The organism is Streptococcus equi subsp. zooepidemicus (assembly GCF_015689395.1).
Lineage (GTDB): Bacteria > Bacillota > Bacilli > Lactobacillales > Streptococcaceae > Streptococcus > Streptococcus equi.
Map to the genome: position 1 here is coordinate 1,843,274 of NZ_CP065054.1, position 115,343 is coordinate 1,958,616.

Here is a 115,343-nt window from a genome sequence, read left to right on the forward strand (position 1 = left end):
CGTTATGTTAACCAATACCTCTAATAACTAGCTTTTATGCCTTATGTACTCATTAGTACCAAGGCCTCATTAGGGCTATCCCGTAAGAGTTGACCATTATGTGTCAGGCTCTCCAAGAAGGTAGCTAAAAGAGCTCCTGGCAAGCTCTAAGGCCTACAAAAGCTCTGCAAACAGCAAAACCGTATGAATTGACAGCTTTAGTCTGTTGATGTCAGACGGTTTTTTTGAGGCTTGATTTTTGGGGACGTCATCTCACTCAGAGTCTTGACCTAGCCTTCTTTAAAGGTACTCAATGACCTTTTGACCGATCACTATTTCCTTGCTACAATGATGGTATGAAAAAACTTATTGTGACACTTGCTGCGCTCATGTGTCTGATCACAAACACCTCCCTTGCTGAGGACTTCTCTGTTAATAGTCGTCAAGCCATTGCGGTTGAAATGACAACTGGAAAAATCCTGTATGCCAAAGAGGCTCAGCAAAAGGCGCCCATTGCTTCTCTAACAAAGCTGCTAACCGTCTACCTAGTCCTGAAGGAAATTAAGGCAGGACGGCTCCAGTGGGATAGTCAGGTAACCCTATCTGAATATGCTCTGCAATTAGCCACTGATCCTGATATCAGCAACCCAGCATTTGAGCAAAGACCTTACACTATCAAAGAGCTTGTTGAATCTAGCCTGATTATTAGTGCTAATAGCTCTGCTGTAGCTCTAGCAGAGCATATCGCTGGCTCAGAGCCTACATTTGTAGACATGATGAAAAAACAGCTGGAGGCTTGGGGGATTAGAGACTATCTTCTTGTCAATGCTTCAGGGCTAAACAACAGTATGCTAAAGGGGCATCTATATCCAGGCTCACAGCCAGATGATGAAAATCAGATGACAGCTAGAGATCTGGCACTGATTGCACAGCAGTTGATTCAAGACTTTCCTGAGCTTCTCACCATCTCCTCACAGCCCCAATTGAAATGGGGTGAGAAGGACTTGCCTAGCTCTAATCTACTATTAGCCGGTCGCGAGATGGGCAGAGCTGGGGTTGATGGCCTTAAAACAGGCACTACCAGCCAAGCCGGGCAAACAATGATTACAACAGCTGTGCAGGATAATATGCGAGTTATTTCTGTTATTCTCCATGCTGATCAATCTGACACTGATGAGCGAGCTCGCTTTGTTGAGACCAATCGCCTGCTTGATTATTGCTTTGATAGCTATGCCTTGGAAAAGCTTGTTGCTCAAAACCAAGTTTTGCCTGAAAGACTGATTGTTAAACAAGCAGCAAAGCAAAGACTAAGGGTCAAGGCTAGTCAAACCTTAACGGTTGTTCGGCCTAAGGACCAGACAGAGCTATCTTACTCGCTACGAATCAAAGACAAAGCACTCAAGGTCCCAATTCGTCAAAATAAAAAGGTCGGTACCCTTATCTATCAGGATCCTAAGCTCATTGACAGTGGCTATCTAGCAGCACCGTCAGCTGTTGCTATTGTCTCAGCTAAAAGCATTCCTGAAAAAGGGAAACTTAGCAAATTATTTGACTTTTTTCAAAAAGTCATTGGCATTCTCATTAACCCTTAATATTTTCAAAAAATATATTTCATTTGTATTATTGAAATGATATAATAAGCTTACATTATTTTTTACATTAAGGAGCTTTGAATTGACTAAAAGATTGCTACTATTCGTTTTGGTGTGCCTTTGCTTTCTAGGCATTTCTCAGGTTCACGCCGAAGATGTCATGGAAATTACCCGCAAGGCTGGCTATACCGTTAGTGAGGTTAATAAGCCAAAAGCCTCCATTGTTGTTGACGCAAAGACCTCAGAGATTCTATGGCAGGATAACATTGATATGCCTAGAGATCCAGCTAGTATGTCAAAGATGTTTACGCTTTATATCCTTTTTGAGGAATTAGCTAAGGGAAAGATAACGCTTGACACCACCATTACCGCAACAGAGACTGATCAGGCGATTAGTAAAATTTATGAAATCAGCAATAATAATATTGTTGCAGGAGTTGCGTACCCTATTCGTGATTTAATCATTATGACAGTGGTTCCGTCATCAAATGCTGCAACGGTGATGATTGCCAACTACCTATCCAACAATGATGCGTCAGCCTTTATTGATCGGATCAACAAAACAGCCAAAGAGCTCGGTATGACCAATACACATTTTTCAAATGCTAGTGGAGCAATCGCACAAGCCTTTCAAGGCTATTATGTCCCAGAAAAATATGATTTAACAGCTTCTAATATCACGACAGCACGTGATTTTGCAACCTTAATTTATTATTTTTTGAATAATTATCCTAGTATTCTTGACTTTACCAATCAAACCGTCGTCCGCACCATGGTTGGAACCCCTTATGAGGAAGAATTCCATTCCTACAACCACTCTCTACCTGATGGCAAGTTTGGAATAGAGGGTGTTGATGGCATGAAAACAGGATCCAGCCCAAGTGCTGCTTTCAATGCAGTTGTAACAGCAAAACGAGGAAATACCAGACTGATTACAGTTGTCATGGGAGTTGGTGATTGGTCTGACCAAAACGGGGAATTTTACCGTCATCCATTCATTAATGCTTTGACTGAAAAAGGCTTTAACGATAGCCAAACACTCACCAAAGCAAAACGAAGCAAGCTTGAAAGGCTTGTTGCTAAGCCAGTCAGCACAGCTGCTGCTTCTAAAAAGCAGCTACCACAAGCTACGACTGATCAGTCTTTTCTTGAAAAAATGGAACAATTTGTCGATGATCATCGTCCCCTTGTCTTAATTTGCTTAGCCATTGTTATCCTTATTGTTTTACTCCTTGCTCTGATGGCCTTTATGATGGGACGTTAGGCCCGTTGATGATAAAAAAGACTTCTTGGTAGCTGCCAAGAAGTCTTTTTTATGCCTTAGGTATTTAAAAACTAACCTCTTGGGTTACTACCTATGTCTTTTAAAAAGCCTATCCATCAGGTCACCCTAATGGATAAGGTCAATGTAGCTGCTTCTTGACTAGCCAACTGATCCTTCCATTTCATAGGCGATCAAGCGATTCAATTCAACAGCATACTCCATTGGTAATTCCTTAGTAAAGGGCTCAACAAATCCCATGACAATCATTTCAGTAGCTTCACTCTCTGACAGCCCCCGACTCATCAGGTAATAGAGCTGCTCCTCTGAAATCTTTGAAACCTTTGCTTCATGCTCAAGAGCTACCTGAGAGTTGTGAATTTCATTGAAGGGGATAGTATCTGATTTTGAAATGTCGTCCATCAGGATTGTGTCACATTCGATATGAGAGACTGATTTTTTTGACAGCTTGTTAAAGGTAACCTGACCTCGATAATCAACCTTACCACCACTTTTAGCAATAGATTTTGACACAATAGACGATGAGGTGTGAGGCGCATTATGCACCATCTTAGCTCCTGTATCCTGATGCTGACCAGTATTAGCAAAGGCAATAGAGAGCATGGTGCCACGCGCGCCTGGACCATCAAGGTAAACTGAAGGGTATTTCATGGTTGTTTTAGCACCCAGATTACCATCAATCCACTCAACCGTTGCGTCCTTGAGAGCACGCGCTCGCTTGGTCACCAAATTATAGACATTGTCAGACCAATTTTGAATTGTTGTATAGCGCATGTAAGCACCATCTAAAGCAAAGATTTCAACAATAGCAGCATGCAAGCTGTTACTTGAATAGGTAGGTGCTGTACAGCCCTCCACATAATGCACACTAGCGCCCTCATCAACAATAATTAGGGTACGCTCAAACTGACCGGTGTGTTCATTATTGATGCGGAAATAGGTTTGCAAGGGAATATCCACCTTGACTCCCTTTGGCACATAAATAAAGGTCCCTCCTGACCAAACAGCAGAATTCAAGGCAGCTAACTTGTTGTCAGTTGGTGGCACCAGCTTAGCAAAATACTGCTTAAATAGCTCAGGATATTCCTTTAAGGCAGAATCCGTATCCGTAAAAATAATGCCCAGCTTTTCAAACTCAGCCTTCATGTTGTGGTAAACCACCTCAGACTCATATTGTGCCGAGGCTCCTGCCAGATAAGCCCGCTCTGCCTCTGGAATACCTATGCGCTCAAAGGTTTCCTTGATTTTATCTGGAACATCGTCCCATGAGCGAGCCGGCTTATCAGATGGCTTTTGATAATAGATAATCTCATCAAAATCAATATCTGAAAGGTCTGCGCCCCAGGTTTGCATGGGCATTTTATGAAAGGCTTCAAGTGATTTTAGGCGAAATTCCAGCATCCACTCTGGTTCATCTTTAGCAGCTGATAATTCTCTCACAACTGCTTCATTTAAGCCCTTACCTGTTGAGTAGATAGGCTCAACATCATCATGAAAGCCAAATTGATAATCACCTAAATCAATTGGCTGGGGGGCTACTGTTTCATTTATATCAGACATTTTCCATTTTCCTTTATACGTTAATAAATGAGAGAGACTTAAAGCTCCTCGCTTTTTTCAATAGCCTGCTTGAGAGCATGCCAGGCCAGGGTTGAGCATTTGATACGCTGTGGAAAGTTGGCAACCCCAGCTAATAGCTCAGCTTCACCCAAGAGAGCCTGATTGCTATCATCATTTCCCTGAACCATATTTGAAAAAATATCAGCTAGGGCCAATGCTTCTTCCTTTGTCTTTCCTAGGACAGCATCTGTCATCATACTAGACGAAGCAGTCGAAATCGTACAGCCATCACCGGCAAAGGCAATATCCTCAATCCTGTCACCAGCAAATTTGACAGTCAGTGAAATCACATCTCCACAAGTAGGATTATGAAGCTGGACTGCCTCTACGCCCTCAAGCTGTCCATGATGATGCGGATGTCTTGAATGATCAGCCACAACAGCCATATATAAGCTGCTTAACTTAGAAAGTGCCATTAAAAAACTCCTTTGCTTTTAAAATAGCTTCTATCAAGCGATCACAATCCTCCCTCGTATTATAAAGATAAAAGCTAGCACGAACTGTTGAATGCAGTCCCAAGTACTTATGCAAAGGCTGAGCACAATGATGTCCTGCTCTAACTGCAACACCCTCGTAATCTAAAGCTGTTGCAAGATCATGTGGGTGTAAGCCATCTATATTAAAGGCAAGGACACCTGAGCGTTCATCTGCTCGTTCAGGACCATAAACCGTCAAGCCAGCAATAGCCTGTAGCCTTGGCAAGGTATAAGCAACTAAATCAGCCTCATGAGCATGAACCTGATCCATTCCTATAGCATCCAAATACGAAATCGCAGCACCAAGACCAATAGCTCCAGCAATATGGGGTGTTCCTGCTTCAAGCTTCCAAGGTAAAGGCTTCCACGTCGCCTCCTGCTCATAAACAAAATCAATCATTTCTCCACCAAATTCAACTGGATTCATTTGATTAAGGAGAGCCTCCTTGCCATACAATACACCAATGCCAGTCGGTCCCAGTAGCTTATGGCCTGAAAAGGCAAGGAAATCACAATCTAAATCCTGCACATCAACAGTCATGTGTGGTACTGACTGTGCAGCGTCAACCACAAGATAGGCACCCTGAGCATGAGCAAGCCTTGCAATCTCCTGAATCGGATTAACACAGCCTAACACGTTAGACACATGGGCGATACTGACAAATTTGGTGCTAGCACCCAATTTTGATTGCAGATCATTCATGTCTAGCTTGCCTTTCTTAAGATAAGCATAGACAAGCCTTGCCCCTGTTTTTTGACAAACCTGCTGCCAAGGAAGGATATTTGCATGGTGCTCCATAATTGAAATCAGCACCTCATCACCTGGCTTTAAGACCTGCTCAGCAAATTTTCCAACCCAATTTAAGCTAGTTGTCGTCCCTCTTGTGAAAATCACTTCCTTGCTTGACTTAGCCCCAATAAAGTCAGCAACCTTTTGACGACTAGCCTCGTACTGTCTTGTTGCTCTTTCTGCCAGGGTATGGACACCTCGATGAACATTGGCATTATCCTTTTGATAATAGGCCTGCAGGGTCTCTAACACTGCCTGTGGCTTTTGTGTTGTCGCTGCATTATCTAAGTAAACAAGAGCTTCATCATTTACACATTGGTCAAGTAGTTTAAAGTCTGCTTTGATTTGATTAGGATCAAACAATGATAACTCCTTTCTTTGACTAGTAACTAACGACGTGCCAGCTTATCATCTAAGGCAGTGATAATATCCTGACGAACCGACGGCACAGGGATCTCTGCCACCACTGCACCAAGAAAGCCTCGAATAACAAGACGCTCAGCAGTCTCTTGGTCTAGTCCTCTACTCATTAGATAATACATGTCCTCAGGATCCACCTGGCCGATAGAGGCGGCATGGCCTGCTGTCACCTCATTTTCATCAATCAAGAGAATAGGGTTGGCATCAGAGCGAGCTTGATCTGACAGCATCAGGACACGACTTTCTTGCTGAGCATCAGCACCCTTTGCTCCCTTAATGATATGACCGATAGCATTAAATGTCAATGTCCCACGCTCCAAGATAACCCCATGCTGTAAAATATGCCCAACCGTATGCTTCCCATAGTTGGTTACTCGGGTATCAATCCCCTGAACTTGGCGACCACTTGAAGCAGCAACCACCTTCACATCAGCCTGTGAGCCTTGACCAATCAAATCACTATCAAAATCAGCAATAACATTGCCCTCATTCATCAGAGCAAGCGCCCAATCAATGGTCGCATCCCGATCTAAGCGGCCTCTGCGACTGATATAGGCTGTCACCTGATCACCTAGACGATCAATCGCTGAAAACTTGATCTGACTTCCCTCCTGAGCAATGACCTCAACGCTAATATTGGCACTAGCTGCTTGGGTCCCGTCTCCGACAGACTCAAAGCGCTCAAGATAGGTCAGCTTGCTTTCTTTACCTGCAATGATGAGCACATGCTTGTTAAAGGGAACATCACTATCACTATCTTGCAAGAAAATCCCTTCAATTGGCTGCTCAATTTCAACATGATCTGGAACATATAGCACAGCCGCACTGTTAAAATAAGCAGAATGATAGGCCGCCAGTCTATGCTCATCAAAGGCTAAGGCAGAGCCAAAATGAGCCTCAAGCTGCTCTGGAATCTCCTCTAAAGCTGTAGCAAGGTCTGTAAAAACAACCCCCTTTTCGATCAATTCCATAGGAAGCTGCTCAAGAACTGTCTGTGTCCCAATCTGAACCAGCTTAGGATTATCACCCAAGGCCATAAAATCTGGAACAGCTCCTAGGCCAGTGCTTTCTGTCAGGCTACCATCACCAAAGTTCCAGCGGTGAAACTTAACCCGTTCAATAGTAGGCAGCTCTAAATGTGGCATCACATCAAAGGCCTTTAAGCGCAGCTCTTGCAGCCAAGCAGGCTCAGCATGCGCTTGAGAGAAGGCCAATATCTTTTCTTTTGTCATCTATCCTTCCTTTTTTCTGGTAAGCTTTTCAATCATCAGCAAACATACTAATCAGTATAGCTATGGCGAAGCCTTAGACAGCCCTGCAGCTTAGACCTCTTCTTTATAGTCAATGCCTAGCTCCTCAGCAATGCCTGCATAGCCTTCTTTTTCGAGTCGTGTAGCAAGCGCAGCATCTCCTGATAGGACTATCCGACCATCCATCATGACATGCACCAAGTCCGGAGTGATGTAATTAAGCAAGCGCTGGTAATGGGTAATAATCATCGCACCAAATGCCTGACCACGCATCTCATTAACCCCTTTTGACACCACCTTTAGAGCATCAATATCAAGGCCTGAGTCAATCTCATCTAACAGCGCAAACTTAGGCTCCAGCATAAGCAATTGCAGGATTTCATTTCTTTTTTTCTCACCGCCAGAAAAGCCCTCATTGAGGTAGCGCTCTGCCATTTCCTCCTTCATACCAAGCAAGGCCATCTTCTCATCTAGCTTGGTAATGAAGTCACGAACAGAAATCTTATCCTTGTCCTCTTTACCTGCATTCATAGCGGCCCGCATAAATTCGGCATTGGTAATTCCTGGAATCTCAGACGGGTATTGCATCGCTAGGAAAAGCCCCAGTCTCGCACGCTCATCAACCTCTAGCTCCAGAATATTGACACCATCTAGTAAGATCTCACCCTCTGTCACTTGATAGTTGGGATTGCCCATAATCGCTGCTGACAGTGTTGATTTCCCTGTTCCATTTGGTCCCATGATAGCAGCAATTTCACCTGTCCTTAGGGTCAGATTGACCCCCTTTAAAATCTCTTTATCCTCTATCGAAACATGCAAATTGTTGATTTCAAGAATTGACATTGTATACCTCATCATTTCTATTAGGCTATTTCAGTATCTTCATGGTCTTTCCTGAAAATAGCCTAATGCTTTCATTATCTTCATTATAACAAAAAAAGCCCCAGCAGGCTTTTTACTTGTCTGAAATCATTTCTTTTGCTTCCATTTTGAAAGCGTGGTCTGACGGTAATCGCTATTACCGATAAACTTCAAGAGGTTGAATAGGGGCGTTCGTTTTTCTCCCCAGATCTCAATACCTTCAATAAAGACCTCTAGGGCAAATAAGAGTCCCAAGATAAGCAAGACCCCACCAATACGACTAGAGACATTCAGCAACAGAGAAATCAAGGAAAAAAGCATAGCAATACCATAAACAACCAGCACTGCGCCGCGATGTGTAAATCCCATAGACAAGAGACGGTGATGCAAGTGCATCTTATCAGGCTCGTAAAATTTCTTTCCAGACAGGCTTCGACGAATAATCGCCACAATCGTATCCATAATTGGAACACCTAAAATAATAACCGGTGTAACAACCGCTACCGCAGTTGCATTTTTCAAGCCCTGCAATGATAACACACCAATCATAAAGCCGATAAAAAGCGCTCCTGTATCCCCAAGATAAATAATAGCCGGGTGATAGTTATAAGGAAAAAAGCCAGCAATAGACGCAATCAGGATTAAAATCGTCAGGGTTAAAAAGAAATTTGTCAATGGCAAAAAGAAATAAGCTACAATAGCCATTGTTACTAAGCTAATAATCGAAACACCACTGACTAGACCATCTAAGCCATCAATAAGATTAATCGCATTGGTAATTGAGATAATCCAAAGAACGGTTAAAAAGAAGGTCAAGAAAGGTTCAAAAGCCAGCAAGGGTCCACCAAAAGGAATCTTAAAGCTATCAAATTTAAAGTCAGTAAAGGCCCAGACAATAATGGCACCAATGACAATTCCCAGCATTTTCAGCTTAGGACTTAGCTCATACACATCGTCTATAAAGCCTGTTACGGTAACCACCAAGCCTCCTAAGACAACTGGCAAAATATACTGAAAATAGGTTTGCCCGCCAATATGAGCACCATTTGATGCCAGAGGCATCAGTACCAGACTCGTAATCACAAAGGAAGTAAAGATAGCCAAGCCTCCACTAGTCGGCATGGGAACCTTATTAATCCGTCTAGCATTTGGAGTATCTACCACACCGACTCTAATGCTTAGAAAACGTACAATTGGCGTTAATAAAAGTGACATCAGCAAGGCACCAATTAAAACCAAGACATCATCTATCGTGAACGAAATCATCATACCCTACCCCAACCTGATTTTTTGCAGCTCCTCAACAGCACCATCAAAAATGAGCTGACAACCATGCTCCTGCAAATAAGCTCTTGTTTTTGTACCAGGACTAGCATGCTCAATCAATCTGGCATACATCACGTTGGCAAAGTAGGCAGGCTTGTTTTGCACATCAAGTAAAATCGTCATGTGATAATGACGAGGACCCTTATACAATTCAGAAGCCTCGATCGGAAAATCAATCACCTTAGCAAAGCAAACAGCGTCTCGAACAGAAGCAAAATCAAGAACATAGTGAACATAATCAAGTGGCTCCGTCGGCTCATCAAGCTCAGCAGCTTCCTTACTATCTGCTTGCTCAGCCAAGGTAGCATCAACCACGTCCTCCATGATCTCCTCGATTTTTTCAAGCTTTTCATGGGCATTGACATCACCCTTTTCACGCATAGACTGCTCCAAGCTTCTGAAAAAATCCTCTGGAGTCATCTGGGAAATATCACCTAGGTCTGCCAAATCCTCAAAATTAAGGTCCTTATTGAGGTCTGATTTGGTCACAAAAACATCTAAGCGATCCTTTCTTGGAGTCACTCGAAAGCTAAGCATACCACTGTCCTTAAAATTGTCCGGAAGGTCCAACTCGTCCATGACAGCATAAAAGAACTCCTCTGTCTTTTCTTGAGGGATCAAGAAGTCCTTGAGCTCCATCCCCCTTTCTTCTAAATCGTCCATACTAATTGTTATTTTTAGCGTTGTCTCGCTAATTTGTTTCATTTCCATTGTAAAATACCTCGCAGGCGTAGTCATTTTATTATACTAGAAATGCTATGATTTCGCAATTTATGACTAGCCTTACAGCAAGTAAAAGCAGCCTTCCTAGGAAAACTGCCTGACGATTTCTAAAAAAGTGACTTAAATACACTGTAGACAATCAATAAGCTTCCCAACACAATCCGGTACCGCCCAAAGACTGTAAAATCATGCTTTTTAACATAATCTGTTAACAATTTGATCACATACAGACTGACTGCAAAGGCTGTTAGGCTGGCAACTAAAAGCACTAATAGCTGCGAGAGGGTCAAATGGTTGCCATCAATAAAAAACTTCAAAGCTTTTAGGCCACTATAGCCAAACATCGTCGGAATGGCCAAAAAGAAGGTAAAGTCCGCAGCAACTGTCCTGCTTGCTCCAAGAATAATCGCCCCTAAAATCGTTGCTCCCGAACGACTGGTCCCAGGAATAATGCTAAGCACCTGAAAGCAGCCAATAAAGAAGGCTGTTTTATAGGACATACGAGATAGCTTGACGACTCGCGGCTCAAGTGTCTGATTTCTCTTTTCAATCCATAAAAAGGCTATCCCATAAACAATCAATGCAATAGCAATAGGAAGCATATGATTAAAATGAGCGTCAAACCAATCATCAAGTGGTACTGCAATGATAATAGCCGGAATACAAGCAATAGCAACCTTAAGCCACAGCTGCCAGGTTAGCCTGATTTGCTGTGGGCTCTTGCCAGGCTGAAAAGGGTTCAAGCGTTCAAAGTAAATAACAATAACCGCAATAATCGCTCCCAGCTGAATAACAATATTAAACATCTCCATAAAGGCCTTATCCTGATGAAGCCTGATAAATTCCTGGACCAAAATCAGATGTCCAGTACTGGAAATAGGCAGCCACTCAGTAACTCCCTCAATAACACCAAAGAAGATGGCCTTCAGCAATTCAATAAATAACATGTTTCCTCCTTCTAACAAAGGCTCTCATATCTAGCCCGTCCTAAAAGAACACCACTTCCTCCTCCATTGCCAGCGGAGAAGCCGCAACCACAGTCACCAAGCAACAGCAATGGGGTATTGCTTTTTTTGCTTGTTCATATTGTACCATAAATGACACCTTTAATAAATCAGTGACTTCATAAGAAAAAGCTTATTTTTAATCATTTCTTCACTTGTTTTATGAATAAATAATCACCTCTTTTAACCAATGTATTGAAATAGCTTGTAAATTACTATAGAATAGTATTAAACACGTTTTTAGAAAAGGAGACCTATATGAAAAAGCTAGTCCTTAGCTGCTTGGCCACCTTACTTATTTTTCTTGGAGGAATAGGTACTGTGCAAGCAGATCACTATTTACGAGTTGGTATGGAGGCGGCTTACTCTCCATTTAACTGGACTCAAGATGATTCGTCAAATGGCGCTGTTCCTATCGAAGGAACCAGCCAATACGCCAATGGCTATGATGTGCAAATCGCTAAAAAAATTGCAAAAGCATTAAACAAAGACTTATTGGTTGTAAAAACCTCATGGACAGGTCTTATTCCGGCTCTGACCTCAGGTAAGATTGATTTAATTGCAGCTGGTATGAGCCCAACAGCAGAGCGCAAAAAAGAAATTGCCTTTTCTAACAGCTACTACACCAGCGAGCCAGTCATTGTTGTCGCCTCAAATGGTAAGTATGCCAAGGCTCGTTCTATCAAAGATTTTTCAGGTGCTAAGGTAACTGCTCAACAGGGCGTGTGGCATGTCAACCTGCTGCCACAGCTAGAGGGGGCAAAGCTTCAAACACCAATGGGAGATTTTTCTCAAATGCGCCAGGCTCTAACCTCTGGGGTGATTGATGGCTATATCTCCGAGCGCCCTGAGGCAATGACAGCCGAGACTGCCAACAAAGCCTTTAAAATGATCACTCTAACAAAAGGGTTTACCGTTTCGGAGTCAGACGCTGCCATTGCCATTGGCATGAAAAAAGGAGACGACCGCCTTACAGCAGTCAATCAAGTGCTTGATGCCATTTCTCAAAAGGAACGCCTTGCCTTGATGGACAAGATGATCCAACAGCAGCCAAGCGAGCCCAAAGCTGATGAAGCAAAGCCCTCCTTTATCAAGCAAACCTGGTCAATCTTTCAAAGCAACTGGAAGCAATTCCTTCGCGGGACAGGCATGACCCTCCTGATTTCGATGATTGGTACTATCACAGGACTTTTCATCGGTCTCTTGATTGGTATTTACCGTACAGCACCAAAGGCTAAGGGCAAATTGGCAGCGCTAGCTCAAAGGCTCTTTGGTGGACTACTCAACGTCTATATCGAAGTCTTTCGTGGTACGCCAATGATTGTTCAATCAATGGTGATCTACTACGGCACTGCACAGGCCTTTGGCATTTCCATTGACCGCACACTAGCAGCTATCGTTATTGTCTCAATCAACACAGGTGCTTACATGAGTGAAATTGTCCGAGGCGGTATCTTTGCAGTTGACAAAGGGCAATTTGAAGCAGCAACAGCCCTTGGCTTTACTCATGGGCAAACCATGCGTCAGATTGTCCTTCCTCAGGTGGTTCGTAATATCCTACCTGCTACTGGTAATGAGTTTGTCATCAATATCAAGGACACCTCTGTCTTGAATGTCATTTCAGTGGTTGAGCTATATTTCTCAGGAAATACAGTGGCTACTCAGACTTATCAATACTTCCAAACCTTTACCATTATCGCTATTATTTACTTCGTCCTAACCTTTACGGTAACGCGTATCCTTCGTTATATCGAACGTCGCTTCGATGCTGATACTTACACTACCGGAGCAAACCAAATGCAAGTTTCGGAGGTCCCAAATGTCTAATCCTATTATTGAAATTAAAAACCTAAAAAAGTCTTATGGAAATAACGAGGTCCTAAAGGACATCTCGCTAACCGTCAATAAAGGAGAGGTGATTTCAATCATCGGTTCATCTGGATCAGGCAAATCAACCCTCCTACGCTCCATCAATCTATTAGAAGAGCCCAGCGCCGGAGAAATTCTCTTTCATGGTGATAATGTGCTCGCAGAAGGCTACAATCTGACCCATTACCGTGAAAAATTGGGCATGGTTTTCCAGTCCTTCAATCTCTTTGAAAATCTTAACGTTTTAGAAAATGCAATCGTAGCTCAAACAACTGTCCTCAAGAGAGAACGATCAGAGGCTGAAAAAATCGCCAAGGAAAATCTCAAGGCAGTTGGCATGACCGAGCAATACTGGCAAGCCAAGCCTAAGCAGCTATCAGGCGGACAAAAGCAACGTGTCGCCATCGCTCGTGCCTTATCTGTTAATCCTGAAGCCATGCTGTTTGATGAGCCAACATCAGCTCTTGACCCAGAAATGGTCGCAGAGGTCTTAAAAACCATGCAGGATCTGGCTAAATCAGGCTTGACCATGATTATTGTCACTCACGAAATGGAGTTTGCAAGAGATGTTTCTGACCGTGTCATTTTCATGGATAAGGGGCTCATTGCAGAAGAAGGCACACCAAAGCAGCTCTTTGAGCAGCCAAAGCAGGACCGAACCAAAGCATTTTTACAGCGCTTTTTGTCATAAGCTTGAAAGCCAATCTAACCATAGGTGTTAAATTGGCTTTTTTTGATAAGTCACACCTGCTAATACTTCAGATTAAAAACTGATTATAATACTATTTCCCTCACTCAACAGGTACAGATAATAAGCCTCCTTTTGGAAGAGCAGGCTGATACACTCTTCAAAGCTTCTAAAGCGACTGGTCTACAAATATCATTTCTCAAATGAGACGGTAGCCGTTAAGCCTGATCTCTATTCTAAAATTTTAACACAAAATACTTTACCGGTTAATGACTTTGTGCTATACTGTTTTTATTAACGTTAATAATATATTTTAGTAGGAGGATAGCATGGCCGAAAAAACTGACCTCGCGTCAGCTTACAGAAGACTAAAAAGCCCAAATATTAAAACTAAAAAACGTGCTCTGAAGATTATTCACGAGTACAAACGTTACGGTAAAAAATAGTATTCTATTTTTATCTCTCCAAATTTAAGTCAGACAAAAAATGATTAGGACACCATCCCTCCGTCTTAATCATTTTTTGATGCCCAAGAAAAGAAAGCTTTAAGCATTATTAACCACTAACAAGCTTAGGAGGCAAATATCTGATAGAGCTACCAAAAGCAGTAGTTAGGAAATGCTACACTCAGCCTTTAGGGGTCATGCCTCAGCATTTTCAAGCAACTGAGTACCAAGAGATTCTGTCCTTTAGCACAGCACAAAGCAGCACTTAAGCTCACAGTTGCTCTCTTAGCAGCTAAGCTTCAAAGGCGATTGAGGTAACCATTGCAATTGCTCTAGCTTCTAAGCTGTTTGAGCCTATGACTCTTGCTACTATTTCAGACATAGCAACGTTTTTCAACAGCCATCATGCTTAAGACAATAGTGGAATAGGAACGACTGCCTGTTTTACTCGTCTAGACAATTGACTAGCCATAACACAAAAGCAAGCTGATTCTAACCAGCTTGCTGAACACCTGTTATTTTGTTTTTAAGGCTGATAGCACCTGAGTGCGAATATCATCAACACCATTTGGAGTATTTGGTAGGAAAAGGGTCTGATTACCCTTTGCAGCAAAGGTATTGAGGGTATCTAAGTACTGGTTGGTCAGAAGAATTGACATGATCTGCTCTTCATTCAGTGAGATATTAGCCTCCTTCAATTCTTGAATAGAATCAGCCAAGCCATCAACAATAGCCTTACGCTGCTGTGCAATACCGACACCATGCAGGCGATCCTTTTCGGCTTCCGCTTCTGCGGCAGTTACAATTTTAATCTTATCAGCATTAGCTAATTCCTGTGCTGCCACACGCTTACGCTGAGCAGCATTAATTTCATTCATAGACTGCTTGACTTCAGCGTCTGGCTCAACCTTTGTAATCAAGGTCTTTACAATAATATAGCCATAGGTTGACATTTCTTCTGCTACCTGATGCTGCACCTCCAAGGCAATTTCATCTTTTTTCTCAAACAATTCATCTAAGGTTAGCTTTGGAACAGAAGAACGCAAAGCATCCTCAATATAAGACCTAATTTGAGCCTCTGGCTTGATCAATTTGTAATAAGCATCTATCACATTTTGCTCATTCACACGATATTGAGTCGCAACATTTAGCGTCACAAAAACATTGTCCTTGGTCTTTGTTTCAACGATAATCTCTGATTGCAGCAAGCGCAATTGCACACGCGCAGCAATGCGGTCAATCCCAAAGGGCAATCGAATATGAATACCACTAGTAGCTGTGCCTTGATATTTCCCAAAGCGCTCTATAATAGCAACAGATTGCTGGCGCACCACATACAGCGTGCTTGCCATAATGGATAATATCACAATCACTAGAAATCCAATAATCAAAATAGCTTCTAACATGTTAATCTCCTCCTTATTAAGCCCTGGCTCGATAGCTATACGGCTTTTTATTATTGCCTCATTGTTATAAGACAATTATAAAATATTTTTGCCTTTTGTCAATAAAAATCTCAACGTCTATCAGCCGGTTTTACAGCTGCTAGAGACCACTAAAAAGTCTACACCTGACGTCAGGTTGCAATCACTGCTGCTTAATGGTCACATCTTCCTTGTGAAGACAAAAGGAGTCAAGCATTGCCTAACTCCTCTCTTTGTTTTATTCATTATTCAACACTCATGAGATATGGATACACAGGCTGATCTCCCTGATGTAGCTCAACCTCAATATCTTCATATTTTTCCTCAAGGTAATCAGCAAGACCTTGAGCTACTTCACTGCTGCCCTCTTCACCAATGAAGATCGTAACGATTTCGCTGTCCTCATCAATCATGTGATCAAAGGTAGTCTTTAGAGTAGCTTCCATATCTGGATTTGATACTACAATGCTGCCATCGACCATTCCTAAAAAGTCATTTTCATGAATATCGAGGCCATCAATCATTGTATCGCGCACAGCCAGAGTCACACTTCCACTAACCACATCAGATAGGCTTGCTGTCATATCAGCCACATTATCCTCCAAGGCTTTTGAAGGATCAAAGGCCAGTAGGCTCGTGAAGCCTTGTGGAATTGTACGTGTCTCCACAACAGCCGCAGGAATATCCACAACCTCTGCTGCAGATTGGGCTGCCATGAAGATGTTTTTATTGTTCGGTAAGATAATCACCTGCTTAGCATTGACAGCTTCAATAGCCTTGACAATATCCTCAGTAGATGGATTCATGGTTTGCCCACCTGAGATTATGTAGTCAACTCCCTGTGCCTTAAAAATCTCTGCCAGGCCATCACCTGCAACAACAGCAATCAGACCAAACTCTTTTGCCTCCGCCTTAGCAGGCCCATTGTCTATTTTTTGTACCTGTGCCTCATGCTGATTGCGCATGTTGTCTACTTTAATTTTGATCAGTGAGCCATACTTCAGACCCTCTTGCATCACTAGCCCCGGATCCTCTGTATGGACGTGAACCTTAACGATCTCATCATCATTTACCACTAAAAGCGAATCACCAAGTCCACTCAAATAGCCCTGAAATTCATCATAATTAAACTCTTTAACATAGGTAGGACCCTGCTTTAGGGCAACCATGATCTCAGTACAATAGCCGTAGGTAATATCCTCGGTAGCAACATGACCTGCAACTGATTTGTGGTGCTCAGCCTTAATCATCTCAGACATATTGGCAGGAGTGGCCTTAAAGTCCTCAGAAGCCACATAATCACCATTTAAGGCAGACAAGAAGCCTTCGTAAATAAAGACAAGGCCTTGACCTCCTGAGTCAACAACACCAACCTCCTTCAAAACTGGCAGCAGGTCTGGTGTTTTTGCAAGAGCCCCTTTTGCACCATCTAGCGCTGCCTGCATCACCTCAATGGCATTATCAGTCAGATCTGCCTTTTTCAAGGCTGCTGTTGCTGCACCACGAGAAACGGTCAAAATAGTTCCCTCAACAGGCTTCATCACCGCCTTGTAGGCAACCTCAACTCCCATTTGAAAGGCCTGGGCTAGGTCCTTACCTGTCAGCTCCTCTTTTGACTTGATGCTTTGGCCAAAGCCACGAAAAAGCTGCGAGGTAATAACACCAGAATTGCCACGCGCCCCCATCAAGAGACCCTTGGATAGGATCTGCCCAACCTCACCAACCGTTGAAGCTGGCTTATCAGCAACCTCTTTAGCACCATTATCCATTGTCATGCTCATATTAGTTCCTGTATCACCATCTGGTACAGGAAAAACATTTAAGGAATTGACATATTCTGCTTGTTTACCAAGACGAGTTGCTGCCGCTTGGACCATTTCTTGGAATAAGCTTGTTGTAATATTTGACACTAATTTTCTCCTACAACTTTAATATTTTGCACGTAAACATTCACCATATCCGCAGAAAGCCCAAGCTGACTCTCAAGGTTAAATTTCACACGCTCCTGAATATTTTTGGATACCTCACTAATCTTAACACCGTAGCTCATAACAGTATAGACATCAACTGAAATACCCATGTCCGTTGACTTAACAACTACACCCTTAGCATAATTTTCTTTGCGAAGTAGCGATTGAAAGTTATCTTTTAGAGCACTTTTACTAGCCATACCAACAACGCCAAAAATTTCCGTTGCTGAACCTCCAACGACAGTTGCAATAACGTCATCAGATAGCTCAATTAGACCATCTTTTGTATTAATTTTTACAGTCATAGTTACTACCTCAAAAAGTTTTTATCAGCTTATTTTATCATAATTCAAGGTCAATGTAAAAAGATATAAGCGAAGAAAGGTCATCTCTATCATGCTTTTCTAGGCTTTTTCTGAAAACGACTAAGAAAAAAAGCCCTAAGGCTTATTTCGATTAGATGCGTTCTACTTTACCAGATTTAAGCGCACGAGCTGAAGCCCAAACTTTTTTTGGTTTACCATCAACAAGGATAGTAACTTTTTGAAGATTTGGTTTAACAGTACGTTTTGTTTGGTTCATAGCGTGTGAACGGTTGTTACCAGATACAGTCTTACGACCTGTAAAATAACATACTTTAGCCATTGTAATCTATTTCCTCCTAGGTAGAATATGTTTACGGATGTGCTAGCACCACATACTTATCTAGTCTATCACAACTCCTATATTTTAGCAAGCTATTTTTTCTACTTACTTATTATCTGAAAATAAACACAACCCCTCTATCACTAAGCAAGCCTCTCACTTGGCACTCTCTTGCAGCTCAATCAATCGGTATCAGCAGAATTTGCTGTCTCACCAGTCAAAAGGCTGTCAAAAAGCTATCTTTAGCCTAGTAGCCTTCTCTTGGGACGCTAAAAAAACGCTAGAACAGGTGAGGCTTATTTTTGTCTGATTGGCTATTTGCTCAACAACCTGACTGATTAAAACGCCATAACCATTCAGGCACTAGCATACTAAAAAAGACTAAGCAAGGCAGCACCTCTGCAAATTAGCTTAAGAAGTGCTCAATGCTTAGTCTTTTTTGATGTTAGTCATCTCCATCAGCATAGTGACCACTGTACTGGTTAGCGACGAGCGTCAATCCTTAGGTCTACTTCCATTTTCGACTTCGGCCTTAGCCCTTGCAATCAATACATCAATATGCTCTTCAAGATATAAAAGCTTATAGAGGAAAACATGGCTGTTAATGGTATCAATATAATTGGTCATAATAAAGCCGTCTAGATCAGAAGCTTTAATCTTCTTGATTAATTCCTCTCTTTTCTTTAGTACCTCCTCCCAAGTGCCTTTAATTTGCTGAGACGGGTACCAAGACCTATTCCAATAGAAGGTTGATACATGCGCAAAGGCTGTCTGGCTAGTACCAACTGCTAAGCCAAGACAGACAGATAGTAGTCCAAGGCCCTTTAAAAGGGGCTTTTTTGAAATATTTAGAGCTGCCATAGCAATTTCTCCTTTTTACTTTTTCTAATTAAATAATACTAAAACGCAACTATATTGTAAAATAAAAAGTATTATATTAGAGATAAGTAAAAATAAAGCTGTGAACAGATGACCTGACTAGATCCAACAAGCAAGATGCTACATGATAAAATTCCCTTTAGTCGCACCACCTGTGATCTCATCAAAAACTCTCTAAGACAAAGAGGCATAGACAGCTACCGAATGAAGCCTTAGCAATAGTTCTCTCAGCTTATCTTATTAAAATAATAGGCCTGACAAATAAGGAAACAATTGCGCAGTAGTAGCTGATAGTGTCAAAGACTCTGCTTCAGCAAGCATATCATGAGCCACCTATTTCAGCATAAGTATGGTAATGTTTGGATAGTACAAAGCGTTTCATTCAAGAACGTTCAAGATTCTTCCAGTCATAGCAGAGTAGCTCTTACCACAGACATCTGCTGGCACACACCTCAAAGACAAAGACACAATCCCCCAAGCAGGGCTATTCTTTATCGGCAAGGGTATTTGGGTGAAGGGACTATAAAAAGGCCTATCCTTGCGGATAAACCCTGATTTAATCACGTTTAGCAGTCATTAAGCCTTGTTTGCTGAGCCAAAGACATCAATACGTTCTTCAACAGAAGCCTGGATCGCCTTAACACCATCTGCCAAGAATTTACGTGGGTCAAAGAGTTTTTTCTTATCGTATTCTGCAACGTTTGCTTCGTAATCACGCGCAAAGGCACGAGTAGCATTGGCAAATGCAATTTGACACTCTGTATTAACATTAACCTTTGCAACACCAAGCTTGATAGCTGCTTGAATTTGATCGTCAGGAATACCTGAGCCACCATGAAGCACGATTGGGAAGCCTGGTACAGCATCAGTCAATTTCTTCAAGTGATCTAGATCAAGACCAGTCCAGTTTTCTGGGTATGGTCCATGGATATTACCAATACCTGCAGCCAAGAAGTCAATTCCTGTAGCAACCATTGCCTTAGCATCTTCAATCGGAGCAAGCTCACCACTACCGATGATACCGTCTTCTTCACCACCAATTGTACCTACCTCAGCTTCAACTGAAACACCCTTAGCATGTGCTAGCTTAACAATTTCACGTGCTTTCTCAAGGTTTTCTTCAACTGGAAGGTGTGAACCGTCAAACATGATTGAAGTGTAACCAACCTCGATACATTCAAGAGCATCTTCATAGTGACCATGATCAAGATGGATCGCAACCGGTACAGTGATGTTCATTGATTCTACAAGAGTTTCGATAAGAACCTTAGCTAGCTTGTAGCCACCCATGTATTTAGCTGCACCCATTGAGGTTTGGATAAGAACAGGAGCTTGTTTAGCTTCTGCTGCACGCAGGATCGCTTGAGTCCATTCAAGGTTGTTTGTGTTAAATCCACCAACAGCATAGCCGTTATCACGTGCTGCTTGGACAAATTTTTCTGCTGAAACGATTGGCATTTTAATAAGCCTCCTCTTATATTTTGGGTTAACCCCATTTACATTGTTCATTTTAGCACAATTTTCAAGAAATTTCCAGCCCCTCATCAGCTTAAAGCGTTTTCTCGATTCATCTTATCACAGGCTCACAATTGAGTATTTGGCTAGTAGCAGTCTTTTCAGGAAATAAAAAAAGATGAATCCAAGATTCACCTCTGCGATGCGGAGAGTGGGACTTGAACCCACACGACCTAAAGCGGTCACAGGATCCTTAGTCCTGCGCGTCTGCCAATTCCGCCATCCCCGCTGCTCATCAGCAACATATAAAATTATATCAGCTGGGAGCTTTACTGTCAATACTTATTTCTCATATTTTTGCAAAAAGGCCGCAATCTTTTCCTTGTACTGATCGGGATTGGTCTCAAAGGACTTGGCATGCTTAGCCCCCTTAACAACCATTAGCTCTTTAGGACCTTTTGTTGCCTGATAGTTTTGATAGACCATCTCTGTCGGGACAAAGGTATCCTTGTCGCCATGAATAAAGAGGACTGGCAGCTTATTTTTAGCCAATTGCTTCACCGAGCTAGCCTCACCATAGCTAAAGCCGGCACGAATTTTAGAGAGGGCTGAAACCTCATACAGCAAGGGAAAGGCTGGTAGATTGTACATGGCCTTAGCTTGGAATTTCAGTTCGTCCCAAACACTAGTATAGCCACAATCCTCAACAATATTGACAACCTGACTAGGTAGCTGCTCACCGCTTGCCATCATAACTGTTGCGGCACCCATGGATAAGCCAAATAAGCTAATGCGACTGTCTTTATCCTCGCTAACGAGCAAATCAATCCAGGCAAGTAGGTTCAAGCGATCATTCCAACCATAGCCAATCAAGTCACCCTCACTCTCACCATGAGCCTCATTATCTGGTATCAGCACATTGTAGCCTAGGCTGTGAAAAAGCATGGCATAGGGCTTCATGTCTTCTTTATCATTTGTAAAGCCATGAACGACAATAGCTGTCTTATGAGTATCCTGCGAGGCAGGCAAATACCATGCGACCTGCTGACGTCCTCTGTTAGTAATACTGCGTTTTTCACGCGTCAAGCTGTCAAAAGCTAGCTCTGCTGGGTACAAAGGATTGTCTGGGGTTCGTTTTTTATTGTTGATAAATGATTTTTCCTCACGCACCTGAGCAACATGGAAGAAATAAAAGCTAGCTCCCACACTAGCCAGGGTCAACAAGAGCAGTAAAATGCCAAAATACTTTGATAATCGAATGGTTTTCATACCGACTATTCTACAAGAAAATATGGAAAAAAGAAAGCTTTATGCTAAAAATAACCGATACCTTTTTACTGCCTTCTTAAGGCCAAATCTCAAGCCAGCCAGTAGCTAAAGCGTTTTCACAGGAATTGAAGCTCAATAGTTTAAAGAATATACAAGCTACCTTCAAAATAGATTTGACCAGATCAAGAGGAAGTCCGCTGACAGCATTTGATAAGAGGTAAAATGGTGCTTTTTGCTATATTAAAAGTGGCTGATGTCATCATCTCATCAGCCACTCAAAGACTTAATAAGCCTATCAAAGCTGCTAACTCTCAGCACCTAAATAAGACTCAAGGATAGCCTCTTACGTCACACTAGATTTAAAGGCTTTAATGTTTATTTTCCACTGCTGCTGTAATAAAGGCAGTGTATAGCTCTTCAGGACGATTAGGACGGCTTTGTAGCTCTGGGTGGTATTGGGCTGCTACAAAGAATTTCTTCTCTGGCAATTCCACAATCTCTACCAAACGATTGTCCGGTGAAACACCTGAGAAAACAAAGCCTGCTGCTTCAAAATCTTGGCGGAATTTATTGTTAAATTCGTAACGGTGGCGATGACGGCGCTGCACCACCTCTTGGTTATTGTAGGCTGCTGCAGCTCTTGAGCCAGCTTTTAGCTTACATGGGTATAGACCCAGACGTAATGTTCCTCCCATGTCCTCAATATCAATTTGATCACGCATAATATCAATGATTGGATAGGCAGTATCTGGATCCAGCTCAAACGAATTGGCCTTTTCCATGCCTAGGACATGACGAGCAAACTCAACACAGGTTAATTGCATGCCTAAGCAAATGCCCAGCATCGGCACATCATGCTCACGCGCATAGCGAATGGCTTGAATTTTTCCTTCTGTTCCACGCTGACCAAAGCCGCCAGGAACGATAATGCCATCGGCCTGCCCAAGCAGCTTCTTAGCGTTTTCAGCTGTCAAGTCATTAGCATTAATCCAATCAAGCTCAATAGCAGCAGCATTGGCATAGCCAGAATGCTTCAGGGCTTCCACGACAGACAGATACGCATCTGGAAGCTCAACATATTTACCGACCAAGGCAATCCTTGTTGTTTTCTTGAGGTTCATCACCTTATCAACCATTGCTGACCATTCTGTCATATCTGCCTGAGGAACGTCTAGCTTCAAGTGATCACAGACGATTTGGTCCATTGATTGAGCCTGCAAATTCAGCGGAATTTGATACAAATGCTCCACGTCACGAGATTCAATAACAGCTTCTGGGTTAACATCACAAAATTGCGCCAGCTTATTTTTAATCCCTTGCTCAACAGGCTCCTCAGTACGAATGACAAGCATATTAGGCTGAATCCCTAAGCCCCGTAATTCTTTGACAGAGTGCTGGGTTGGCTTTGTTTTCATCTCACCAGCTGCTTTTAAATAAGGCAGCAGGGTTGTGTGAATATACATCACATTTTCAGAGCCGACATCTGCCTTCATTTGACGAAGCGCTTCTAAGAATGGCAGACTCTCAATGTCTCCCACAGTTCCACCAACCTCGGTAATAATCACGTCAGAATCTGTGGTCGTAGCTGCGCGCTTGATCTTCTCCTTTAAGGCGTCTGTAATATGTGGAATAACCTGAACAGTAGCTCCAAGGTATTCACCCTTACGCTCCTTACGAAGCACCTCACTGTAAATTTTACCAGTTGTCACATTTGAGTATTTATTAAGATTAATGTCAATAAACCGTTCGTAGTGACCAAGGTCCAAATCAGTCTCTGCACCATCATCAGTGACATAGACCTCCCCATGCTGATAAGGGCTCATTGTCCCAGGATCGATATTAATATAAGGGTCGAATTTTTGGATCGTTACCTTTAGGCCACGATTTTTCAATAAACGTCCAAGGCTAGCCGCTACAATACCTTTTCCGATTGATGAGACAACTCCACCAGTTACAAAAATGTACTTTGTCATAACACTCCTTTGTCCTTTTGAGTTAAGCCTGACTAACTCGTTTTTATTTTTAAAAGATCGTCCTACTTTAGCTAGTAACGATTGGGGGCTAAGCTTCCCACAAGGCTAAGCCATGAGACTAGTAACCAAAGCTGGGTCATTAAAACAAAAACAGCCCCCTATTAGCTAGGGAGCTTACCCGACCTCTTAAAGAGGTGCCCGATTAATAATATAAACTATAAGAGGACATTTGTCAAATATTACTATTGCTTTTAGAGGCTAGCGATACACCTGCTACTCCTCCTCGTCCTCATCTTCTTCGTCCTCTTCATTGAGGTCAACCTCTTCAAAATCGTCCTCTGGAATGATTTCATTGAGCTCTGAATCGTAGGACTCTACCTCAGATTTTTCATCGTCTGGATCTTCCTCGTCATATTCAATATCAGATGATTCACGAACAAAATCCTCATCCTCTGGATCATCGGCGCTATAGTCAATAGCGTCCTCATCACCGTCCATGAAGGCATTGACACGTTTCTTCTTGCGTTTTGGTGCGCCGTCTTCTTCATCTTCTAGGGTGATGATTTCCTCATCAATCTCATCAATAGCATACCATGAACGTAGACCCCATTTATTTTCACCAAGTGGAATAAAGCTACCATCTGTATTGAGATCAGTGTAAAAAAATGGTAAAGCATAACGAATATCAGCGTCAGACTTGCCTAGGTAATTTTGAATCTCGTTAACCAAATCGCTAAAATACATGTCATTATCGCGACCACGCTCTTCTAAAATAGCACGAGCAACTTCAATCATAGAAAGTTCGCTTATTTCTTGTCCTGCAAATACATCTAATTTCAAGGCAGTTCTCCTTATTTTATCATTCTCTCCTATTTTACGCTAAAAATACCGATTCGTCAAAGTTTTTATCAGAGGAGAACCAGTATTCTTTTTACCCACTTCTCAGCCAGCAAGAACAAAGCCTAGCAGCAGCTAACCCGACAGCTCCTAAACGCGACAGCAGGAACAATTCAAAAAGAAGCGCTAACGACTTGCTTTAAACCATATAAAAACAGCAAAACAAGACCAAGTGCTTGCTTAGTCTTGCTTGTCTATATCATAACAGCTTATTTTGCTTTTGCTGAGCTTGTAATCACTTCTACAGCTTTTTTCATGACAATGTCATGCTTTAACATATCAGCTGAAAGCAATGAGCGAACCTGCTCAACTGGCATGCTATACTCAGCTGCAAGGTCGTTAATTTCTTTTTCAATCTCATCGTCTGAAGCTTCAAAGCCCTCTGCCTTTGCGATAGCCTCAATAACAAGATTAGTTTTGACACGCTTGTCTGCCTCTGCTTCATGCTGCTTGTGAAGATCTTCTTGACTTGTGCCAGTTAGCTGGAAGTACATATCAGGTGAAATGCCCTGACGCTGCATGCTAGCCATAAATTCGTTAACGGAACGGTGAACCTCGTCATGGACCATTTCCTCTGGTAATTCCACGATTTCAGCATTTTCAACAGCTAATTCAATAGCAGCACCCTCTAGAGCGTCATCATAAGCTGCTTCCTTTGAAGCTTCAAGCTCTTTACGATACTTAGCCTTTAGCTCATCGAGTGTTTCGACTTCCTCATCAATATCCTTTGCAAGCTCATCGTCAAGCTCGGGTACTTCTTTTGCCTTTACCTCATGAACAGTTGTCACAAACTTAGCAGCCTTACCTGCAAGATCCTCAGCTTGATAATTTTCTGGGAAGGTTACATTAACCTCAACAGTATCACCAGCCTTCGCACCAACTAGCTGATCCTCAAAGCCTGGAATAAATTGTCCTGAGCCCAGCTCAAGTGAGAAATTGTCCCCTTTGCCGCCATCAAATTCAACTCCATCAACAGAGCCTACAAAATCAATAACAACTGTGTCGCCTTCTACTGCTGCAGCTTCTTTGACAACTAGCTCAGCAAGATTGTTGCGCTCACGCTCAACCTTTGCATCAACCTCTTCATCAGTAACCTCTTTTGAAACATCAACCTCAACAGTAAGGTCTTTGTAATCACCAAGCTTAACCTCTGGTTTTGTGACAACCTCTGCAGTAAGTGTCCATTCTTGACCCTTTTCCATAGAAACCACATCAATTTTTGGCTGTGCAACAACATCAAGCTCAAGCTCTGCAACAGCACCTTCATAGGCTGCTGGTAGCACAATATTCAAGGCCTCCTCATAAAGAACCTCTTCACCAAATCTTTGATTAAAAACAGGACGAGGCATGTGACCCTTACGGAAGCCTGGTGCATTTAAATCCTTTTTAATTTTATTAAAAGCTTGATCAAGAGCGGGCTTGATTTTATCTTGACTAATTGTAAATGTAATCACGCCACGATTTGTAGCTTTGTTCTCAAATGATGTAGACATTAAGTCATTTCTCCTTAAAATAATTTAGATACACCTCATTCTATCATATTACCAAGTGTTTTTAAAGTTTTTTATGCGTGAAAGTAGGGACAGGGTTTCCAAATATCAGACTCTTAACTGAACCATTACCAAAGCCTTCATCAGCTTCAAAGAAAAAGAGACTGGAATAAAAGTCTGCCTCCAAAATAAAATAAACGAACAAGACTTGTTTTCTGAGATCCTAAAAACTAGTCTTGTTCGCATTTTAATTATTTAGATTGGGTAATAAAGTACATTAACTATGACTTTTTAACATGCAACTCTTTTTGTCCCAGACTCCAAACAGTCCTTAATCTGTAAGCCAGATAGTTACGCTGGAAGCAGGACAGCTACTGATTTCTTAGCTAGATGACCGGTAATGTTGTGATTGGAAACATGATAAACTGTGCCAGTCACTGCGTCTTTGTACTTACCATCAGCTAGGGTTGTTGTAGAAGAAAAGTCTTTATCAACGATGGTTAGGTTGGTGATAACAGCACCCTTTTGACCGCGTTCAATCATGACTAGGCCTTGGTCCATACCAGGATTGCGAATGTATTCTGATTGACCATTCATCCTATTGCGGAATTTATTAATCGCAACAATGGTTGGATCCTTAAACAAGTCACTGCCAGCATCACCAATTTGGCTTTTTCCAGGGAAGCGTCCATTTTGGCCGCCACCGCCACGAGGACGTGAAAAGAAGAGCGGTGCTCCCTCATTACGAGCAGCAATAATTCCCCAGCCAAGCTTAATGTCCTCATCTGTTAGCTTGGTAGACTCTTCCTCATTGTTAGCATAGGTATCATGAGATTCTACCCAAGTGACTAACTTGTCCTCTGAAACACCATACACTTGGAAGTTGATGAGATCACCATCTTTCACATAGCCCTGCTCTAGCACTTTACGGATTAGCTTACCATAGTTTGACGCTGTCACTCCCATGATATTGCCATAGCCTGCTTCGTTGCAAGCATCACCCTGTAAAATTTCTCCATATTGGAATTTAGCACCATTGTTAAGAATAACATTCCAGAAATCGCTGTTATGCTCACCTGGTAATTCGATATGCTTTGCAGCATCATACCTAAAGCCATCTGCTCCATCAGCTACTGCTCGTTTTAGATAATTCAGCATGTATTCTTGGACAGCTCGATTTTGTGTGTTGAAATCATAAAGTCCTAGCAAGGATTTTTGAGTTATTTGATAACGGTCGTTGAAGTTGACGATTTTGTCATTTCCATGTGTCCAGTTATCTATAGCTGTGATCTTAGGGCTAACTGCATTAAACTCAGAGGTTGTATGATTCAAAACAGCATCAACAATAATATTGATTCCATATTTATCAGCCTCCTGAGCCATTGCCTTAAATTCCTCTTCTGTTCCTAATTGATAGTTCCCGATAGTATAGTCTGTTGGCTGATAATGGTAATACCAGTTTTTCAAGTCCTTACTACCGCCATCACCCTTAATAACAGCATTAATAGGTGAGGTTTGAATACTAGTGTAGCCAGCTTCCTTAATGGCACTCATGTTTTCTTTGATGGTGTTAAAGGACCAGCACCAAGCATGTAAAATAGCTCCGTCCTTCATGGCTATCGGTTGATTATCAGACTGCACCTCCTGAACACTAGCAAGGTTAGCTGTTGTTAGAGGAGCCAAGCCTGACAGTACCAATCCAAGGGTCAAGCTGGTCACTGATAGAGCTTTGAGAAATCTTTTTGTCTTATGTGTTACCATATGTAAACTCCGTTCTTTCTGCGAAAGCGCTTTCGTTAGCGCTTAAAAAAATAAGATGATTCTCTGTACTGTTTGCAAACAAAAATAGGACCTATAAGAGAAGTATAACATATAAATTTCGGTATGCATACCATTTTTAGCAAAAAATTAGTGATTTTTTTAATTTTTATTTCCTTTGCTAAAGCCTATAAAACCAATCAAAATCATGTTGCATAAGTATTTTCCTTTTGTTTATCTCATAATCAGACTCATTTACTCTAATCTTTTGCACATGTTAATGTCATTTATTTGCAGACCTACGCAACCAATTGCACAGAGCTTTGTTTCCTTCGTCAGAAAAACCTCAATAAAACATAAACAAGAAGCCATTACTCTTCTTAATAATGTTTGGTGATCTATTTTCAACTAGGACTTTTTTTGGTAAACTAGCTACGATAGAAAGGAGTTACCATGACGTTTATATTAACATACTTTAATCAGCTACACCTAGAAAATATCATGGTGCTTGTGTTTTCTAAATTAGTGTCAATCACCTTATTATTGATTTTCTTTGTGATCTTCAAAAAAATCACGACAGCTTTATTTGAAAAGGCAATCGCCAAGTCATTTTCCTATTCAAGACAGACTGAAGCAAGGAAAAAAACCTTATCCAAGCTCCTTCACAACACCCTAAATTATGTTTTCTATTTTCTTCTCATCTATTGGATTTTGAGCCTACTTGGTATTCCAGTATCTAGTCTTTTAGCAGGAGCAGGAATTGCTGGTGTTGCTATTGGGCTTGGGGCTCAAGGCTTCTTGTCTGATGTGGTCAATGGCTTTTTTATTCTGTTTGAAAATCAATTTGAAGTAGGAGACACCGTCACCATTGCAGGCATTGAAGGAACCATCTCCAGCGTTGGTATTCGAACCACTCAGGTGCGAGGCTTTGATGGCACACTACATTTTATTCCTAACCGCAATATTACAGTTGTTAGCAACAAATCACGTGGCAATATGAGAGCTTTGATTGATATTCCACTTTATTCCTCAACCGATCTAGAGCATGTAACCCAAATCATTAAGGCTGTCAATAAGCGAGAGGTACCAAATTTCCCACAAATTGTCGGACAGCCCAACATTCTAGGACCACAGACCAATCCCAACGGACAATTCACCTTTCGCGTTAGCATTTTTACTGAAAATGGGCAGCAATTTACGATTTACCATAGCTTTTATAAGCTCTATCAAGAGGCCTTACTAAGGGAGGGTATCAAGCTGCCAACTGCATCTGCCATATCACCCTTAGCCTAGCAGTAAAAACCATTGCTTTCTTAGCACACAAGCCCTATCCAGCAGCCAGGTCATCAGACTTAAACTGCTAGATATATTTCTTTTGCTCTTATTTCCGAATAGGATCAGGCTGATACCTGGCTCTTACACCACCAATTAATTTGGGACGACTTGCCAAGGCAGTCACATGAGCGCCACCAAGCTCTCGCTGAATAGGCACAAGCGGCACCTGTACACGCTTAACATGCATACCAATTGAGGTATCTCCAATGTCAAGGCCTGCATGAGCAGCAATGGCTTCAACCTCAACTGGCTGCTTCATGTATTTGAAGGCTGCTAATTGACCACTTCCTCCAGCATGCAAGCTAGGCAGCACATTGACTATTTCTAGCCGATATTCTTCAGCAACACTTTCTTCTAATACCAAGGCACGATTAATGTGCTCACACCCCTGAACCGCTAAATAAATCCCTCTGAACGACAATTCCTCCAACATAAGCTTCACAATAACCTCACCCACCTCTAAGCTAGAATGCTGGCCAATACGACCACCAAGTACCTCGCTAGAGGACAGCCCTAAGACAAACAGTTGCCCTTTTTTGATAGCACTACGCTCCACAATATCAAGCAAGATAGAGCGTGCTTCTTCTCTCAATACCTTTAAATCCATTGAATCACCTGCTTAATCATCTGACACTTTGACCAGCTGTTTTTTGACCCCTAAATACAGCAGATAGCCTACACCTATACCAAGGATATTTTGAGCAGCATTCCCCGAAATTTCTGAAATAGCAGCGCCCATACCATACATTGGAATAGATGCAAGAAAATAGAGACCAACCATTACCACAGAAGCAAGGCCCACACCAAGAAAGCGATGCCTGCCAGACAAGCCTGCTAAGTAGCCCTGAGCCCCATGAGCAACAAGACTAATCAGCATCCAATTGGGGTAACCTGAGATCAAATCAAGCAAAAAACCTGATAAGCCCCCAACAAGCATACCCTCCTTTTTCCCAAGAGAAAAGGCAGTCACATACACCCCTGCATCTAAAAGACTTAAAAAACCTGTCGGCGTGGCAATACTCACAAACCTGCCCAGGACAACTGTCAGGGCAGTCAAGATAGACACAAGAGCTAGCTCTCTTGTCTGTTTCATATTTATCATAAGACAACTCCATAATCATTTGACTGTTGAATGGCTTCAAAAACAAGGTCTTTAGCCTGCTCAACAGCCCTAAGCGGTGAATATCCCTTAGCTAAATAAGCAGCAATTGCAGCTGCAAAGCTACAGCCAGCCCCACTGTTTTGTTTGGCCAAGACTGGCTTTTCTAAAAAGCACAGGGTTTTTGCGTCATAAAATAGATCTAGAGCAATTCGCTGGTCAAAACGATTTCCACCCTTGATCACAACCCTCTTAGCTCCCATCTCATAAAGCTTTTTTGCCGCTTCTACCATTTGCTCCTTGCTATTAATAGCAAGCCCTGCTAAGCGTTCTGCTTCTCTTAGGTTGGGGGTAATCACTGCTGATAAGGGAAAGAGAGCGCGCAAAGCCTCTGTCATTTCCACAACTGTCTGATCTTGATTTTCCTTAAATACTAAAACAGGATCTAAAATAACAGGGGTATCATTTTTAAGCTCTAAAAACAGGGCCACCTGCTCTGCTATTTCAGGCCTTGGTAAAAGACCAACTTTGATCGCCTGAAAAGGAATAGCTACTAAACTAGACAACTGCTTTGCCAGCAAATCAGTCGCAACAGGGTGAATGTCGAAGCCTTTAGCATCACAGCTTGTTAAGCAGGTAACAGCTAAAAATGCAAAGCTATCGAGCTGATGAAGCACCGCTAAATCAGCCTGCAAGCCACCACCACTTAAGATATCACTCCCAGCGATTGTTAATACCTTATTCTTCATAGATAATTTCCTTCAAATAAAGGCCATTACCAGCCGCTGTCGGTCCAGCTAGCTGCCGATTCTTACTCTCTAAAACGAGCCTGATTTGCTCAATTGGCAGCCGACCATTGCCGATCTTGAGCAAGGTCCCAACCATATTTCTAACCTGCTTATAAAGAAAGCCATTACCTGAAAACGTAAAAACAAGAAAACCAGTTTTAGGGTCCTGAGTGAGGGTAGCTGCTGTAATGGTACGGACCTTATTTTCAACAGAGGTTCCCGCAGCTGTAAAGCCTGTAAAATCATGCGTCCCAACCAAATCCTGAATAGCAGCCTGCATCTTCCAAATAGCCAAGGGATAGGGGTAATGGGTCGCATAATGGCGCATCATAGGATTTTTAGGACGACCAATATCCACTAAAAATTCATAGGTTTTGAAATGCTTATGGTAGCGGGCGTGAAAATCATCTGCGACAATCTCCAGACTGACTACATCAATATCATCTGGTGTCTGTGTATCAAGAGCAAAGCGAAGCTTTTCAGGGTCTCTTTTTTGATCCAAATCAAAGTGAATCACTTGACCATAAGCATGCACACCAGCATCTGTCCTGCCAGCCCCATGAATCTGTATCCCTTGACCACCCGTTAATTTTTGCAGGGTCTTTTCAATCTCTTCTTGTACCGTACGTGCCTGACTTTGTCTCTGAAAACCAGAAAACAAGGTCCCATCGTAGGAAATAATTGCTTTATATCTTGTCATGCTATTATTCTACCATTTCTTCCAGCCATCAGAAAAGAGCATTTACGGGTTTTGTCCCCATACAGTTTTTGATTATCCTTGATAAGAAAGCTTGCTTTGACATCAATAGACAGAAAAAGGCTACTGACAAGGACTAGCTTTTCTGCTATAATTTCTCTAATATTCAATAAGTAGACTGGAGAGCAAATGAAGGTAACAAAATTTGGCGGCAGCTCCTTGGCATCTGCCCAACAGTTAGAAAAGGTCTTGGCTATTATCAAGGACGATTCTGAGCGCAAAATCATCGTTGTCTCCGCACCAGGCAAACGATCCCCTACAGACACAAAGGTGACTGATGCACTCATTGCCTATTACAAAGCCTATGTCTCAGACCGTCACTATCACAAGCATTTGGAATGGATTATCAATCGTTACCAACAAATCTGTAATGACTTAACGCTAGATAGCAAAATCATCACACAAATCACAGCTTCTTTAGAGCAATTGGCAAGACTTCCAAAAGAACATAATCCTTATTTATACGATACCTTTCTTGCAGCCGGTGAGGACAATAATGCCAAGCTAGTAGCTGCTTACCTCAAGGCAAATGGCTTAGCTGCAAGCTACCTCCACCCCAAAGATGCAGGTCTAATCGTAAGCAGTGAGCCACAGCATGCACGTTTGCTTCCAATCAGCTATGATAAGCTAGAGGCCTTAAAGGATCATGATGATATTCTTGTTATCCCTGGATTTTTTGGTGTGACAAATGAAAACCAGATTTGTACCTTCTCACGTGGTGGCTCTGATATTACAGGCTCCATTATTGCAGCAGGAGTCACAGCTGACAGCTATGAAAATTTTACAGATGTCAATGGCATCTTTGCTGCCCACCCCGGTGTTGTTAAGCAGCCACAGACTATCGCTGAATTAACCTACAGAGAAATGCGCGAATTAGCCTATGCTGGCTTTTCTGTCCTCCATGATGAAGCATTAATCCCTGCTTACCGAGGGAAAATCCCAATCATCATTAAAAACACTAACAATCCCAGCCACCCAGGTACAAAAATTGTTCTTGAGCACCAGAGAAAATCTAATCCCGTTGTCGGTATATCAGGTGACGATCACTTTGTCAGCATTAACCTATCTAAATATCTCATGAACAGAGAAATTGGATTTGGGCGCAAGCTCCTTCAGATATTAGAGGACCTCAATATCAGATGGGAGCACATGCCTACAGGCATTGATGACCTATCAATTGTACTTAGAGAAAGAGAATTGACCCCCATCAAAGAAGAAGAAATCCTTCGCAGACTTGTTCAGCAATTAGAGGTTGATGAGGTGTCCATCACCAGAAATCTTTCTATTATCATGATAGTCGGTGAAAATATGAAAAGTCATATCGGTGTCACATCTGCCGCAGCAAGGGCTCTATCTGAAAATCATATCAATATTGCTATGATTTCCCAAGGAGCAAGCGAAGTATCCGTCATGTTTTTCATCAATAGCACCGATGAAAAAAAGGCAATTAGAGCCTTATATCAAACCTTTTTTAGGCCTGATCTGCCCCTGTAAAGCTCCAGATAACATCTCTTGTTAACATCAAGCTTCAAAAACAGCTCACATAGACAATGTCTCTAGTCTATGAGCTGCTTTTATAATCTATAAGCTATCAAAATTAAGTATTGGTAGTAACGACTTAATATGCTCACAGCTATCATAAGCATTTGCTTTACCTTGCTGCAACAAAACAACTTTCACCTCAGCTGGGGTTAACAGCAAGTGATTAGGCACTTACGACTACAGCACCTTACTGTATGTACAATCTCTGCTAGATCCAAACAAATATAGCAGCAAAGCACCCAAGTATAGATTAGCCAAGCTCTCCACAAATCAAGATTTGCCTTATCAATTGATACAACAGCCAGCATTCTCAAAGATGCACAAGATCCATCACAGTCTAGCCATCTCCCTGCACAGTAAGCCTTTCAATCTCGTTTCGTGAACTCCCCACTATTTCTAGCCAGTAAAATCCTGAAAGTAAGGTCCTATCTTGCGAAGCAAGGCCCGTCTCCCCTCAAACCGCTCTCCCCTGATCAAAGCCCGAAACTGCGACAGCTCACCCTCTGTCAATCGCTCCTCAACCTCCTTCACAATCAACTGATAAGCCACATAATCATCTACTCCCAAGCCACCTGCTGGTATCGCATGGCCTACCGACCCAATCTCCTCATAAGCCATCTTATGAAACCGACGCTTCTGACTCTCCTGCTGCCGCAACACGTCCTTCAAATAAGAGGAAAACTTGGTCTTAAAATAACGATACAGCTTCTCCTCATCCTCTATCAATTCTGGATAAGTAACCAACAACCGATACAAGATCAACCGTCCCTCCTGTAACCAATCATCTAGCTCCCACAGCTGAATATAATAATGCCGTCTTAGCTTCATAATAATAGGCTTGATCTTATCAAACAACCTCACTAAATCATCAGTCATTATACTTTCTCCTTTTCATGCTTAGTAGCCTTATTATAAGGAGACAAACAAAAAAACAACAGGACAGAAATGTCCTGTTGCCTTGCTATGCCCCCTAGAGGAGTCGAACCTCTAACCGCCTGATTCGTAGTCAGGTACTCTATCCAGTTGAGCTAAGGGTGCTTTTCTTAACTACTACTATCCTACCATACTATCCCCTAAAAAGCAAGGCTCTATACCATCTGGAATAGGTAAGTCCACTGTGGAAATCAGGCTCTATAATTTCTGTAGTGGGTAACTCCACTGTGGAGATTATAGGGCTTTTTGAGTACCAAAAAGTCCCATAAGACTTATAATGAAAAGCGACTAAACAACTCATTAGAAAGTATCTTATGGAACACCTCAATAATACCACATTACTTATCGGAATCAAAGACAAACATATCACCTTGACTAAAGCTATCCAACATGATACTCATATCGAAGTTATCGCTACACTAGACTATAACCCTCCTAAACGTAAGCACTGTAGGGGTAAACAAATTAAGTATGACTTCCAGAAGCCCTCTAAAATTCCCTTTATCGAAATTGGAGGCTTTCCTAGTCTCATTCGTTTGAAAAAAAGAAGGTTTCAATGCAAATCCTGTCGAAAAGTCACTGTATCTGAAACTACCCTGGTTAAGAAAAATTGCCAAATTTCTGAGATGGTGAGACAGAAAATCGCTCAGCTTTTACTCAACAGAGAGGCTCTCACCCATATCGCTTCTAAGCTCGCTATCTCCACTTCTACCGTCTATCGCAAGCTTAAGCAGTATCATTTCCGAGAGGATTACGCCAATTTGCCAGAAGTTCTCTCTTGGGATGAGTTCTCTTATCAGAAAGGCAAATTAGCCTTCATTGCTCAGGATTTTAACACTAAGAAAATCATTACCATTCTTGATAATAGACGTCAAACAACCATCCGAAATCATTTCTTTAAGTACTCTAAAGAGGCTAGAAACAAGGTGAAAGTCGTTACTGTCGATATGTCTGGAAGTTATATTCCTCTCATTAAAATTCTATTTCCTAAGGCTAAAATCGTTCTCGATCGTTTTCACATTGTCCAGCACATCAATAGAGCTCTCAAGCAAACACGTAGTGACATCATGAAACCATTTGACAAGAAGTCTCTTAAATATAGAGCTCTTAAGTACTACTGGAAGCTTATTCAAAAGGATAGCAGAAAACGGTCTCTTAAGCCTTTCTATTCTCGCACCTTCAGACAAACCTTAACTCCTAGAGAATGTCTCAATAAGATCTTCTCACTAGTGCCTGAGTTAAAATCTTATTATGACCTGTACCAGCTGCTCCTTTTTCACCTGCAAGAAAAGAATGCCAAGCATTTCTTTGGTTTAATTCATGACACACTACCACATCTTAATCAGACTTTTAAAACAGCTCTAAATACCTTTAGTCGCTACCAAGACTACATCACCAATGCCATTGAACTGCCTTATTCTAACGCTAAGTTAGAAGCCACTAACAAACTTATCAAAGATATCAAGCGCAATGCGTTCGGATTTCGGAACTTTGACAACTTTAAAAAACGCATCTTCCTCGCTTTGAACATCACAAAAGAGAAGACAACCTTCGTCTCCTCTCGTGCTTAGTTATCAGTCACCCACTACAGTTGACATGGAGCCAAACTCCGCCAGTAGGACTCGAACCTACGACATCATGATTAACAGTCATGCGCTACTACCAACTGAGCTATGGCGGATCTAAGCTAAGCAACTTCCGTATCTCACAGGGGGCAACCCCCAACTACTTCAGGCGTTCTAGGGCTTAACTACTGTGTTCGGCATGGGTACAGGTGTATCTCCTAGGCTATCGTCACTTAACTTACGAGTCTTCTCCACTCAAAATTGAATAACTATAGTCTAACAAGAATTCCTTAAGCTGTCAATAGCGACTGGTTTCATCTTTTGGATAAGTCCTCGAGCTATTAGTATTAGTCCGCTCCATGTGTCACCACACGTCCACTCCTAACCTATCTACCTGATCGTCTCTCAGGGCTCTTACTAACTTAACGTTATGGGAAATCTCATCTTGAGGGGGGCTTCGCACTTAGATGCTTTCAGCGCTTATCCCTTCCCTACATAGCTACCCAGCTATGCCTCTGGCGAGACAACTGGTACACCAGCGGTAAGTCCACTCTGGTCCTCTCGTACTAGGAGCAGTTCCTCTCAAATTTCCTACGCCCGCGACGGATAGGGACCGAACTGTCTCACGACGTTCTGAACCCAGCTCGCGTGCCGCTTTAATGGGCGAACAGCCCAACCCTTGGGACCGACTACAGCCCCAGGATGCGACGAGCCGACATCGAGGTGCCAAACCTCCCCGTCGATGTGAACTCTTGGGGGAGATAAGCCTGTTATCCCCAGGGTAGCTTTTATCCGTTGAGCGATGGCCCTTCCATACGGTACCACCGGATCACTAAGCCCGACTTTCGTCCCTGCTCGAGGTGTTGCTCTCGCAGTCAAGCTCCCTTATACCTTTACACTCTGCGATTGATTTCCAACCAATCTGAGGGAACCTTTGGGCGCCTCCGTTACATTTTAGGAGGCGACCGCCCCAGTCAAACTGCCCGTCAGACACTGTCTCCCTAGACGATTAGCCTAGTGGGTTAGAGTAGCCATAACACAAGGGTAGTATCCCAACAACGCCTCCATCGAAACTGGCGTCCCGACTTCTATGGCTCCTACCTATCCTGTACATGTGGTACAGATACTCAATATCAAACTGCAGTAAAGCTCCATGGGGTCTTTCCGTCCTGTCGCGGGTAACCTGCATCTTCACAGGTACTAAAATTTCACCGAGTCTCTCGTTGAGACAGTGCCCAAATCATTACGCCTTTCGTGCGGGTCGGAACTTACCCGACAAGGAATTTCGCTACCTTAGGACCGTTATAGTTACGGCCGCCGTTTACTGGGGCTTCAATTCATACCTTCGCTTGCGCTAAGCACTCCTCTTAACCTTCCAGCACCGGGCAGGCGTCACCCCCTATACATCATCTTGCGATTTAGCAGAGAGCTGTGTTTTTGATAAACAGTTGCTTGGGCCTATTCACTGCGGCTGACTTGCAGTCAGCGCCCCTTCTCCCGAAGTTACGGGGCCATTTTGCCGAGTTCCTTAACGAGAGTTCTCTCGATCACCTGAGGCTACTCGCCTCGACTACCTGTGTCGGTTTGCGGTACGGGTAGAGTATACGTATCGCTAGAAGCTTTTCTTGGCAGTGTGACGTCTCTAACTTCGCTACTTAACTTCGCTCCCCTTCACAGCTCAATGTTATAGATGTAAGCATTTGACTCACATCACACCTCACTGCTTAGCCGGACTCTTCCAGTCGTCCGGTTTAGTTAGCCTACTGCGTCCCTCCATCACTATATACTCTAGTACAGGAATATCAACCTGTTGTCCATCGGATACACCCTTCGGTCTCTCCTTAGGTCCCGACTAACCCAGGGCGGACGAGCCTTCCCCTGGAATCCTTAGTCTTACGGTGGACAGGATTCTCACCTGTCTTTCGCTACTCATACCGGCATTCTCACTTCTATGCGTTCCAGCACTCTTCACAGTATACCTTCATCACACATAGAACGCTCTCCTACCATTACCTTAACGGTAATCCACAGCTTCGGTAAACTGTTTTAGCCCCGGTACATTTTCGGCGCAGGGTCACTCGACTAGTGAGCTATTACGCACTCTTTGAATGAATAGCTGCTTCTAAGCTAACATCCTAGTTGTCTGTGCAACCCCACATCCTTTTCCACTTAACAGTTATTTGGGGACCTTAGCTGGTGGTCTGGGCTGTTTCCCTTTCGACTACGGATCTTAGCACTCGCAGTCTGACTGCCGATCATATCTCATTGGCATTCGGAGTTTATCTGAGATTGGTAATCCGGGATGGACCCCTCACCCAAACAGTGCTCTACCTCCAAGAGACTTTATATCGACGCTAGCCCTAAAGCTATTTCGGAGAGAACCAGCTATCTCCAAGTTCGTTTGGAATTTCTCCGCTACCCACAAGTCATCCAAGCACTTTTCAACGTGCCCTGGTTCGGTCCTCCAGTGCGTCTTACCGCACCTTCAACCTGCTCATGGGTAGGTCACATGGTTTCGGGTCTACGTCCACGTACTTGCGCCCTATTAAGACTCGGTTTCCCTTCGGCTCCGTCTCTTCAACTTAACCTCGCACGTAAACGTAACTCGCCGGTTCATTCTACAAAAGGCACGCTCTCACCCATTAACGGGCTCGAACTTCTTGTAGGCACACGGTTTCAGGTTCTCTTTCACTCCCCTCCCGGGGTGCTTTTCACCTTTCCCTCACGGTACTGGTTCACTATCGGTCACTAGTGAGTATTTAGGGTTGGGAGATGGTCCTCCCAGATTCCGACGAGATTCCTCGTGTCTCGCCGTACTCAGGATACTGCTAGGGTTAAAGACTATTTCGAATACGAGGCTGTTACTCTCTGTGGCGACCCTTCCCAAGGCCTTCTTCTATAATCTTGTCGTCCCACAACGCAGTCCTACAACCCCGAAGAGTAAACTCTTCGGTTTGCCCTCCTGCCTTTTCGCTCGCCGCTACTCAGGCAATCGCGTTTGCTTTCTCTTCCTGCAGCTACTTAGATGTTTCAGTTCACTGCGTCTTCCTTCTCATAACCTTAACAGTTATGGATACTAGCCATTAGCTAGTGGGTTCCCCCATTCGGACATCTCTGGATCTTTGCTTACTTACAGCTCCCCAAAGCATTTCGTCGTTTGTCACGTCCTTCTTCGGCTTCTAGTGCCAAGGCATCCACCGTGCGCCCTTATTAACTTAACCTTATTTTTTCTTAAACTCGTTATCACAGCGTTTCGGTTTATTTCTTGTTACTTTCTTACAATCTTTTTTGATTGCGGAATGTGATATAGTTATTCAATTTTCAATGGACAAGATTAAGATACTAAGACCGTCCCAACTTGTTGGGCATTTTTGTAGAAAAATAGGAAATCGACGATGTGTGCTTTACACACGAGGAGATTTATCTTTTTTCCTAAAAAATGAGGTCGTGTTCAATTACTTGAACGATATCTTATATATCTTAGAATACAGAAAATTAGGTAACCCAAACATTTCTTTGTATCCTAGATAATGGAGCCTAGCGGGATCGAACCGCTGACCTCCTGCGTGCAAAGCAGGCGCTCTCCCAGCTGAGCTAAGGCCCCACAAGACCTCTCAAAACTAAATAAGACTTCCAAACATGCTTCCATTTTTCCTTAGAAAGGAGGTGATCCAGCCGCACCTTCCGATACGGCTACCTTGTTACGACTTCACCCCAATCATCTATCCCACCTTAGGCGGCTGGCTCCTTAACGGTTACCTCACCGACTTCGGGTGTTACAAACTCTCGTGGTGTGACGGGCGGTGTGTACAAGGCCCGGGAACGTATTCACCGCGGCGTGCTGATCCGCGATTACTAGCGATTCCGACTTCATGTAGGCGAGTTGCAGCCTACAATCCGAACTGAGATTGGCTTTCAGAGATTAGCTTGCCGTCACCGGCTTGCGACTCGTTGTACCAACCATTGTAGCACGTGTGTAGCCCAGGTCATAAGGGGCATGATGATTTGACGTCATCCCCACCTTCCTCCGGTTTATTACCGGCAGTCTCGCTAGAGTGCCCAACTTAATGATGGCAACTAACAATAAGGGTTGCGCTCGTTGCGGGACTTAACCCAACATCTCACGACACGAGCTGACGACAACCATGCACCACCTGTCTCCAATGTACCGAAGTAACTTCTTATCTCTAAGAATAGCATCGGGATGTCAAGACCTGGTAAGGTTCTTCGCGTTGCTTCGAATTAAACCACATGCTCCACCGCTTGTGCGGGCCCCCGTCAATTCCTTTGAGTTTCAACCTTGCGGTCGTACTCCCCAGGCGGAGTGCTTAATGCGTTAGCTACGGCACTAAGCCCCGGAAAGGGCCTAACACCTAGCACTCAGCGTTTACGGCGTGGACTACCAGGGTATCTAATCCTGTTTGCTCCCCACGCTTTCGAGCCTCAGCGTCAGTTACAGACCAGAGAGCCGCTTTCGCCACCGGTGTTCCTCCATATATCTACGCATTTCACCGCTACACATGGAATTCCACTCTCCCCTTCTGCACTCAAGTTTAACAGTTTCCAAAGCATACAATGGTTAAGCCACTGCCTTTAACTTCAGACTTATTAAACCGCCTGCGCTCGCTTTACGCCCAATAAATCCGGACAACGCTCGGGACCTACGTATTACCGCGGCTGCTGGCACGTAGTTAGCCGTCCCTTTCTGGTTAGTTACCGTCAAATGATGGACTTTCCACTCCCATCACTGTTCTTCTCTAACAACAGAGCTTTACGATCCGAAAACCTTCTTCACTCACGCGGCGTTGCTCGGTCAGGGTTCCCCCCATTGCCGAAGATTCCCTACTGCTGCCTCCCGTAGGAGTCTGGGCCGTGTCTCAGTCCCAGTGTGGCCGTTCACCCTCTCAGGTCGGCTATGTATCGTCGCCTTGGTAGGCCTTTACCCTACCAACTAGCTAATACAACGCAGGTCCATCTCATAGTGAAGCGTTTGCTTCTTTCAAGCCAATGACATGGGTCATTGGCTTTTATGCGGTATTAGCTATCGTTTCCAATAGTTATCCCCCGCTATCAGGTAGGTTACCTACGCGTTACTCACCCGTTCGCAACTCATCAGTCCAGTGCAAGCACCTGACCTCTGCGTTCTACTTGCATGTATTAGGCACGCCGCCAGCGTTCGTCCTGAGCCAGGATCAAACTCTCTTTAATTTAGTTTGAGCTCTTAACTCGACGTCATTACTGACTTGTTTCTTTATTGACAGGTTACTTCCGTAACCCGCACGTTTGGTCGTCTTATTCAGTTCTCAAAGGTCTTTATCGGGAAGACAGGATTCGAACCTGCGACACCTTGGTCCCAAACCAAGTACTCTACCAAGCTGAGCTACTTCCCGTAACTATGCACCCTAGAGGAGTCGAACCTCTAACCGCCTGATTCGTAGTCAGGTACTCTATCCAGTTGAGCTAAGGGTGCTTTTCCTTATGCTATGCCGAGGACCGGAATCGAACCGGTACGATGTTAACCATCGCAGGATTTTAAGTCCTGTGCGTCTGCCAGTTCCGCCACCCCGGCTCCCCAAAAGCGAACGACGGGATTCGAACCCGCGACCCCCACCTTGGCAAGGTGGTGTTCTACCACTGAACTACGTTCGCAACTCTATCAATGCCGGCTACATGACTTGAACACGCGACCCTCTGATTACAAATCAGATGCTCTACCAACTGAGCTAAGCCGGCCTATCTTATGCGGGTTAAGGGACTTGAACCCCCACGCCGTTAAGCGCCAGATCCTAAATCTGGTGCGTCTGCCAATTCCGCCAAACCCGCCTTTATGACCCGTACTGGGCTCGAACCAGTGACCCTTTGATTAAAAGTCAAATGCTCTACCAACTGAGCTAACGAGTCCTACGGTCCCGACGGGAATCGAACCCGCGATCTTCGCCGTGACAGGGCGACGTGATAACCGCTACACTACGGGACCTATTCATAACTTATGGGAGTTAACGGGATCGAACCGCTGACCCTCTGCTTGTAAGGCAGATGCTCTCCCAGCTGAGCTAAACTCCCCCAAGTGGATCTAAGCTAAGCAACTTCCGTATCTCACAGGGGGCAACCCCCAACTACTTCAGGCGTTCTAGGGCTTAACTACTGTGTTCGGCATGGGTACAGGTGTATCTCCTAGGCTATCGTCACTTAACTTACGAGTCTTCTCCACTCAAAATTGAATAACTATAGTCTAACAAGAATTCCTTAAGCTGTCAATAGCGACTGGTTTCATCTTTTGGATAAGTCCTCGAGCTATTAGTATTAGTCCGCTCCATGTGTCACCACACGTCCACTCCTAACCTATCTACCTGATCGTCTCTCAGGGCTCTTACTAACTTAACGTTATGGGAAATCTCATCTTGAGGGGGGCTTCGCACTTAGATGCTTTCAGCGCTTATCCCTTCCCTACATAGCTACCCAGCTATGCCTCTGGCGAGACAACTGGTACACCAGCGGTAAGTCCACTCTGGTCCTCTCGTACTAGGAGCAGTTCCTCTCAAATTTCCTACGCCCGCGACGGATAGGGACCGAACTGTCTCACGACGTTCTGAACCCAGCTCGCGTGCCGCTTTAATGGGCGAACAGCCCAACCCTTGGGACCGACTACAGCCCCAGGATGCGACGAGCCGACATCGAGGTGCCAAACCTCCCCGTCGATGTGAACTCTTGGGGGAGATAAGCCTGTTATCCCCAGGGTAGCTTTTATCCGTTGAGCGATGGCCCTTCCATACGGTACCACCGGATCACTAAGCCCGACTTTCGTCCCTGCTCGAGGTGTTGCTCTCGCAGTCAAGCTCCCTTATACCTTTACACTCTGCGATTGATTTCCAACCAATCTGAGGGAACCTTTGGGCGCCTCCGTTACATTTTAGGAGGCGACCGCCCCAGTCAAACTGCCCGTCAGACACTGTCTCCCTAGACGATTAGCCTAGTGGGTTAGAGTAGCCATAACACAAGGGTAGTATCCCAACAACGCCTCCATCGAAACTGGCGTCCCGACTTCTATGGCTCCTACCTATCCTGTACATGTGGTACAGATACTCAATATCAAACTGCAGTAAAGCTCCATGGGGTCTTTCCGTCCTGTCGCGGGTAACCTGCATCTTCACAGGTACTAAAATTTCACCGAGTCTCTCGTTGAGACAGTGCCCAAATCATTACGCCTTTCGTGCGGGTCGGAACTTACCCGACAAGGAATTTCGCTACCTTAGGACCGTTATAGTTACGGCCGCCGTTTACTGGGGCTTCAATTCATACCTTCGCTTGCGCTAAGCACTCCTCTTAACCTTCCAGCACCGGGCAGGCGTCACCCCCTATACATCATCTTGCGATTTAGCAGAGAGCTGTGTTTTTGATAAACAGTTGCTTGGGCCTATTCACTGCGGCTGACTTGCAGTCAGCGCCCCTTCTCCCGAAGTTACGGGGCCATTTTGCCGAGTTCCTTAACGAGAGTTCTCTCGATCACCTGAGGCTACTCGCCTCGACTACCTGTGTCGGTTTGCGGTACGGGTAGAGTATACGTATCGCTAGAAGCTTTTCTTGGCAGTGTGACGTCTCTAACTTCGCTACTTAACTTCGCTCCCCTTCACAGCTCAATGTTATAGATGTAAGCATTTGACTCACATCACACCTCACTGCTTAGCCGGACTCTTCCAGTCGTCCGGTTTAGTTAGCCTACTGCGTCCCTCCATCACTATATACTCTAGTACAGGAATATCAACCTGTTGTCCATCGGATACACCCTTCGGTCTCTCCTTAGGTCCCGACTAACCCAGGGCGGACGAGCCTTCCCCTGGAATCCTTAGTCTTACGGTGGACAGGATTCTCACCTGTCTTTCGCTACTCATACCGGCATTCTCACTTCTATGCGTTCCAGCACTCTTCACAGTATACCTTCATCACACATAGAACGCTCTCCTACCATTACCTTAACGGTAATCCACAGCTTCGGTAAACTGTTTTAGCCCCGGTACATTTTCGGCGCAGGGTCACTCGACTAGTGAGCTATTACGCACTCTTTGAATGAATAGCTGCTTCTAAGCTAACATCCTAGTTGTCTGTGCAACCCCACATCCTTTTCCACTTAACAGTTATTTGGGGACCTTAGCTGGTGGTCTGGGCTGTTTCCCTTTCGACTACGGATCTTAGCACTCGCAGTCTGACTGCCGATCATATCTCATTGGCATTCGGAGTTTATCTGAGATTGGTAATCCGGGATGGACCCCTCACCCAAACAGTGCTCTACCTCCAAGAGACTTTATATCGACGCTAGCCCTAAAGCTATTTCGGAGAGAACCAGCTATCTCCAAGTTCGTTTGGAATTTCTCCGCTACCCACAAGTCATCCAAGCACTTTTCAACGTGCCCTGGTTCGGTCCTCCAGTGCGTCTTACCGCACCTTCAACCTGCTCATGGGTAGGTCACATGGTTTCGGGTCTACGTCCACGTACTTGCGCCCTATTAAGACTCGGTTTCCCTTCGGCTCCGTCTCTTCAACTTAACCTCGCACGTAAACGTAACTCGCCGGTTCATTCTACAAAAGGCACGCTCTCACCCATTAACGGGCTCGAACTTCTTGTAGGCACACGGTTTCAGGTTCTCTTTCACTCCCCTCCCGGGGTGCTTTTCACCTTTCCCTCACGGTACTGGTTCACTATCGGTCACTAGTGAGTATTTAGGGTTGGGAGATGGTCCTCCCAGATTCCGACGAGATTCCTCGTGTCTCGCCGTACTCAGGATACTGCTAGGGTTAAAGACTATTTCGAATACGAGGCTGTTACTCTCTGTGGCGACCCTTCCCAAGGCCTTCTTCTATAATCTTGTCGTCCCACAACGCAGTCCTACAACCCCGAAGAGTAAACTCTTCGGTTTGCCCTCCTGCCTTTTCGCTCGCCGCTACTCAGGCAATCGCGTTTGCTTTCTCTTCCTGCAGCTACTTAGATGTTTCAGTTCACTGCGTCTTCCTTCTCATAACCTTAACAGTTATGGATACTAGCCATTAGCTAGTGGGTTCCCCCATTCGGACATCTCTGGATCTTTGCTTACTTACAGCTCCCCAAAGCATTTCGTCGTTTGTCACGTCCTTCTTCGGCTTCTAGTGCCAAGGCATCCACCGTGCGCCCTTATTAACTTAACCTTATTTTTTCTTAAACTCGTTATCACAGCGTTTCGGTTTATTTCTTGTTACTTTCTTACAATCTTTTTTGATTGCGGAATGTGATATAGTTATTCAATTTTCAATGGACAAGATTAAGATACTAAGACCGTCCCAACTTGTTGGGCATTTTTGTAGAAAAATAGGAAATCGACGATGTGTGCTTTACACACGAGGAGATTTATCTTTTTTCCTAAAAAATGAGGTCGTGTTCAATTACTTGAACGATATCTTATATATCTTAGAATACAGAAAATTAGGTAACCCAAACATTTCTTTGTATCCTAGATAATGGAGCCTAGCGGGATCGAACCGCTGACCTCCTGCGTGCAAAGCAGGCGCTCTCCCAGCTGAGCTAAGGCCCCACAAGACCTCTCAAAACTAAATAAGACTTCCAAACATGCTTCCATTTTTCCTTAGAAAGGAGGTGATCCAGCCGCACCTTCCGATACGGCTACCTTGTTACGACTTCACCCCAATCATCTATCCCACCTTAGGCGGCTGGCTCCTTAACGGTTACCTCACCGACTTCGGGTGTTACAAACTCTCGTGGTGTGACGGGCGGTGTGTACAAGGCCCGGGAACGTATTCACCGCGGCGTGCTGATCCGCGATTACTAGCGATTCCGACTTCATGTAGGCGAGTTGCAGCCTACAATCCGAACTGAGATTGGCTTTCAGAGATTAGCTTGCCGTCACCGGCTTGCGACTCGTTGTACCAACCATTGTAGCACGTGTGTAGCCCAGGTCATAAGGGGCATGATGATTTGACGTCATCCCCACCTTCCTCCGGTTTATTACCGGCAGTCTCGCTAGAGTGCCCAACTTAATGATGGCAACTAACAATAAGGGTTGCGCTCGTTGCGGGACTTAACCCAACATCTCACGACACGAGCTGACGACAACCATGCACCACCTGTCTCCAATGTACCGAAGTAACTTCTTATCTCTAAGAATAGCATCGGGATGTCAAGACCTGGTAAGGTTCTTCGCGTTGCTTCGAATTAAACCACATGCTCCACCGCTTGTGCGGGCCCCCGTCAATTCCTTTGAGTTTCAACCTTGCGGTCGTACTCCCCAGGCGGAGTGCTTAATGCGTTAGCTACGGCACTAAGCCCCGGAAAGGGCCTAACACCTAGCACTCAGCGTTTACGGCGTGGACTACCAGGGTATCTAATCCTGTTTGCTCCCCACGCTTTCGAGCCTCAGCGTCAGTTACAGACCAGAGAGCCGCTTTCGCCACCGGTGTTCCTCCATATATCTACGCATTTCACCGCTACACATGGAATTCCACTCTCCCCTTCTGCACTCAAGTTTAACAGTTTCCAAAGCATACAATGGTTAAGCCACTGCCTTTAACTTCAGACTTATTAAACCGCCTGCGCTCGCTTTACGCCCAATAAATCCGGACAACGCTCGGGACCTACGTATTACCGCGGCTGCTGGCACGTAGTTAGCCGTCCCTTTCTGGTTAGTTACCGTCAAATGATGGACTTTCCACTCCCATCACTGTTCTTCTCTAACAACAGAGCTTTACGATCCGAAAACCTTCTTCACTCACGCGGCGTTGCTCGGTCAGGGTTCCCCCCATTGCCGAAGATTCCCTACTGCTGCCTCCCGTAGGAGTCTGGGCCGTGTCTCAGTCCCAGTGTGGCCGTTCACCCTCTCAGGTCGGCTATGTATCGTCGCCTTGGTAGGCCTTTACCCTACCAACTAGCTAATACAACGCAGGTCCATCTCATAGTGAAGCGTTTGCTTCTTTCAAGCCAATGACATGGGTCATTGGCTTTTATGCGGTATTAGCTATCGTTTCCAATAGTTATCCCCCGCTATCAGGTAGGTTACCTACGCGTTACTCACCCGTTCGCAACTCATCAGTCCAGTGCAAGCACCTGACCTCTGCGTTCTACTTGCATGTATTAGGCACGCCGCCAGCGTTCGTCCTGAGCCAGGATCAAACTCTCTTTAATTTAGTTTGAGCTCTTAACTCGACGTCATTACTGACTTGTTTCTTTATTGACAGGTTACTTCCGTAACCCGCACGTTTGGTCGTCTTATTCAGTTCTCAAAGGTCTTTGTCTTACGAGACAACTATTACATTCTATCAGCTTAGGCTACCTTTGTCAACTACTTTTTTTACCTTTTTTCATTAACCTTAGCTAGCTCTCGTCGACAGCTTCATTAGTATACGATATCTTACCGACACTTGTCAACTAGTTTTGGACTTTTATTTTCCTCTTTCTTGGGAATGGGTATGCATCAGTAATAATTGTACAGCTGCTAACCTTTTTCCTAACCCTTTTAGACACTAAAAAACTCCCCTTATCGTTTTTAGTGATTGTTTTTCACTGTCCACTTTAAGAGGAGTGTCTAGTCATTGATGTCTAGGCGGTTTTGATTGAAAGGCTATTAGGTGTGATGTTAATTGGTAAAAGGTCTTTCTGTGCTGTCCTCCTTAGGTCATATAGCCCTCAGCAACCCGCTTTGACCAAAGCTCACATCTAGCCTACACTGCTTTAAAAACCCTGAGGTTCTAATCTTCAGCCTATATGACTGTTGCTGCAAGTAAAAGCCTACTAAAGAATCTTAGGCTATAAGGCGTAAGGGCAGATCATCATACCAATAGCTTTTTTGAAGTAAGCTATGATTTGTATGTCTTAGCTATTTTATGGTGTTTATTTGATTTGTTGTAATGTTGTCACATCATAGAGCACTAGGTGTCCTTTTTGGTCATAGAATTTGACACCCTCTGGCACGAAAATAAGATACTCCGGTTTAATGCCTGCTATTTCAGCTAACTGATTGATCTGACGTTCAAGAGTTGCCCGATCTAAACCATAATTAGGAATATCGTCAAATAAAGACTTGGTCTGCTCTGTGCCATCTGCGGCAGTATCTTGCGCTGACGGTTCCTGGTCTTTGGTTGGCTTAATAGTGCTTTCAGCTGCGTCTGAGGTCTTATTGCCTAATAATTCTTGAACCTTTTGCCATTCATCATGAGATAACTCATCTTTAGTAATGGTTCTTAAAGAGCGTCCACCAACTCTAGGAATGCTAAAGGAATCATTACGCCAAACAAAGGTTCCTTCAGCAAGAACGTCCTTAGGATCAAAAATATAGCCATCTGGAGCTGCGTACCGACCTGCCTTGATAGCTGCTTGGACCTCTTCGGCAGAGTGAATAATTTGCCAGTTTTTCATTGAAGCACGTTGATCAGCTGGTGTGACATTAGCAATGACTCCTCCAGCTTCATCATGATTTGGGTTAGACCAAACATCAGGACGAGTATTAGGGTGCTGCATGACATATTTGATGGTTGCAATCTGATCCTTAGTTAGCCATGAATAAGGTACAACATGGATATGATCGATGTGAGGAATGACAAAAGATGTCCCTGTATCATAGGTTGCATTACCAGCATGCATCGGTAGGCTGGATACCTCTACAGCTAGCTTTGGCTGAACGCCTGTATCAACAATGTCATAAATATAGTGTTGCTTATCCTTAAGCATGAGCTCTTGCTCTGCAAAGGCAATTTGTGTTAGGTCTAAATGCTCACGATCATAGAAATACTCTTTACCATCTTTTGTCATCATGTAACCAACCTTACCGCCATTGGTTACCTTGCGACTGACATGCTTAGCGTCAAATGACATGTCTTTGCCGTCTGATTGAACTAATGCCCTTGCAATCTCATCTGCTTGACCATGCTCCTGCAACCATTGTGCAACCTGATCAAGCTCCTCTTGCTCTAGCTCACCAAAGCCCATGTAATGGAAATGCTCCTCATGCTTAGCTGTGACACCCGCCTTATCAACAGAGGAAATAGATGCCTTACTAAAGACATAATGGTCACTCGTGTCATAAGGCTTGCCATCTAAGCCTTTACCATAAGCCTTAATCTGATGGCCAAGGAATTGATGTGTAACCTCTTTTGCAGTCTGGTCTTGAGTAGCTGGCTTTGGCTTAGCTATTAGACTGCCCTGCGTTTGACCTGCTAGGTAACGATCAGCCAAGGTTATTTCAAGGGCTGATAATTGCTCACGAGGAATAATATGGTAGTGATCTCCATGAGGGATAACATAGCCAAAGGCATTGGCAAGGGTCACCTGAGTTGGCTCAAAAATGAGACCATCTTCCTCGACGTGCCTGTATTTTTTATCCAAGCCATGCAATTGATCCAACAATTCTGCAAAGGTTTTATCTGCAAATGACAGGCTTGGATCTCCTACTGACGGCAAATTCCCAACTGAGTGGTGAATAGGGTTAACAGGAATATCATATGGTCTAGGCTGATCTCCTTGACCTGGTAAAGGCTGACCGCCAATAACACTTGGTTTTCCGCCTTGCTTGTTATTCCAATAGGCCTGCGCAGCTGCTAGCTCACTTGGGGATAAGTCCTTTTTAGGAATATAGTGGAAGTGACTGCCATGGGGCACTAAAAAGGCATCTCCCATGTCTCCAATAACATCTGTCGGGCTAAAGATATAGCCATCATCAGTTGTATAGCGTCCTTGACTTCTTGCTTCGTTAACAGCTGCCACCTCTGCCTTACTCAAGTGGGCAACCTTGGCCAAGCCTTTTTCCTTAGCTTCCTTTGTTCCCTTTTCAACCTGCTCAGCAATTTGCTGCTTGGTACGAATATTTTTACGCTTGCTTCCTGGCTTTAGATAAACATAATACTTGCCATCAACCTTGATAATATAGCCATCTAGAATCTCGTTAACAACATCAGACTGTTTAAACTGATAATTGGGGTCCGTCATTAATAGCTCTTCACTAAGAATAGCATCATAAGGAACCTTACCATTGTAGAAATGGAAATGATCACCATGTGAGGTTACATAGCCTTGATCTGTGATTTTAACAACGATTTGCTCTGCAGAGATCCCCTCTTCTGCGCTGATTTGATCCATTGTTTTTTCTTTGGGAAGGGCTTTTTTGCCATCCTTTGAATCAATATAGGCAATGCTATTATCTTTAGATGAGGAATTTAGAGCCTTATGCTTCCCAAACTGATATGAAGCAGCATTAGTAGCCAATAAAATGGCCACAGCTGATCCTAAAACAATATGCTTCTTTTTCACGTTTTCATCTCCCTTTATTTTAAGCTTTGGTAAAGAGCTTCCAAATTAGCTCTCAAATTGTCTAGATAGGACTTGTTGTTTTTGGGCGCTGCCTCTAGTGGACTGAGTAGCTTGACCTTTGCTCCTGCTGTTTTAGCTATCGCCTTAGCAATTTTAGGATTAACATTATCCTCTGCAAAAATCGTTTTTACCTTATATTCTTTAACAAAGTCTTGAATTTCAGTTAGTTGGCGAGGAGTAGGCTCTTGCTCTGGCGAAATACCAGAAATACCTAACTGCTTTAAGCCAAAGCGTTTTGCTAGATAAGAAAAGGCTGTGTGCTGTGTGACAAAGGTTTTAGATGATGTCTTTTTAAACTTTTTAGTGTACTCATCAGCCAGCTCTTTTGCTTCCTTTTGGAATGCTTGAGCATTCTCAGTGTAAATGGCCTCATGCTTAGGATCTAAACGACTGAGCTCCTTAGCAATAGCGAGTGCTTCTTCACCTGCTAAAATAGGATCTGTCCAGGTATGAGGATCATACAGGGTAGCAGGGTCAATGCCATCTGTCACCTCAATATCCTCCAAACCAGTAACACGATCTAAGGTTAAAGATTTGGAAGCTTCAAAAACAGCAACCTTTGATTTCTTCAAATTAGGATCCAAATCATCAGCCCAGGCCTCTAGGGTGTGAGAGTGATAAACAAATAAATCAGCATCGTAAATGGCAGCAACGTCATTTACAGATGGCTCAAAGGAATGAATCCCTGCCCCTGACTGAATCATCCGAACATCGTTTAGCTCACCAGATACCGCCTTTGTCATGGCGTAAATAGGATAAAAGCTAGTGACGATCGTCATGCCTCTTGACTGCTTGCTTTGCTCCTTGGGCTTGCTACAGGCAACAAGACCTGAAAAAAGAGCAAGCAACAGTGTTAAATGTATCCATTTTCTTTTCATATAATCTCCTTTGCTCATTAACCAGTTATGAACCGGTTAATTTTAACAGCTTTAGATGTATTTGTCAAATTTTTTAATAAAAAATAAAAGCCATTAAAACGATGGCTTAATCAGCCTCTAACCTGCTTAACCTTTATAAGAAGCCATAGCTCTATGATAAACTGTGGTCTGTGACGCATGACCTCACTGTCTGTTATCTTACTGTTGCATGATACGTTTAAAAAAGATTTAGCCTTCTTTTTTTAGATTGTAGAACGGCGCTGAACAATCACTTAACCGTCAAAAAAACGCCTTGATAGCTGCAAGACGTTTTTACTTATTTGGTTTTAGCTAGAGCGACGTTTTGTCACAAGACCGATGACAGCTGCAAGGCCTATTAATAGAACTCCCATGAACGCTACCATCGGCGCTGCTGATTCACCAGATCTTGGCAAAACCTTAGTCTCTTTTTTGCCTTCTTTAGGGGCTACACTGCGGTTTGATGAGGACTTGGTCTCTGGCTTAGCGACATTCTTATCCTTTTCAGGATCCTTTGGCTCCTTGCCTAAGGGCTTTGTGTCTTTAGAATGGCGCTCAGACTCGCTGAGCTTATTACCGGTTCTGATTTGAGCCTTGGTTAAGAAGCCGCTGACATCACTACCGGTAGAGGCTTTTTTAGGTATCTTGACCCCGTTGATAACAATCTCATAAAACATACCGTCCATGAGCTGATTCACAAAGGTTGCCTTACCAGATTGAGCAGTTTTGCCTATTGCCCTGATAGCTCCGTATCGATTTTTCAGCACAACCTCTTGCCCTACCAGCTTATTTCCATTGGCATCATAAACAGTTACTATGGCTGGTGTCTTAGAGTAAACAACAGGCTTTGTTCCTTTACCGTCGACATAAAAAGCAGCAGCCTTATGCTCATTAGGCTCACTCGTGCGAACAGTATAGCCCTGTAGCTTACCATCAATTGAGACACTGATATTACGTGATAGTGGTAGCTTGGTAAAGACTGCTTGACCATCAGCATTTGTCTTTGCTGAAGCAATTGTCGTCTTAGCACCGTCTATCAAAGCAGTCAGGCTGACCTCCTTGCCTGCGACGACCCTATCCTCTTTATCTAGAGCAGTGACAACAAAATGAAAGCCTTCCTCTAGCGGACTTGCCTTTCCATCCTCCTGCTTAGGAGTGTCCTTGGACTGAGGTGACGTACCTGATGACGAGCTTGATGAGGTGTCAAGGTAAGCGTTAACAGACATTTTTGTCATGACCTGCCCTATATACTTGCCATTGAGCTCATAGTGATAAAAGGTTCCGTCCAGCAAGCGATCCTTGAAGGTTACCTTTCCATTTTTATCTGAGACAAGACTTCCTACCAGCTGACCCTGGCGTGTTTTTAGGGTGACTGTTTGACCTTCTAGAGGCTCACTGTCTTGATTGCGGACCGTAATATCAATGACATTTTTACTATAAATAGGCTCCTTTGTCCCTGCTCCCTTGGCGACAAAGCTGGCTGCCTCTTTAGATCCGGCAAGACTAGTTCTCACTGTATAGCCCTTGGTTTCCCCGTCAACAGAAACGCTCAGGTTACGATTCAAGGGCAGTTGAGTAAAAATAGCCTGCCCGTCACTGTTAGAGACAGCAGAGGCCACCTGCTTAGCAGGATTAGCTGTCGTGTCTGACAAGATGACTGTTTTTCCCTCAAGGACGTGACCGTTGCTATCAAGTATCGTTGCAACAAAATCAAAGCCCTCAGCTGTTTGTGACGTCGCAGCTACAGCGTTGTCTCTGGCATAGGTCGTATAGGTGTTGACATTGGCTGCTAAGGCCAAGCTAGATATAACAGTAACCGTTAAAAGACTGACTTTTTTCAATGACTGTTTCTTCATAAAAAAGCTCCTTTATTTTGATTAACTAGCCTAGTTTTAATGGGGAATATCCCCTTGATACCCTTTCTGAGGTGATAGGAACAGCAGCGACCTCTCTTAGTCTACTATATCTAGGCTTCAAGACGAGAGCCTCAAAGTCTTCAAGCAACGAATCTACAAGAAAAGCAACCACCTTTACCACAGCAGAGGGCACCATGTGAGCAAACGACAAGAGCCGCTAGCCAAGTTAAGGCAATGCTTAATAGCCATTTTAGCTGCTCTCAAGGCTGTCGCTGCAGTGATGATGTGATTGTCTACACTTTTTAATAAAACTTAACTAGTTAAGATTTTTGTGCTGCTATCCTATCAAATAACCCCCGCCAAGTCAACAACAATGCTCATACCACAGCAAGCAAAACATTTTGATGATGACTGAACAGTCAAATCAGCCAAGCCCCAGGCAGCAAAAAAGAGGATTCAGACCAAATCCTCTCTACTAAGCCTGTTACTGTTGACCTATCATGATAAAGACAAAGGATACAGCTGCGCTGATATGAAGGTCTAATTAACAGTTACGACGGATACGCTTGTTAAGACTACCGTTACTAATCACACGAGATCATATCTCCCATCGCATAAGAATGACTGGCTTCATTATTCAGATTAACGATACACCTGCAGGTGCTGAGGAAGTACCTTGATAGTGATTGGTAAGGCCTCACCCTCATCACCGTCCACATTGATAGATAGCTGTCCTTCCTTCATGGCAATAGTGGCCTCCTTGAAGGTTTGATAGCCAAGTGTTTGATCTGAAGCCTCAACTCCCTTCAATAGGCTAGGAAGGGCCTTCACCGTTTCTAATAGATTGCTATCCTTCAGATAGATAAGGTGCAGCAAACCATCGTCTACACGCGCCTCTGGCAAAATCCGCTCAAAGCCCCCGATTGAATTGGTCAAGCCAATCAAGAGTGTTGTGCTGTTGATTTCTTTTGTTTTGCCATCAATATCTAGCTGGAAGGTATAGCTTTTATTTTTGATCAGCTGCTTAAAGCCTGACATAAAATAAGCCATTTTCCCAAAGGTCGTCTTCTCCTCAGGGGCAACATCATTGATCGCCTCTGGGAGCGTCCCTATGGCAACAACATTCATAAAGTAAGCATCGTTGACCTTACCAATATCCAGAGGACTGGTTGTCTCAAAGCTTATCTGATTAATCGCTTCCTCTGGATCTAACGACATGCCCAAGGCACGCGCCAAATCATTGACCGTTCCTAGAGGGAAAAAGCCAAACTTAGGGCGATAATCCTGCTCTGCAAGCCCACTGATCCCTTCATTGACAGTCCCATCACCTCCCATGACAAAGACACTATCTAACTGCTGCTGGGCTGCCTCATGCGCAAACCGTTTGGCATCTCCTCCTTTTTCAGTGTGCTTGACGTCAACATCATCAAAATACGAAGCTAGCTTATCATAGGCTAAGGCTTCATATTCCTTGGCTTTTTCGCCGCCGGAGCTAGGGTTAACAATCAATAGGGCTTTTTTCATTTATGATATCCTACATTTTCTATTAGATTTTACAACTATTATAATTGTTATTCAAAACCTCTTCAAATAATACTCACTATGTCATTAGTCAGTCTTAAAGCTTCTAATATGATTGCCGTTTAATGTTTCATTTTACTGAAATCTTTACCCAGCTAGCTCAATGCCTAACCAGTTGTGCTGTCTCTTAAGGTCAGCTCTGTCGCTAATGTTGTCATGGTCTTGACACGATCCGGGTTAAGGATGTTCCTATTAAGCACATCAACAGCCATACGTCCCATGTCCTCTGTAAATACGGTCACGCTAGAAAGCGCAGGAAAGACCTGTCTTGTTAAAGGAGTATCGTTAAAGGAGATAAGCTCAACACGCTCAGGCACCGCAAGCCCTCTTTCTTGGAGAGCTCTTAGAGCACCTATTGCAAGGGTGTCATTAGCAATAAAAAATGCTTTAGGCAAATCATCACCTAGCTCCTCAATCGCTTGTGTCATAAGCTCATAGCCAGATTGTGCTGAAAAAGGACCGATATAGACATATCTCGGCTGATAAATCCCATGCTCAGAGGCATAATTTTTATAGGTGCGAAAGCGCTGATCCACTAAGGCTTCTCTGCCATCAGTTGTCTTTTCCTCACCAGCAATCATGCCAATGCTATAAATCCCTTTAGTCATAAAATAATCAAGTACCTTTAGCACTGCATTGTCAAAGTCAGTTGTGACACAGGGGTGCCCCAATTCAAGCGTATCGCTGTCCACAAATACCAAATGCTGGGATAAAGCTTCAAGCTCCTTGATTTGACAAGCGCTAAACTTTCCAATAGCAATAATCCCAGCGTAATCACCTGAAATCCTCAAAATGTCATTGTTAAAATAACGAACAATATCATAATCCAATTCATAAGCCCTTTTTTCAATGCCAATGCGAATCGCATAATAGTAAAGGTCATTGAGCTCCTCTTCTTGAGAGTACCATTGAACAATAGCTATTTTTAGCTTTGATTTGGGGCTATTTGTCGTTTTTAAATGCTTTTGGTAGCCCAGCTCATCAGCAATTGTGAGAATACGGTGCTTTGTCTCTTGACCAACAGACAAGCTTTGATCCTTATTTAAAACCCTAGAAACAGTTGCAGGGGAAACCTTGGCCAGAGCTGCAATATCCTTAAGCGTTACCATATCAAACCTTCTTTCTAATTTCTTCTAGTATATCACAAGCATTCTTAAAAGCAATATTTAGTAAAATTTTAGTAAAAATATTGACGAGTAGCTTAGCGAAGAGTACAATCAAGCTATCAATATCGTTAAAGGAGCCGCTAATGGATATCGCGCAACTTAAGCAAAGCTTTACTGACGTTTTTGGCAAGGAGCCAGATGCTGTCTTTTTCTCACCGGGTCGCATCAACCTCATTGGTGAACACACCGATTACAATGGTGGGCATGTCTTTCCAGCTGCTATCAGTCTGGGAACCTATGGACTGGCCCGCAAGCGTGAGGATCAGCAGCTGCGCTTTTTCTCAGCAAATTTTGAAGAGGCTGGGATTATTGAGGTTGACTTAAATCATCTGGCCTTTGATAAGGCTGACCTTTGGGCTAATTACCCTAAGGGAGTCCTCTCCTTTTTGCAAAAAGCTGGGCACCCTATTGATACAGGCTTTGAGCTTTACGTTTTTGGCAACATTCCAAATGGGTCTGGCCTGTCCTCCTCGGCATCACTGGAGCTTTTGACAGGCATTGTGGCACAAGAGCTGTTTGAGCTCAATGTGGATCGGTTAGATCTGATTAAAATCGGTCAGCAAGCTGAAAATCACTTTATCGGGGTGAATTCAGGTATCATGGACCAATTTGCTATAGGTATGGGAGCTGATAAACAGGCTCTATACCTTGATACCAACACCTTAGCCTATGAGGCTGTTCCGCTTGACCTTGGTGATCATGTGATTGTCATCATGAATACCAACAAGCGTCGAGAGCTAGCCGATTCAAAGTACAATGAACGCCGAGCAGAGTGTGAACAAGCCCTTGAGGAATTAAATACCCTTCTTGACCTTAAAGCACTGGGAGAATTAGACGCTCAGCGCTTTGATGAGTACAGCTACCTTATCAAAGATGGTAAACGTCTCAAACGCGCTCGCCACGCTGTTTTGGAAAATCAACGAACACTCCAAGCAAGACAGGCCCTTGAAGCAGGAGCATTGGAGCAATTTGGTCGTCTGATGAATGCTTCTCATGTATCCTTGGAGCATGATTATGAGGTCACAGGCCCTGAGCTGGACACACTGGTCCACACCGCTTGGGAGCAAGAAGGGGTCCTAGGGGCTCGCATGACAGGAGCAGGCTTTGGAGGCTGTGGCATTGCTATCGTGGCTAAGGATAAGGTAGATAGCTTTATCGAAACAGTTGGCAAGGCCTATACTGAGGTCATTGGCTATGCTCCAGCCTTTTATCTGGCTGAGATTGCTCAGGGAGCACGACTACTTTCAAGGAAATAAGGTATGGCAAGCTTAATAGACACCTTTGTAAGGAAGGTGATTGAACACAGCGACTACACATCAGAGGACGCTATTTATATCCGCAATCGGGTTTTAGCATTGGTCGGTGAAAACCATGTCTGGCAAGAAACCTCTTTGACAGCCTTAATAGCTCTTAAGGAGGCATTGGCTGATCTAGCTGCTGAAAATGGCAAAATAGGCAGACTTCCTGAAGAAAAAGACTGCTTAGGAGCTGAATTAATGAACATGATAACCCCTATTCCAAGTGTGGTTAATCGTCGCTTCTGGGATACCTATGCACAATCTCCTCAACAGGCTATCTCAGATTTTTACCAGCTTAGTCAGCTAAATGACTACATCAAAATAGCAGCAATTGCCAAAAACATCTCCTTTACAGTGCCTTCTCAATATGGTGATATGGCTATTACCATTAACCTATCAAAGCCTGAAAAGGACCCTAAGGCCATTGCAGCCGCTAAGAAGGCTAAGGCATCCTCTTATCCAAAATGCCAGCTTTGTATGGAAAACGAAGGCTATCAGGGACGGATTAACCACCCGGCTCGAGCTAATCACCGTATTATCCGTATGAGCTTAGGCAATGAGGCTTGGGGGTTCCAATATTCACCCTACGCTTATTTTAATGAGCACAGTATTATTTTTAATACTGAGCATGTGCCAATGATTATCAGCGCAAGCACATTCAGACAGCTCCTTGATATTGTTGATAGACTGCCAGGTTATTTTGCCGGCTCTAATGCTGATCTGCCTATCGTTGGCGGCTCTATTTTGACCCACAACCATTACCAGGCCGGTCGTCACGTTTTTCCGATGGAAATCGCAAAACAAGACAAACGCTTTACCTTTAAAGGATTTCCAGACATACAGGCTGCCACTCTCAACTGGCCTATGTCAGTTATCCGACTGCGCAGCAGCAGCAAAGACCAGCTGGTTCAATTAGCAGATGTGATTCGACTGGCTTGGCGTCATTATTCTGATGACAGTGTTGATATTGTTGCTTATACCAAGCAAGAGCCTCACCATACCATCACACCTATTGCCAGAAAAAAAGAAGGGCAGTTTGAATTAGACTTGGTCCTACGTGATAACCATACCTCTGAGCAATTTCCAGATGGTGTTTACCACCCACATGCAGATGTTCAGCACATTAAAAAAGAGAACATCGGCCTTATCGAGGTTATGGGGCTAGCTATTTTACCACCGCGCCTCAAAGAGGAATTGGTTGAGGTCAAAAAATATATCCTCAATCAAGCCAATCAAATCGCAAATTACCACAAGGACTGGGCTAATCAGATCAAGTTACGACCAGACCTCTCAGCCACAGCTCTTGATGACATTATTCAAGAAGAGGTCGGCTCTGTCTTTGTTCGTGTCCTTGAGGACGCTGGCGTCTACAAACGTGATCAAGAAGGTCAAGCAGCCTTTATGCGTTTTCTTAAGAGCATTGGCATTGAAGCAATTGAAGAATAGGAGGAAAAAATGACTGTTCTAGTTTTAGGTGGTGCAGGCTATATTGGATCACATACAGTGGACAGGCTAATATCACAGAAAGAAGAAAAAGTCATTGTTGTTGATAGCTTGGTGACAGGACACCGTAAGGCCGTTCACCCAGAAGCTATTTTCTACAAAGGAGACTTAGCAGACAAAGCCTTTATGCGTCAAGTCTTTAGGGACAATCCAGACATAGACACTGTGATTCACTTTGCTGCCTCTTCCTTGGTCGCAGAATCAATGGCAGACCCTCTGAAATACTTTGACAATAACACAGCAGGTATGATTAAGCTGCTTGAGGTCATGAGAGAAGCCAAGGTTAAGCGCATTGTCTTTTCATCAACAGCAGCCGTCTATGGCATTCCAAAAACAGTCCCCATCTTAGAGTCAGCGCCTAAATGCCCAATCAATCCTTATGGCCAAAGCAAGCTTATGATGGAAACGATAATGACCTGGGCCGACAAAGCCTATGGCATCACATTTGTGGCCCTTCGTTACTTCAATGTTGCCGGAGCAAAGCCAGATGGCTCTATCGGTGAAGACCACGAGCCAGAAACACATTTATTACCCATTATCCTACAGACTGCACAGGGAGTGCGTGAGCAGGTGATGATTTTTGGTGACGATTATGACACACCAGATGGTACTAACGTTCGAGATTACGTCCATCCTATCGATTTAGCTGATGCACACATTTTAGCGATGGCATATCTGCGTCAGGGCAAACCATCACAGGTCTTTAATCTAGGCTCCCAAACAGGCTTTTCCAATCGTCAACTGCTTGAAGCCGCTCGTCGGGTAACAGGACAAGCCATACCAGCCAAAAAAGCTGCAAGACGTCCCGGTGACCCAGACACCTTAATTGCGTCATCAGAAAAAGCACGCAAGGTTCTCAATTGGAAGCCAAGCTATGACGATATTGATAAGATAATCGCATCAGCCTGGGCCTGGCATACCAAGCACCCAAAAGGGTATGACGATAAAACAAGTAGCAGCTAGTCCCTCAAGGCAGCTACCACAGTAAGTACTCAGCCTCCCTTAATTCATACACCTATACTAATAGGAGAAACAAACTGTGAACATTTATCAAGACATCATTGAATACATCGATCAAGTACCAGTCACCCAGCTAAGACTGATTAATGCTAACGGTGTTGAGGCTCACCTGCTGACACTAGGAGCGACCCTACAGGCCTTTCTAGTGCCAAATGAAAAGCAGCCAAAAAATATCATTTTGGGACATAACCGACCAAGTGACTATCTAAAAAACCCTCTTTGTGCAGGGCAAACCATTGGCCGAGTAGCAGGTCGCATAAAGGGAGGAAGCTTTCAGCTAGAGCAGCAAAGGGTTTGTGTTGACACCAATGAAAATGGGCATTGCCTGCATGGAGGCTTCAAGGGCTTTCATAAGCTTCATTGGCCTTATGATACCCGCCAAACAGCTGATTACCTTGAAGTAACCTTTAAAAGGGATATTTTAGAAGCAGATGACCATTTCCCAGGTGACCTGACCGTAAGCATTACCTACCGTCTAGACAACCATAATCGTTTAAGCATTCACTTTAAGGCTCATAGCATGAGAGGCACTAGCCTATTCAATCCAACCAACCATGTTTATTTTAATTTAGGGCAAACACAAGACCTAACCAATCACAGCCTACACATCGCAGCCTCACATAGGATTGAAACAGATAATGAGTTAATCCCAACAGGTCAAAAGCTAGCAGTTGACCAGACGGTCTATGATTTTAGATCAATAAAACCCCTCTATCCTGCTATTGTCGAAAATAATGGCTTTGATACCGCCTTTGAAATTGATCAGCAGGCTATTGGAACAACCCAACCCATTGCTGTCTTACAAGACAGCATCAGCCATGACCAAATCAGTATCTACTCCGATCGAAATGCACTCGTCATTTACACTATGGACAGTATCCAAGATGGCTTGTATTTTGGAAGAGACCAGGGCAAAGTGGGGCTTGCTCGTGAGGGGATCGCTATGGAAGCGCAAACCCTGCCTGATGCTATCCACCACAACCAATTTGGTGACATTATCCTCAAAGAAGGAGATACCAAAAGCTACACTATCTGCCTGGCCTATGAACATCTGCCAGACTAGATAAGTAGTAGCCAAGCTTTAATAAAGTAACAAGACCTTGATTTTTTTGAATTGCACCCCAACAGTTAGCCAAAAACTCTAACAGGCTGGGGTCAGTTCATTCATCAAGGTCTTTTCTTCTTTTTATCTATAGGCGTTACAAAAAGGACATGAAACGACAAGCCTTTGGACTTAACTTTAAAAACTTCAAAACCAAGAGCCCCAATGCTTTGAACATCACAAAAGAGAAAATAAAAATGATCTCCTCTCGTGCTTAGCTATAAGTCACTCACTACAGTTGACAAAGAGACAAAAAACACCCAAGATAAAACTCTTGAGTGCTCTGAAACGTTGATATAACTGAATATTAACGTTTTGAGGCACAGAGACTACGTCTCCTTTGCAGCCGTATTCGTAAGCGACTAAAGCCGCAACGACTACGTCAATTGCGTCGCCAGTTCTTTCAAAAAAGAAAATACTCCATGGTAATCCATGAAGTATTGTTCTGCTGTATCGTAGCTGGTTCTTAACGTTTTGAGAACTGGCTAGCTTTACGAGCTTTCTTAAGACCTGGTTTGAACAACTTTTGTTTGACTAAATTTCAAAAGCCTTTAATATCAAACATTTCCACGATTTTTTGAAAACACTATTTCAATCTATTTCAACTAATTTCGTCTGAATGGTGTGAATTTTACCCTAAAATCATTGAATTGAGCTAAATTATACTCAAAAGTTCACACCATTGTAAGATGTTCTTAATTGCACAAATGAACAATATATGCTATCATGAAAATATAATGAAATACCCAAGATTTGAATTTTACACACGTCCAAATGGACGGACTGAGTTTATCGAATTTTTACAAAGTATACCGACAAAGGACAAGCAGAAACTCCTTGCTACTATTAGTGTAATCCAAGAGCAAGGCTTACTGGTGGCTCAACGTATGGAGTGGGTTAAAAAGTTAGATAGTGATATTTTTGAAATTCGTTCTAAGGTATCAAGTAATATTCAGCGTGCCCTTTATTTTCATGTTGTTGATGACCGCTTTATCATTACGCATGGATTTACTAAGAAAACGCAAAAGACCCCTACTACTGAAATCCACCACGCTAAAGCTCTGAAAAAAGAATTTGAGGAGAATTATAACAATGACAACCATTAAATTTGACGATTTTTTGAATGAAGAATTGAAAAACAATGACTTCAAATTTGGCTATCTGGCTGAAAAAGCTATCTTAGAAAGCGCCATTGCTGTCTATAATGCACGCCAAAAGGCGGGGCTTAGCCAACGTGAACTCGCTGACCTCTCACATGTTCCACAATCCACCATCGCACGTATTGAGCGCGGCAACAATACGAGTATCGAAACCATGAGCAAAATCGCATTTGCTCTTAATAAACATCTTACTATTCACATTGGTTAATGTTTATTTTTATAGTTTAAAGGCTCTATAATTTCTGTAGTGGGTAACTCCACTGTGGAGATTATAGGGCTTTTTGAGTACCAAAAAGTCCCATAAGACTTATAATGAAAAGCGACTAAACAACTCATTAGAAAGTATCTTATGGAACACCTCAATAATACCACATTACTTATCGGAATCAAAGACAAACATATCACCTTGACTAAAGCTATCCAACATGATACTCATATCAAAGTTATCGCTACACTAGACTATAACCCTCCTAAATGTAAGCACTGTAGGGGTAAACAAATTAAGTATGACTTCCAGAAGCCCTCTAAAATTCCCTTTATCGAAATTGGAGGCTTTCCTAGTCTCATTCGTTTGAAAAAAAGAAGGTTTCAATGCAAATCCTGTCGAAAAGTCACTGTATCTGAAACTACCCTGGTTAAGAAAAATTGCCAAATTTCTGAGATGGTGAGACAGAAAATCGCTCAGCTTTTACTCAACAGAGAGGCTCTCACCCATATCGCTTCTAAGCTCGCTATCTCCACTTCTACCGTCTATCGCAAGCTTAAGCAGTATCATTTCCGAGAGGATTACGCCAATTTGCCAGAAGTTCTCTCTTGGGATGAGTTCTCTTATCAGAAAGGCAAATTAGCCTTCATTGCTCAGGATTTTAACACTAAGAAAATCATTACCATTCTTGATAATAGACGTCAAACAACCATCCGAAATCATTTCTTTAAGTACTCTAAAGAGGCTAGAAACAAGGTGAAAGTCGTTACTGTCGATATGTCTGGAAGTTATATTCCTCTCATTAAAATTCTATTTCCTAAGGCTAAAATCGTTCTCGATCGTTTTCACATTGTCCAGCACATCAATAGAGCTCTCAAGCAAACACGTAGTGACATCATGAAACCATTTGACAAGAAGTCTCTTAAATATAGAGCTCTTAAGTACTACTGGAAGCTTATTCAAAAGGATAGCAGAAAACGGTCTCTTAAGCCTTTCTATTCTCGCACCTTCAGACAAACCTTAACTCCTAGAGAATGTCTCAATAAGATCTTCTCACTAGTGCCTGAGTTAAAATCTTATTATGACCTGTACCAGCTGCTCCTTTTTCACCTGCAAGAAAAGAATGCCAAGCATTTCTTTGGTTTAATTCATGACACACTACCACATCTTAATCAGACTTTTAAAACAGCTCTAAATACCTTTAGTCGCTACCAAGACTACATCACCAATGCCATTGAACTGCCTTATTCTAACGCTAAGTTAGAAGCCACTAACAAACTTATCAAAGATATCAAGCGCAATGCGTTCGGATTTCGGAACTTTGACAACTTTAAAAAACGCATCTTCCTCGCTTTGAACATCACAAAAGAGAAGACAACCTTCGTCTCCTCTCGTGCTTAGTTATCAGTCACCCACTACAGTTGACATGGAGCCAAATATCCAGCTAAAAAGCCCTATCAGGGGCTTTTTATTGCATATTAAAAAAATAATCATTGGTTTAATATCGTTATTTATCACGGCTACTTTTTTATAAAGAATTACTTACTTTTTATTTCACAGAACCCCTAACAAATGTGGAGATAGAGCTTAATTAAGTTGTTTGCCTACAACTCAGAAATCCATAAAATACCCTAATTGCTCAGCTTTGTAGATAGCCTCTTGCTTATTATTTACCAAGAGCTTTGAATAGATGTGGTTCAAATGATTAAATACCGTTCTCCTACTAATTTGTAATGTTTCCTCTATCTCTTTTATAGAGAGACCTTTCTTACTCAAATTTAAGATAGCTATTTCTCGTTCAGTTAAAGATTCAACATAATCCTGAGACTCAATTTGTTCAAAATACTTTTTCCCAGAATCCACTTTTTTTAAGATAGAAATGAGTTGTTTAGGGTCTATATTTTTATCTACAAAACCATATGCGCCTATTGTTTTTGCTCTCTCTTCATAGATTGATTTAACATATCCTGTCAGCATAACAACTTTCAAATTAGGAGTAGACTGTATGAGTTCCTCTGCTATCTCCAATCCATTCTCTTTAGAAATATTTGTTAAATTAATATCAAGTAATATAATATTGTACTTAGACAAATCAATCGTCACATCGTTAAAATTAGAAGTAATCGTATCTATGACATCTACTTCATCATACTGTTGACATAACAGTTGGATACTCTTTGCAAATAGTTTATGGTCATCAATTAATAAAATCTTCATAGCACAGTTTCCAATCTATGGGAAGTAATATTCTGATATTAAATTGTTTATTATCTATTTGTAGCTCCATATCCCCATCAAAAGCTGCTAGTGTTTCTTGAAATGATTTCAAACCTCTACCATAATTTATAGATTTAACTTTTTCCACTATATGATTGCTCTCCTCAATGATAATAATATCAGATTGAACCTTTAAAGATAAATGAATATCTTTACTAACTCCATATTTTATAGCATTATTAATTAACTCTTTTATAAACCTGTAAACAATATCTCCATATGGAGGTGGGATTATTGCACTATTCGAACAGTTGAAATACAATAATTTATTACTTTTCCTTCTTTTGACAATATCGTCAAAAAGAGACTGTATATTTTCTTTCATTGTTCGATTAACAGGAACTATTGGGTGGTAAGTATCAATTTCATCCCTGATACCAGAAACTAAATCATTTAACTCATTAACAATGAAACCCTGTGTTATATCACTATTTTCTAGCGAGAGTAAGTTTTTTATCGCTATGATATTTTGCAAGACATCATCATGCAAATAATTTGAAAACTCCACTCTCATGTTTTCTTTTGATTTCATAAAATAGTTCAGCCTTCTATTTTTATAGTCAAAATTTTGTTTAGAGTTTTCTAAATAATAAAATATACAAGAAATTGCCACTAAACAAAACAACGTACTTGCGTCAACAACTATAAAAAATAGTAAAAAATCTTTAACTAGTACCCTTATAAGTACAACCCAACAAACAATAAGAAGTACAGATAATAGTTCTATACGAGTTTTGTAGTTACCTAACCATCTTTGAGTAACTGAACTAAACTTATCATGTATGACCTTAAAATAGTATATTGTACTCATAATAAGGGGAAACAGATACCACCCCAAATTATTAAAGGCTTGATTAACATCTAGCATTTCTCCATAAAATTGACTACCAAGTATTACCAGCAAAAGCAAAGAAAACAGTATCAATGAACGTTTTACTACTGATATTTGTTGCCTAAAATACCTATAATATAGCACTATAACCAATAACGGATAAAGATGTAAAATAGTAAAAATAATCAAGAATAAAATATTAAATAAAATTCTATTAACTAATAGGCTAATTGTAGAAACAAAAATAATTATTAACAAGCACTTATCTAGCTTACCCTTAAATTGTTTCTGCCCATATAATATTAAATCAGTAATCTCAACGGTATAACAATAGAGCAATATAATTTGCAGACCACTACTCAAAAAGAGAGGAATTCCCCTTGATAGCACAGATTCCAAGTATTGCCAAATTGTTAAAGAGATGACAAAAATAATTCTTTTAAAAATATCATCTTGTTTTTGGCGTAATACTGCTGCTAGCCAAATAAAAGCTGTATCAATAAGAGTCATTACAAGAGCTACTTTTTCAGAGAAAAGAAGAGACAAGTTCTCTCGATTATAGACTAAAATCAACAAGGCTATTAATTGTTGTAACAAGATTATTGCAATCCCCAAAAATTTACTCTTTGTTATTTTTTTTATTCTTATCATATTACTACTTAATTATTAAAGTTAAGAGGTTTTTAGAATTAATTGTTGATTATTGACTTCACTGACCGCAATGTCAATAAATAAAATGTGCCATATATTATCAAGAAGAAAAACAGACAAAGCAATAAAGATAGCATTATGATATTGCCTGCTACCAACGTATCCATAAATAAATATTTATAGAAACTAAGCAACATACTACCATTTACAATTCCAATTAATACAGGAATAAGAAAAAGTATACCTGTTTCATATCCGAGAATCCGATTAATTAATTTTTTACTATAACCTAGCTTACTTAGATAGCCATATTCTTCTTTATTTTCCATGATTTCTATGAGACTTGTAAAGTATAGAATACTACCTGTACAAATAATAAAGAGTATGGATAGGAAAGTTATAAAGATATAAGTCGCAATATTAGCAGTCTTTACTGTGTATTCCCTACTATAACTACTGATAACATCAGGAACCGCACTAAACTGATTGTAAAATGTTTCGTTTGACCTAATAGAATTTCCATTAAAAGTCCTAATTGTCATTTCTTTCTCTGGAAAACGAGAACTAAGTTCAGCATATAATTTATCAGAAACAACCAGAGTCGTGACACTTGTAGAAAAACTAAAAACATTATTCGTTGATACTTGTTTTACAGTAACATCATATACATTTTCCAAATTAAAGGTTTTCCCGAGGCTAATTTCTGTTGGATAATAATTTATTAACAATGGTAATGACTCACTACCTTCAATAGAATTTGTTCTCCCTTGAGCTTTCATTAACTCTTTATAATCACTGTAATTAATTATATCAAAATAAGGAATTGTTTGCCCAGATTCTGTGATAGTCACTTCTGGGGTAGTGTTCAATCTCAATAGGTCAACATCAACTAGGCTCACTTGGTTGTTCTCTAAAATATTTGTAACATTAACTTGACCATTTTCTGACTCAACATTATATTCTATAGCAGATGGAGTCAATCTCTCTATTCCATTAAGAGAATAAGCATAGAGCATTACCATAATTCCAGTAACTGAAACGGTTAATGTTAAAAGGCCTCCCAAGACTGTTAATAATTTATTTTTTGTCGCAATACGATAGTTAAATTTGGGATAGATGATATTAGATAGAGGACGGTATAACCTTTTTTTATTTTCTTTTAACAAAGAAATTACAAAAGTCAATCCATATCTGACTGTAAAAATTGTTCCAAAAATAATTAAGATAATTATCAATAGAGAAATCGGTCCCATCCCTATGCTTAATAGCATATTTCGTGTGGATGAAAATACTGTCGCCAAACATAAAACATATGACAATAGCAATGCAGTAATAGCGATAATAGCTCTGACTTTTCTTATCCTGATTTTTTTCTCAGCCTTTCTTGAGAAATTAACAAATTCAATCAAAGACTGTTTACTAATGATAAGTCCATTTGTGATGAAATTAATCAGAAAAACTACAACTAATATTCCTAAAGACTCTATAATCTCATTAACTGTAATAAACCACTGAACTTCCATTGTTAAATTCAATAGATGAGTAATTACCAGTACAGCTAAAAAATATAAAGTCGGTCCCAGCAATAAACTTACCAAGTAACTCAAAACTAGAATAACAAGATTTTCTAAAGTCAGTAATTTTGTTAATTCTCTTTTTGAAAACCCTAGTATTGCTAAGACTCCAAGTTCTTGACTACGTTTTTTAACAAAGAAATTATTGAAATAAATTAAAAATATCACCAAAAATACAGTCAAAAAAACTAATGACCCGTTAGCGATAACTAGAGCTTGGCCACTATCCCCAATTTTTTCCGCAATGATTTTATCTGAGATAAAATTTAGAAAAGCTATAAAAATACTTAATAAACCAATCGTAGCTAGAAAATAGATACGATATAACGAAAAATTTTTTTTAATGTTAGATTTTGTAATTGACCAAATCATATTACTCACCTCTATCGGATAAGGCTTGACTAATTACATCGTAAAACGACTCTCCACAAACCTCTTTATCAATCTCCATGTGAAGTTTACCATCTTTGAGGAGTACAACTCTATCGGCATAAGAAGCTGATAAAACGTCATGAGTAACCATTAAAATAGTTACCTTTTCCGTTTTATTGATTTCATTCAAAATCCTCATTGTTCTTTCAGAAGATTTCAAGTCAAGTGCTCCAGTTGGTTCGTCAGCAAAAATAATCTCTGGTTCTTTAATGATTGCTCTGATAATACTAACCCTCTGTCTCTGACCTCCAGAAAGTTGATAAGGATATTTATTCAACTGCTCATATAAATTAAATCTTTTTGCATAGTTATTTATCAAATCATCAATCTTTGATGAATCAATATTTTTTAAAGATAAAGCAACAGAAATATTCTCCCTAATGGTTAGACTGTCTAACAGCATATAATCTTGAAAAACAAAACCAATATCGTTTTTTCTAAAATTAGTTGCCTCGTTATTAGAAAATGCACTAATTTCTTTATCTGCACAATAAATACTCCCACTATCAATTTTATCAATAATCGAAGTAACATTTAAGAGTGTCGTTTTACCACTACCGCTACGTCCCATGACAGCCACAAATTCTCCTTTTCCCACAGTCAAATTGATATGGTCTAAAGCATAATTCGGTTGGTTTGGATATCTTTTGCAAACATCTTTTAATATTAATTGATTCATTCTATTACTTCCTCCTGATATTTATTCATGTACGAGTCATATAAATCACGATAATACTCATTATTTTTATATAAATAATGATGACTACCATAGTCAATAATTTTCCCATTATCCATTATTAAAATCTTATCAGCTTTTTCAACTGTATTAAGTCTATGGGTAACCAAAACCCTAGTACAATGTAAAGCCTCAACATTTTTTTGGATTATTCTTTCAGTTTTTACATCTAAAGCTGATGTAGGTTCATCAAGAACTAAGATTCTAGGGGTAGTTACTAACTCTCTTGCTAGAGAAATTCGTTGTTTTTGCCCACCAGATATTGATGGATTGTCTCGAAAAAGTGGGGTATGAAACTTCATTGGCATACTCATAATATCATCATATATTGATACTCTTCTACAAGTTTCAATTACCTGCTCTCCTGAAATAGATTCTTTACCAAGCGAAATATTATACATCACATCCCCATCGAATATGGGAGAATCTTGAGAAACAAAAGCCGATATCTCCCTAAAATCTTTTTTATCAATTTTGGAATAAGGAGTATTATTGTATATGATGTTTCCACTACTAGGACTGACATATCCTAGTAGCATCTTAGCTAGAGTAGTCTTCCCACTTCCACTTTTTCCTATAATTGCAATAAATTCTCCTGAGTGAACTTTTAGGTTAATCCCATTCAGTACCTCTGCTCCATTTAACTCATATCGATAGTTTATATTTTTTAAATTTATTTCTATATCCGTATCCTCTGATAATTTATAAGTGCTATTTGTCTCATCATCAAGAGTCGATATCTCCAGTACCCTTTCGTAATGCTTAACACCATATAGAATCTCATCAATCGAATTCAAAATATTATTAATGGGGTTAATAAAATTCAAAACCATCATATAAAGGAGAATAAGCTCACCACTGCTACTATTTGGCGAGTAATATAAAAACAACAAAATTAACAAAATGGGTACGGAAAAAGTAATCACATAATTTACCGCCCCTAAAAGACTGAAGTACCTATTTCTGTCATATGCTGAATTGATATAGTCCTTAAAACTTTTATCCCATTTTGACAAAAGTTCTTTTTCAGAATTCTTAGCTTTAAAAAGAAATAGCCCATCCATCAGTGAAAAGAATGTTTGTAAAGAGTTCTTTTGTCTTAAAACTTCTTTCCCTAACTTTTCTTGTTTAATGCTTAGTGAAAGGAAAAAAATCATCATTTCCACAATAAAAACTATGCCCAATATAATTCCCAAAGGTTTAGAAATATATGTGATATAACTAATACTCGCAAACATTAAGATAATATCCAACCAGATAGACATAATTCTTTCTGACAGTAACTCCCTCACAATCATCAAACAATTATATCTATGAATGATATCTGTTTTATCAATTTTTCCAATATATTCTATGGGAAGTTTCAATAACTTAGTCACAAACTTTTCTGAAATAGCGCTGTGAAATTTATTTTGCAATTTCACTAAAGAGATATTCTTTAGAAAATAGAATCCTCCCTGAAAAAAAATTATTATAGAAAGTAGGATTGCACTTTCTAAATAGCTAAATTTTTTAAGGAAACCCCAATCTCCATCAATAATACCCCTTATAAAAAACGGAATTGACACTGTAATAATCTGAAAAATCAGAGTATATAGAATAGTTAAAAAAATATCCTTCCTATTTATAAATATCATTTTCTTTACGTTTTTGCCAACTAATCCTCGTTTGACTATTTGTTTTGAAGAATTAGTCGTCCTATCATAAAAAAACTCAGTATAAAATTTAGGAGATAATTCAAAGAATTCATTTTTAGCTAAGACATATTTCCCAACAGCAGGGTCAACAATAGTAAAGACATCCTCACGAATATCCTCTAAAATTACAAAGTGTGAATCTGAAACAAATACCATGACAGGCAATGTTTCTGGGCACTGGGCAAAACGATAAGTTTTACAAGTAACTCCGTAGATAGAAGCAATATCTGAGATATTCTTTATACTCAATCCATTTCTTCCTAAATTGACCTGTTGTTTCAATTTAAAGTATGTTTCTGGAATATCAAAATAATCTAACATCATATACAAACAACATAATCCACATTCAGTAGGAGTTGTTTGTTCAATAGGGGTAATCTTCTTCATTTCCAACACTTCCTTTTGGAACATCTAATAACAATAATGATGGTACTTCATACTTAGATATATATCTAAGTAACTGATATGCTATCCCTAATTCTCCAACCATCATATTGAATACTCTTGTATGCTGTGGCAAGCCAGATTCCCAACCGAATTTTTGAGAATTACGAACAATATTAAGCATGATACCTTCTATATTTACATCATTTTTCGAGGAGCCATCTAAATTCATAAATAATTCTATATTGCCCATTTTCCCGTGACAAAGGCAATCCGAATTCAAATAACCATTATTTAATACCGTTTGTTTAGCCATTTCATAATTATTTTTCAACTCTTTATCGTTTAACCATTTTGATTCTCTATATCTCGTTAATCCGATACCTGTTGCACCATGACACCAATAAATAGGTTCTGGCATTCCTAACTCTGAACGTTTTCCTTTATTTCTAAAATCAATCCAATTTCCATCGGAAATACGAGTATTTTCAAAATCAATAGCTGACTTCGCTATTTTCAAATAATTATAATTTTTATTGATTTTCCATGATAAAAGTAATGCATATGCAATTCCAGATTGCCCGTGAGACAGTCCATTTAGAATTTCTGAATCTGAAAAGTCCGATACCCAATAAACTTTATCATCTTCTTTTTTCACATTATCAATAATAAATTCAGATATCCGATTAATTAAATAATATACTGTTTTATTTTGCTCCACATTATATATATTGCATAAAACAACTAATAGACCAGACAATCCAGAAATATAATCTATATTTTGCTCCTCTAGTGATTGGTTGGAAAATTCTTTAATTATGTCTAAATATAATTTTTGGTATTGAGGTAATTTAAGTTTTTTCCACAAACTAAAGTATAGATAAACCAAACCTCCTTTTCCCAAAAATACTGACATATCACTAGTTTCTATAAGGTCCTTCGTGGTCTCCAGTGTTTTCAATATCCTATTTAATGATACTAGATATTGCTCATCACCAAAAATTTGATAAGCATATAAATAACATAGAGCATCTCCAATTAATCCATTATACAAGGTAATGTTCTGAGGAGATATTACCCATTGCTCAGCCTCTGTAATATCAATATTGAGCCATGTCATCTCCTCCTCTGAAGAAAAACTATTCTTATCTGCATCAATAAATATCCGTCTAATACTGTCTAATATTTCCTCACTAAAACTTTGTTCTGAGGATATTGATGGAAAATGATAAGATTTCCCATCCTCCCTCTCCCAATGCTTAATCGGTTTTTTTAAGGCTATTTCAATCAATTCACAAGTGAACTCCATTCTTTCATCGTTCAATGTCGCTATATTATCAAATAACGTGGTTGTATCTCCTAGATTTCCAATTAATGTCCCTAAAGAATTATATACATTTCCACTGGTATCCATTGAAAAGTAAGGAATATCACCATTCATCAAATCTTTAATTTCACTATCAATAATAAATTGTTCAATATGTTTTGACTCATATAGTATCGAAAATAAATTATTTCTCTTTTTTTCTGAGAAAAGATACTTTGGATTCGTAGAGGCTTGCAAAAATTTTCCATAGTCGGAAGTATTTCTGAATATAGCTCTAGTTTTCAATTCTGGGAAACCTTCTAAAATCTCTTTAATCTTTGCACGTTGCGATATAAGAAATATATAGCACTCTCTAAAACCTGTAATTATCTCATTAGCATAGTCGAGAGGTTCCACCACTTTCCCATTTAATGTCGGAATATTATAACTATCTTCCTGAAAATAGTCAGTTTTCACTAACTTCATATCTCCACGATTTTTATTTATCAGTTCATACTTTCCCTTTTTTCTTTTCCCACCTTTTCCACTTATCCCAGAAACGTTAGGAGCGCTGTTTTTCTCAAATTGTACGGGAAATAAACCATTTGAAAGTGATGTCTCATAAATTCTCTGATAGGTATCAACAGTAATCCCTTCAAAATTATTATTTTGTACATTCAACTTTCTTTGAAAAAATGTTTCAACATCAATTAAATATAAATCTCCGCCTGAAACAATCACATTTTCCATATGTAAGTCCGTAATGGAAAAAATTTCAGAAAATGCAGCTAAAACACCATACTTAAAGTAAATTTTCTCTACTTCATCATTATTAGAATTTATATAATCCACACCAAGTTGCCAACAATAATCTGCTTTAACTAAGCTTTCAGGAAGACTGAACGAGAGTATATTATTAGATTTCAGTAAACGAATAAGTTCTAACAAGATATTGTATGAATCATAACTTTTAGGCTTGTAGTAAACAGATTTTTCTTTAAATTCAATTTTAACGACTGTTTGTTTTTGGGAATGACTGTCTCCAAGTGAAAATTCAACATTACTTAGGGGCTCAGTAATATTAAAGCACGACCTTATTTCAGACAAATCTTTTAAAAACCTATCAAATAGCAAAGAGTACGATTCCACTACCAATCCAACTTCTCTATTGATTTGTTTTAGCAAATATGGATATCTGTCAAAAAAATGACTTATCCCATTTTCTCCCCTTATCTGCTGTATATATTGTTCATATGCCTTTGACTTATTTTCAATTTCCTTGGAAAAATTATTTATATCTAGAACTAGTGTTTTCATTGAAAGAAACATTACAGTTTCAAATAACTGATTTTCAAACTCACTATAAAATAACTTATGTGTCTTTTCCCTTAACAAATAAATATTTTCACTAATAGAAGTATCTAATATGTCGTAATCAAAAATTGAGTTAAAGTATTCGTAAAACTGATGTTGCTGATATTCTAACTTTAATTCATCTCTTTTTATCATATTTATCCTACCATTGCTCAAAAATCCTGCCTAGACTAAGTCTAAACAGGAAATTTTTAGTCTGCTTATCCAGATTGTTTTAATTAACAACAAACAAATACTGAGTTCGGACAGTCATCAGTGATAGTTGCAAACCAACCTGAACCTTTTTTACCACCAGCTACTTCCATAAGTTCTTTTTCAGAAACTTCTTCGATAGCATTATTCAAAATATCTTTTGAGTTTTTCATGGCAATCATTCTCCCTCCTATTAGTATGTAGTAGATAATTTCTACACTCTTATTGTAACCAATATATCTTCATTTTTAATGAGTAAAAAGTGCAAAAATTGTTTTTTTAATATTTTTGAGTTGTAAAATAAGAGGTCACTTTATAACAAGTAATCCTCTCATATAATAAAATAAATCTCGTTCTTTACAGCTATTTTATAATCCAATCACTTCTCATTATAAAATTAATTCCTTATCGGAAATAGTTTACTTTATTTGCTTAATTATGTAATGAGTATTTAGCGCAAAAACCAATGTTAAATATGTTTGAAAAGGAATCAAAAAAGTCTTGGCAAAAATTGCTAAGACTCAAATAACTATTTATAGCTTTGTATTTTCAAATCGAATTACATCAAGTTCCTTGTCTGATTGGTCTTTATACAACGAGATGAGATTGTCGGTTTTCTTCTGAATATCTTTTTCATATTTAAGTTTGATGAGGTCTATTTTATTCTCATCAGACATGGTATTGCTGCTTTCCAATTCCAACGCTTGATTGAGTTGCTCTTTCGTATAAGTTTTTTGTTCCACTTCTCGTTGAAATTTTGAGTAATCAAAAAGACTTTGTAACAGCAATTCTTCTTCTGCCATACGAGCATACTGAAAGTTATTTGCCAAACGTTCCAAATGCTCTGCCCATTTTAAATCTCCCTTCTTTTCCCCAAGTTCACTATAGGGAAAAAGATCATCAACATCAATTTTCAAGGCTTTTGCTATATCTTCAAGGCGCTCCCAACTTGGTTCTGTAGTGCCTTTTTCGTAGTTAATAATTGTCTGTTTAGTTACACCGAGAATTTTTCCTAATTCTTTTTGGGTCATTCCTGCTTTTAAGCGAGCCGACTTAATATCCAATTCTCCAGCTCGTAAAATAGTTGCATAATTATATAAAGGAGCCATTAGTATCTCACTTTCTAGGTAAAATATTTTTTTACTTTTTGTTGACAAGTAAATTTTTATTTTGTATAATAAAGATAATTCAAGGTAAAATAACTATTTACCTCTTGATTATACAATATTTTACCTTAAAAGTAAATGAGAGGAGACAAAAATGACACAATTTTATGATTATACTCAAATAATTGAGCTTGTCTCTGGTTTGAACTCTGTCTCAACCTTAAAGAAATGGCGTTTAAAGATTGAACAGTTAACAGGACACACCTTTCAAGAAGATAGGATACGAACAGGAAAACGTTCTTATAGCAAAGTCTTCCTCTTTACAGCTGATGATATTGAAAAGCTCCAACAAATTGCAGATACCAAAGGAAATCTTGGACTAGATAAGGCAATCCTAAAAGTTTATGCTCCGAGCAGGGCTTCCCCTTTATCTATTAACCAAAAAATTAATCGCTTAACGTTTCAACTAACGGGATTAAGTCAAAGAGTAACCGACTTAACACAACAGGAACAGCTATTAGCTATTCGTATAGAGCAGTTAGGCAAACAGATTGAAGATTTAGAGAAACCAAAGAAGAGAAAATTATTTGGCAAGTGAGTACGGTTAGAAGCACAACGCCATGGGCGAATGTGTGGAAACACGGTAGCCCATAAATGGCGTGCCCGTGCTTGGACGGGCGAACTTCCCCCTAAATTAGTACCCCATTACTAATAGGGGGTACGAACGTACACGAAAGTAGGGCTAAACCCTTGATACGTCTGGGGTTAAAGCCAATCAGTTGAAGTTTTCGCTGAAATCCCTTGGGGAGTAAGGTTCAAAGCTAATTCTGCGTACGTTTAGAAAAGATAACTACTTTAGAAAATACAAAGGAGAATACTATGACAAACTTAACACTAACTGACACAACACTTAAACTTGGCGAATTGAACCTTGATAAAAGTCAATTCATGCTACCTAAAAAAGTGGTGGTGCTTTCTGCTCGTATGAGTTATAAGTATCAAGAGGTAAATGGCGAACAAGTCCGAACAGACGAACCATCCAAACTAGTTTGTAGCGTTCAAGATGCGGATAAAATCAAAGTGTTAAAAGAAATGAACATTGCCATTGAAGAACTCAAAGCGATTACGCTTGAAATTCATGACAACCTCGACAAAATCACGAAATTGGCAGAAAATGACGGTTTACTTGATAAGACCGTTGAACTCGTCAATCCTCAAGTCCGTCTCATGTGGAACATGACTCGTAGTAACTGGTCTGGAGTAAAACTAGTGGCAAACGACCTTAAAATCATTGGTGATTAAACATGGACAACAGTGTGAGGGTTGACTACTTCGCTGTAACCGTTAAAGATGTTCCACCAGAGGAGGTGTTAGAAGAGATACTCCTTATGCCCCAAGACCAGTTTGCACTTAATGCTTGGGGAATAAATAAGTATCAACGCCACTATGCCTGTTCAGACATCAAAGTTTACTTTAACCAAGCCTTAGATAAGATGGGGGTCTATCTGGAACTCAAAGGACAAGGCTGTCGGCAATATGAGGAATTTATGGCGGGTAACGCTAACAACTGGGTAGCTCTGGTCACACGCCTTTACCGCTATCAGGTCAACTTTACCCGAATTGATATTGCCAACGATATCTACGATAACGCCTTATCGGTTCAAACTCTCTATGCTTACTGTAAACGGGGCTTGTGTATCACCAGAGCCCAACACATGGACTATCACGAGCGTTCAATCCTTGAAACGGGGGAACGGGTTGGCGAGACCGTCACCATAGGCGCACGAGGAAGCCAACAATGGTGTGTTTACAACAAACTCATGGAACAAACAGGCAAAGGTAAGATTGTTGATAAGACAAGCGCTTGGGTCAGAGCGGAGCTCCGTTGTTGGCAAGGCAAAGCCAATATTATCGCCCAGCAAATGGTTCTTAAAAGACCTCTGACAGCTATTTACTTTGAAGCTATCAATGGACACTACCGCTTTGTCAGACCTAATGACAGGGATACCAACAAACGCAGACGTCAACCTGTTAAATGGTGGCTGGACTACCTCCAGACGGAAACCAAAACACGGTTAAGTATTGAACGCACCAAGCCAACACTTAGACAATCGGAACAATGGACGGAGAAACAAGTCTCAAAGACCTTAGCCAAACTCTATGTGGCTAAGTACGAGGCAACCACACTTGAGGGAGCTGACCAATTTCTCCAAGACCTCTTAAAATTGGGATTATCGAAATTTACCAACAGCGATGAAAAGGAGATTGACCAATATGTCCGTGAACACCAAAGTTCTGACACTTGGGGCATACAAAAAGACGACTTGCCATAAACAAATCGCCTTAGAAATAATAACTACCAATATTATATCATGAAAGGACAAAAAAGGCTATGCAAGTGATTTTACCAGACGAACAAATTCATCAGCTACAACTGTTAATTAGCCAGCTTATAGAAAATGAAATAAAAAATAAATTGGATAGTAACAACATTGAAAGTCCATTCTTGAACAAGCAACAAGCTTGTAAGTATCTAGGAATTGCCAATAATACGCTTGATTCTTGGATAAAAAAGGGGTTACCAGTTATTCGAGTTGGAAAAACTGTCCGCTTTGATAGAGCCGAACTCAATCAATGGTTACAAAATCAGTAGCATTATAACCGTGGTTTGATATAATTAAGCCACGGTATTTTTCTAGCTCAATTCAAAAAAGGAGAATACTATGTCAATTACAAAAACTAAAAATGGAACTTATCGCTTACGTATCTATATCCCAGAAGAAGTCAAATCATCATTGGGAATTGATAAAAAAGTGATTGAAAAACGTTTCAAACTAAGGAGTGAGGCTAAAAAATACGAACTTGAATTACAAAACAGGATTGATAAAATTTTAAGCGAAGATTCAACCTCATTGGAAACAAATGGTTTAATCCTCTTTTCCGATTTTTATCACAATATTTGGTGGGAATCCTATAAAGCAGGTCAAACAACATCTACCACAAAACCACCTTCACAAGCTACTATTGACGGTACTGAAATTGTCTTTAGAAAACATATCCTGCCCTTGCTTGGAAATTATCCTATTGATTTTCTCAATCAAAATAAACAGGTTGTTTTGAACCTATTGACCCAAAAAGCAGAAGAATATGCCAACTTCAAAGTCATCAGAAGTTATGTTAACTCTATTTTTGATTGGGCTGAGGAACTGGAATATATCGAAACTAATCGTCTCTCTAAAACCATTAGCCGTATTAAGGCAACTAAAAAAATCAAACTACAAGAGGCTAAAAATGATGAAGATTTATATCTATCACCATCAGAACTACAAGCATGGTTTACAGCTTTTGAAGAAGATTTAAAAAATGACAAACTCCTGTTCAAAGATTATGTGTTATTCTATACAACTTTTTTCTTAGGAGATAGAAAATCTGAAAGCTACGCTTTGCAATGGAAACACATTAACACCAAGAAACAGGAAATCCAATTAGTCCAAGCCTTGGATAAATATAAAAATCCAAAATCTACAAAAGGGAATAAGAAAACAACCTTTCAAATTCCAATTGAATTAGCAAACCTGCTTCAATATTGGAAAAAACAACAGAAAGCTGAGCTGGCGAAATTTGACATTATCCAATCTGATGAACAGTATGTTTTTACTTATATCGACATGAAAGGCAACGTGAACAGTCCCTTACATGCTGATTATCTCAATAACAAAATGAAGTCAGTCAAACGCCGTCACAAGGAGCTGAAACACGCCACACCGCACAAATTACGCCATACAGGAGCAACTTTAGCTAAACAAGCAGGAACATCACTTGAAGCTATTTCAGAGGCTCTAACGCATAGCGACACCCTCACTACCAAAACTTACGTTAATACTTCAAATGTTGTCCCAATGGCTGTTGGCGAAATCGCCTATCGTAACCTTAAAAAGTAATGGTGTGAATTTGGTGTGAAAAGTGGTGTGAATTTTGCTAAAAAATCATCAAAAAACACCCCATGGTGTGAACCATGAAGTGCTTTGAAACGTTGATATATATAGGTATATTAACGTTTTGAGAATTGTGATGCTTTACGTGCTTTCTTAAGACCTGGTTTTGGGTAACAAAAACCAAATCTCTGTAAAAGACTATTAAATCAAGCTTTCAAAAGTCTTTTTCATTAAATAAACAGACTTCTAAATCAATCCTGAAAATCATGGATTACCAATAGATTACCAAAAATTTAGTTTTCGGAGCTTATGTAGTTAAGAAACAATGTGTATTCACTTTACTTTTTTGTAAGTTCATTTTATAATGTATATACAAACGGAGGTAGAACCATGAATGTTATCTTGAGAAAAACAGGAAATAGTACTGTCATTACAATTCCCAATAAAATTAAAGAAACTCTTGGAGTAGAAATTGGAGAAGAAATTGAATTCGTCACTTCAGGAAATAACGTCATCATTCGTAAAGCTGAGCCAAAATTTGATTTTGATAAGGAACTAGAAAAAGCCATGAACCAATACGATGAGCTTTTGAAAGAATTGGTGGATAGATGAGATATCTAACTGCTGAAGATATTATCAAAATCAATGTCATGGTTATTGGCAAATATTCTCCTAATGAACCTGTTGGCATTGCTGATCCAAACAGTCTTCGAATGATTGTTGAACAGCCTAAACAAGAGATTTTCGGCAAAGTTCTCTATCCAGATATCTACAGTAAAGCTGCTATTATCTGGATAAATTTGATTAAAAAACATCCTTTTTATAATGCCAATAAACGAACTGCTGTTCTTGCCTTGCATATGTTTCTAGCAATGAATGGTTACCAATCCAATCTTTCCTTACAGGATGGACTTGAAAAGACAGTTGAAATTGCTACCTTTCAAGGAGATTTTGAAGATTTAAAGAAAACAATTATTCAATTCCTCAAGCAAGATGGAAACATAACAAAATTATAATTAAAAAGTGGTTATCAACCTTTCGTTGAAGACCACTTTTATGTTCTATTGTATTCTACTGTATTCTACTGTATTCTACTGTATTCTACTGTATTCTACTGTATTCTACTGTATTCTACTGTATTCTACTGTATTCTACTGTATTCTACTGTATTCTACTGTATTCTTACTGTATTCCCATCACTGTATTCTACTGTATTCTACTGTATTCTACTGTATTCTTATTCTACTGTATTCTACTGTATTCTACTGTATTCTACTGTATTCTACTGTATTCTACTGTATTCTACTGTATTCTACTGTATTCTACTGTATTCTACTGTATTCTACTGTATTCTTTATTACTAATAGTATCCTGACTGCAATCATTTATCAACTAAAAGATAATATTGATTGCGGTCATTTTTACTTGAACCAAACCAAGTGATGATTTCTAAATCACGAAGATGATGCAACATTTTAACAACAAACGAGCGACTTCTTCCTGTTAGTTCAATCGCCTTCGCGGTTGTCATTTTCTCTCCTGAATTGTACATGAAGTGAATAATAGCCTGTTCATCTGCATTTAGAGTTCCAAAATCAGAAAACTGTTTTTCCAAACTGTCTCGTGTTCGTAGATGTCGACTAACAATGTTATTTTCAAGGATTAGAACTACCTTATTACCTGGCTCTGAATATTTAGGTTCATGAAGAAAAGCTGATTCCATTTCAGAATAGATACGCTTAACACCCTCGTTCATTTCACGAACCCAACCAAATTCAGTCAGGGTTCTCGCAATCCGAGGATTTCTTGAAAAACGTTCATGCTTGATATTGTCAACGGTGACGATATTGGGTAATTTCCCTGGGCTGTGAATCTCTAAGCGATCATCGAACATGAGTACACGAATGTGATCTCCATAGACAGAGTAATCACGGTGAGTTACTGCATTGACAACACCTTCAAACCAAGCAAACTCAGGATATTCAGGCAATATTTGAAATTGACCATTATCGTCTAAGTACTGAAATTCCCGCAACTGAGTACGGATAAAATCTCGAACTTTTATAATCAGTACTGGCAAAGCATCATCAAAAGTCACTTCTTTGATGACATTAAAGCTACTGCCTGTCCCCATATCCGTGCCATCAAAGCGTTGAAAGCGAACACGAGCTTGTGGGAAAAACGCTGACGGACATTTACCAAAAAGTAGAATTGCTGCCTTGGTCAGTTTACCATTCACGAGAAAACGCCGTGCTTTAAGAATTTCCTCTGTCGAACGTTCTGAAATATCAAACCGATTTTTGAAATCTTGCACTAAGTTATCATCAATGTCTTCCAGGGTTGCATCAGGTACTACTTCATCTTCAAAGAAACGTTGTCCCTTATCATAGCTGAGCTGAGTACGTTGCTCATAGCTTAATTTAACCGATTCATCGCCCTGACGCAGATAAACCTCATCATTAGGCGCAGCAATCACTCGATTAGATGACAATTCAACTGAGATAACCAAAATCAGGTCATCTTCCCCCTTATGATTAACCACAGGGATTTCTTCAAAAGATAAGTCCAGAGGAGTGTCACGCATCTCACGGTCAATCTTTTTGAAATCGTCTATTGGATAAGCTCTGCCATCCTTGAAACCAGTGATAATGTTGTCCTGTTTCTCATCTTCAATACCAACCACCAACTGACCGCCGTCCGCATTGGCAAAGGCAATCAGATGCTTGAGTAATTCCTGTGGCTTCTTGCGTGCTGATTTTCTATCCAAGTATTGAGTTTCTGGTGAAAATTGGTAGTAGTGTAAGGTTCGATTCATGTATTTCTCCTGAATTCTATTAACTATCCGCCCATAACTCACATTGTGTGATAACTGTTGACAAGGCATCTTCAAGCCCTTCTGGAGGATACTTGTATTTTCTCAAAAGTCTCTTAACGATCCGTCGCATATTAGCACGAGCAGATTCCTTTTTCTGCCAATCAATCGTGCGACTTCTCCGCAATTCGTTTGTCAGCTCCCGCGTCAGGGCAACTAACTGGTCATTATCATAAAAATCTTTAACAGCAGCAGGTTTGGTAATCGCATCATAAAAAGCTATTTCCTCTGGACTAAGTCCTAGTTCATTTCCTGCATCACTTGCTGCTTGCATTTCCGACGCCATGCGTTTTAATTCTTCGATAACTTCCTCATTTGTCAACATACCATTTAAGTAGGCTTTCATAGCTCTGGAAAGCATCTCTGAAAATTTCTCAGATTGAACAACATTTGTTCGCTTATAAATATGAACTTGTTCTCTTATCAACCTCTTCAACAATTCAACCGCAATGTTCCTTTCTTTCATCTTTGCAATTTCGTCCAAGAATTTAGGATCAAACAATGAAAAATCTCTTTCAGAATCCGCAAATAGATTGATAATACCTTCGCTCTTAATACTTGATTTTAGCAACTCACTGATTTTAGCATTAATTTCTTTGACCGATAGAGGTTTTCGAGGATTAACAATACGCGTTAATATTGTTCGAACAGCTTCAAAATAAGCTGCTTCATAGCGTTCCTCTGGCGTTAGTAAGGAACGACAGAGCTGCAGGGCTTGCTTTAAGAGAGTAGCCTCCCGTAAAAAACTCTCCTTATCCTTGTCTCTACTAGTGATAAAGTTGACACCACCCGTGATGACATTAGCACGCATCAGATTCGTTGCATTTTCATCTTTAAAAGCGGTGTAATCAAAGCCAAAGAACATATCTTGACAAACTTCAAGCTTTTCTTGAAATTTAGGGTAAGCTGTCGCAGCAATATTGGTGTCTCCAAAATTGCCTTTATCGCGATTGGTATAATCGTTCATAGCTTGTTTTAAAGCTGAGGCGATACCAACATAATCAACGACTAAACCACCTTCTTTATCCTTATAGACACGGTTAACACGCGCAATAGCCTGCATGAGATTATGACCAGACATCGGCTTATAGACATACATGGTCGCAAGACTTGGAACATCAAAACCAGTTAGCCACATATCAACAACGATAGCAATCTTGAAAGGACTATTATCATCCTTAAATTTTTTAGCCAGTTCTTCTTTATGCTTTTTATTGCCTATAAGATCATGCCATTCTTCGGGATCTTTGTTACTAGAAGTCATCACAACACCAACCTTATCACCCCAATCAGGACGCAAGTCAAGTATCTTATGATAAATCTTCATCGCAATAGGTCTCGAATATGCGACAATCATCGCCTTCCCCGTCAATTCATTTTTACGATTATCTTCGTAGTGGGTGATAATATCTGTCACTAGCGCCGAAATGGTCTGGTCAGCACCTAAAACACTATCCAGTCGACTAAGTTCTCTTTTACTCCTATTGATGGCAGAATCTTCGGCTTGCTCTGCCAACACGTCATATTCGGCATCAATCTCCTGCAAGATTTTTTCATCAAGGTTGAGATGTATGACACGACTCTCATAGTAGACAGGTCTAGTTGCACCGTCCTCAACAGCCTGTGTCATATCATAAATATCGATATAATCCCCAAATACTTCTGTTGTTGATTTGTCTTTACTTGAAATAGGTGTTCCAGTGAAACCAATATAGGTCGCATTGGGGAGATTATCACGGATGATGCGCGCTGTCCCGATTTTAAACTTACCAGTTGCGGGATCAATCTTTTCTTCTAAACCATACTGACCACGATGTGCCTCGTCAGCCATAACGACGATATTATATCGTTCTGACAAGGCTTCCGATGATTCTTCAAACTTCTGCATGGTTGTGAAAATAATCCCGTTCGCTTGCCTACCAGATAATAGTTCTTTAAGATGTTTACGACTTGTCGCTTGTACTGGTGTTTGGCGTAAAAATTGAGAACAGCGGTCAAATTGCTTAAACAACTGATTATCTAAATCATTTCTATCCGTCAGGACAACGATTGTTGGCGACCGTAATATCTTATCTAACAAATGAGCATAGAAAACCATCGAAAGGGACTTGCCGCTGCCTTGCGTATGCCAGAAGACACCACCACGCCCGTCAGTCTGCGTAGCTTTTAAGGTAGAACGAACTCCTTTTTTCACGGCAAAATACTGATGATAAGCTGCTAAAATTTTGGCATCACCTGAAAAACAGATAAAGTTTTTAAGGATATCCAACAAACGTTCTTTGGCAAACATGCCTTCAATCAAGGTTGTAAAGTTTGCTAACTGTGTATCCTCATAATTGCCATCAGTCGTCTTCCACTCCATGAAACGATCTTCACCAGCTGTGATAGTCCCTGCCTTTGATGTTGCCATGTCACTCATGACCAAAAAGGCATTGTAATAAAATAAAGATGGGATTTCCTTCATGTAGTTGCGGAGCTGACTGTAAGCTTCTGAAACTTCCGTTTCCTCACGTGACGGGCTTTTCAACTCAAAGACCACAATAGGTAGACCATTGAGAAAAACAATAATGTCTGGTCGTTTCTCACTATGTTCCTCGATTGTCCATTGATTAGCGACAATAAAGCTATTAGCGTCAGTATTATCATAGTCAACGAGGTAAGCAATGTCCGAAACCTCTTCGCCATTTTTAACATAAGTGACAGGCACCCCATTTTGGAGATAATCCATGAAAGTTTTATTTTTCTGCAACAGTGTGCCGCTCTCAAAATCACGCAACTTATTGATAGCAAAATCAATAGCAGAGCTTGGTAAGTTGGGATTTAGTTTTTCCAAGGCTACATCAAGCACATCACGAAAAAGGCTATCGCGGTAGTCCCTCTCGACATCAGGACCATAATAATAGCCATAACCTAATTGATTTTGAAAAATGTCTAAGATAGCATTTTCAAATTGGCTTTCACTAAAATTCATAACAAATCCTTTCTTGGATTGGGGTGGAGTGGTAAATCATCATTTAGCTGAGCTAATCGATGCTCAATTTGCTCACTTGCTTGAAGATAATGAATTATATAAGTCGACCTTTTCAGAAATTGGTGAAATAGTGGGCGGTGGTACGCCATCTAAAAAGGTAGATGATTACTGGAATGGTGATATCCCATGGCTTTCTCCAAAAGATTTATCATTAAATCCTGCTATGTTTACAGGTAGAGGTCAAAATTCAATCACTGAGCTTGGCTATAAGAAGAGCAGTGCTAAGTTAATGCCTCGGAATTCAATACTTTTCAGTTCCCGCGCTCCAATTGGTTATATCACCATAGCAGAAAATGATATTTCAACTAACCAAGGTTTTAAGTCAATCATTCCCAAACCTGAATACCCATATACTTTCGTGTATGAACTCTTGAAACAGGAAACTCCTTCCCTCGAGAGTAGTGCTTCAGGTTCTACATTTAAAGAGGTATCTGGAACTCATTTGAAGAACCATGAGATTCGAATTCCGCCCCATTCAGCAATAATTAAGTTTCATGAGTCAGTTGAGCCACTATTCAAGACAATTAATTTGAATGAGAAAGAGATTCAAAAGTTAATCGAAGTGCGCGATTTTTTACTACCAACGCTTATGTCAGGCGAAATATCAGTCTCTGATTAAGCCGCTAAATGATGATTTATCTGTTTATTAAGTTGAATTTTCTCGTCATAGGACTTCAATATATCTGAAATCAACTCTTGCTCCTCTAAGGAAAATAGAGGAACTGTATATTTCATAATTGAACTCTTATCTCCACGGGGCATCTTCGTCCCCTTAGAAGTTGATACTGCATAATCAAAAAATGTATCACTTGATAGCACATAATATAGAAAACGGTTGGAAAAGTTACTGTCCGACCTGATTACTAAAACATCATTAGAACACCCTCCAGATTTGTCTGCTAGCCAAATTTTCTTAAAGTAAGGGCGAATATTGGAAATTAGAATATCTCCCTTTTGAAATGCAGTTGTAGTTTTTACACTTGGAAGTTTTGTTGCCAAACTAATTCCACCACGATTAGAGATCATATTCTCGGTAGAAATATAGTTCTCCAGCCTTAACTTACTCACATTGATTTTTTCAGAGACATAGCTACCGACTTCTGACAATGTCTTATATCTCAAACCCAATCTCCTCCAATCGTTGTTTGATTTCTTCTTCTAGGACATGAGATTGTTTAAATAGTTCAGACAGTTCTGTGGTTAAGCGTTCCATTTTCTCTTCAAAGGGTTCGCTATCTTCTTCCCTGTCTTCAACACCGACATAACGTCCCGGCGTTAAGATATAGTCCTGCTCAGCAATGTCCTCAGTCTCGACAACAGCACAAAAGCCGTTTTCATTTTCCAATGTTCCTTCTTGGAAGGCTTCAAATGTCTTAGCAATCTTTTGGATGTCATCGTCCGTAAAATCTCTATGTTTACGGTCAACCATGTGACCTAGATTTCTGGCATCGATAAAGACCGTTTTCCCTTTTTGCTTTTTATTCTTAGAAATAAACCAAAGGCAGGCTGGAATAGTCACACTGTAAAAGAGTTGGGCAGGGAGTGCCACAATACCTTCAACCAAATCTTCCTCGATAATAGCTTTGCGAATATCCCCTTCGCCACTTTGTGTAGATGATAGTGACCCATTTGCCAAGACAAGACCAATTTTACCATTGGGCGCCAAGTGATGTATCATGTGTTGTATCCACGCATAGTTAGCATTACTATCAGGAGGTGTGCCGTACTTCCAACGAACGTCATCTGCTAGCTTATCTGCTCCCCACTTCTTCAAGTTAAACGGAGGATTTGCCATGATATAGTCCGCCTTGAGTGTCGGGTGTAAATCGTTGGTAAAAGTATCTGCTTGATGAGGTCCAAAGTTAGGTTCAATACCGCGAATAGCCATGTTGATTTTTGCCATTTTCCACGTATCGGTATTGGCTTCTTGTCCGTAAATGGAGAGATTGTTAATATTGCCGCTATGATTTTCAACAAATGTCTCTGATTGGACAAACATACCGCCAGAACCACAGGCTGGGTCGTATACACGACCATTAAAAGGTTTTAAAATCTCAACAATTGTTTTAACAATGCTTGTTGGTGTGTAAAATTCCCCACCATTCTTACCTTCATAGGCAGCGAATTGTTCCAAGCAGTATTCGTATGTTCGACCGAGCAAATCTTTTTCATTACCATAATCATATATGTTGATATTTGTAAAAATATCAACGACTTCGCCCAGTACACGCTGATCCAAGTCAGGCGAGGCATAGACTTTAGGCAGAACACCACTCAGCGATTTGTTTTCACGCTCAATCTCACGCATGGCATCATCAATCGCAAGACCAATTTCAGGGGTGTGTGCTTTTTCCGCAATGTAAGCCCATCTTGATTTTGGTGGGATAAAGAAGATGTTTTCAGAAACGTATTCATCGCGGTCTTCTTCAAATCCTTCATCTTCTTTGAGAAGATAATTATATTTAATCGTAAACGAATCGGAAACATACTTTAAGAAAATCAAACCAATGATCACTTTTCGATAATCCGCTGCTGAAATATGACCTCGTAAAGAATCTGCCGCATCCCAGAGCTCCTTCTCGAAGCCAATATTAGCACTCGTATTTGTATTTGCCATTTTACACTCCCAAACTGTTTTGTTGTCTCTATTATACCATTTTCTACCTTCGTCTCGAACTATTTCTCAAGGGGTTTGGGGATTCTCCCCAAAATAAAAAACAAACATCAGTTCAAAAGTGTCAGTCTGACCTTTGTTGATGTTTATTTTTTACGATAGTGTGTATACACTATCTGAGCTCGCAAAGACCTTTTAACATTCTAAGGACATAACCGTACTTTATACGGTGCCGCACATTGTCCGTACAAGGATTTTTTATGACGACATAATAAAAAACACTGACCACCATCAGCGTTTTTGCTATCTTATTTTAAAACTATGCTGCCAAAATTACTGGAGTACTATCACTTCTTAGCTACTCGTTGCTTATCTTCCCTGATTTGCTTCTCTACATGTTCTACAAGTTCTTCCATCAGCTGACCTAATTCCATCAAGTCTTGCGGAGAGATTTTCCCAAACTGGGTCGCACTCTTGGCAATAGAATTAATTGTTCTGCCAATAAATAGCAATCTATTCGTCAGAGTCTGATATTCCGGAAAGCTTACTAGCCATGTTTCAAAATCAGGTTTCAACAATTGCTTTCTAGCAAAAATAGAAAAGTTTGAGAAGCCATCTTGCTTCATTCGATTTAACAATTTTTGATTTTCTTCTTCAGATAAAAAGACTTGTTTAATAACGTTTCTAATTCTCCTTTTAACCATTAAGCTCCCTTAGATAATAATTTTCTTTTCTTCTGCTTGTAGTAATGAGTTAACTGCTTTTCATAATTTGAAACTAGCCTTCTGCTATACTCTATAGCTCTGTAAGCTTGAATATTTTGAGACTGTTCTGCAATACTTGATAACTGCCTTAAATTATTTTCGACACGTCTTAAAGAATAAATCAATTCCTCAAACTGTGATTCATCAAATTGAATAAAAAGTGACGTTTCCTTAAAGAGCATCCGACGAGCATAATTAGAGAATGTTTGTAAGCCCGTATCATTTACTAGCTGATTAAGCATTTCATTCTGCAATTCCGTCACATAAAACTTCTTTAAAATATTTCTGACACGTTCAGACATGGCGGATCATCCCTAAATATCGGTCTGCCTGCTTAGTATCATAGCGTTTTAACTGAGCTACTAATTCCATATAGTCAGCTAATATTCCTTCTTCTAAATCAGGAAAATCATTTTCTGAGGTCTTACAAATGATTTCAATCTGATTGGTGATTTCTCTAATAGAAAAGCTGTAGTCCTCTGACTCCCCTTCATAGTCTCTCTTGAGAGCCTGATAGCGGTCGTACTCCTCTTGTGACTTAAATCCAGCCACTAACATATTTTCTAATTGATAATATACTGTCATCACTAGTTATCCTCCTAATCTTTCCATATATCCATAGCTGCTATAAAATCTTCAGATACTTCCACATTTGAAATTTCTAATGGACGGTAGTCTTTTTCAGACACTATCACTTGGTCAGCAGTTATAAAACCTCTAGCTTCCCAATTCATTAATATCCCTTTGACATAACTCATATTTTGTTTCTTTGGCTCAAGCTCAGCTGTTTTGTGAATAGCTAACTGCAATAAAGAATCACTAACTGTTAATCCTTCTAGTAATACTTTTTCCTGTCGGGTTAATTCTCGATGCCATAGTGTTTCCATTAACCAGATGTCATCAGTCAGTCGTGATGAGAATGGATCATTATCTAATCCTATCTTATCTTGACTTAACTTATCTTTACCTATCCTATCTTTACTTATCTTATCTTTAATTATATTGCGGTTCCCATCTGGATCCAGACTGGTTCCAACTTGGAGCCGAGTATTTTGAAGATAATTAATCAAGCGTGGTCCTAGATTTAGACACTCCAACAACTGATTATCCTTCAGATAATCTATAAGAAGTTGACGATGACTACTCGGTGTGTAACGATCTGCTTTGATGGTATTCTGCTCAAAGAAATCCTTGATAAAGTAAACCATTTCATTGTTTAACAAGAGTAAATACTGCTTAAGAGTTAATAAATTCAAACTGTCCTCATTAGCGTTGATCATTCGCATAACAGGAAAAGCTTCAACAATACCATCATCATCTGCATTGACTACCAAGTGACAGTAAAGTGCCTGCGCTTCAAGTGGTAGGCGTAAAAATCGTTGTGTCTGCACTACCGTTTTACTCAACATTCGTCTATTAGCCATCCTTTACTTCATCTTTCATATTGCTTCAACCAACGTGTAACCGCTCGTTTATCGTAAAGCGTCACCCCATCAATGACCATTGTAGGCATTCCTTCTCGCGTCCACTTTTGAAGTGTTGTCGTTGACACATCAAGCCATCTAGAAAGGGCTGCCATCCGAACCATAGGTTTATATAATTCTTTATCCTCTAGCGCTCTTTCAATAGCTGTAGAAACCATTTCATCATAATGTGCTCTTAATTGTTTTTCCAAAACTTTGGGAAGTTGAACAACTAAAGTCGCTTCTTCAGACATATCATTACCTCGTTTCCATTTCTCAATTAAATAAACTCCGAATTTATTTGTTATTCATTTTGAATTATATATTCTTTTAGAATTTTTGTCAACTGTTTTTATTCAAAAAGAATTAAATGTGTTATAATACTCTCAAGGAGGTATTTATGACCAATCATATTGCAAAACTGATAGAAGAGAGCGGCAAAAAACTGACTGAGATTAGTTCTGCTACAAATATCGCTTATCCAACCTTATCAGGATACAATCAAGGCATTCGTCAACCGAAAAAAGGGAATGCTCAAAAATTAGCTGACTATTTCGGCGTATCCGTTGCTTACATCTTAGGACTTGATGATAACAAACAAGCACCGTCAACTATGAACATTATTACGGACAGTTTTAAAATTTCCGAGATTAGTTCTGTAACACCTTTTAAAAGCGATATGAAAAAGCTGAAGAAAGGAATTGAACTAGGAGAAATCCACCTGTCTATGCCCTTAAATGACGGCTTCTCAGACGATTTTAGGCGCATTTTAGCGCGCTACTTGATCAATCATGAGGAAGAATTCATGAAAACTTTCACTAAACACATGAATAGTTTAAAACGAGAATCAGAAATTTGGCAAACCTGGATTCAGACCGAAGAATACCGAATTAGACAAGAAGATCGACATAAAAAATAAACTAACAGTTTCTCAATTACATAAGCTCCGAAAACTTAGAAACGGAGAACTGTTATGTCTGTACACAAGTACCAATCTACAAAAGGAATCACCTATTTTGTTAAAGTTTACCTTGGTCTAAACGACTACGGTAAGAAAAAATATTATACTAAACGAGGATTCAAGACGCGTAAAGCTGCCAAAGCTCATGAAACTGCTGTTAATCATCAGTTGAATAGTGGAACTTTTGTCCATATTACTGCTCAAACAACCTACACTTACCAAGAGCTTTATCAAAGGTGGTATGAAGCTTATAAAGATACTGTTGAAGCAACTACTGCAGTCAAAACTGCCGACCTCTATCGCCTACATATTCTTCCTGTTTTTGGAGAAAAGAAAATTTCAAAAATCAGTCCTTTAGACTGTCAAACCTTCATCACTGACAAAGCCAAGACATTCAAAAACATGAAGCAAATCAAATCTTATACTTCTAAAATATTTGAATTTGCCATTAATATGAATTATATTGAACGAAATCCCATGAGCAAGGTTATTATGCCCAAACTCAAAAAAACTGTCAGTGACAATTACTGGACAGTTAGTGAGTTGCATCATTTTTTGACAATCATTTTAGAAAATGAACCTTATAAACATTATGCACTATTTCGATTACTAGCATACAGCGGATTACGAAAAGGAGAGCTCTACGCCCTTAAATGGGAAGATTTTGATTCTGAGAATCAACTATTAACAGTTAGCAAAAGTTTAGGAAGAATAGATGGCCATGCCATTGAAAAAGGAACTAAAAATACATTCTCTGTGCGCTCTATCTATCTTGATGATGAAACCTGTTCTATCCTCAACAAATGGAAACAGGAAACTAGCAGAGAAAAGTGGCAATTATCAGTACAGCCTCTTTCTCTCGACAAAGAATTTATGTTTACATACTGCAACCGAGATGGTGAGATAGAACCCTTACACGCTGACTATATCAACAATATTCTAAAACGTATTATACGTAAGCATAATCTTAAAAAGATTAGCCCACATGGGTTTAGACACACTCACGCAACCTTGATGATTGAAATGGGAATTGACCCAGTCAATACTGCTAAACGTCTAGGTCATGCTAGCAGCCAGATGACTTTAGATACTTATAGTCATGCTACAAAATCAGGAGAAAAACAATCTATTAAAAAGTTCGCGGATTACCTCAATAAAGCTAAATAGTCATTCTAGCTTAACCACTCTCAAAACTAGGCCTCAACAGATTACCAAAAGGATTACCAAGGCGCTTTTTTCAACAAAAAAGCACCTTGCGAAATCTTCGCAAAGTGCTCTGAAACGTTGATATAACTGGATATTAACGTTTTGAGAATTGTGATGCCTTGCGGGCTTTTTTGAGACCTGGTTTTTTACGTTCAACCATACGTGCGTCACGTGTAAGAAGACCAGCGCGCTTTAGTGAGTCACGGAAATCTGGGTCCACTTGAAGAAGCGCACGAGCGATACCATGACGAATCGCACCTGATTGACCAGCATAACCACCACCTACAACGTTAACAAAAACGTCGTATGAGCCTTCAGTTGAAGTCACTGCAAAAGGCTGATTAATGACTAAACGTAGGTCAGCATGTGGGATGTATTCTTCAACATCTTTTTTATTAACAGTGATTTTACCAGTACCTGGAACTAAACGAACGCGTGCAACAGCGTTTTTACGACGACCAGTACCTGCATATTGTGCTTGTGCCATTATTTAATGCTCCTTTCTCTTAGATAAGTCCTGAAATATCAAGTACTTCTGGTTGTTGTGCAGCATGAGTGTGCTCACCACCAACAAAGACCTTTAATTTCATACCTTGTGCACGTCCAAGAGTGTTGTGTGGAAGCATGCCTTTTACTGACTTTTCAATCAAACGAACGGCATTTTTAGAGCGAAGCTCACCAGCAGTGATTGATTTCAAGCCACCTGGGTACATTGAGTGAGTGTAATAAACCTTATCAGTTGCTTTTTTACCAGTTAATTTAACCTTCTCAGCATTGATAACAATAACAAAGTCACCTGTATCAGTGTGCGGTGTGAAGGTTGGCTTGTTCTTTCCGCGAAGTACGCTAGCAACTACTGCAGAAAGGCGTCCAAGTGGCACATCTGTTGCGTCAACAACGTACCATTTGCGTTCAACTTGGCCTGGTTTAGCCATAAAAGTTGTTTTGTTCATGATTTCTCCTATACGAATTCGTTTTTGTTTACATTAGTGATGGATGTTCCGGTCCATCGAAGGTATTTGGAAGGTTCCGGGGCCTTTCAAATGGGGTAAACAATACCGTCTACTATAGTATCAAACTTCTTAACTGATAGTCAAGTGGTTTAGCTCTATTTCTTTGATTATTTTTCTTTTTTCACAAGAAGAACAGGCTTGCTTTTGAGCTGGACTATTAGCCTTGACTTCCCTCCAAAAAAATCCGCTCAGTTCCTGTTAGCTCCTATGCAAATAACAATACAAAGATTAGGGGTGGAATGACCAAAGCTCCTATCAACTGCTTAAACCATTTGACATCTGACTTCTGATAAATCAAAAAGCCCTGTTCTGTTATGCTAGCTTACCTGCACGCGCACCTTCATTGTCAAACAATTCATTCTGGCTTTTGATTAAAAATAAAAAACGCGAACACCCATACTCTTAAGCGGCGTCACAGCTAAAACAAACTATAGCAGACAAAAAAGAATTGAAACAAGCCTTTCAATCCTTTTCTTTTTATCTTTTTTCCTTGCCAATGACAAAAACCGCTAAGGTATCTGGACCCGTATGAGCAGCAATCACCGGTCCAAGTGGCAGCATAAAGACATCACTGATACCTTCATGTGCTAATAGCTGTTCTCGCAGGTCATCTGCCCCAGTCTGATCACTAGTATAGGACACAACAACAGTTGAATCAGCAATATCTTTTGTGGCTCTATCAGCAATTTCCTTGATGGCCTTTTTACGGCCACGAATCTTGGCAATAGGAACTAATTTTCCGCTGGCATCAATCCATAAGAGAGGCTTAATATTCACTAAGCTGCCTATAAAAGCAGAGCCTTTTGACAAGCGTCCTCCTCGCACAAGATGAAAAAGGTCATCTACTAAAAAATAGGTACGCAAGCGAGGCAAAATACCTTCTATTAGCGCTTTGGTTTCTAATAAGCTTTTTCCGTTATCACGCGCCTCCGAGGCTAGCATGGTCAAATAGCCCTCTCCTCCTGCTGCAGCCAAGCTATCAACAATCTCAATTACAGCGTCTGGATAGTCCTCCAAAACCAGCTCACGTGCCATAACAGCACTTTGATAGGTACCTGATAGGACTGAAGAAAAGGCGATATATAAAAGAGCTTGGTTATCAGCTGCGTAATGTCGAAAAACCTCTTCAAACTGACCAACATTTATCTGGCTTGTTTTGGGCTGGCTACCGCTTTTCATCATAGCTAGCAAAGCATCACTCGTTAATCTATCTGGACCAACCGTCTTGTAAACCTTACCATCACATTCAACAGTCAGACCTACTATATCAATGTTATGCTCCTTTGCCCAAAAAGAATCTAAATCCGCTGTTGAATCTGTCATCAATACAAATGTCATCTGAACTCCCAAATAATGTCATTATCGTTTAATAATCAAATGATTTTCTCATAGTATAACAAAAAAATATCATCTAGGAAAGCAATAAGAACCAGCCGCCTCATAAATAATCACCGTTAGATTGTGTGAGCTGCTCTAGCAGCCTAGAAAATCATACCTAGAAAAGCTGTCAAGCTAGCAAGATAAGCTTACTAATCATCTAATCGGTCCATAAAGTCCTTGAGCTGATTAAGCTGCCCTTGATCAAAGGGACCCAGTCTAGGCCTTTTAAGATCAATATCCTGTGACAGCTTATCTAAATCCGACTTAACAGCATTAACACGCTGCTCAAGCTCTTTAGCAGTAACACGCAAGGCGCCTTGGGAAAAGACCGTCCACTGTTCATTCAGATCACTAGTAGCAACCTCTACCATGGTTAGAGCGGTGTTGAGCTCAGCAGCAGTTCGCTCAATATAGCTATCAGCTGTTTCTTCCTCCTCAGTAAAGATAACAGAGATCCTATATTGGTCATAACGCTGTCTAAGTCCTGGAACATACTGAGCATCAAACACGCAAATAATGTCACTATCATCAAAATGTGCATAGTTGTTCAGCTTATTTAGCAGGATCCTTCTAGCTTGATCCAATTGATTTGTCTTAAAAAACTGACGAGTTGACTCCCAAAAGGCAATCATATTATAGCCATCAACCAGCAATAGTCTTTTTTTCATCTATAATTTATTTCTAAATACTTCATACATCAAAATAGCAGCAGCAACGCTAGCATTCAAGCTCTGAACATGTCCTGTCATAGGAATGGTAATCATTTCATCTACCTGTTTTTTGATGTTAGCTGAAATGCCCTTACCCTCATTGCCAATAATCAAAGCCAGCTTGCCTGAGGTATTCCACTTGTGTGATGGTGTGCCAGCTACATCTGTCCCAAAGACCCAAAAGCCATTTGCTTTTAGCTGATCCAATGCTTGGCTAAGATTTGTCACGCGAGCAATTGGAACATGCTCAACAGCTCCTGTTGAGGTCTTAGCAACAACTGGTGTCACACCAACAGCACGATGCTTGGGAATAATCACACCGCAAACATCTGTTGCGTCGGCTGTTCTTAAAATAGACCCAAAATTATGAGGATCTGTCAGTCCATCTAAGATCAGCAGCAAAGGGTTAGCCTCCTGCTGCGCCAGCTCTAGCAGCTCATCTAGCTCAGTATAAGCAAAGGCTGACACTCGAAGCACAAAGCCCTGATGAACAGCTCCTGCTGTCATTTCGCTCAAGGCTTTCTTTTTTGTCCAAGAGATAGACACCTTCTTACTGGTGGCTAAATCCTTGATGTGATCGACATTCTTACCGCGTAGGTCCTCTTGAATGTAAAGCTTATTTCCAGTATTGGCCAGTAAACTCTCGGTAACGGCATGGACGCCATAGACAATATCCTTGATTTCATTGATTTCTTTAGCTTTCATGGTTTTTATTATACCACGAAAGCGATAAAATAGCTCTTGCTGCTCTTTTTATTTCCTGTGAACAGCTTTGACGATAAGGGCAAGTAAAGCAGCCGCTGTAAGAGCAATTAGAGATGATAGCAGCCAAGGAAAGCCTTTTTGCTCTTTATCTTGGACAGCACTATCAGAAAGCATGCCCTTGTCTTTCTCATCAGAATCTATTGATTTGGCAGCTGATGGTGTGCCGCTTGAGCTTGCCTGACTTGCCTTTAGGGCCTTATCGGATCGATGATTGCTTCTTGTCATGTGATTGGCGCTAGTAGCTTCACTAGGCACACTTTGGACTTGCTCAGTGCTTGTCACCCTACTGCTAGCAGCGGGTTTAGGCTGGTTATTCGCCGGTGCTGGATTGCTGCTTTTCTGTTCTGTCTCTGGGGTATTTTTGGTTGGCTTTCCATCAAAATGAATAGGTGCTGAGCTACCACTAAAGGCCTTTTCTTTATCAGGAACACTTACTGATATACTGTAATCACTGACCTTTAGGTTCGTAAGGTCAAACCATACTGAAAACCGGCTTTGACCAGCCTGCATGGTATAGGCTGTACTATTAATCGTGTTGCCTTTGGCATCCTTTAGTAAAATAGTAGCCTCAGTGCTTTGGCTAACTGGCTGACTTGTGGCAATGTTAGCTTCAATAACGGACTGTTCTGAACGCATACGAGCACTGACACTGGCTTCAGCTGCTGCCTGTGCTTGAGCTGCTGTGGTTGGTTGATTGTCCTGCGCTGCTACTGCTGATACAAAGGCAAGTGAGCCTAACAACACCATTGCTGAAGTAACTAAGATTACTTTTCTCATTGATTTCATAGACATTCTCCTATCATTTTATTATGACTCTTTCATTATAAACTATTCGGAAAATTTTTCAATAGTTTTGTTACGTTTTTATTACAAATATTTATTTTATGTTTCGTTTGTATCTATATTGTGACACAACTTTTAAACACAACATAAAAACACTCTCATAGCTTTAAGCGATGGCAAATCGCTAGCGACATAGAGAGTGTTTTAGATTATTCATCATTATGATTGAGGTCTGTTCTCCACCTGCTTGATACACCACTGGATCAACAGTTCTAGACGTTCTGTCTGACCTGTCATATCAAGGTAGCCCATAACAGCCTCAAAGCCTGTTGACATACGATAGGTTACTACATCAGCATTTTTTGCCTTGGTATGGCTGTTGGTATTGCGGCCTCGTTTGTAGATGTCTTTTTCTTTTTCGGTCAATAGCTGTGCTTCTAGCATGGCCTGAATCAAAGAGGCCTGTGCCTTTGCAGAAACATATTTTGTTGCAAGGTGGTGAAGCTTATTTGGCTTGGTCTGGCCTTGGAAAATCAGATGACGACGAATATAATAAGAATAAACAGCATCACCAACAAAGGCAAGGGCAATGCCATTAATCAAATTGACATCAACTGAATTAGTCACGTATCCACCTCACACCATCTTTTGTATCCAACAGCTTGATCCCCTGAGCTGCCAACTGGTCCCGAATAGCATCTGCCTTTGCAAAATCTCGATTGGCGCGTGCCTCCTGACGCTCAGCAATCAGCTGCTCAATCTCTGTGTCTAGGCTTTCTGCTTCAAAGACAATGCCAAAAACCGCCAGCATCTCTTCAAACGCTGATTTGACAGCTTCTGAGTAGGCACCCGAATTAATCCATTTTGCCATGTCAAATAAGACTGTGATCCCATTTGCTGTATTAAAATCATCATTCATAGCCGCTTTGAAAGCAGTGATAAAAGCATCAAGCTGTCTAGCGTCTGCTGTGGCTACTGTGGGCTGCTGAAGCGTGTTTTTCAAATATTTAAGGTTAACCCCAGCATCATGAATCGCCTTTTCAGTAAAATTAATCGGCTTACGGTAATGCTGAGTAGCCAAGAAAAAGCGCAGCGTTTGCCCATCAACTGTCTTTAATAGATCATGAACAGTCACAAAGTTGCCCAGTGACTTGGACATTTTTTCATTGTCAACATTAACAAAGCCATTATGCATCCAGTAATTGGCAAAGCTTTTGCCAGTTTTTGCCTCTGATTGGGCGATTTCATTGGTATGGTGTGGAAATTCTAGGTCTGCTCCACCACCATGAATATCAATGGTATCTCCCAAAAGCTCGGTTGCCATTACAGAGCACTCAATATGCCAGCCAGGACGACCTGAGCTCCAAGGACTTGCCCAAGCAATCTCACCTGCCTTGGCCGATTTCCACAAGGCAAAATCCAAAGGATTTTCCTTGAGGGCAGTTTCTGTGTCTGTACGACCACTGGCACCAGCCTCCAAATCAGCAATGGTTTTGTTAGCCAGCTTAGCATAATTTGCCGCCTTTGCCACACGAAAATAAACATCACCTGCCGACTCATAGGCATAGCCTTTTTTGATTAAAGCAGCGATAAAGGCAATGATCTCGTCCATGTAGTCCATGACGCGTGGATTTTTAGTGGCTGGCTTCACACCAAGTGCCTTGGTATCCTCCATAAAGGCAGCGATAAATTGATCTGCCAATTGCTTTGGTGACAGGCCTGCTACCTTGGCTGCTTTAATAATCTTATCATCTACGTCTGTAAAATTTGAAACGTAATTGACTGTATAGCCTGCGTATTCAAAGTAGCGACGAATCGTATCAAAGGCCACAGCCGAACGGGCATTGCCAATATGAATATAATTGTAAACCGTCGGCCCGCAGACATACATATTGACCACCTTATCAGTTATTGGTACAAACTCTCGCAGACTTCTGGTCATGGTATCATAGATTTTTATCATCACTTTTCCCTTTTGTTTTGTCCTTTTCTCTTAGACTGCGTAAGCTGTCAGCAACTGAGGTAAGCATAGGGCTCTAATTCCCCTCCAAAAGCTTGTCGTTTTTTTGACTGGCAGCCTCCACCTAGAGAAGGCTCTTAATCCTGCACTGAAATCTTTTTTTCATGCACTCGAACAATTTTAGCTGGTATGCCAACGACCGTCACTCCAGCTGGTACATCAGCCAACACAACAGCTGCAGCTCCAACCTTAGCCGCTTTCCCAATCTCGACAGGACCGATAATTTGAGCATGCGCAGAAATCAATGCCCCCTCACGAACAGTAGGGTGCCGCTTTCCTCGATCTTTTCCGGTTCCACCAAGTGTCACTCCATGATAAAGCATGGCTCCCTTTTCAACAATGGCCGTCTCGCCAATCACCAAGCCAGCTCCATGATCAATGAAAACACCTGAAGCAATCCTAGCTCCCGGATGGATTTCAATCTGTGTCCAAAAACGCCAAAACTGGCTATGCATTCGAGCCAACAGCTTAAAGCCATGCTGCCACAAAAAGTGCGACAGCCTGTGCGCTGCCAAGGCCTTTAATCCAGGGTAGGTTAGGATAACCTCTAGGGTACTACGCGCAGCAGGATCTAGTTGCTTTACAATATCAATATTGTCCTTCCACCAGCCCATTCAAACTCCTTTTATGTGTCAATATCAGACCAATCAACAAGAATCTGCTGATCATCAAAGGGGTCAATAGCAACCCCAAAGGTCTCGTCTATGTCATTATTGCCATTTCTTGGCTGATAAATGTCTGCTATCTTCCATGTTAAGATAACACCGCCTGATTTCCTAAAAAGGCCGCCAAACTCCTCTTGATTGTACCATTTAGCGAAGCTCTGAAGATTTGAAAAGGCAGGAACATAGCGCTTCCCCTCTGGAGTTGACATGGTTGGAAAAAGCCTGTCATAGTAATGCTCCTCTTCCTTAGGGTAAACAAAGGCCGGCACCAGATAAATCCTATCCAGAGTATCTGCTACGCTATTGTCATCACTCATCAAGGTATTCAAAATCGTTGTGTAATTGTTCATAAACTGAATCATATCAGCAGCCTTGAATACTGTAGAATTGCCAAAATCTCCCTTTTTCTTGAGATTAAAGCCTAGCCCAGCAGCACCTGCATGAACAGCCTCCTCCAAGACAGTAAGAGCAGAGCGCTCTACCCAGTACTGAGCTTGTGCACTCTTTTGCTCCTCTTTAAAGGTCGCCATGTCGTCCTTATCTGTGAATACAGGAAAGACTCTTACTCCTTCAATCTCAATGGCATAGGGCTTTTTTGCTGCCCATACCGGATACTGATGAAAAGCATTAACCAAGGCCACGCCATCTAAAAAATTGTCTGGGGCATTGATAAAGGCTCTTAAACGAATATCTAGTTCATTTGTGTTAGTCATGTTTGTCTTCTTTTTTTGCTTCTGATTTTTCTGGCTTTGGCGGGCGTGGCACCAAGGCCTTCATTGATGCGTCAATGCGTCCCCTATCATCAATCTTAATGACCTTAACGTCAACCTCTTCACCGATTTCAAGGACATCTGATACATTAGCAGTGCGGCTCCAAGCAATTTCAGAGATATGCACAAGCGCATCTGTCTTATCAAAGAGGTTAACAAAGGCACCAAATTTTTCAATACGGATAACCTTGGCATGATAGACCTCTCCTACCTTAGCCTCACGCACTAAGCTGGCAATGATTTCCTTAGCACGATTAATAGCAACCTGGTCACTTGAGTAGATTGACACATTTCCTTCCTCGTCAATATCAATCTTGACACCTGTTTCAGCGATAATTTTGTCAATGGTTTCGCCGCCCTTACCAATAACCACCTTGATCTTATCAACATCAATCTTGATGGTATCAATCTTTGGTGCTGTTGGTGCCAATTCTGGACGAGGCTCAGCAATGGTTGCCTCAATTAAGTCAAGAATTTCAAAGCGAGCCTTTTTAGCCTGCGCCAAGGCTTCTTCTAGGATTTGAGGTGTGATACCTTCAATTTTAATATCCATCTGAAGGGCTGTAATCCCTTGGCGTGTCCCCGCAACCTTAAAATCCATATCGCCAAAATGGTCCTCTAACCCCTGAATATCCGTTAGGACAGTGTAGTTTGTCCCATCAGAGATAAGTCCCATAGCAATACCCGCAACCGGTGCCTTAATCGGCACACCACCAGCCATCAAGGCAAGTGTCCCTGCACAGATAGAAGCCTGAGAGGAAGAACCATTTGACTCCAATACCTCAGCCACTAGACGAATAGCATATGGAAACTCCTCAAGGCTTGGAAGGACCTGAGCAAGAGCACGCTCACCTAAGGCACCATGCCCAATTTCACGACGTCCTGCTGCCCCATAGCGACCTGTCTCACCAACAGAATATTGAGGGAAATTATAGTGGTGCAGGAAACGTTTTTTGTACTCAGGCTCAAGCCCATCAATGATTTGAGTGTCTCCCATTGGGGCTAGGGTCAAGACGGACAAAGCTTGAGTTTGACCGCGCGTAAAGAGGCCTGAGCCATGTACTCTCGGCAAGAAATCAATCTCAGCAGCAAGTGGGCGGATCTCATCAACACGACGACCATCAGGACGAACCTTGTCCTCAGTGATGAGGCGACGAACCTCAGCATGCTCCATTTGCTCCAAAATTTCAGTCACATCACGCATGATACGGTCATGCTCTTCGTCTGCTGCATAACGCTCCTCGTATGCAGCTATGACACGCTCCTTGACAGCCTCGGTTGCGGCTTCACGTGCTTTTTTCTCCTCAACTTGAACAGCCTGCTGCAAATCAGCATTGTAAGTCTCTATGATTTCAGCCTGCAAATCAGCAGCAACCTGTAATAGCTCTACCTCAGCCTTTTCCTTGCCCACCGCTGCAACAATCTCTTCTTGAAAAGCAATCAACTCCTGTATAGCCTTATGACCAACCAAAAGTGCTTCTAGCATAATAGCCTCTGGCAATTCCTTGGCACCAGATTCAACCATATTGATCGCATCTTTTGTTCCTGCTACGGTTAACTCTAATAATGAAGCCTCCTGCTGGGCCTTATCAGGATTGATGATAAATTCACCCTCAACATAGGCCACCTGAACACCAGCAATCGGCCCATTAAAAGGAATATCTGAAATCGATAGGGCTAATGAGCTACCAAGCATAGCAGCCATAGGAGCACTAGCATCTTCATCATAAGACAGGACAGTATTAATCACCTGGACCTCATTACGAAAGCCCTCAGCAAACATAGGACGGATAGGGCGGTCAATCAAGCGAGCGGTTAAGGTCGCATCTGTCGAAGGACGCCCCTCACGCTTCATCCAGCCACCAGGAAACTTACCTGCTGCATACATCTTTTCTTCGTAATTGACTTGAAGTGGGAAAAAGTCTCCTGTCGACATCTTCTTAGACATGACAGCAGCGGTTAGCACTGTAGACTCCCCATAACGAACGACAGTGGCACCATTTGCTTGCTTAGCCACTTGACCGACCTCAACAACAAGTGGTTTGCCTGCAAAGGTTGTTGTAAATGTTTGTTTTGACATGAAAAACTCCTAATCATTAAATGTGATACTCTGTTTTCTACAAAGACCAGCGCGTGATAGCTCATGAACCCGTCTTTGCATAAAACCCAGTATCCCTTATATTCTATCATATTTTTAGGGAAATAGCAGAGCTGTTGACAGGATTTTTAAGAGAAAAGAAGCTAGGTAACTATTACCATCACTGCTTTTTGACACTGCCACTAAACAATTACTGTACCAGACCTGCTTTTGTTTGGCACAAGAGAGGCAAGCAATATCATACCCTCAGCCACACCAGGACTTCTCTAGGCTAGAAAGCCCTAGACACCTTCAGCTTATAACAATAGCAAAACACCAGTATAAAAAATGAATCCTCAGTATCTCTGAAAGACAAGAAAGCCAAGGACTCAAAAAAAGCCCTTCTAAATTAGAAGAGCCTTATCGAACCTTTGCAAAAGCCATAGCAAGCAGGACAAACTGCCTTATGCAGCTACACATTGACAGTGTCCGATCCTACTAGGACTGCTTAACGTCCTTAGAATCTTATTAACGACGAAGTCCAAGTGATTGGATTAACTCGCGGTAACGGTTAACATCTGTACGACGTAGGTATGCTAATAGGTTACGACGATGTCCGATTTTTTTCATCAACCCACGATAAGTTGCGTGGTCTTTTTTGTGCTCTTTAATGTGGTTGTTCAAGTGGTTGATTTCCCAAGTAAGAACAGCTACCTGAACCTCAACTGAACCTGTGTCACCTTCATGACGTGCATACTGTGCAATGATTTCGTTTTTTTTCTCTTTTGAGATTGCCATAATAATTCTCCTTTTTTGCTTAATCCGAGTCTTAGGGTTGGCACTCCTAAAACCAAGAAAAAGTTAGTCTGTCTTGCGACCTCTCTATTCTAGCAAAATAGCCAGAACTGGTCAACTATTATTCTCATAAATGCTGCATGCAAAAGCAGCAACTAGTAAAAAAGATCGGAGAAGCTACTGATACTAACCTCTCCAATCTTCATAAGCTTTTAGTTAGACGACATCATCTCAGCTCAGTCGACACCAAGCTTTAACTTAGTCTTTTTGATAAGGTCTAAACCAGAAGACCAGTCCTAGCATAGAAAGGATTCCTACCCCTACAAGAGCAAGTATATCTTTTGCCTCATGTGCTTTTGGTAAGGCTTGGTTGCTTTCTATTGAACGCAAAAGGTGCGGCTGATCCTGCTGTGGTGCCTTTGGTTGCTCTGGCTGTTCTGGCTTAGGAGCGTCATTAGGAAGCTCATTATCAAAATGGAATTCCAGCTTAGGACGTGTATCCTCTTCAAATGTTTGAATATCATTCGTACCGCTCATACTCGCTTGAGTATCTTCGGTTGTCTCAATCACATTACCCTGTCCTCCTAGGATAATATCTGATTGCGGCTGCTTGGTGTCCTCGGTCTCTGCTATATTACCTGATTGACCACTCATGCCCTCTTGGGTATTTTCAGTCGTGTCAATCACATTACCTTGTCCGCCCAGGATAATGTCTGGTTGTGGCTGCTTGGTATCCTCAGTCTCTGTAGCATCACCTGATTGGCCACCTATGCCCTCTTGAGTATTCTCGGTAGTCTCAGTAACACTACCCTGACCGCCAATAATCACATCAGGCTTTTTAGTGTCCTCTACCTCTTCCTTGCCACCTGAATGACCACCTTCTTCTATTGGTCCAGATTGATAGGTTAAATCAATAACATTTCCACCACCAATTTCAAAATTGCTTTGAGGCTCTTCTGGAACAATAATTGAGCCTATTAGGTTTTGATACCTAGGACCATATCTTGAATCAATGTGACGAATATAGAAAGTTAAATTTTTTTCTGACGATTCAGTTTTATTCTTTTCTCCTTCCTTGATTAAAAAACTTAATGCCTGCTTCTCCATCTCATCATTCCCTCTGCTATCTATATACCTTGTCACAAGTTCATTTTCTTGAATATTGTCAGTATAATACCAAAGTGCAAGCTGAGTAACTTTTCTAGCAGATTGATCATTAAGCGAGTATTTTTTGCATAACTCAATATTATGATTTGGATATCCTTTACTTAAAATTGTAAAAATAGCCGGTAATTTATCTTTCATACCTTGGAGCTTATTCTTAGTTTCCGACATCATAGAAGTATTACCTGAATTACTTTCCAATATCTTTTGAAACCCTTCGTACTTATTGTATAATGTCAGATAATTAGGTCTATCCTTGCCATTCCCCCACAATAATGGTTCTAAAAATCTTTGATCAAGACAGTAGACAGGAATATCTAATTTTCTTGTAGTATCCCCTACTGGTGTAACATATAAAGCACTCGGATAGCTGCTACTCCCGTCACTCCACCCGTAATACTGTTCTGCTAAAACAGTCATCATGCCGCAGGTCAGGTTTAGCAGCAGCATGGTAAAGGCCACTGCTCCTGCTAGCATTTTCTTTAATAGTGTTCTCATTACTCTCTCCATTTCATTTTTTGAACGTCCTATACTTTAACACAAAACCCTTGGCATGGCTACCTGATATTAAGAGAACATTAGTTTTTCGACAAGCGCTATTGCTTTAATTACCGAACAATCAGAACAATATAATTTTTTTAGATTAGATGTTTGATTTATTTACGAACGATTATCATTTTTTATCTATTAATTATTAGAATTCCTGTGTATTTCGTATATATATATATATATATATATCGTGCTAATTAACGAACTATTTTTTTAAATAATTTAATATATCTGATAGAGTTAGCTAATATCGTCATCACTGGCCTGCCTTATCTTTTAAAAATAAGGAATTTGTGATATAGTAAAGCCATTATCAAATATAAAAAAAGGGAGGCAAAATGTCTGCACAAGATAAATTAATTAAAGCACAGCATCTCATTGATATGAATGATATTATCCGCGAGGGCAATCCTACGCTTCGTGCTATGGCTAAGGAGGTCGAGTTTCCTCTTAGTGATGATGACATCATTTTAGGTGAAAAAATGATGCAATTTTTAAAGCATTCTCAAGACCCTGTCATGGGAGAAAAATTAGGGCTTCGAGCAGGAGTTGGTCTAGCAGCACCTCAGATTGATGTGTCAAAGCGTATCATCGCTGTTCTGGTTCCAAATCCTGAAGACAATGAGGGCAATCCACCTAAGGAGGCTTACAGCATGGAGGAAGTGCTCTATAATCCTAAAATTGTGTCTCATTCTGTTCAAGACGCTGCTCTTGCTGACGGTGAGGGGTGTTTGTCTGTTGATCGTGTGGTGGAAGGCTATGTGGTCCGTCACGCGCGTGTGACAGTGGAATATTACGATAAGCACAATGAAAAGCACCGCATTAAGCTAAAGGGCTACAATGCTATCGTGGTTCAGCATGAGATTGATCATATTAATGGTGTCTTATTCTATGACCGTATTAATGCGAAAAACCCCTTTGAGGCTAAAGAGGGTATGCTAATTCTAGAGTAAGCCACTATTTAATAGAACAAAGTCTTTCAAAAAGAGCTTCAAACCAGAATCGGTTTGAAGCTCTTTTGTGTGTCAAGCTGCTTCTGAAGATGAGATACAGCTGATGATCTTTTTAGCGGTAGGGTATTTTAATTAATGGCTTCAAGGAGGGCTTCTGCCTGTGCTGCAAGGCTTTGCCTTGTTTCCTCAGAAATATCAAGAACACCTGTCGCCCATGCTTCTGGATTGACAGCGGCTTTGGTAAAGTCGCCAACTACTGTCGTACGGATAAAGGGCAGCAAATCCTGGTATTGCGCAAATAGCTGCTCGTGCCCGCCATTAGCAACAGATGATACGGTAACCACCTTACCATTGATTGCTGATGGTCCTGATGGGTCTGACAGATCAAGGGCGCGTGATACCCAGTCCAATAGATTTTTGATAGAGCCCGGGATTGCAAAATTATAGACAGGTGAAAAAATCCAGATAGCGTCTGCTGCTTGAATAGCTTCACGTACGCTTGCCACTGACTCGGGGGGACTGGCTTCTAAATCTTGACTAAAGATAGGCACCTGCCCCCAGTCCAAGTAAGATACAGCTGCCTTGCCTTCGAGTAGCTGCTCAGCTGCTTGAGCAAGCTGGTGATTAAACGATCCTGTACGTAATGAACCGTTGATGATTAAAATCTGTTTCATGCTTTGTCTCCCTTTGATGATCTGATAACTAGCCATCAACTGCCTTGATGACTAATTATAACTAGTTAGTACATTTTTATACTATGTAGTGATTATATCCTACTTAGGAGATCCTGTAAAGCCATTTGCTTAGAGCTCTTTAAATTTCTTTAAAAGCGTAATCAATTGTTTTTGCTCAGTCTCTGTCAGCACTGAAAAAAGGGCTTCAACACGTTTGATATGCTCAGGTAGGATAGTCTCAATCAAGGCTTTGCCCTCTGGCGTTAGCTGTACCAAGCAGGCACGCTTATCTTTAGCATCTTGGCAGCGGCTGATCCAGCCATTTCTCTCCATATTTTTCAGCACTACGGTCATATTGCCAGAGGTTGCCAAGAGAGAACCGATGAGCTTGTTAATTCTCATGCTTCCTTTGGAATAAAGCACCTCTAAGACGCTAAATTGGGTAGGAGTCAGATTGGCCTTTTGAAAAAAGGCGGAGCTTTGAGCATCTAAGGTACGCTGTGCTTTTCTAAAAACAACCATTGCCTTTAAGGCAGGATTTTTGTCTAATTCATTCATGCTTTTCCTCGTTCTTTTTTGGGCTTTCTTTGCGTATTGACAAAAAGAGGACAGGAAGCCTTCCTGCCCTGCTCTTCACTGTATGACAAGCTAACATAGACAATATTAGGGCTGTGCAATCTTAGAAAAAGTCATCAAATAGACTCAGCTGATTGTCATCTGGCATATTTCCTAAAATGCCCAGCTCGTCCATCTTATCAACTAGAGTGGCAGAAGCACCACCACGCTTGCGTAATTCCATTTTTGATAGAAATTCACCATCTTGGCGAGCCTTGACGATTTGTCTAGCAACGTTTTCTCCCAAGCCTTCTAAGGCAATAAAAGGTGGAATTAGGGTATCCCCTTCAATTTGAAACTCAGTTGCCTCGCTCTTGTAAAGGTCTAGCTTGCCAAACTTAAACCCTCTCTCAAGCATTTCATTGACAATTTCTAAAGTGGTAAACAGGTCATTTTCAACGTTTGAGGCTTCATTGCGCTTGCGCTTATTGCTGATGTCCTCCATGCGAGCCTTGACAGCAGCTAGCCCACCACTCATGGTTTTGAGCTCAAAGGCCTTGGCACGAATAGAGAAATAAGCACAGTAATACATGATGGGGTGATGAACCTTGAAATAAGCCACTCGCAATGCCATCAAAACATAGGCGGCAGCGTGTGCCTTGGGGAACATGTACTTGATTTTACCACAGGATTCGATATACCAGTCTGGGACGTTGTTTTGCCGCATAGCCTTGATATAGGAGCTGCGCTCCTCCTCGGAGATCTTTAGCCAGAGTCCCTTACGCACACGCTCCATGATGGTAAAGGCCATCTTAGGCTCTAGACCAGCATGCATGAGGTAAACCATGATGTCATCTCGACAGCCGATAACTGTTTTTAGGGTGGCAATGCCTTCTTTGATCAGATCCTGAGCATTACCCAGCCAGACGTCCGTTCCATGCGATAGACCTGATAGCTGCAGCAATTCTGCAAAGGTCGTTGGGTGGGTCTCATTCACCATGCCACGAACAAAGTTCGTTCCAAACTCTGGGATCCCAAGCATACCTGTTGGTGTTCCAATTTGTTCAGGAGTCACTCCGAGCACCTCTGTTCCAGAAAAAAGTGCCATCACGTCAGGATCATCTGCTGGAATAGTAATCGGATCAATACCTGATAAATCCTGCAGCTTACGAATCATGGTGGGATCATCATGACCGAGTACATCGAGCTTTAGGACATTTTCATCAATATCATGGAAATTAAAGTGGGTCGTCTGCCATGAGGCTGTCACATCATCTGCCGGAAACTGCACAGGTGTGAAATCATAAACGTCCATATAGTTAGGGATAACAACGATCCCACCAGGGTGCTGACCAGTCGTCCGCTTAACACCAGCCGCACCAGCAGCTAGACGATCAACCTCTGCATCTGGGTAAAACTTGCCATAATCTCGCTCATAGCCCTTGACAAAGCCATAGGCTGTTTTTTCAGCGACAGTACCAACAGTACCTGCACGAAAGGCGTATTCTTCCCCAAAGATATCACGAACGTCCAAGTGGGCATTGGGCTGATCATCTCCTGAGAAGTTCAAATCAATATCTGGAACCTTATCACCATCAAAGCCAAGGAAGGTTTCAAAAGGAATATCCTGTCCGTCCTTTTTGTACAGCGTCCCACATCTAGGACAGGCCTTGTTTGGCAAATCATAGCCAGAGCCGACCGAGCCATCTGTGATAAACTCTGACTGCTGGCAGCTTGGGCAGACATAATGAGGCGGCATTGGATTGACCTCTGTGATGCCAATCATGGTCGCAACAAAGCTTGAACCAACAGAGCCACGTGAGCCTACCAGATAACCACGCTCATTGGAGCGATTAACCAGCATTTGTGAGGCTAGATAAATCACCGCAAAGCCGTTTCCCAAAATGGACGTTAGCTCCTTTTCAATGCGCAGATCAATGATATCTGGAAGTGGATTGCCATAGATAGCAAAGGCCTTTTGATAAGTCAGCTCAGCAACGGTTTCTTCTGCCTTATCAATATATGGGGTATACAGATCACCCTTAACAACCTCCACCTCTTCAATTCGATCAGCAAGGGCTTGGGTATTTTTCACAACAACCTCATAGGCCAAGTCCTTACCTAAAAAGGCAAAATCATCAAGCATTTCATTGGTTGTTCTAAAATGGGCCTCTGGTAACGGGACAGGCTTGGCAGCCTCTCCGCGGCCAATAGTACGGTTAATCAGGGCACCTTGCCCTAGACTACGAACGATAATGTCACGATAGATGGCGTCCTCTGGCTCAATGTAGTGCACGTTTCCAGTAGCTAGGACAGGCTTTTCAGCTCTGCGGCCGACCTCAATCAAATCGCGAATAATCTGCTCAACTCCTGCTTGATCCTTAATTAGCTCTCGGACTACCAAGGGCTGGTAAATTGCAGGCGGCATGATTTCGATAAAATCGTAGTATTTGGCCTGATCAACAGCAGCGTCAATTCCTTGGGTCAAAACAGCGTCAAAGACCTCGCCGTCTGAGCAGGCTGTCCCAAGCAGCAAGCCTTCACGATGCTGATCAAGGACGGTTCTTGGAATTCTAGGCACCCCTTCAAAATATTTCACATTTGAAAGGCTAACCAGCTTAAACATGTTTTTGAGGCCTAGCTGATTTTGAACATAGATCGTAGCGTGCTTGATCCGAGCCTTCTTATAGGAATCCTCTGCCACTAAGTCTGTATTGAGCTGAAGCAGGTTTGTAATACCATGCTTTTCTCTAGCTTCCTTTAGGAAGATAAAGAGCAGACGCCCTGTTGCTTCAGCATCGTAATTGGCCATGTGATGGTGCTCAAGACTAACCTGAAAGCGTTTGGTTAAAGGGCCTAAACCATGCCGCTTATACTCAGGATACAGGTTTCTAGCAAGCTCTAGGGTATCAATAACCGGCTGGCTGATTTTTGCTAGACCATACCGATCGTAGTTGGCATTCATAAAGCCCACGTCAAAGCTAGCATTGTGGGCAACTAGGATAGTGCCCTGGCAAAAGGCCTGAAATGCCTCTAGCACCTGCTGTATAGGCTTAGCTCCTACCAAATGATTATCTGTAATCCCTGTCAATTCTGTTGTAAAAGCAGATAAGGGGTGGCCTGGATTGATAAACTCATCAAACTGCTCAATGATATTTCCCTTGAACATTTTGGAAGCTGCGATCTGAATCAAATCATTGTTCATGGCAGAAAGGCCGGTGGTCTCCACGTCAAAGACAACATAGGTAGCTTCATGCAGGTCCATAGCGACAGGATTGAAGGAAATAGGTACCTTATCCTCAACAATATTGGCCTCTAAGCCAAAGATTGCCTTGATTCCTGCCTTGCGTGCTCTATGATAGCCATGCGGAAAGCTCTGAACATTAGCGTGGTCAGTAATCGCTACTGCCTGATGTCCCCACCTGGCTGCTGTATCAATCAGGTCTTCTACCGTCGGTAGAGCGTCCATTGTGGACATATTGGTGTGTGCATGAAATTCAACACGCTTTTGCCCTTCTGGCATTAGGTCCTTACGTTCGTGGTGAACAATCGCCTTAACCTGCTGAACAGTCATGGTTAGGCTTTTGGTAAAGGGGTTATTTTCGATATTTCCCTGAACACGCAGCCAAGCTCCCTTGGCAATCAGGTCAAATTTTCTGAGCTCATCGTCATCTTTAGCCCATTTTTGCATGGCAAAAGAGGAGGTGTAATCTGTCATCTTGAAGTTGATGATATGGCGGCCTGTCCTTGTCGTCTTACGCTCCACATCAAAGACCACTCCTTCAAAAACAATGCGATTTTCCTCTGTATCCACCTCAATCATTGGTGTAATGACCGCCTTGTCAAAGCTTGCTTGGCGCTGGGCCATGCGTTCTCTATAGTCAAGGCTTGGGCTTGGTGCTGCCTCCTCAGCCGGTGGCTGCATGGCCTCCAGTGATTGCTGTGCTGCGATATTATCCTGTACAGCCTTTTCTACTAGGGCTTGACGGCTAGTCTCAAAATCCTTTGTCAAATGGTCTGTCATCTCCTGATCAGACACCATATCAATCGTTAGCCTACCAAAGCCAAAACGCTCAAGCTGTGCTGCCAGATTAGGCAAGTGATTTTTCCTAAAATGGTCATTATTAACAAAGTCAGGTGCCATAATGATCAGCTGGTGATGGTCATACTTGACCTGAAGCTTGGAAAAAGATGACTTGAAGCTAGCCCCGTTACAGGGCTCATGCTCAAATGCTTCTTGGTAGTAGGCTTGCAGCAGATGATCCGAATAATCAATTGTCTCTGCCTTGATGTCAAATGTTACCTTAATATCTGCTGCCTCAAAGGTTCTCGCAAGCCTATCTGACAGCTCTCGATAGCTATCTATCGGGAGAATCTCTGCAAAGGAAAAATGAAATTCCCACAGACGAGACACTGAATGCACCTTGACCTCGATAATATCAGCAGACGAAAAGGCACTTGATTGTCTTATCTCAAGTGGCATTTCAATTTGTTCCATCAATTTACCGAATAAATCTGACATAGCTTTCTCCTGAGTTTCTTAGGGTCTATTTTATCATAAATAGTAATCATTTTCGACCTCTCCTACAAGACAACAAGCCAAAGGTTAAAAGACCCTTGCTGTAGGCTTAATGCCCTTTCTGGCTCAGCTGGCGCTTCTGGCAGCAGTATCACGCTTATCACAAGACACATGGTACAGCTAAATAGGGTGTGACAGTATCTACAAAGGCAAGGCTATCTGCCGATGATCTTCATGTGCTTGTTTTAACTAGACAAGAGCCTGTAGCTGACGGATCCGGTCCTTTGACTAATTGCTTGACTGTATGGAGGTCCTAGCTTGCTTTGTTTTCTCTGACTTAGCAGTCATGGTAGGTCAGCTGTGGCCATTTCTTGTGCCAGTCCTTCTTTGCTAGGCGCTGCCTATGGCAGTCCATACGCTCTGAATTCTCTAAAAAATGCGGTGTTGGCCGACAGACAAAGTGACTAATGTCTGCTAAGCCATAAGGAGCAAAAACCTCTACCTGTCCTCTCACCAATCTGACAGCAATCGCTGTACAGCGCTCCGGATACTTTGTGATAGCGTCCTGACTAGATTGATAGGGAAGGGTGTTAGGGCTATGCTTTTGCATATACACTTGATTGCGAAGCTCCCATTGGTACATGGGATAAGCACACTTAAGTTGTTCTTCTAGCAGCTGCCCAGCTTCATAGAAGATTTCAGGGTCAAAAAAGACCACATCTACATCTGTCAGCGAATCAAAGCCTGTCCCATAAGCCACATGATTCCAGATGGTATTTCGCACTGCACCTGCTGCCAGCCAACAATCCTTTAAAGGCAGAGCCTCTATAATGCTTAGAATGGTCATTAGCTCATGATCTGCTAGTACCAGCTGCTGTAATTCCTCAATTGTCATGCTTTCATTATAGCATACAAAAAGAGATCAACAATCGTTGACCTCATATCATTAATTGTCCTTGGTGAGAATATCAAGGGTTTCAATCAAGCTATCAGCGTGCACCTCAATGCTGTCACCTGTGGCTTTGATTTTGATCTCAACAATGCCCTCAGCTGCTTTTTTACCAATCGTCACACGAATCGGAAGTCCAATCAAATCACTATCAGAGAATTTGGAGCCGACACGCTCATTGCGGTCATCAGTGAGGACATCATAGCCCTTGGCCATCAGACTAGCCTCTACTCTTTCTGTCAGGTCCTGCGCCTCCTGGTCCTTGACATTAACGGTAATCAAATGCACATCAAACGGAGCTAGCTCTTTAGGGAAATTAATCCCCCAAGCATAGCGATAGTCACCCTTTGGTGTCTTGCTGACAAAGAGACGAGCATGCTGCTCAATGACTGCTGATAGGATACGACTAACCCCAATACCATAGCAACCCATGACAATCGGAACTGCTCTGCCATTCTCATCAAGGATATTAGCTGCCATGCTATCAGAATAGCGGGTCCCCAGCTTAAAGATATGACCGATTTCAATACCTCTGGCAAACTGCAGCACGCCATGTCCATCTGGAGAAATCTCTCCCTCTTTTATCTCACGAATATCAGCATACTCTGCTTGGAAATCACGATTTGGATTGACACCAGTCAGGTGATAACCATCTTTGTTGGCTCCAGCTACAGCGTTTGCAAGGTCTTGGACCTTACGATCAGCCACAATACGGATACCATCTGCCAAATGAACTGGACCAAGTGAGCCAAAGCCTGCTCCTAGAATCGTATGTGCCTCCTCCTCGCTAGCTGGCTCTAAAAAGTCTGCTCCAAGGTAGTTTTTCAGTTTGACAGCATTAACCTGATCGTTTCCAACCAATAGAGCAAGCACAGGCTCCTGGTCAGCCATAAACAAGAGAGTTTTAATGGTCTGATGCTCAGTAATGCCAAGAAAGGCTGCTACCTCATCAATAGTTTTACAATTTGGTGTCTCAATCTCGATGAGATCATCTAAGGCTGTTACCTTTGATGAGGGCTTGTACTCACTGGTTGCCATCTCAAGGTTAGCAGCATAGCTTGATTCACTTGAATAAGCAATAGTATCCTCTCCTGAAATCAACCATGAAGCAAGCTCTGCCTTAATCTCCTCTAAGACCTCCTCTGGAATGTCAGCCAATGATGGAATAGACTTATCTAAGACTAGCCAACGGTCTAAATTGGTACGATCTGGTGTGATAGCCATAAATTCCTGTGAATCCTTGCCACCCATAGCACCACCATCACCGATAATCCCTTTGAAATCCAAGCCTGCTCTGGTGAAAATAGCCTCATAGGCCTGACGATAGGCGTCATAGGTGACATCTAAATCATCATAGCTTTGATGAAAGCTATAGCCGTCCTTCATGATAAATTCACGCGTACGAAGCAGGCCATTACGAGGACGCTTTTCATCACGATATTTAGATTGAATCTGATACAGATTGAGCGGCAGTTGCTTATAGGATTTAACCGCATCACGTACTAGCGTGGTAAAGGTTTCTTCGTGTGTCGGTCCTAAGATAAAGTCTGATTTATCGCGATTTTTTAGCTTGTAAAGGTCCTCTCCATAGGTCTCATAGCGGCCTGATTCACGCCAGAGATCAGCTGTTAGAAGAGCAGGTGCTAGCATTTCAACTGCACCAATTTTATCAAACTCCTGCCGCATAATCGTCTTGAATTTTTCAATTGTACGATGAGCTAATGGCAAATAGGCATAAATACCGGCAGATACCTGACGGACGTAGCCTGCACGCACCATAAGGGCATGACTGATTACCTGAGCGTCACTTGGCATTTCGCGCAGGGTTGGGATAAGCATTTTACTTTGTTTCATTAAAATAAGCTATAGAGAGCAATCTAAAACAGCCTGTACTGATACTAGACTTAGCATCTTATTTTTAAGCTGTAAGCACTAGCTCAGCCTTGTCAGCTGAGCTCAGCTTAGCAGATAGCTCTCTTTCCTTTCATTGAGAATTCATTTCTAAAAAAGAGACAAAATGTGCTATGTTGGTTAAGCTTTTGCTGCATTGCAAGGTCTTAGAACCACAATAATGACACTATATCTCTTGTTATTTCTGTTACATTGAGCCTTTTAGGCTCTCCTTTAAACGGGAGAGGCCATTAGCCTTAGAAGAAGGCTCGCATAATATCGTTCCAGGTCACTGCAATCATGAGCACAACCATAATCGCAACACCTGCAAGGGTAATATAAGTCTCTGTCTCTTGCTTTAATGGCTTGCGACGAAGTGCTTCAATCACATTCATCAGGATCTTACCACCATCTAGTGCGGGAATCGGAATCAAATTAAAAATCCCTAAATTGATAGAGAGCATTGCCATCAAGGACAAGACAGACTCTAAGCCATTCTTAGCTGCCTGATTGGACATCTGATACATGGCAACCGGCCCACCCAATTTATCCAGACTAAAGGAGGTGATCAAGCCCTTTAGAGCAGTGACAATCACTAAAGCACCATTACCAGCCATCTCAAAGCCACCTATTAGCTTGTCTGTCAGACTTGTTTTTAGTGGGTATTGGACACCAATAAGATACTGGTCACCTTTTTTGTCAGGCTTCAGCGCTATAGTCTTAACCTGATCACCTGTCTGATAGGTAATCTCTAGCTTGCCCTTAGCCTTAACATCTGCTGTTGATGTAGCAACTGCCTGCGTCAGCCCATACCAGTCATTAATCTTTTGATGATTAATCTCTAAAATCTGATCATTGTCTTTAATACCGGCCTTGGCTGCTGCACCATTTTCCACCACACGAATATGGTTGCTATGATAATCAGCCACACCACCCTGAACAAAGGCAAACAAAATAAAGACAACAATACCTAGAATAAAATTATTCATAGGCCCTGCAAAATTGGTAATCAAACGACCGCCAATGCTTGCGTTTTGATACTGAACATCAAGCGGCGCAATCCGGATCTCTGTACCGTCCTCCTCAACAATGGTCGCATCATGGTCTACCGAATAGGTCTTTGTCTCATCAAGAACCAGCCCAGTAATCGTCAACTTATCCTCTAAGTCATAAGCAGTCACATTCATAGGCAGGCTGGTTGGATCAAGCTTGCTCTGAGACAGGTTAATCCGCTTGACCAAGCCCTGATCATTAAGCGTCAAGCTAGCAGGTGTTCCTGTTTTTATCTCAGTCGTGTCATCACCCCAGCCTGCCATTCGCACATAGCCACCAAGCGGTAATAGTCGGATTGTGTAAAGCGTCCCTTGCTGATCAACATGCGAAAAGATTTTTGGTCCCATGCCAATAGCAAACTCTCTGACCAAAATACCAGACCGCTTAGCAAAATAGAAATGGCCAAACTCATGGACAAT

At 41.3% G+C, this 115,343-nt stretch carries 92 protein-coding genes, 14 tRNA genes and 6 rRNA genes (2 of these 112 running past the window's edge); 27 read left to right on the forward strand and 85 right to left on the reverse strand.

What is annotated here, in order from left to right; all coding sequences use genetic code 11:
• The 3 genes from pbp3 (I2432_RS08750) to I2432_RS08760 form a co-directional block, all read left to right on the forward strand.
• Positions 1-24 carry the end of a D-alanyl-D-alanine carboxypeptidase PBP3 gene (pbp3, locus tag I2432_RS08750; RefSeq protein ID WP_111678549.1) on the forward strand. Its footprint begins 1,215 nt before the window's first position, so the window shows 24 of its 1,239 coding nt (coding positions 1,216-1,239); the start codon falls outside the window, past its left edge; the stop codon is at positions 22-24.
• A gap of 311 nt (positions 25-335) precedes the next feature.
• Positions 336-1,571, forward strand: a complete 1,236-nt coding sequence (pbp3, locus tag I2432_RS08755) for a D-alanyl-D-alanine carboxypeptidase PBP3 (RefSeq protein ID WP_111678551.1) — start codon at positions 336-338, stop codon at positions 1,569-1,571.
• 82 nt (positions 1,572-1,653) lie between these two features.
• Positions 1,654-2,835: a D-alanyl-D-alanine carboxypeptidase family protein gene (locus tag I2432_RS08760; RefSeq protein ID WP_111678553.1), complete on the forward strand. Its 1,182-nt coding sequence runs from the start codon at positions 1,654-1,656 to the stop codon at positions 2,833-2,835.
• A 159-nt stretch (positions 2,836-2,994) separates the two neighbouring features.
• Here the strand turns inward: I2432_RS08760 and sufB are convergent, their stop codons facing one another.
• From sufB to I2432_RS08800, 8 genes are all read right to left on the reverse strand, one after another.
• Entirely contained in the window at positions 2,995-4,413 is a 1,419-nt protein-coding gene (sufB, locus tag I2432_RS08765; RefSeq protein WP_012516286.1) for a Fe-S cluster assembly protein SufB, read from the reverse strand.
• 38 nt (positions 4,414-4,451) lie between these two features.
• A complete protein-coding gene (gene sufU, locus I2432_RS08770) occupies positions 4,452-4,889 on the reverse strand; it encodes a Fe-S cluster assembly sulfur transfer protein SufU (protein WP_111678554.1) in 438 nt (145 codons plus the stop codon).
• Entirely contained in the window at positions 4,876-6,102 is a 1,227-nt protein-coding gene (locus I2432_RS08775; protein ID WP_111678556.1) for a cysteine desulfurase, read from the reverse strand. Before I2432_RS08775 ends, sufU begins: the two co-directional genes overlap by 14 nt.
• A 26-nt stretch (positions 6,103-6,128) precedes the next feature.
• Entirely contained in the window at positions 6,129-7,391 is a 1,263-nt protein-coding gene (gene sufD / locus I2432_RS08780) for a Fe-S cluster assembly protein SufD (RefSeq protein WP_206158734.1), read from the reverse strand.
• 90 nt (positions 7,392-7,481) lie between these two features.
• The gene (gene sufC / locus I2432_RS08785; protein ID WP_012516290.1) at positions 7,482-8,252 is read right to left on the reverse strand and encodes a Fe-S cluster assembly ATPase SufC; all 771 of its coding nucleotides are present in this window, start codon (positions 8,250-8,252) and stop codon (positions 7,482-7,484) included.
• A 126-nt stretch (positions 8,253-8,378) separates the two neighbouring features.
• Positions 8,379-9,536: a glycosyltransferase family 4 protein gene (locus I2432_RS08790; RefSeq protein WP_206159089.1), complete on the reverse strand. Its 1,158-nt coding sequence runs from the start codon at positions 9,534-9,536 to the stop codon at positions 8,379-8,381.
• A gap of 6 nt (positions 9,537-9,542) precedes the next feature.
• The gene (gene mecA / locus I2432_RS08795; RefSeq protein ID WP_012677379.1) at positions 9,543-10,307 is read right to left on the reverse strand and encodes an adaptor protein MecA; all 765 of its coding nucleotides are present in this window, start codon (positions 10,305-10,307) and stop codon (positions 9,543-9,545) included.
• Between the two features lie 119 nt (positions 10,308-10,426).
• Positions 10,427-11,266: an undecaprenyl-diphosphate phosphatase gene (locus tag I2432_RS08800; protein WP_206158735.1), complete on the reverse strand. Its 840-nt coding sequence runs from the start codon at positions 11,264-11,266 to the stop codon at positions 10,427-10,429.
• 315 nt (positions 11,267-11,581) lie between these two features.
• Between I2432_RS08800 and I2432_RS08805 the strand changes: the two genes are divergently transcribed.
• The 3 genes from I2432_RS08805 to I2432_RS08815 all read left to right on the forward strand — a co-directional run bounded on the left by I2432_RS08805 (position 11,582) and on the right by I2432_RS08815 (position 14,326).
• Positions 11,582-13,150 (forward strand): ABC transporter substrate-binding protein/permease, encoded by a 1,569-nt coding sequence (locus tag I2432_RS08805; protein WP_012516295.1) that lies wholly within the window; start codon positions 11,582-11,584, stop codon positions 13,148-13,150.
• Positions 13,143-13,883, forward strand: a complete 741-nt coding sequence (locus I2432_RS08810; RefSeq protein ID WP_012680102.1) for an amino acid ABC transporter ATP-binding protein — start codon at positions 13,143-13,145, stop codon at positions 13,881-13,883. The genes I2432_RS08805 and I2432_RS08810 overlap by 8 nt, the downstream gene beginning before the upstream one ends.
• Before the next feature lie 326 nt (positions 13,884-14,209).
• Positions 14,210-14,326 (forward strand): putative metal homeostasis protein, encoded by a 117-nt coding sequence (locus I2432_RS08815; protein WP_111678561.1) that lies wholly within the window; start codon positions 14,210-14,212, stop codon positions 14,324-14,326.
• A gap of 515 nt (positions 14,327-14,841) precedes the next feature.
• Here I2432_RS08815 and I2432_RS08820 read toward each other — a convergent pair.
• The 12 genes from I2432_RS08820 to I2432_RS08875 all read right to left on the reverse strand — a co-directional run bounded on the left by I2432_RS08820 (position 14,842) and on the right by I2432_RS08875 (position 28,089).
• A complete protein-coding gene (locus I2432_RS08820) occupies positions 14,842-15,732 on the reverse strand; it encodes an SPFH domain-containing protein (protein WP_021321140.1) in 891 nt (296 codons plus the stop codon).
• 263 nt (positions 15,733-15,995) lie between these two features.
• Complete coding sequence (locus I2432_RS08825) at positions 15,996-17,660, reverse strand: DAK2 domain-containing protein (protein ID WP_111678563.1); 1,665 nt, start codon at positions 17,658-17,660, stop codon at positions 15,996-15,998.
• Positions 17,660-18,025, reverse strand: a complete 366-nt coding sequence (locus tag I2432_RS08830) for an Asp23/Gls24 family envelope stress response protein (RefSeq protein ID WP_012516300.1) — start codon at positions 18,023-18,025, stop codon at positions 17,660-17,662. The genes I2432_RS08825 and I2432_RS08830 overlap by 1 nt, the downstream gene beginning before the upstream one ends.
• 151 nt (positions 18,026-18,176) lie before the next feature.
• A complete protein-coding gene (gene rpmB, locus I2432_RS08835; RefSeq protein WP_002982870.1) occupies positions 18,177-18,365 on the reverse strand; it encodes a 50S ribosomal protein L28 in 189 nt (62 codons plus the stop codon).
• A 495-nt stretch (positions 18,366-18,860) separates the two neighbouring features.
• Complete coding sequence (locus I2432_RS08840; protein ID WP_111678565.1) at positions 18,861-19,226, reverse strand: hypothetical protein; 366 nt, start codon at positions 19,224-19,226, stop codon at positions 18,861-18,863.
• 594 nt (positions 19,227-19,820) lie between these two features.
• Positions 19,821-20,702: a class II fructose-bisphosphate aldolase gene (locus I2432_RS08845; RefSeq protein ID WP_014623510.1), complete on the reverse strand. Its 882-nt coding sequence runs from the start codon at positions 20,700-20,702 to the stop codon at positions 19,821-19,823.
• A gap of 200 nt (positions 20,703-20,902) precedes the next feature.
• A tRNA-Leu gene (locus I2432_RS08850) sits at positions 20,903-20,988 on the reverse strand.
• A gap of 53 nt (positions 20,989-21,041) precedes the next feature.
• Positions 21,042-21,968: an alpha/beta hydrolase gene (locus I2432_RS08855; protein WP_111678567.1), complete on the reverse strand. Its 927-nt coding sequence runs from the start codon at positions 21,966-21,968 to the stop codon at positions 21,042-21,044.
• 368 nt (positions 21,969-22,336) lie between these two features.
• Positions 22,337-23,941, reverse strand: a complete 1,605-nt coding sequence (gene pyrG / locus I2432_RS08860) for a CTP synthase (protein WP_111678569.1) — start codon at positions 23,939-23,941, stop codon at positions 22,337-22,339.
• 273 nt (positions 23,942-24,214) lie between these two features.
• Positions 24,215-24,781: a DNA-directed RNA polymerase subunit delta gene (gene rpoE / locus I2432_RS08865; RefSeq protein ID WP_012677368.1), complete on the reverse strand. Its 567-nt coding sequence runs from the start codon at positions 24,779-24,781 to the stop codon at positions 24,215-24,217.
• Between the two features lie 266 nt (positions 24,782-25,047).
• Positions 25,048-26,331 (reverse strand): trigger factor, encoded by a 1,284-nt coding sequence (gene tig / locus I2432_RS08870; protein ID WP_021321143.1) that lies wholly within the window; start codon positions 26,329-26,331, stop codon positions 25,048-25,050.
• 348 nt (positions 26,332-26,679) lie between these two features.
• Positions 26,680-28,089 carry an alpha-amylase family protein gene (locus I2432_RS08875; RefSeq protein ID WP_111678571.1) on the reverse strand — a complete coding sequence of 470 codons (1,410 nt, stop codon included), beginning with the start codon at positions 28,087-28,089 and terminating at the stop codon, positions 26,680-26,682.
• Between the two features lie 450 nt (positions 28,090-28,539).
• On the opposite strand from I2432_RS08875, the gene I2432_RS08880 reads away from it, so the two are divergent.
• On the forward strand, positions 28,540-29,379 hold the full coding sequence (locus tag I2432_RS08880) for a mechanosensitive ion channel family protein (RefSeq protein WP_111678573.1): 840 nt from the start codon (positions 28,540-28,542) through the stop codon (positions 29,377-29,379).
• 88 nt (positions 29,380-29,467) lie between these two features.
• On the opposite strand, the gene I2432_RS08885 is transcribed toward I2432_RS08880, so the two are convergent.
• From I2432_RS08885 to truA, 4 genes are read right to left on the reverse strand one after another with little or no spacing between them, the layout of a single operon-like run.
• Positions 29,468-30,028 carry a TIGR01440 family protein gene (locus I2432_RS08885; RefSeq protein WP_111678575.1) on the reverse strand — a complete coding sequence of 187 codons (561 nt, stop codon included), beginning with the start codon at positions 30,026-30,028 and terminating at the stop codon, positions 29,468-29,470.
• Between the two features lie 12 nt (positions 30,029-30,040).
• A complete protein-coding gene (locus tag I2432_RS08890; RefSeq protein WP_111678864.1) occupies positions 30,041-30,514 on the reverse strand; it encodes an ECF transporter S component in 474 nt (157 codons plus the stop codon).
• 5 nt (positions 30,515-30,519) lie between these two features.
• Entirely contained in the window at positions 30,520-31,269 is a 750-nt protein-coding gene (locus I2432_RS08895) for a bifunctional hydroxymethylpyrimidine kinase/phosphomethylpyrimidine kinase (RefSeq protein WP_111678577.1), read from the reverse strand.
• The gene (truA, locus tag I2432_RS08900; RefSeq protein WP_111678579.1) at positions 31,259-32,008 is read right to left on the reverse strand and encodes a tRNA pseudouridine(38-40) synthase TruA; all 750 of its coding nucleotides are present in this window, start codon (positions 32,006-32,008) and stop codon (positions 31,259-31,261) included. The genes I2432_RS08895 and truA overlap by 11 nt, the downstream gene beginning before the upstream one ends.
• A 186-nt stretch (positions 32,009-32,194) precedes the next feature.
• Between truA and I2432_RS08905 the strand changes: the two genes are divergently transcribed.
• The gene (locus I2432_RS08905; protein ID WP_111678581.1) at positions 32,195-33,559 is read left to right on the forward strand and encodes an aspartate kinase; all 1,365 of its coding nucleotides are present in this window, start codon (positions 32,195-32,197) and stop codon (positions 33,557-33,559) included.
• A 444-nt stretch (positions 33,560-34,003) separates the two neighbouring features.
• Here I2432_RS08905 and I2432_RS08910 read toward each other — a convergent pair whose 3' ends face one another.
• Complete coding sequence (locus I2432_RS08910) at positions 34,004-34,483, reverse strand: competence protein ComX (protein WP_111678583.1); 480 nt, start codon at positions 34,481-34,483, stop codon at positions 34,004-34,006.
• 88 nt (positions 34,484-34,571) lie between these two features.
• Positions 34,572-34,645, reverse strand: a tRNA-Arg gene (locus I2432_RS08915).
• A gap of 209 nt (positions 34,646-34,854) precedes the next feature.
• Between I2432_RS08915 and I2432_RS08920 the strand changes: the two genes are divergently transcribed.
• Positions 34,855-36,111 carry an ISL3 family transposase gene (locus I2432_RS08920; RefSeq protein WP_206158736.1) on the forward strand — a complete coding sequence of 419 codons (1,257 nt, stop codon included), beginning with the start codon at positions 34,855-34,857 and terminating at the stop codon, positions 36,109-36,111.
• A 36-nt stretch (positions 36,112-36,147) separates the two neighbouring features.
• Here I2432_RS08920 and I2432_RS08925 read toward each other — a convergent pair.
• From I2432_RS08925 to I2432_RS09035, 23 genes are all read right to left on the reverse strand, one after another.
• Positions 36,148-36,221 (reverse strand) — tRNA-Asn (locus tag I2432_RS08925).
• 5 nt (positions 36,222-36,226) lie between these two features.
• A 5S ribosomal RNA gene (gene rrf / locus I2432_RS08930) occupies positions 36,227-36,342 on the reverse strand.
• Positions 36,343-36,426: 84 nt separating this feature from the next.
• Positions 36,427-39,326: ribosomal RNA gene (locus I2432_RS08935) — 23S ribosomal RNA — on the reverse strand.
• A 310-nt stretch (positions 39,327-39,636) separates the two neighbouring features.
• A tRNA-Ala gene (locus I2432_RS08940) sits at positions 39,637-39,709 on the reverse strand.
• Positions 39,710-39,764: 55 nt separating this feature from the next.
• Positions 39,765-41,313, reverse strand: a 16S ribosomal RNA gene (locus I2432_RS08945).
• 108 nt (positions 41,314-41,421) lie between these two features.
• Positions 41,422-41,495: transfer RNA gene (locus tag I2432_RS08950), tRNA-Pro, on the reverse strand.
• 6 nt (positions 41,496-41,501) lie between these two features.
• Positions 41,502-41,575: transfer RNA gene (locus I2432_RS08955), tRNA-Arg, on the reverse strand.
• A gap of 14 nt (positions 41,576-41,589) precedes the next feature.
• A tRNA-Leu gene (locus I2432_RS08960) sits at positions 41,590-41,674 on the reverse strand.
• Between the two features lie 8 nt (positions 41,675-41,682).
• A tRNA-Gly gene (locus tag I2432_RS08965) sits at positions 41,683-41,754 on the reverse strand.
• 11 nt (positions 41,755-41,765) lie between these two features.
• Positions 41,766-41,838, reverse strand: a tRNA-Thr gene (locus I2432_RS08970).
• Between the two features lie 8 nt (positions 41,839-41,846).
• A tRNA-Leu gene (locus I2432_RS08975) sits at positions 41,847-41,928 on the reverse strand.
• Between the two features lie 5 nt (positions 41,929-41,933).
• Positions 41,934-42,006, reverse strand: a tRNA-Lys gene (locus I2432_RS08980).
• A 3-nt stretch (positions 42,007-42,009) separates the two neighbouring features.
• Positions 42,010-42,082 (reverse strand) — tRNA-Asp (locus I2432_RS08985).
• 13 nt (positions 42,083-42,095) lie between these two features.
• Positions 42,096-42,168: transfer RNA gene (locus tag I2432_RS08990), tRNA-Val, on the reverse strand.
• Between the two features lie 14 nt (positions 42,169-42,182).
• Positions 42,183-42,298 (reverse strand): 5S ribosomal RNA (gene rrf / locus I2432_RS08995).
• Positions 42,299-42,382: 84 nt separating this feature from the next.
• Positions 42,383-45,282: ribosomal RNA gene (locus I2432_RS09000) — 23S ribosomal RNA — on the reverse strand.
• Positions 45,283-45,592: 310 nt separating this feature from the next.
• Positions 45,593-45,665 (reverse strand) — tRNA-Ala (locus I2432_RS09005).
• A gap of 55 nt (positions 45,666-45,720) precedes the next feature.
• Positions 45,721-47,269, reverse strand: a 16S ribosomal RNA gene (locus I2432_RS09010).
• The 16S, 23S and 5S rRNA genes sit together here with 12 tRNA genes alongside, the layout of an rRNA operon.
• Positions 47,270-47,974: 705 nt before the next feature.
• Positions 47,975-50,386 (reverse strand): pneumococcal-type histidine triad protein, encoded by a 2,412-nt coding sequence (locus tag I2432_RS09015; RefSeq protein WP_111678587.1) that lies wholly within the window; start codon positions 50,384-50,386, stop codon positions 47,975-47,977.
• 14 nt (positions 50,387-50,400) lie between these two features.
• Entirely contained in the window at positions 50,401-51,324 is a 924-nt protein-coding gene (locus I2432_RS09020) for a metal ABC transporter solute-binding protein, Zn/Mn family (RefSeq protein WP_012677358.1), read from the reverse strand.
• A gap of 326 nt (positions 51,325-51,650) precedes the next feature.
• Positions 51,651-53,198, reverse strand: a complete 1,548-nt coding sequence (locus I2432_RS09025; RefSeq protein WP_111678589.1) for an MSCRAMM family protein — start codon at positions 53,196-53,198, stop codon at positions 51,651-51,653.
• Between the two features lie 642 nt (positions 53,199-53,840).
• Positions 53,841-54,722 carry a diacylglycerol/lipid kinase family protein gene (locus I2432_RS09030; RefSeq protein WP_043041129.1) on the reverse strand — a complete coding sequence of 294 codons (882 nt, stop codon included), beginning with the start codon at positions 54,720-54,722 and terminating at the stop codon, positions 53,841-53,843.
• 164 nt (positions 54,723-54,886) lie between these two features.
• Complete coding sequence (locus tag I2432_RS09035; protein WP_043041131.1) at positions 54,887-55,888, reverse strand: LacI family DNA-binding transcriptional regulator; 1,002 nt, start codon at positions 55,886-55,888, stop codon at positions 54,887-54,889.
• Positions 55,889-56,028: 140 nt separating this feature from the next.
• Between I2432_RS09035 and I2432_RS09040 the strand changes: the two genes are divergently transcribed.
• The 7 genes from I2432_RS09040 to I2432_RS09070 all read left to right on the forward strand — a co-directional run bounded on the left by I2432_RS09040 (position 56,029) and on the right by I2432_RS09070 (position 63,634).
• Positions 56,029-57,201: a galactokinase gene (locus tag I2432_RS09040; protein WP_111678591.1), complete on the forward strand. Its 1,173-nt coding sequence runs from the start codon at positions 56,029-56,031 to the stop codon at positions 57,199-57,201.
• Between the two features lie 3 nt (positions 57,202-57,204).
• Positions 57,205-58,689 carry a UDP-glucose--hexose-1-phosphate uridylyltransferase gene (galT, locus tag I2432_RS09045; RefSeq protein ID WP_111678593.1) on the forward strand — a complete coding sequence of 495 codons (1,485 nt, stop codon included), beginning with the start codon at positions 57,205-57,207 and terminating at the stop codon, positions 58,687-58,689.
• 9 nt (positions 58,690-58,698) lie between these two features.
• Complete coding sequence (gene galE, locus I2432_RS09050) at positions 58,699-59,709, forward strand: UDP-glucose 4-epimerase GalE (RefSeq protein WP_037579560.1); 1,011 nt, start codon at positions 58,699-58,701, stop codon at positions 59,707-59,709.
• Positions 59,710-59,785: 76 nt separating this feature from the next.
• The gene (locus I2432_RS09055) at positions 59,786-60,829 is read left to right on the forward strand and encodes an aldose epimerase family protein (RefSeq protein ID WP_037579558.1); all 1,044 of its coding nucleotides are present in this window, start codon (positions 59,786-59,788) and stop codon (positions 60,827-60,829) included.
• A 776-nt stretch (positions 60,830-61,605) separates the two neighbouring features.
• The gene (locus I2432_RS09060; protein WP_041781483.1) at positions 61,606-61,974 is read left to right on the forward strand and encodes a type II toxin-antitoxin system RelE/ParE family toxin; all 369 of its coding nucleotides are present in this window, start codon (positions 61,606-61,608) and stop codon (positions 61,972-61,974) included.
• Entirely contained in the window at positions 61,961-62,236 is a 276-nt protein-coding gene (locus I2432_RS09065; protein ID WP_015057304.1) for a helix-turn-helix domain-containing protein, read from the forward strand. Before I2432_RS09060 ends, I2432_RS09065 begins: the two co-directional genes overlap by 14 nt.
• 141 nt (positions 62,237-62,377) lie before the next feature.
• Positions 62,378-63,634 (forward strand): ISL3 family transposase, encoded by a 1,257-nt coding sequence (locus I2432_RS09070; RefSeq protein WP_206158737.1) that lies wholly within the window; start codon positions 62,378-62,380, stop codon positions 63,632-63,634.
• A 210-nt stretch (positions 63,635-63,844) separates the two neighbouring features.
• On the opposite strand, the gene I2432_RS09075 is transcribed toward I2432_RS09070, so the two are convergent.
• From I2432_RS09075 to I2432_RS09110, 8 genes are all read right to left on the reverse strand, one after another.
• Positions 63,845-64,450: a response regulator gene (locus I2432_RS09075; protein WP_015057302.1), complete on the reverse strand. Its 606-nt coding sequence runs from the start codon at positions 64,448-64,450 to the stop codon at positions 63,845-63,847.
• Positions 64,431-65,993 carry a sensor histidine kinase gene (locus tag I2432_RS09080; RefSeq protein ID WP_206158738.1) on the reverse strand — a complete coding sequence of 521 codons (1,563 nt, stop codon included), beginning with the start codon at positions 65,991-65,993 and terminating at the stop codon, positions 64,431-64,433. The genes I2432_RS09075 and I2432_RS09080 overlap by 20 nt, the downstream gene beginning before the upstream one ends.
• A 38-nt stretch (positions 65,994-66,031) precedes the next feature.
• Complete coding sequence (locus tag I2432_RS09085) at positions 66,032-67,939, reverse strand: ABC transporter permease (RefSeq protein ID WP_152652335.1); 1,908 nt, start codon at positions 67,937-67,939, stop codon at positions 66,032-66,034.
• A gap of 1 nt (position 67,940) precedes the next feature.
• Positions 67,941-68,678, reverse strand: a complete 738-nt coding sequence (locus tag I2432_RS09090; RefSeq protein ID WP_015057298.1) for an ABC transporter ATP-binding protein — start codon at positions 68,676-68,678, stop codon at positions 67,941-67,943.
• Positions 68,675-70,819 (reverse strand): peptidase domain-containing ABC transporter, encoded by a 2,145-nt coding sequence (locus I2432_RS09095; protein WP_206158739.1) that lies wholly within the window; start codon positions 70,817-70,819, stop codon positions 68,675-68,677. Before I2432_RS09095 ends, I2432_RS09090 begins: the two co-directional genes overlap by 4 nt.
• The gene (locus I2432_RS09100; protein ID WP_206158740.1) at positions 70,797-73,631 is read right to left on the reverse strand and encodes a type 2 lanthipeptide synthetase LanM family protein; all 2,835 of its coding nucleotides are present in this window, start codon (positions 73,629-73,631) and stop codon (positions 70,797-70,799) included. The genes I2432_RS09095 and I2432_RS09100 overlap by 23 nt, the downstream gene beginning before the upstream one ends.
• Before the next feature lie 83 nt (positions 73,632-73,714).
• A complete protein-coding gene (locus tag I2432_RS09105; RefSeq protein ID WP_015057295.1) occupies positions 73,715-73,870 on the reverse strand; it encodes a type A2 lanthipeptide in 156 nt (51 codons plus the stop codon).
• Between the two features lie 351 nt (positions 73,871-74,221).
• Complete coding sequence (locus tag I2432_RS09110; protein ID WP_015057294.1) at positions 74,222-74,797, reverse strand: helix-turn-helix transcriptional regulator; 576 nt, start codon at positions 74,795-74,797, stop codon at positions 74,222-74,224.
• A 151-nt stretch (positions 74,798-74,948) separates the two neighbouring features.
• On the opposite strand from I2432_RS09110, the gene I2432_RS09115 reads away from it, so the two are divergent.
• The 7 genes from I2432_RS09115 (at position 74,949) to I2432_RS09145 (ending at position 79,745) form a co-directional block, all read left to right on the forward strand.
• Positions 74,949-75,392, forward strand: a complete 444-nt coding sequence (locus tag I2432_RS09115) for a hypothetical protein (RefSeq protein WP_015057293.1) — start codon at positions 74,949-74,951, stop codon at positions 75,390-75,392.
• 281 nt (positions 75,393-75,673) lie between these two features.
• On the forward strand, positions 75,674-76,096 hold the full coding sequence (locus I2432_RS09120) for a hypothetical protein (RefSeq protein WP_015057292.1): 423 nt from the start codon (positions 75,674-75,676) through the stop codon (positions 76,094-76,096).
• Positions 76,097-76,098: 2 nt separating this feature from the next.
• Positions 76,099-77,127 carry a replication initiation factor domain-containing protein gene (locus I2432_RS09125; RefSeq protein WP_015057291.1) on the forward strand — a complete coding sequence of 343 codons (1,029 nt, stop codon included), beginning with the start codon at positions 76,099-76,101 and terminating at the stop codon, positions 77,125-77,127.
• Positions 77,128-77,186: 59 nt separating this feature from the next.
• A complete protein-coding gene (locus tag I2432_RS09130) occupies positions 77,187-77,447 on the forward strand; it encodes a helix-turn-helix transcriptional regulator (RefSeq protein WP_015057290.1) in 261 nt (86 codons plus the stop codon).
• Between the two features lie 70 nt (positions 77,448-77,517).
• Entirely contained in the window at positions 77,518-78,735 is a 1,218-nt protein-coding gene (locus I2432_RS09135; protein WP_206158741.1) for a site-specific integrase, read from the forward strand.
• Between the two features lie 384 nt (positions 78,736-79,119).
• Positions 79,120-79,341 (forward strand): AbrB/MazE/SpoVT family DNA-binding domain-containing protein, encoded by a 222-nt coding sequence (locus tag I2432_RS09140; RefSeq protein ID WP_024379186.1) that lies wholly within the window; start codon positions 79,120-79,122, stop codon positions 79,339-79,341.
• Complete coding sequence (locus I2432_RS09145; RefSeq protein WP_043026593.1) at positions 79,338-79,745, forward strand: type II toxin-antitoxin system death-on-curing family toxin; 408 nt, start codon at positions 79,338-79,340, stop codon at positions 79,743-79,745. The genes I2432_RS09140 and I2432_RS09145 overlap by 4 nt, the downstream gene beginning before the upstream one ends.
• 365 nt (positions 79,746-80,110) lie before the next feature.
• Here I2432_RS09145 and I2432_RS09150 read toward each other — a convergent pair whose 3' ends face one another.
• Together I2432_RS09150 and I2432_RS09155 are read right to left on the reverse strand one after the other, a co-directional pair.
• Positions 80,111-81,544 carry an ATP-binding protein gene (locus I2432_RS09150; RefSeq protein ID WP_111678597.1) on the reverse strand — a complete coding sequence of 478 codons (1,434 nt, stop codon included), beginning with the start codon at positions 81,542-81,544 and terminating at the stop codon, positions 80,111-80,113.
• A 19-nt stretch (positions 81,545-81,563) separates the two neighbouring features.
• Positions 81,564-84,572: a type I restriction endonuclease subunit R gene (locus tag I2432_RS09155; RefSeq protein WP_111678599.1), complete on the reverse strand. Its 3,009-nt coding sequence runs from the start codon at positions 84,570-84,572 to the stop codon at positions 81,564-81,566.
• 13 nt (positions 84,573-84,585) lie between these two features.
• Here I2432_RS09155 and I2432_RS09160 point away from each other — a divergent pair, with 13 nt between their 5' ends.
• Positions 84,586-85,251 (forward strand): restriction endonuclease subunit S, encoded by a 666-nt coding sequence (locus tag I2432_RS09160; protein ID WP_249093208.1) that lies wholly within the window; start codon positions 84,586-84,588, stop codon positions 85,249-85,251.
• Here the strand turns inward: I2432_RS09160 and I2432_RS09165 are convergent.
• The 7 genes from I2432_RS09165 to I2432_RS09200 all read right to left on the reverse strand — a co-directional run bounded on the left by I2432_RS09165 (position 85,248) and on the right by I2432_RS09200 (position 89,727).
• Positions 85,248-85,754 (reverse strand): restriction endonuclease subunit S, encoded by a 507-nt coding sequence (locus tag I2432_RS09165; RefSeq protein WP_115267933.1) that lies wholly within the window; start codon positions 85,752-85,754, stop codon positions 85,248-85,250. The two genes, I2432_RS09160 and I2432_RS09165, sit on opposite strands and share 4 nt — an antisense overlap.
• Positions 85,744-87,249, reverse strand: a complete 1,506-nt coding sequence (locus I2432_RS09170; RefSeq protein WP_206158742.1) for a class I SAM-dependent DNA methyltransferase — start codon at positions 87,247-87,249, stop codon at positions 85,744-85,746. The genes I2432_RS09165 and I2432_RS09170 overlap by 11 nt, the downstream gene beginning before the upstream one ends.
• A 344-nt stretch (positions 87,250-87,593) precedes the next feature.
• Positions 87,594-87,950, reverse strand: a complete 357-nt coding sequence (locus I2432_RS09175) for a hypothetical protein (RefSeq protein ID WP_018378865.1) — start codon at positions 87,948-87,950, stop codon at positions 87,594-87,596.
• Positions 87,950-88,312: a plasmid mobilization protein gene (locus tag I2432_RS09180; RefSeq protein WP_111678604.1), complete on the reverse strand. Its 363-nt coding sequence runs from the start codon at positions 88,310-88,312 to the stop codon at positions 87,950-87,952. The genes I2432_RS09175 and I2432_RS09180 overlap by 1 nt, the downstream gene beginning before the upstream one ends.
• Positions 88,305-88,595: a DUF5962 family protein gene (locus tag I2432_RS09185; protein WP_111678606.1), complete on the reverse strand. Its 291-nt coding sequence runs from the start codon at positions 88,593-88,595 to the stop codon at positions 88,305-88,307. The genes I2432_RS09180 and I2432_RS09185 overlap by 8 nt, the downstream gene beginning before the upstream one ends.
• A gap of 14 nt (positions 88,596-88,609) precedes the next feature.
• Positions 88,610-89,434, reverse strand: coding sequence for a DnaD domain protein (locus I2432_RS10360; protein ID WP_231149947.1), 825 nt, complete (start codon positions 89,432-89,434; stop codon positions 88,610-88,612).
• 8 nt (positions 89,435-89,442) lie between these two features.
• A complete protein-coding gene (locus tag I2432_RS09200) occupies positions 89,443-89,727 on the reverse strand; it encodes a hypothetical protein (protein WP_001287945.1) in 285 nt (94 codons plus the stop codon).
• Between the two features lie 146 nt (positions 89,728-89,873).
• Between I2432_RS09200 and I2432_RS09205 the strand changes: the two genes are divergently transcribed.
• Positions 89,874-90,392 (forward strand): helix-turn-helix domain-containing protein, encoded by a 519-nt coding sequence (locus tag I2432_RS09205; RefSeq protein WP_111678608.1) that lies wholly within the window; start codon positions 89,874-89,876, stop codon positions 90,390-90,392.
• Positions 90,393-90,446: 54 nt separating this feature from the next.
• Positions 90,447-91,601: a site-specific integrase gene (locus I2432_RS09210; RefSeq protein ID WP_111678609.1), complete on the forward strand. Its 1,155-nt coding sequence runs from the start codon at positions 90,447-90,449 to the stop codon at positions 91,599-91,601.
• 133 nt (positions 91,602-91,734) lie between these two features.
• Here I2432_RS09210 and rpsI read toward each other — a convergent pair whose 3' ends face one another.
• From rpsI to I2432_RS09275, 13 genes are all read right to left on the reverse strand, one after another.
• Positions 91,735-92,127, reverse strand: a complete 393-nt coding sequence (rpsI, locus tag I2432_RS09215) for a 30S ribosomal protein S9 (protein WP_012516324.1) — start codon at positions 92,125-92,127, stop codon at positions 91,735-91,737.
• A 19-nt stretch (positions 92,128-92,146) separates the two neighbouring features.
• The gene (gene rplM, locus I2432_RS09220) at positions 92,147-92,593 is read right to left on the reverse strand and encodes a 50S ribosomal protein L13 (protein WP_002982710.1); all 447 of its coding nucleotides are present in this window, start codon (positions 92,591-92,593) and stop codon (positions 92,147-92,149) included.
• Between the two features lie 537 nt (positions 92,594-93,130).
• Positions 93,131-93,991 carry a DegV family protein gene (locus tag I2432_RS09225; RefSeq protein ID WP_111678616.1) on the reverse strand — a complete coding sequence of 287 codons (861 nt, stop codon included), beginning with the start codon at positions 93,989-93,991 and terminating at the stop codon, positions 93,131-93,133.
• 191 nt (positions 93,992-94,182) lie between these two features.
• Positions 94,183-94,701: an NYN domain-containing protein gene (locus tag I2432_RS09230; RefSeq protein ID WP_206158743.1), complete on the reverse strand. Its 519-nt coding sequence runs from the start codon at positions 94,699-94,701 to the stop codon at positions 94,183-94,185.
• Positions 94,702-95,448, reverse strand: a complete 747-nt coding sequence (gene rlmB, locus I2432_RS09235; RefSeq protein ID WP_111678619.1) for a 23S rRNA (guanosine(2251)-2'-O)-methyltransferase RlmB — start codon at positions 95,446-95,448, stop codon at positions 94,702-94,704.
• 48 nt (positions 95,449-95,496) lie between these two features.
• Positions 95,497-96,294 carry a hypothetical protein gene (locus I2432_RS09240; RefSeq protein ID WP_111678621.1) on the reverse strand — a complete coding sequence of 266 codons (798 nt, stop codon included), beginning with the start codon at positions 96,292-96,294 and terminating at the stop codon, positions 95,497-95,499.
• Positions 96,295-96,510: 216 nt separating this feature from the next.
• Complete coding sequence (locus tag I2432_RS09245; RefSeq protein WP_012516331.1) at positions 96,511-96,918, reverse strand: Mini-ribonuclease 3; 408 nt, start codon at positions 96,916-96,918, stop codon at positions 96,511-96,513.
• Positions 96,911-98,254, reverse strand: a complete 1,344-nt coding sequence (gene cysS, locus I2432_RS09250) for a cysteine--tRNA ligase (protein ID WP_111678623.1) — start codon at positions 98,252-98,254, stop codon at positions 96,911-96,913. The genes I2432_RS09245 and cysS overlap by 8 nt, the downstream gene beginning before the upstream one ends.
• Positions 98,255-98,388: 134 nt before the next feature.
• Positions 98,389-98,925, reverse strand: coding sequence for a serine O-acetyltransferase (gene cysE / locus I2432_RS09255; protein ID WP_037579540.1), 537 nt, complete (start codon positions 98,923-98,925; stop codon positions 98,389-98,391).
• 11 nt (positions 98,926-98,936) lie between these two features.
• Positions 98,937-99,689, reverse strand: a complete 753-nt coding sequence (locus tag I2432_RS09260) for an SseB family protein (RefSeq protein ID WP_037579539.1) — start codon at positions 99,687-99,689, stop codon at positions 98,937-98,939.
• Positions 99,682-101,826 (reverse strand): polyribonucleotide nucleotidyltransferase, encoded by a 2,145-nt coding sequence (pnp, locus tag I2432_RS09265; protein ID WP_111678625.1) that lies wholly within the window; start codon positions 101,824-101,826, stop codon positions 99,682-99,684. Before pnp ends, I2432_RS09260 begins: the two co-directional genes overlap by 8 nt.
• 525 nt (positions 101,827-102,351) lie before the next feature.
• Positions 102,352-102,621, reverse strand: coding sequence for a 30S ribosomal protein S15 (rpsO, locus tag I2432_RS09270; protein WP_003046456.1), 270 nt, complete (start codon positions 102,619-102,621; stop codon positions 102,352-102,354).
• Positions 102,622-102,876: 255 nt separating this feature from the next.
• The gene (locus tag I2432_RS09275) at positions 102,877-104,280 is read right to left on the reverse strand and encodes a thioester-forming surface-anchored protein (protein ID WP_249093229.1); all 1,404 of its coding nucleotides are present in this window, start codon (positions 104,278-104,280) and stop codon (positions 102,877-102,879) included.
• Between the two features lie 389 nt (positions 104,281-104,669).
• Here I2432_RS09275 and def point away from each other — a divergent pair, with 389 nt between their 5' ends.
• On the forward strand, positions 104,670-105,284 hold the full coding sequence (gene def / locus I2432_RS09280; RefSeq protein WP_206158745.1) for a peptide deformylase: 615 nt from the start codon (positions 104,670-104,672) through the stop codon (positions 105,282-105,284).
• 128 nt (positions 105,285-105,412) lie between these two features.
• Here the strand turns inward: def and I2432_RS09285 are convergent, their stop codons facing one another.
• The 6 genes from I2432_RS09285 to rseP form a co-directional block, all read right to left on the reverse strand.
• Entirely contained in the window at positions 105,413-105,958 is a 546-nt protein-coding gene (locus I2432_RS09285) for an NADPH-dependent FMN reductase (protein WP_206158746.1), read from the reverse strand.
• 129 nt (positions 105,959-106,087) lie between these two features.
• Positions 106,088-106,516: a MarR family winged helix-turn-helix transcriptional regulator gene (locus I2432_RS09290; protein ID WP_012516339.1), complete on the reverse strand. Its 429-nt coding sequence runs from the start codon at positions 106,514-106,516 to the stop codon at positions 106,088-106,090.
• 121 nt (positions 106,517-106,637) lie between these two features.
• Positions 106,638-111,035 (reverse strand): PolC-type DNA polymerase III, encoded by a 4,398-nt coding sequence (locus I2432_RS09295; protein WP_206158747.1) that lies wholly within the window; start codon positions 111,033-111,035, stop codon positions 106,638-106,640.
• 334 nt (positions 111,036-111,369) lie between these two features.
• On the reverse strand, positions 111,370-111,927 hold the full coding sequence (locus tag I2432_RS09300; RefSeq protein WP_206158748.1) for a nucleotidyltransferase family protein: 558 nt from the start codon (positions 111,925-111,927) through the stop codon (positions 111,370-111,372).
• Between the two features lie 51 nt (positions 111,928-111,978).
• Positions 111,979-113,835, reverse strand: a complete 1,857-nt coding sequence (locus I2432_RS09305) for a proline--tRNA ligase (protein WP_206158749.1) — start codon at positions 113,833-113,835, stop codon at positions 111,979-111,981.
• Between the two features lie 293 nt (positions 113,836-114,128).
• Positions 114,129-115,343, reverse strand: partial view of an RIP metalloprotease RseP gene (gene rseP, locus I2432_RS09310; RefSeq protein WP_206158750.1) — the 3' portion only. Its footprint extends 45 nt past the window's final position; the window shows 1,215 of its 1,260 coding nt (coding positions 46-1,260); the start codon falls outside the window, past its right edge; it ends in the stop codon at positions 114,129-114,131.

What these genes read in the sequence shown, in the direction of transcription:
- pbp3 (WP_111678551.1), top strand. Translation starts at nt 336, where the DNA reads ATGAAAAAACTTATTGTGACACTTGCTGCGCTCATGTGTCTGATCACA.
- sufB (WP_012516286.1), bottom strand. Translation starts at nt 4,413, where the DNA reads ATGTCTGATATAAATGAAACAGTAGCCCCCCAGCCAATTGATTTAGGT.
- sufU (WP_111678554.1), bottom strand. Translation starts at nt 4,889, where the DNA reads ATGGCACTTTCTAAGTTAAGCAGCTTATATATGGCTGTTGTGGCTGAT.
- sufD (WP_206158734.1), bottom strand. Translation starts at nt 7,391, where the DNA reads ATGACAAAAGAAAAGATATTGGCCTTCTCTCAAGCGCATGCTGAGCCT.
- sufC (WP_012516290.1), bottom strand. Translation starts at nt 8,252, where the DNA reads ATGTCAATTCTTGAAATCAACAATTTGCATGTTTCGATAGAGGATAAA.
- I2432_RS08790 (WP_206159089.1), bottom strand. Translation starts at nt 9,536, where the DNA reads ATGATTTCGTTCACGATAGATGATGTCTTGGTTTTAATTGGTGCCTTG.
- mecA (WP_012677379.1), bottom strand. Translation starts at nt 10,307, where the DNA reads ATGGAAATGAAACAAATTAGCGAGACAACGCTAAAAATAACAATTAGT.
- I2432_RS08800 (WP_206158735.1), bottom strand. Translation starts at nt 11,266, where the DNA reads ATGTTATTTATTGAATTGCTGAAGGCCATCTTCTTTGGTGTTATTGAG.
- I2432_RS08805 (WP_012516295.1), top strand. Translation starts at nt 11,582, where the DNA reads ATGAAAAAGCTAGTCCTTAGCTGCTTGGCCACCTTACTTATTTTTCTT.
- I2432_RS08810 (WP_012680102.1), top strand. Translation starts at nt 13,143, where the DNA reads ATGTCTAATCCTATTATTGAAATTAAAAACCTAAAAAAGTCTTATGGA.
- I2432_RS08815 (WP_111678561.1), top strand. Translation starts at nt 14,210, where the DNA reads ATGGCCGAAAAAACTGACCTCGCGTCAGCTTACAGAAGACTAAAAAGC.
- I2432_RS08820 (WP_021321140.1), bottom strand. Translation starts at nt 15,732, where the DNA reads ATGTTAGAAGCTATTTTGATTATTGGATTTCTAGTGATTGTGATATTA.
- I2432_RS08830 (WP_012516300.1), bottom strand. Translation starts at nt 18,025, where the DNA reads ATGACTGTAAAAATTAATACAAAAGATGGTCTAATTGAGCTATCTGAT.
- rpmB (WP_002982870.1), bottom strand. Translation starts at nt 18,365, where the DNA reads ATGGCTAAAGTATGTTATTTTACAGGTCGTAAGACTGTATCTGGTAAC.
- I2432_RS08840 (WP_111678565.1), bottom strand. Translation starts at nt 19,226, where the DNA reads ATGGCAGCTCTAAATATTTCAAAAAAGCCCCTTTTAAAGGGCCTTGGA.
- I2432_RS08845 (WP_014623510.1), bottom strand. Translation starts at nt 20,702, where the DNA reads ATGCCAATCGTTTCAGCAGAAAAATTTGTCCAAGCAGCACGTGATAAC.
- I2432_RS08855 (WP_111678567.1), bottom strand. Translation starts at nt 21,968, where the DNA reads ATGAAAACCATTCGATTATCAAAGTATTTTGGCATTTTACTGCTCTTG.
- pyrG (WP_111678569.1), bottom strand. Translation starts at nt 23,941, where the DNA reads ATGACAAAGTACATTTTTGTAACTGGTGGAGTTGTCTCATCAATCGGA.
- tig (WP_021321143.1), bottom strand. Translation starts at nt 26,331, where the DNA reads ATGTCTACATCATTTGAGAACAAAGCTACAAATCGTGGCGTGATTACA.
- I2432_RS08875 (WP_111678571.1), bottom strand. Translation starts at nt 28,089, where the DNA reads ATGGTAACACATAAGACAAAAAGATTTCTCAAAGCTCTATCAGTGACC.
- I2432_RS08880 (WP_111678573.1), top strand. Translation starts at nt 28,540, where the DNA reads ATGACGTTTATATTAACATACTTTAATCAGCTACACCTAGAAAATATC.
- I2432_RS08885 (WP_111678575.1), bottom strand. Translation starts at nt 30,028, where the DNA reads ATGGATTTAAAGGTATTGAGAGAAGAAGCACGCTCTATCTTGCTTGAT.
- I2432_RS08890 (WP_111678864.1), bottom strand. Translation starts at nt 30,514, where the DNA reads ATGAAACAGACAAGAGAGCTAGCTCTTGTGTCTATCTTGACTGCCCTG.
- I2432_RS08895 (WP_111678577.1), bottom strand. Translation starts at nt 31,269, where the DNA reads ATGAAGAATAAGGTATTAACAATCGCTGGGAGTGATATCTTAAGTGGT.
- truA (WP_111678579.1), bottom strand. Translation starts at nt 32,008, where the DNA reads ATGACAAGATATAAAGCAATTATTTCCTACGATGGGACCTTGTTTTCT.
- I2432_RS08905 (WP_111678581.1), top strand. Translation starts at nt 32,195, where the DNA reads ATGAAGGTAACAAAATTTGGCGGCAGCTCCTTGGCATCTGCCCAACAG.
- I2432_RS08910 (WP_111678583.1), bottom strand. Translation starts at nt 34,483, where the DNA reads ATGACTGATGATTTAGTGAGGTTGTTTGATAAGATCAAGCCTATTATT.
- I2432_RS08920 (WP_206158736.1), top strand. Translation starts at nt 34,855, where the DNA reads ATGGAACACCTCAATAATACCACATTACTTATCGGAATCAAAGACAAA.
- I2432_RS09020 (WP_012677358.1), bottom strand. Translation starts at nt 51,324, where the DNA reads ATGAAAAGAAAATGGATACATTTAACACTGTTGCTTGCTCTTTTTTCA.
- I2432_RS09025 (WP_111678589.1), bottom strand. Translation starts at nt 53,198, where the DNA reads ATGAAGAAACAGTCATTGAAAAAAGTCAGTCTTTTAACGGTTACTGTT.
- I2432_RS09030 (WP_043041129.1), bottom strand. Translation starts at nt 54,722, where the DNA reads ATGAAAAAAGCCCTATTGATTGTTAACCCTAGCTCCGGCGGCGAAAAA.
- I2432_RS09035 (WP_043041131.1), bottom strand. Translation starts at nt 55,888, where the DNA reads ATGGTAACGCTTAAGGATATTGCAGCTCTGGCCAAGGTTTCCCCTGCA.
- I2432_RS09040 (WP_111678591.1), top strand. Translation starts at nt 56,029, where the DNA reads ATGGATATCGCGCAACTTAAGCAAAGCTTTACTGACGTTTTTGGCAAG.
- galT (WP_111678593.1), top strand. Translation starts at nt 57,205, where the DNA reads ATGGCAAGCTTAATAGACACCTTTGTAAGGAAGGTGATTGAACACAGC.
- galE (WP_037579560.1), top strand. Translation starts at nt 58,699, where the DNA reads ATGACTGTTCTAGTTTTAGGTGGTGCAGGCTATATTGGATCACATACA.
- I2432_RS09060 (WP_041781483.1), top strand. Translation starts at nt 61,606, where the DNA reads ATGAAATACCCAAGATTTGAATTTTACACACGTCCAAATGGACGGACT.
- I2432_RS09065 (WP_015057304.1), top strand. Translation starts at nt 61,961, where the DNA reads ATGACAACCATTAAATTTGACGATTTTTTGAATGAAGAATTGAAAAAC.
- I2432_RS09070 (WP_206158737.1), top strand. Translation starts at nt 62,378, where the DNA reads ATGGAACACCTCAATAATACCACATTACTTATCGGAATCAAAGACAAA.
- I2432_RS09075 (WP_015057302.1), bottom strand. Translation starts at nt 64,450, where the DNA reads ATGAAGATTTTATTAATTGATGACCATAAACTATTTGCAAAGAGTATC.
- I2432_RS09080 (WP_206158738.1), bottom strand. Translation starts at nt 65,993, where the DNA reads ATGATAAGAATAAAAAAAATAACAAAGAGTAAATTTTTGGGGATTGCA.
- I2432_RS09085 (WP_152652335.1), bottom strand. Translation starts at nt 67,939, where the DNA reads ATGATTTGGTCAATTACAAAATCTAACATTAAAAAAAATTTTTCGTTA.
- I2432_RS09090 (WP_015057298.1), bottom strand. Translation starts at nt 68,678, where the DNA reads ATGAATCAATTAATATTAAAAGATGTTTGCAAAAGATATCCAAACCAA.
- I2432_RS09095 (WP_206158739.1), bottom strand. Translation starts at nt 70,819, where the DNA reads ATGAAGAAGATTACCCCTATTGAACAAACAACTCCTACTGAATGTGGA.
- I2432_RS09100 (WP_206158740.1), bottom strand. Translation starts at nt 73,631, where the DNA reads ATGATAAAAAGAGATGAATTAAAGTTAGAATATCAGCAACATCAGTTT.
- I2432_RS09105 (WP_015057295.1), bottom strand. Translation starts at nt 73,870, where the DNA reads ATGATTGCCATGAAAAACTCAAAAGATATTTTGAATAATGCTATCGAA.
- I2432_RS09110 (WP_015057294.1), bottom strand. Translation starts at nt 74,797, where the DNA reads ATGGCTCCTTTATATAATTATGCAACTATTTTACGAGCTGGAGAATTG.
- I2432_RS09115 (WP_015057293.1), top strand. Translation starts at nt 74,949, where the DNA reads ATGACACAATTTTATGATTATACTCAAATAATTGAGCTTGTCTCTGGT.
- I2432_RS09120 (WP_015057292.1), top strand. Translation starts at nt 75,674, where the DNA reads ATGACAAACTTAACACTAACTGACACAACACTTAAACTTGGCGAATTG.
- I2432_RS09125 (WP_015057291.1), top strand. Translation starts at nt 76,099, where the DNA reads ATGGACAACAGTGTGAGGGTTGACTACTTCGCTGTAACCGTTAAAGAT.
- I2432_RS09130 (WP_015057290.1), top strand. Translation starts at nt 77,187, where the DNA reads ATGCAAGTGATTTTACCAGACGAACAAATTCATCAGCTACAACTGTTA.
- I2432_RS09135 (WP_206158741.1), top strand. Translation starts at nt 77,518, where the DNA reads ATGTCAATTACAAAAACTAAAAATGGAACTTATCGCTTACGTATCTAT.
- I2432_RS09140 (WP_024379186.1), top strand. Translation starts at nt 79,120, where the DNA reads ATGAATGTTATCTTGAGAAAAACAGGAAATAGTACTGTCATTACAATT.
- I2432_RS09145 (WP_043026593.1), top strand. Translation starts at nt 79,338, where the DNA reads ATGAGATATCTAACTGCTGAAGATATTATCAAAATCAATGTCATGGTT.
- I2432_RS09150 (WP_111678597.1), bottom strand. Translation starts at nt 81,544, where the DNA reads ATGAATCGAACCTTACACTACTACCAATTTTCACCAGAAACTCAATAC.
- I2432_RS09155 (WP_111678599.1), bottom strand. Translation starts at nt 84,572, where the DNA reads ATGAATTTTAGTGAAAGCCAATTTGAAAATGCTATCTTAGACATTTTT.
- I2432_RS09170 (WP_206158742.1), bottom strand. Translation starts at nt 87,249, where the DNA reads ATGGCAAATACAAATACGAGTGCTAATATTGGCTTCGAGAAGGAGCTC.
- I2432_RS09175 (WP_018378865.1), bottom strand. Translation starts at nt 87,950, where the DNA reads ATGGTTAAAAGGAGAATTAGAAACGTTATTAAACAAGTCTTTTTATCT.
- I2432_RS09180 (WP_111678604.1), bottom strand. Translation starts at nt 88,312, where the DNA reads ATGTCTGAACGTGTCAGAAATATTTTAAAGAAGTTTTATGTGACGGAA.
- I2432_RS09185 (WP_111678606.1), bottom strand. Translation starts at nt 88,595, where the DNA reads ATGACAGTATATTATCAATTAGAAAATATGTTAGTGGCTGGATTTAAG.
- I2432_RS10360 (WP_231149947.1), bottom strand. Translation starts at nt 89,434, where the DNA reads ATGGCTAATAGACGAATGTTGAGTAAAACGGTAGTGCAGACACAACGA.
- I2432_RS09200 (WP_001287945.1), bottom strand. Translation starts at nt 89,727, where the DNA reads ATGTCTGAAGAAGCGACTTTAGTTGTTCAACTTCCCAAAGTTTTGGAA.
- I2432_RS09205 (WP_111678608.1), top strand. Translation starts at nt 89,874, where the DNA reads ATGACCAATCATATTGCAAAACTGATAGAAGAGAGCGGCAAAAAACTG.
- I2432_RS09210 (WP_111678609.1), top strand. Translation starts at nt 90,447, where the DNA reads ATGTCTGTACACAAGTACCAATCTACAAAAGGAATCACCTATTTTGTT.
- rpsI (WP_012516324.1), bottom strand. Translation starts at nt 92,127, where the DNA reads ATGGCACAAGCACAATATGCAGGTACTGGTCGTCGTAAAAACGCTGTT.
- rplM (WP_002982710.1), bottom strand. Translation starts at nt 92,593, where the DNA reads ATGAACAAAACAACTTTTATGGCTAAACCAGGCCAAGTTGAACGCAAA.
- I2432_RS09225 (WP_111678616.1), bottom strand. Translation starts at nt 93,991, where the DNA reads ATGACATTTGTATTGATGACAGATTCAACAGCGGATTTAGATTCTTTT.
- I2432_RS09230 (WP_206158743.1), bottom strand. Translation starts at nt 94,701, where the DNA reads ATGAAAAAAAGACTATTGCTGGTTGATGGCTATAATATGATTGCCTTT.
- rlmB (WP_111678619.1), bottom strand. Translation starts at nt 95,448, where the DNA reads ATGAAAGCTAAAGAAATCAATGAAATCAAGGATATTGTCTATGGCGTC.
- I2432_RS09240 (WP_111678621.1), bottom strand. Translation starts at nt 96,294, where the DNA reads ATGAAATCAATGAGAAAAGTAATCTTAGTTACTTCAGCAATGGTGTTG.
- cysS (WP_111678623.1), bottom strand. Translation starts at nt 98,254, where the DNA reads ATGATAAAAATCTATGATACCATGACCAGAAGTCTGCGAGAGTTTGTA.
- cysE (WP_037579540.1), bottom strand. Translation starts at nt 98,925, where the DNA reads ATGGGCTGGTGGAAGGACAATATTGATATTGTAAAGCAACTAGATCCT.
- I2432_RS09260 (WP_037579539.1), bottom strand. Translation starts at nt 99,689, where the DNA reads ATGACTAACACAAATGAACTAGATATTCGTTTAAGAGCCTTTATCAAT.
- pnp (WP_111678625.1), bottom strand. Translation starts at nt 101,826, where the DNA reads ATGTCAAAACAAACATTTACAACAACCTTTGCAGGCAAACCACTTGTT.
- rpsO (WP_003046456.1), bottom strand. Translation starts at nt 102,621, where the DNA reads ATGGCAATCTCAAAAGAGAAAAAAAACGAAATCATTGCACAGTATGCA.
- I2432_RS09275 (WP_249093229.1), bottom strand. Translation starts at nt 104,280, where the DNA reads ATGAGAACACTATTAAAGAAAATGCTAGCAGGAGCAGTGGCCTTTACC.
- def (WP_206158745.1), top strand. Translation starts at nt 104,670, where the DNA reads ATGTCTGCACAAGATAAATTAATTAAAGCACAGCATCTCATTGATATG.
- I2432_RS09285 (WP_206158746.1), bottom strand. Translation starts at nt 105,958, where the DNA reads ATGAAACAGATTTTAATCATCAACGGTTCATTACGTACAGGATCGTTT.
- I2432_RS09290 (WP_012516339.1), bottom strand. Translation starts at nt 106,516, where the DNA reads ATGAATGAATTAGACAAAAATCCTGCCTTAAAGGCAATGGTTGTTTTT.
- I2432_RS09295 (WP_206158747.1), bottom strand. Translation starts at nt 111,035, where the DNA reads ATGTCAGATTTATTCGGTAAATTGATGGAACAAATTGAAATGCCACTT.
- I2432_RS09300 (WP_206158748.1), bottom strand. Translation starts at nt 111,927, where the DNA reads ATGACAATTGAGGAATTACAGCAGCTGGTACTAGCAGATCATGAGCTA.
- I2432_RS09305 (WP_206158749.1), bottom strand. Translation starts at nt 113,835, where the DNA reads ATGAAACAAAGTAAAATGCTTATCCCAACCCTGCGCGAAATGCCAAGT.